Genomic DNA, 115,343 nt, shown 5'->3' on the forward strand with positions numbered 1-115,343 from the left:
CGGCGCGTTTCATTTGCCCGCGATGACCTTGCACCGTCGGGTTGTAGGAGCGCATCGCAACCTGTTCAGGATAGGCGTAAGGGAGTTTGACCTGCGGATTTACCACGTCTTTTGGCAAGTCGACCACCACCGGACCAGGACGGCCGGTAGACGCCAGATAAAACGCTTTTTTCAGTACAGTCGGAATATCTTCCGCGCGTTTTACCAGAAAACTGTGTTTCACCACCGGGCGGGAGATCCCCACCATGTCGCATTCCTGGAACGCGTCATACCCAATGAGTGAACTGTGAACCTGGCCTGATAGCACCACCAGCGGAATGGAATCCATATAAGCCGTGGCAATACCGGTGATAGCATTGGTTGCGCCGGGACCGGAAGTCACCAGCACCACGCCCACGTCACCCGTGGCGCGCGCATAACCGTCAGCCATATGAACAGCACCCTGTTCATGTCTCACCAGCACATGATCTATCCCACCGACCGTATGCAGGGCATCATAGATATCCAACACCGCTCCGCCGGGATAACCGAATACGTGCTTAACGCCCTGGTCGATTAACGACCGGACGACCATCTCGGCTCCTGACAACATCTCCATGGTTTTGCCTCCAGGCTTTTTGCTTCTTCTATAGGATGACTTTTTATTTCAGCTAGCTGTTCTATCAGGCAACGACTTACGGGTAAATCGCTGAATTTTAGGACTTTCTATCGGGATTAAAAAACCCTGCTGTTCTTATTGGCGTTCACGAATCTAACTCAGTACCTTAGCGTCAGAATCTGAGTCAGGCAAACGCCAAAAAGAGTCAGTAAATGTCGTTATATCGGCTCGCACTGCCTTCATTCTTCTGCCCGGCACAAAACACTGCCTGAGCGTAACAACCAGTCAGAAATATCAGGAAGGCCCGAAAAATTACAGTATTAAATTATGTCCGTGACGGGCGTAAAAATGAGGATGAACCGGCAGACACATGTTCGCCGGTGATTGTGCAGGGAAAACGGGAAACAGTTCGGGAAGGAATTACTCGCGATACAGTTGGTCGATTTCTTTCTGGTAACGGCTGAAGATTATTTTGCGTCGCAGCTTGAGCGTCGGCGTCAGCTCGCCGTCTTCCATCGTGAAAGGCTTGGTCAGCAGCACAAATTTTTTCACCTGCTCAAAACCGGCCAGCTCGTGCTGTATCTCGCGAAGCTGATGCGCAAAAAGTGAAATGATTTGCTCGTTTTTAACCAGACCGGTGCGGTTGAGATAATCGATATGGTGATTCTGCGCGTAAGCGTTCAGCACATCAAAATCAGGAACAATCAGCGCCGAAACAAAATGACGTTCATCGGCGATAACCGCCGCCTGCTCAATATAACGATCCTGTACCAGCGTGCCTTCGATGCGCTGCGGCGCGATGTATTTGCCGCCCGAGGTCTTCATCAGATCCTTCAGCCGTTCGGTGATAAACACATTGCCTTCGGCGTCCATTTTCCCGGCATCGCCGGTTTTAAACCAGCCATCAGCGGTAAAACTGGCCGCCGTTTCCCCGGGCTTATTGAAATAACCGCGCAACAGCGTCGGCCCGCGGACCTGGATCTCGTTCTCTTCGCCAATACGCACTTCAATCTCGGGTAACGCTGTACCGACCGAACCGAAGCGGAAATCGTTCTCTTCCCAACAGGTGACGGTCGCGCAGGTTTCGGTCAGGCCATAACCGTATTTGATTTTCAAACCAAGCGATTCGAAAAACAGAATCACGTTGTCGTCCAGACTGGCGCCCGCTGCCGGCAGAAAGCGTAAATTGCCGCCCAGCAGATTGCGCAGTTTTTTCAGCACCAGCTTATCCGCGATAAAGTGCGACACCAAAAGCCAGAAGGGATAACGCGCTTTACGGCGTTCAGTCAGAAACTTCTCTTTGCCCTGCGCGACGGCCCAGTGAAACAGCCGTTTTTTGATGCTTCCGGCACGGGCCACTTTGTCGTGAATGGCGCTGAAGACTTTTTCATAGAAACGCGGAACGGCGCACATCACCGTCGGTTTCACCGCCTGCAATGCATCGCGCACGAGATCGGTTTCACGCAGGAAAACATTCTGCGCGCCGCAGTGCATGACGAAGAAACTCCAGGCGCGCTCAAAAACATGAGCCAGGGGCAGGAAGCATAGCGAAACATCGCGGTCAGAAATGCTCAGGCGTTTTTCATGCTGCTTAAGCTGCGTCGCCATACTGATGTAATCCAGCATCACGCCTTTCGCTTCACCCGTGGTTCCCGAGGTGTAAATCAGCGTAAAGAGGTCGCTGAGCTGGCAGGCGTTAACCCGCGCCTCACGTTCAGCCGCCAGAGCGTGGTCCTGAGGAACAATGCCTGAAACATGCCGGGCAATGGGCACACCACGTAAATCCACGTCGTTATCGAGCACAAAAATATGCTTCAGCTGCGGGCACAATTCACGCAATGCCACCGCCGCATCGTATTGACTCTGTCCGACAACGAACAAAATACGGATATCAGCGTCATTAAGCACATAGGCTGACTGCGCGGGCGTATTGGTCGCATACACGGGTACAGTGACGGCACGTAACTGCAAAATCGCCAGATCGGTCATCGCCCAGGCGATGGAGTTATTTCCGCAAATAGCGATCCGTTCCTGAACACCCACGTTTTCCTGCAGTAAAACGTCGGACAGCGCATCGACTTTTTCCCCAAGCTCACGCCAGGTGAGCGCGCTTTCTGCCACAGGCGACCATTCACGGAATGCGATATTTTCAGCACGGCTGATAACTTGCTGGCGAAAACGGGTGATCAGATGGTAGTCATTTAAGGTTGGATTCATTGAGCGTCTATACCGGCGTCCAGTGCAATCAGATAAGGGAGGGAGCTGACTGCATTGCTCTGTTACAAAGATTTAACGCAGTCTACCGGCAAATATTGCACGGCGAAATCAAATTGTAGAAGCAAAACGGCTCTTTTGGAAAAACGGACGGAGGGATTCAGGAATGAAAAAAACCTGCCTAGCTTTAACGAGGAGCAAAAACCAGGCAGGATAAAAAACCACAAATAAAACCATAACTAGCCATTTTTACTGCGCAATCAGCCACAGTAAAAATGGGATGTACCAGAGTGACCCGCTATAAAGACAGAATGCATTGGCTTAATAACGACTTCATCCACATATTGCCTTTATCTTTACTGGAAGATTCATGCCATGACAGATAACAGGTCAGGCTGTTCTTCATCCAGGGTAAAGGGATAACGGACAGATTTAATATTCCGGCGCTCGATTGAGCAATCCAGCGCGGTACCAGTGCGACCATATCTGTTTTCGAAACAATTTCCATTACACTGGAAAGATCCGTTCCCTGATAAGCAATCAGCGAATGCATTTCAGGGTCATCATAATAAGGTGAACTGAATGAATAAAAACGATCCAACATCATTACGGCATGTTTTTCTTTCAGATATTTTTCATCTGACATATGCGGACTGATACGGGGATGTTTTTGTGCCGCTACCAGCACCAGCTCATCATTAAATAAAGCCTGATTACAAAAATCCGGGCGATCGAATTTACGATAGCTGATCATGAATTCAATATTCTGATAACGTAACTGATGCTCAATATTGTCGTTCACAATTGTTTGCAATTTAATACTGACATCAGTTGATAAAGCATCGACCGCATTCAGTACCTGCGAAGTTAATCGTTTATCCAGCGGACTGCAAATTGCCACATTGAACTCACGAATACTCACGTTAGGATCAAAACCAGCTCCCGGGAGTTCGTTCATCACCAGTTGCAGCGCCTGGCGGATCGGGCCAAATAACTGGCGCGCACGCATGGTTGGCTGGATGCCGCGGCCAAAGCGGACAAATAAATCATCATTGAACATGATTTTTAACCGGGCAACGGCGTTACTCACCGCAGGTTGGGACATTCCCAACATATTGGCCGCACGAGTAATGTTTTGTAATTGCATAACGGCATCAAATACCGTTAACAAATTCAAATCAACATTGCGAAGATGCGTATCCGCTTCAGTAGGTTTAGTTTGATTATCTGTCGTCAGATCAGACATTACATTTCCCATTCAAGATACCTCAACCTGCTTAAGACTGATTATCTTTAATTATTTGTTTTATTTAAAATGGCACCGGAATGAATTCTGACATACAGAAGACCGGCGGATAAACTCGGTACTTTAATGCGTTCCTAATTTCGGAAAGAAATCGACTCTCATTTCCAATAATCAGAAAGTTAAATGCTATCTTCATTTCGCTAGGGTGAAGCTGATGATATAGAACGATAAAATGTTTATAGAAACAACATGCGAAAAATGAATAATAAGTTAAGCCGCGCTAAATCATTTCCAACCTATTGTATTAAATAGTTTATTCCTTCCACACGAGAAAGGTAGTGTCCATTTTTGGACTGCTTTTTTCTCTCTACACCCACCCGGATGAACAAAAATCTTCATTCCAGATACATTTAGAAAAGTAGTGTTTAATGCTAAATGAGATGAACTATCATTTTTGCAATTTACTGGAATTTCCACACAGTGAAGTGTTGACATACCGCACACATTCCCGTATCACTTTAAGCACTGTTTGAACGATGTCCGTTCTGACCACCCCATTACGAGAAGCTGAAAACACATGTTCATGATGACCCGTCTCCTAGGCCTACTACTCAACGCAGAAAATTTGCGCGGTAAGCCAGTGGGCGAAAATCAAAACTGATTTTAACTTCCACAGACAATAAACCCGCGCCGATGCGCGGGTTTTTTTTTACCTCCGCAGGGCGCGAAAATAGAAGCAGACAAGGAACAACCCATGAGCGAGCAAGTCATTATTTTCGATACCACGCTGCGTGACGGTGAACAGGCGTTACAGGCCAGCCTGAGTGTTAAAGAGAAGATTCAGATTGCAATGGCGCTGGAAAGAATGGGCGTTGACGTGATGGAAGTTGGCTTCCCGGTCTCGTCTCCTGGCGATTTCGAGTCTGTACAAACTATTGCGCGCCAGATTAAAAACAGCCGTGTTTGCGGTCTGGCTCGCTGCGTGGACGGCGATATCGACGCCGCGGCCGAAGCCTTACGTGTCGCAGAAGCTTTCCGTATCCACGTATTCCTGGCCACTTCTACCCTGCACATTGAATCCAAACTGAAGCGTTCGTTTGATCAGGTGCTGGAGATGGCAACGCATTCCGTGAAGCGTGCCCGCAACTATACCGATGACGTCGAGTTCTCCTGCGAAGATGCCGGTCGTACGCCGCTGGATAACCTGTGCCGCGTCGTAGAAGCCGCAATCAAAGCTGGCGCGACCACCATTAACATTCCTGACACCGTCGGTTACACCACGCCGGTTCAGTTCGGCGGCATCATCACGAATCTGTATGAACGTGTGCCTAACATTGATAAAGCGATTATCTCCGTTCACTGCCACGACGATCTGGGCATGGCGGTCGGTAACTCCATCGCCGCCATTCAGGCCGGTGCGCGTCAGGTTGAAGGGACGCTGAACGGTATCGGCGAACGCGCCGGTAACACTGCGCTGGAAGAAGTGATCATGGCGATCCGCACCCGCAGCGACTACATGAACGTTCACACCAACATCAATCACAAAGAAATTTACCGCACCAGCCAGATTGTCAGCCAGATTACCAACATGCCGATCCCGGGCAACAAAGCGATTGTCGGCTCAAACGCCTTCGCACACTCCTCCGGTATCCATCAGGACGGCGTGCTGAAAAACCGTGAAAACTACGAAATCATGACCCCGGAATCTATCGGTCTGAATCAGGTGCAACTGAACCTGACTTCCCGCTCCGGTCGTGCTGCCGTTAAGCATCGTATGGAAGAAATGGGCTACAAAGAAGCCGATTACAATCTGGATCATCTGTATGCCGCGTTCCTGAAGCTGGCTGACAAAAAAGGGCAGGTTTTCGACTACGATTTAGAAGCACTGGTCTTCATCAGTAAGCAGCAGGAAGAGCCTGAATTCTACCGTCTGGATAATTTCAGCGTGCAGTCCGGCTCCAAAATTACCGCCACCGCGTCAGTCAACCTGTCCTGCGGCGAAGAAATTATCACCGAAGCCGCCACCGGCAACGGTCCGGTTGATGCCGTCTATCAGGCTATCAACCGCATCACCGGCTATCAGATTGAACTGGTGAAATACCAACTGAGCGCGAAAGGCCAGGGCCGCGATGCACTGGGTCAGGTAGACGTGGTTGTCTCCTTCAATGGCCGCCGTTTCCACGGTGTCGGTCTGGCGACGGACATAGTGGAATCTTCCGCTAAAGCGATGGTGCACGTACTGAATAACATCTGGCGCAGCAAACAAGTTGAGATCGAAAAACAACGTTTGCAGCAGGCAGGTCAGCAACACAACAACATTCAAAATAATCAGGAAACGGTGTGAACATGAGCAAGACCCATCATATTGCCGTCTTACCCGGAGACGGAATTGGCCCGGAAGTTATGGCCCAGGCATATAAAGTTCTGGAAGCAGTTCGTCAGCGTTTCGGCCTGAAGATCACCACCAGCGAATACGATGTGGGTGGCGCAGCCATCGACAAACACGGCAGCCCGTTGCCGGAAGCGACCGTCGCCGGTTGCGAACAAGCTGATGCGATTCTGTTCGGCTCCGTCGGTGGCCCGAAATGGGAACATTTACCGCCAAACGATCAGCCTGAGCGTGGCGCATTATTGCCACTGCGCAAACATTTTAAACTGTTCAGCAACCTGCGCCCTGCCCGTCTGTATCAGGGTCTGGAAGAGTTCTGCCCGCTGCGTGCCGATATCGCCGCAAAAGGTTTCGATATTCTGTGCGTGCGTGAACTGACCGGTGGCATTTACTTCGGTCAGCCTAAAGGCCGCGAAGGTCAGGGCGCGCATGAGAAAGCTTTTGATACCGAAGTGTATTACCGTTTTGAGATCGAACGTATCGCCCGAATCGCCTTTGAATCTGCACGCAAACGTCGCAGCAAAGTGACGTCTATCGATAAAGCGAACGTCTTGCAGACCTCGATTATGTGGCGCGAAGTGATTAACGAAATCGCCAAAGATTATCCGGATGTCAGCCTGAGCCATATGTACATCGATAACGCGACTATGCAGCTGATTAAAGATCCGTCCCAGTTTGACGTGCTGCTGTGTTCCAACCTGTTTGGCGACATCCTGTCCGACGAATGCGCGATGATCACAGGCTCTATGGGCATGCTGCCTTCTGCCAGCATGAACGAACAGGCATTTGGTTTGTTCGAACCTGCGGGTGGCTCTGCACCGGATATCGCCGGTAAAAACATCGCTAACCCGATTGCACAAATCCTGTCTGCCGCGCTGTTGCTGCGTTACAGCCTGGGAGCGGATGACGCCGCCAATGCGATTGAGCAGGCCGTCAATAAAGTACTGGAAGCTGGCCATCGTACCGGCGATTTGGCTAACGGCCAGCAGGCACTGGGCACCAGTGAAATGGGCGATATCATTGCCCGCTTTGTGAAAGAAGGGGCATAACATGTCCAGGACTCTGTATCAGAAATTGTTTGATGCGCACGTGGTTTACGAAGCGCAAAACGAAACACCATTGTTATACATCGACCGCCACCTGGTTCACGAAGTGACCTCTCCGCAGGCATTCGACGGTCTGCGCGCGATGGACCGTCAGGTGCGTCAGCCGGGTAAAACCTTTGCGACCATGGATCACAACGTCTCCACGCAAACTAAAGACATCAATGCGAGCGGCGAAATGGCGCGCATCCAGATGCAGGAATTAATCAAAAACTGTGCGGAATTCGGCGTGCAGTTGTATGACCTGAACCACCCGTATCAGGGCATTGTTCACGTCATTGGTCCTGAGCAGGGCATGACCTTGCCGGGCATGACCATTGTCTGCGGCGATTCCCATACCGCCACACACGGTGCGTTTGGTTCACTGGCCTTCGGTATCGGGACTTCGGAAGTGGAACACGTTCTGGCGACGCAAACCCTGAAACAGGGTCGTGCCAAAACGATGAAAATCGAAGTCACCGGCGATGCACCTGCGGGTATCACCGCAAAAGATATCGTTCTGGCGATTATCGGTAAAACTGGCAGCGCTGGTGGTACCGGTCACGTTGTAGAATTCTGCGGTAAAGCCATTGAGGCGCTGAGCATGGAAGGTCGTATGACTCTGTGCAACATGGCGATCGAAATGGGTGCCAAAGCCGGTCTGGTGGCTCCTGATGAGACCACGTTTGCGTATCTGAAAGGCCGTCAGTTTGCGCCTAAAGATCAAAACTGGGACGCGGCAGTCGAATACTGGAAAACCCTGAAAACCGAAGATGGCGCGAAGTTCGACAGTATTGTCACGCTGGACGCGTCTGAAATCGCACCACAGGTCACCTGGGGCACTAACCCGGGTCAGGTAATGGCGGTGAATCAGACCATCCCGAATCCGGCCTCATTTGCGGACCCGGTAGAACGTGCTTCCGCTGAAAAAGCGCTGGCGTACATGGACTTGCAACCGGGCATTAAACTGACTGACGTGGCGATTGATAAAGTCTTTATCGGTTCCTGCACCAACTCCCGCATCGAAGATTTACGCGCTGCGGCAGCGATTGCCAAAGGCCGTAAAGTCGCAACTGGCGTACAGGCGATTGTGGTTCCGGGTTCCGGTCCGGTAAAAGCGCAGGCGGAAGAAGAAGGTCTGGATAAGATTTTCATCGAAGCCGGTTTTGAATGGCGTCTGCCGGGCTGCTCTATGTGTCTGGCGATGAACAATGACCGTCTGGAGCCGGGCGAGCGTTGCGCGTCTACCAGTAACCGTAACTTCGAAGGCCGTCAGGGCCGTGGCGGCCGTACCCATCTGGTCAGCCCGGCGATGGCCGCTGCCGCTGCGGTGACTGGCCGTTTCGCTGATGTCCGTGAACTGAACTGAGGAAAACACCATGGCTAAATTTACCCAACACATCGGTCTGGTGGTTCCGCTGGATGCAGCAAACGTCGATACCGATGCCATTATCCCGAAACAGTTTTTGCAGAAAGTTACCCGCACCGGTTTCGGTCAGCATCTGTTTAACGACTGGCGTTTTCTGGACGACGCTGGTCAGGTGCCTAACCCTGATTTCGTGCTGAATAAGCCGCGCTACAAAGGCGCGAGCATTTTACTGGCACGCGAAAACTTCGGTTGCGGTTCATCCCGTGAGCATGCGCCGTGGGCGCTGACTGATTATGGCTTCCACGCCGTTATCGCGCCGAGCTTTGCCGATATTTTTTACGGCAACTCGTTCAACAACCAGTTATTGCCCATCACGTTGAGCGAAGCAGAAGTCGATGAATTATTCGAGCTGGTGAAAAACAACGAAGGCATCCAGTTTGAAGTGGATCTGGAAGCGCAGACCGTCAAAGCAGGCGAGAAAAGCTATCCGTTCGTCATCGACAACTTCCGCCGTCATTGCATGATCAACGGCCTGGACAGCATCGGCCTGACCCTGCAACACGAAGGGAATATTTCCAGCTACGAGAAAAATCAGCCTGCCTTTATGCAGTGATGTCTGAGCTGTGAGCATAAAAAAACCCGCGAAATTCGCGGGTTTTTCTTTATCAGCATCATAGTCGGGTCAGACGTCTTTCACTTTATACATCAAACCTAGCGCCACCACCGCCAGAACGGTTGCCGCCCAGTACACCGGATAATGCCCGAAGTTTTCCACGATAAAGCCCTGTAACAGGCCTGCGCAAATCACACCGGTGGAAATACTGTTGGTGAACAGCGTGGTCGCCGAACCCGCCCTTCCCGGCATCAGATCCTGAAAATACAGCATCCCTATCCCGGCCACGATCCCGATGAAAATCGCGTTAAACAGTTGCAGGATCATCAGCGCCGCCTTGAACTGAAATGCCACCAGCCCGGCATAGAAAACGACACCACTGGCCACGGCATACAGCATCAGTTTGCGTTTACCGGTACGTTTCACCAGATAGCCCGCCAGCAGCATCGCCGGAATTTCCAGCCCGGCGGCCGTCCCCATCAGCAGCCCTGCCAGCCCTTCCGGCAGGCCTAAGTCACTGGTGATGTAGAGCGGCATATCAATGACATACATGATATTGCAGGTCCACATCAGCAGGGAGGAAAAGAACAGCAGACGCACATCTTTGTTGCGCCAGGCGCTCACCGGCACCACTTTTTCGTCCACCGGCTGTTCGAGGCGCGGCACAGAGGGCAGGAAGAAAAAGATCATTAATATACTGCTGACAAACACCCCGGCGGCGCTCAGATACATCGGCGTAAAGCCGTAGTTCAGCGCCAGCATAAACGACAGCGGCGGGCCGAGCACCCAGGCCAGCGAGAGCATCGCACGCATCATCGAGCTGAACATCACCACTTCACTGGCGGAGCGATCCGCATGCTCACGCGCCAGCGCAAACAGCTGCGGCATCGACGCATTCCCGATCGCCGCCAGCAGCACACCGACGGTGATCAGCACCAGATAATCGCGGCTGAAGGCAAACACCAGGCTATTTCCCAGCGCCATCAGGCAGCAAAACATCAGCAATTTGCGCCGGTCGCCTTTGTTATCCGAGCGGTTTGCCAGCAGGAAGCTGATTGCAATCCCGGCGATGGCATTCACGGTATAAAAGAGCCCCACCCACAGCGGACGGACTTTCACTTCGTTGGTCAGAAACAGACTGAGCGTCGGCGCCTGTAATGCCCCCGCCACGCCGCACAGCAAGGAGACCACCAGAAAGGTGACATAAATACGATTAAAACGAGGTTTTGGCATAACGTCGTCCCTGAGAAATGAAAGCCCATAAAACAAGACAGACAGTGTAGCGAAGTTTCAGGAAGTTCTGGGGAATGAACAAAAAAAGCGTGTAAAAAAACCAGTGAGTTGCCTCACTGGCTGGTGACAATACACCATTACTCAGAAAATCGAATTCAGTCAGACCTGAAGTCACAGTTGACGGCGGTACTGCTCATCGTCCAGCGTTTCCATATCCCACTGCGTGAGGCGGGACAGAATATCCAGACGGTATTGCACCGGAACCCAAGACAGCCAGTCTGCATGATTTTTAGAGGCGTTCCTTTTAATAGCTTCGAAGTAACGCTGGTAGAAACGGGCGTTCAGACTACGTTTCATGCTGACCTCCGGTGATTCACAACAGGCTTTCGTTGAGAAACAGTATCAGCGTAATATGAGGAAAGATAAATTGATGAAAACTGCCCACGGAGTTCCTCTTTTATGTCCTCGTCCCGTTTGCAACAACAGTTCATCCGCCTGTGGCAAAGCTGTCACGGTGAAGAAACCGAAACCACGTTACAGGCACTGTCGGAAGTTCTGAACTGCTCACGAAGGCATATGCGATCCTTACTCAGTACCATGCAGGAGCAAGGCTGGCTGATGTGGGATGCACAAGCCGGACGGGGAAAGCGATCGACCCTGAAATTTCTTTACACCGGGCTGGCACTCCAGCAGCAGCGCGCCGAAGCGCTGCTGGAGCAGGATCATATCGACCAGCTGGTGCAGTTGGTCGGCGACAAAACCATGGTGCGGCAGATGCTGCTTTCACAGCTGGGACGCAGCTTCCGTCAGGGCAAGCATATCCTGCGCGTTTTGTATTATCGTCCGTTGTTTAACCTGCTTCCCGGCACCATGCTGCGCCGCTCAGAAACCCATATTGCCCGGCAAATTTTTAGCGGACTGACGCGCATAAATGAGGAAAACGGGGAAGCTGAAGGCGATTTAGCCCATCACTGGCAGGAAATCACACCGCAGCATTGGCGCTTTTATCTGCGTCCGGCGATTCATTTTCATCACGGGCGTGAGCTGGAGATGGCGGATATCATTGCGACCTTTAACCGGCTCAAAACGCATCCGCTTTTCGGTAATTTGTCATTGGTGGTATCACCGACACCGAATGTCATTGATGTTCATCTGAACTCTCCCGACCACTGGCTGCCCTGGCTGCTTGGGAACGTCCACGCCATGATCCTGCCGCAGGAGTGGCAATCGCTGCCTGATTTTGCCCGCCATCCGGTAGGCACCGGCCCTTATGCGGTGGTGCGTAATCTGAAAACCCAGTTGCGCATCCGCGCTTTTGATGATTACTTTGGTTTTCGCGCGCTGATCGACGAAGTGAATATCTGGGTTTTACCGGAACTGAGCGAGGAACTGGTGCATTCCGGCGTTCAGCTCCAGGCGGATGAATCCGGCAAAAGCGAACTGGAAAGCCGCCTCGAGGAAGGCTGTTATTTTCTGTTATTTGACCAGCGCTCGCCGGTCGGGCAAAACAATGAAATCCGCCAGTGGCTGTGTGATTTGCTCAATCCGATTGCCCTGCTAAACGTCGCCGAGCCCATTTATCAGCGCTACTGGTCCCCGGCCTATGGCCTGCTGCCCCGCTGGCATCATGTAGACCCGCAACCGCGCCCGCCAAAACCGGCAGGACTCAGCCAGGTGACACTGACATTCTACGGTGAGCATTCCGAGCATCAGGCCATCTGCAACGCACTGCGCCCGCTGCTGGTGGCAGAGGGCATCGAACTGATTATTCAGATTGTTGACTATGCCGTCTGGCATCGCGGCGACGCAAAAAGTGACCTGTGGCTGGGGAGCGCTAATTTCACGCTACCGCTGGAATTCTCCCTGTTTGCTCATTTTTATGAGCTGCCTCTGGCCAGACATTGCTTTAGCGACGATATCAGCGAGGACGCAGCGCTCTGGCACGCAGGGAAATTATCGATGGCAAAATGGGGACAGAAACAAATCAAAAATTATCAGATCCACCCGCTGTTCCATCACTGGTTAGTCTTGCAGGGGCAACGCAGTATGCGCGGCGTGCGCATGAACACTCTCGGCTGGTTCGACTTCAAATCCGCCTGGTTTGCGCCACCGGACAGTTAATCGGACTATCGCATCGCGCCGTTAATCTCTAGAATGACATCCGTTCTCAACGGGGTGCCAGAGTGCGTTCTTTAAATGAAGAATGAACTCTATCTTTAAACGCCGCGAGCGCGTGTCCAGCGGGTGAAGTCCAGCGCACAGAAAGCGGAGCGTACACAAAGTACGTGAGCATTTCGAGCGCTGCACGACGCCCGATCAACACACGCACAGCAAGTTTAAAAGGCTGAGAGTATACCCGTCGAACCTGATCCGGTTAATCCCGGCGGAGGGATTTGAGACTGCGCGATGCTTACTCAAAATCCTTTGCCCTTTCATTTTTTTGGAGCGCAAAGTTGAAAAAATTATTGTCCTGCCTGCTGATACTTTCTGCACCGGCATTTGCTGCAAAACCTGTTCTGACGGTTTACACCTACGATTCTTTCTCTGCGGACTGGGGTCCCGGTCCGGCAGTCAAAAAAGCCTTTGAAGCCCGGTGCGGCTGCGAGCTGAAATATGTCGCGCTGGAAGATGGCGTGTCTTTGCTTAATCGTCTGCGGATGGAAGGCAAAAACAGCAAAGCCGACGTCGTGCTGGGGCTGGATAACAACCTGTTGCAGGCTGCTGAGCAAACCGGATTATTTGCCAAAGCGCCGAAAACCGATGCCAAACTGACCGTACCTGGTGGCTGGGATAACACCACTTTCGTGCCCTACGATTACGGTTATTTCGCCTTCGTCTATGACAAAAACAAACTGAAGAATCCGCCAAAAAGCCTCGATGAGCTGATCAACAGCGATCAAAACTGGAAAGTCATTTATGAGGATCCGCGTACCAGCACGCCGGGTCTGGGTCTGATGCTGTGGATGCAAAAAGTCTATGGCGATAAAGCACCGCTTGCGTGGGAAAAACTGGCGAAGAAAACCGTCACCGTCACCAAAGGATGGAGTGAGGCTTACGGGTTATTCCTGAAAGGCGAAAGCGATCTGGTGCTGAGCTACACCACTTCTCCGGCGTACCACATCGTTGAAGAGAAGAAAGATAACTACGCGGCGGCTGATTTTACCGAAGGTCACTATATGCAGGTCGAAGTAGCGGGTCAGCTGGCTAACAGCAAACAACCCAAACTGGCCGAAGAATTCATGAAATTCGTCACCACCGAAGATTTCCAGAACGTGATCCCGACCGGTAACTGGATGTATCCGGTGGTGAACACGCCGCTGCCTGACGCCTTTAAACAGCTGACCGTACCGGCGAAATCGCTGCAATACAACGCGCAGGATGTCGCAACTCATCGCAGCCAGTGGATCCAGGCATGGCAGAACGCCGTCAGCCGTTGATCCCACGCTGGCTGTGGCCGGGCGCCATCGCCTCACTGCTGATGCTGCTGGTAGCGACGCTGGCGTTAGGTTCACTGTGGCGTCATGCGCCACAGATGAGCGGTGTCTCGCTGTGGCAGGATCCGTATCTCTGGCATGTGATCCGCTTTACCTTCTGGCAGGCGCTGCTTTCGGCGCTCTGCTCGGTGCTGCCCGCCATCTGGCTTGCCCGCGCCCTGTTTCGTCGCCGCTTTCCCGGCCGTCAGCTGTTATTACGCTTGTGCGCAATGACGCTGGTTCTGCCGGTTCTGGTGGCAGTATTCGGCATTCTCAGCGTCTACGGCAGGCAGGGCTGGCTGGCGCAGATTTGTGGCTGGCTGGGTGTAAATTATCGTTTCTCGCCTTATGGTTTACAGGGCATTTTACTGGCCCACGTGTTTTTCAATCTGCCGCTGGCGACACGTCTGTTGGTGCAGGCGCTGGAAAATATCACCGTCGAGCAGCGCCAGCTGGCCGCGCAATTGGGCATGAATACCTGGCAGCAGTTCCGCTTTGTTGAATGGCCTGCCCTCCGCCGTCAGATTTTCCCCGCTGCGGCTCTGATCTTCATGCTGTGTTTCGCCAGCTTTGCCACGGTGCTTTCACTGGGCGGCGGCCCGCAGGCGACCACTATAGAACTGGCGATTTATCAGGCGCTGAGTTACGACTACGATTTAAGCCGTGCGGCCACGCTGGCGCTCATCCAGCTGTTTTGTTGTATGGTGCTGGTATTGCTCAGTCAGAAACTCAGCCAGGCACTGCCGGTCGGCCAGACGCATTCTCAGCGCTGGCGAAATCTCGACGACTCCCTGCTGCGTCGTACTGGCGATGCGGTACTAATTGGTCTCGCATTGCTGCTGATCCTGCCGCCGTTACTCGCCGTGATGGCTGACGGTATCAACCGGGCTGCGATCGGTGTTTTGCAGCAACCCGAGCTCTGGCAGGCATTATGGACATCCGTGCGCATCGCATTGGGCAGCGGCGTATTGTGTGTGCTGCTGACGATGATGTTGCTGTGGAGCAGCCGTGAACTGCGTTTGCGTCAGCGAAATGGCTGGGCGCAGGCGATGGATCTCAGCGGTATGCTGATCCTCGCGATGCCCGGCATCGTTCTGGCGACCGGCTTTTTCCTGCTGCTAGGCGATACCACCGGATTGCCACAATCGCCGTGGCCGCTGGTCATCATGACCAATGCGCTGATGGCGGTACCTTACGCATTAAAAGTGCTGGATAACCCGATGCGCGACGTGGCGGAACGCTATAACCCGTTGTGTATTTCACTCGATATGCGCGGCTGGCAGCGGCTGCGTTGGGTGGAACTGAGCGCGCTGAAACGCCCGATTGCGCAAGCGCTGGCGTTTGCCTGCGTGCTGTCACTGGGGGATTTCGGTGTCATCGCGTTGTTCGGTAACGAGAACTTCCGCACCCTGCCGTTTTATTTGTATCAGCAGATCGGTTCCTATCGCAGCCAGGACGGTGCGGTAACGGCGCTGATATTACTGCTGTTATGTTTCCTGTTATTCACCCTGATTGAGAAATTGCCGGGCCGCCATGCTGACGCTGAATAAACTGACGTACCTGTACGAACATCTGCCGATGCGCTTCGATTTACAAATTGAAGCCGGTGAACGCGTGGCGATCCTTGGTCCGAGCGGCGCGGGGAAAAGTACCCTGCTCAGTCTGGTGGCGGGTTTTCTGGCGCCGGTCAGCGGGCAGATCTGGCTCAATGGTGCAGATCACAGCGCGACGACTCCGGCAAAGCGACCGGTGTCGATGCTGTTTCAGGAAAACAATCTGTTCTCGCATTTGACGGTGCGGCAGAACATGGGGCTGGGGCTGCATCCGGGGCTGAAACTCAGCGTGCAGCAAAAGCTGGAACTGGAAGAGATCGCGCAACAGGTCGGGCTGAGTGATTGCCTTGACCGCCTGCCGTCACAGCTTTCCGGCGGCCAGCGTCAGCGTGTCGCACTGGCGCGTTGTCTGTTACGCAGTCAGCCGGTTTTACTGCTCGATGAACCCTTTTCGGCGCTCGATCCGGCGCTGCGCAGTGAAATGCTGAGTTTGCTGGATAAGATATGCGTACAGCGTAATCTCACGCTGCTGATGGTGTCGCATAATCTGGACGATGCGGCACGGATTGCGCCGCGCACGTTGCTGATTGTCGATGGCCGGATTTTCTACGACGGGCCGACGCAGGCGCTGGCCGACGGCAGTGCGCAGGAGGCCAGAGTATTGGGGATAAACGTTTCAGGGACAGACGTTTAAGAAAGTCCGCCTGAAATCAGCGGGTGATGACTTTCCACAGTAAATGACCGTAAACCGGCAGCATCGGCTGCTGGCTCAGCATCACAAAACTGACGACCGTCGCCAGCAGACTCAGAATACACACCACACGCAAACGCGGTAAAGGCAGCCATTTGGTCAGGGCGTCTGATGCCCCTTTTCCGGCACGGAACCAGCGCCAGGCCAGCCACGCCGTCAGCCAGATAAGCGCCACACAGAGCAATAACAGCCATTTAAAGACCACGCTGTTGTGCCCCGCCGGAATATCAATCGCCACGCCAGCCAGAATACCGGGCAGGAAATACACCGGAGGCCAGCAAATACAGCCGATGATGTTCGGCGGCGCAAATTTGTAAGGCGGCAGATTCAGCATCCCCGCGACCATTGGCACCAGCGGGCGCGTCGGGCCGATAAAACGCCCGATGATCACGGTGGCAAAACTGTGTCTGTCCAGCGCGTAACCGGTTTTATCCAGCAGTGACTGATAACGCTTGAGGAAACGCCACCGGTGCAGCGGTTCCTTGAAACCGCGGCCAATGAAATACGAAGCCCAGTCCCCAAGAAAACAGCCTATACCCGCCGCCAGCCACGCTTCGTATAACCCCACCTGACCGCTGCCGATAAGCGTGCCGAGCGTTGCCATCATCACGGTGCCGGGAAGGATCAGTCCGACCAGCGCCAGCGACTCGAAGAAAGCCACCACTGCGACAATAATTAATGCGAAGCCCACCGACTGAGCGACCAGATGTTGTAGATAGGCTTCCATAAATTCCCAGAATTCAGTTACGCCTACGCCAATTGCGTAGAAAAATAAGACAAGTGTGAGTTTTCTGCATTCTCATTGTAGTAAATACATCAAGCGGCTGAATTGTCAGCGCATGAACTATCGCAGTCAACCGCGTAATTGTATGCGTATTTGGCAGAAACCTGAGACGTAGACAAAGACTGTATAAATAACCATACTCTGTCCTGGTATTTCATCTTTTATTTCACCTGTTCCGAGGCGCTTATTAACGCAAATTCCGTATCCTCATCTGCCCGAACCACTGACACGGCGCCGCGTCAGGGATTTGTGCTGACCCGCCACTGGCGCGACACGCCGCGGGGTACGGAGGTCGATTTATGGCTGGCAACCGACGACGGCCCGCAAAAAGTACGCCTGCCTTTGCAGGAGTCGGTGGCGTTTATTCCCGCCGAACAGCGGGCACAGGCGGAGCGTATTCTCGCAGACGAAAAAAATATCAGTCTGCGTCCGCTTCCGTTGCAGGACTTCCATTCCCGTGCCGTTCTTGGCCTGTACTGCCCGCAACACCGGCAGTTAATGCGGATAGAAAAACTGCTGAAAGAAAACGGCGTCAATGTTTACGAAGCGGATATCCGTCCGCCGGAGCGTTTTCTGATGGAACGCTACATCACCGCGCCGGTCTGGTTTAGCGGTAAACCCGCCTCAGACAGGTTGCTGCTCGACACCAAAATGAAGCCGGCGGAGGACTACCGTCCGCCGCTGAAACTGTGTTCGCTGGATATAGAGACCAGCGGTAACGGCGAGTTGTACTGCATCGGGCTGGAAGGCTGCGGGCAGCGCCACGTTTATATGCTTGGCCCGCCCAACGGTGCGCCTGATGCTCAGTTCGATTTCAATCTGGTTTACGTCGACAGCCGCCCGCAGTTGCTGGAAAAACTCAATGAGTGGCTGGAAGCTTACGATCCCGATGCCATTATTGGCTGGAGCGTGGTGCAGTTTGACCTGCGGGTTTTACAAAAACACGCTGACCGCTACAAAATCCCGCTGAAATTCGGACGCGGTGGCGGTGAACTTGAATGGCGTGAGCACGGGTTTAAACAGGGACACTTTTTCGCTGCCGCCGCCGGTCGTTTGATCATTGACGGCATTGAAGCACTGAAATCGGCATTCTGGAACTTCAATTCGTTCAGTCTGGAATTTGTCTCGCAAAGTTTACTGGGCGAGGGCAAAGCCAGCGACAATCCTTATCAGCGGCTGGCCGAAATCGAGCAGCGTTTTCGTGAAGATAAACCGATGCTGGCACGCTATAACCTGAAAGACTGCGAGCTGGTGACGCGGATTTTTGCCAAAACCGAGCTGATGCCCTTTCTGCTCGAACGCGCTTCGGTGACGGGTCTGGCGGTAGATCGCAGTGGCGGTTCCGTGGCGGCGTTTACCCACCTTTATTTACCGCGCATGCACCGCGCCGGTTACGTCGCGCCGAATCTGGGCGAGTTACAGGGCGAAATGAGTCCCGGTGGTTTTGTGATGGATTCACGCCCCGGATTGTATGATTCCGTACTGGTGCTCGATTACAAAAGTCTGTATCCGTCGATTATCCGCACCTTTCTGATCGACCCGGTCGGGCTGGTCGCCGGACTGCAACAACCGGACGACGAACATTCGGTGCCGGGTTACCGCAACGCCCGATTTTCGCGGCAAAAACATTGTCTGCCTGAAATTGTCCGCCAGATCTGGATGGGCCGCGAGGAAGCCAAAAAGCAAAAAAATAAACCGCTCTCGCAGGCGCTGAAAATCATCATGAACGCCTTTTATGGCGTGCTCGGTTCCAGCGGCTGCCGGTTTTTTGATCCGCGTCTCGCGTCTTCGATTACGCTGCGCGGGCACGACATCATGCGCCAGACCCGCGAGCTGATTGAAGCCGAAGGCTATCAGGTGATTTACGGTGACACCGATTCCACGTTTGTCTGGCTAAACAAAGCCCATTCTCAGGAAGACGCCAGCGCGATTGGCCGCCATCTGGTTGAAAAGGTGAACGCCTGGTGGAAAGAACATCTGCAACAGGAATACGGACTGGAAAGCGCGCTGGAACTGGAATTTGAAACGCACTACCAGCGCTTCCTGATGCCGACCATCCGGGGTTCTGAAACCGGCAGTAAAAAACGTTACGCCGGTCTGGTGAATGACGCTGACGGCGAGCACATCGTTTATAAAGGGCTGGAAACCGTACGCACCGACTGGACGCCACTGGCGCAGGAGTTCCAGCAGGAACTGTATCAGCGTATTTTCCATCGTCAGCCGTATCAGGATTACGTCCGCGATTACGTCGCGCGCACGCTCGGCGGCGAATTCGATGACAAGCTGGTGTACCGCAAACGCCTGCGCCGAAAACTGAGTGACTACGAAAAAAACGTCCCGCCACATGTCCGTGCGGCGAGGCTGGCGGATGACTATAATGTTCTGCACGGGCGCGCAAAGCAGTACCAGAACGGTGGCTGGATAAGTTACGTGATGACCACGTCCGGACCTGAGCCACTGGAGAACCGCCAGTCCCCCGTCGATTACGATCATTACATCGAACGTCAGTTGGAGCCGGTTGCCGACGGTATTTTGCCTTTCCTGCACGATGACTTTGCTACACTGATTACAGGTCAGATGGGATTATTCTGAGCAAAAAAAGAATTGCTCTTTGATTCGCAGGTGACGAAAGGCTTACCTTCCTTTACCATAGCGCCCTTTCCCATTTCTGAAACATCCTCACACAGCGAACTATTCCGCGCCATCTGGCGGGGAAAGAAAACTATTGCCCGAGAAAGTTCGCGGGCTGAACAAGCATTGCGCAGTCGCCGTATATAGTGCAAACAACACAGAGAGAGATTATGCCGTTTACATTGGGTCAACGCTGGATAAGCGATACGGAAAGCGAATTAGGATTAGGGACCGTAGTAGCACTGGACGTGCGCATGGTTACTCTGCTTTTCCCCGCCACCGGTGAAAACCGTTTGTATGCCCGAAATGATTCCCCGATCACCCGTGTGATGTTCAATCCCGGTGATACCATCAGTTGTCACGAAGGCTGGCAGTTACAGGTTGAAGAAGTCGTCGAAGATAAAGGCCTGCTGACTTACATCGGCATCCGTCTGGACACCGAAGAAACCGGCGTCGCGATGCGTGAAGTCCTGCTCGACAGCAAGCTGACGTTCAGCAAGCCGCAGGACCGTCTGTTTGCCGGTCAGATTGACCGTATGGACCGCTTCGCCCTGCGTTTCCGTGCCCGTAAATATCAGCGTGAACAGTTCCGTCTGGAATTCGGTGGCCTGCGCGGTATGCGCGCCAGCCTGATCCCGCATCAGTTGCACATCGCTTACGAAGTCGGTCAGCGTCACGCGCCGCGCGTTTTATTGGCCGATGAAGTGGGTCTGGGTAAAACCATCGAAGCGGGCATGATCATCCATCAGCAACTGCTGTCTGGCCGTGCCGAGCGCGTGCTGATCGTGGTGCCGGAAACCCTGCAACACCAGTGGCTGGTGGAAATGCTGCGCCGCTTCAATCTGCGCTTCTCTCTGTTTGATGATGACCGCTACGCCGAATCCGTGCATGAAGCGACCAACCCGTTTGAAACCGAACAGCTGGTGATCTGCTCCCTCGATTTCGTGCGCCGCAATAAATCCCGTCTTGAGCAACTTTCAGATGCGGCGTGGGACATGCTGGTGGTCGATGAAGCGCATCATCTGGTGTGGAGCGAAGACGCGCCGAGCCGTGAATATCAGGTTATCGAGCAGCTCTCCCAGCAGATCCCAAGCGTTCTGCTGCTGACGGCAACGCCGGAACAGCTGGGTCAGGAGAGCCACTTTGCGCGTCTGCGCCTGCTGGATCCGGATCGTTTCCACGATTACGAAGAATTTATCCAGGAACAACAGCAGTACCAGCCGGTGGCCGATGCCGTCACGCTGTTACTCAACAAAGAGCCGCTGACGCCAGAAGCCCTGGCGCTGCTCGGTGAAAGTGTCGGCAACGCCGATACCGATGCCCTGCTGACCGCCGCCAACAACGGTGACGAAGCGGCGGCGAAACAGCTGGTTTCGATGCTGATGGACCGCCACGGCACCAGCCGCGTGCTGTTCCGTAACACCCGTAACGGTGTGAAAGGTTTCCCTGAGCGTCACCTGCATGCGATGAAACTGCCGCTGCCGACGCAGTATCAGACCGCGATTAAAGTCTCGGGCATTATGGGCGCGAAGAAAACGGCTGAAGCCCGTGCGCACGACATGCTGTATCCGGAGCAGATTTATCAGGAATTCGAAGGCGAGAACGCCACCTGGTGGAACTTTGATCCGCGCGTCGAATGGTTGCTCGGTTATCTGACCGCCAACCGCGACGAGAAAGTGCTGGTGATCTGCGCCAAAGCTGCGACTGCGCTGCAGCTCGAACAGGTTCTGCGTGAGCGCGAAGCTATCCGTGCCGCCGTGTTCCACGAAGGTTTGTCGATCATTGAACGTGACCGCGCCGCCGCGTACTTTGCATCGCAGGAAGAAGGCGCGCAGGTTCTGCTGTGTTCTGAAATCGGCTCCGAAGGCCGTAACTTCCAGTTCGCCAGCAAAATGGTGATGTTCGATCTGCCGTTTAACCCGGACTTGCTGGAACAGCGTATCGGTCGTCTGGATCGTATCGGACAGCAAAATAATATCGACATCATGGTGCCTTACCTCGAACAGACCGCGCAGTCGGTGCTGGTTCGCTGGTTCCATGAAGGTCTGGATGCGTTCGAACATACCTGTCCGACCGGCCGTACCATTTATGACAGCGCCTACGAACAGCTGATTGCGTTCCTGGCCACGCCTGCCGAGCAGACGGGTCTGGACGAGTTCATCCTTGAATGCCGCACAGAACACGATGCACTGAAAGAAAAGCTGGAAAATGGCCGCGACCGCCTGCTGGAGATGCATTCCAACGGCGGCGAGCGCGCACAGCAACTGGCGAAAGAAATAGGCGAGCAGGATAACGACGTTAATCTGGTGAACTTTGCGCTGAACCTGTTCGATATCGTCGGGATTAATCAGGACGATCGCAGCGATAATTTGATCGTGCTGACACCGTCAGATCACATGCTGGTGCCGGATTTCCCGGGTCTGCCGGAAGACGGCTGTACCGTGACGTTTGATCGTGAGCAGGCGCTGTCGCGTGAAGATACACAGTTTATCAGTTGGGAACATCCGATCGTGCGTAACGGTCTGGACTTGATCCTTTCCGGCGATACCGGCAGTTGTGCGGTGTCGATCCTGAAAAACAAAGCGCTGCCGGTCGGTACGCTGCTGGCTGAACTGGTTTACGTGGTGGAATGTCAGGCGCCGAAACATCTGCAACTGACCCGCTTCCTGCCACCGACACCGGTGCGTATGTTGATGGATCGCAAAGGCACCAATCTGGCGGCTCAGGTAGAATTCGAAAGCTTCAACCGTCAGCTGAACGCCATCAACCGTCATAACTCCAGCAAACTGGTGAATGCGGTGCAGCAGGATGTCCACGCCATGCTGCAACAGGCCGAAGCAGAAATCGCTGAGCAGGCACGCGCGCTGATTGAAGCGGCGAAAGTCGAAGCCGACGAGCAACTGACTCAGGAGCTGGATCGCCTGAAAGCGCTGAAAGAAGTGAACCCGAACATTCGTGATGACGAACTGGAATCGGTAGACTCTAACCGTAAGCAGGTGCTGGCGAATCTCAACGATGCCAGCTGGCGTCTGGATGCTATCCGCCTTGTGGTGGTCAGCCATCAGTAAGCCCGACGGGATGCAGACAGTCTGCATCCCTTCTTCTCTTTAATACGGACACAGACTGAAACCGCTATGAGCGAACATCAACCCACCATCCCTGAGCCTTCCAAAACCCGGCCGCTGGAGAATTACAATCCGCCGACCGATCCCTGGTTACAGGTGATTTTTCAGGATGAACACATCATGGTGGTGAATAAGCCAAGCGGACTGCTTTCGGTGCCGGGGAAATTAGCCGAGCATCAGGACAGTCTGATGACGCGCATTCAGCAGGAATTTCCCGAAGCGGAATCTGTTCATCGTCTGGATATGTCCACCAGCGGCGTGATCGTGGTGGCACTGACCAAGGACGCCGAGCGCGAACTGAAACGTCAGTTCCGCGAGCGTGAAACTAAGAAAGTGTATATCGCACGGGTCTGGGGACGGGTTGAAGAAGAATACGGCATTATCGATTTGCCGCTGATTTGTGATTATCCCAACCGGCCAAAACAGAAGGTCTGTCACGAAACTGGTAAAAAGGCGCTGACCCAGTATGAGGTCATGTCCTGGGATGAAGACGGGACTACGCGGGTGAAACTGCGTCCTATCACCGGCCGCTCACATCAGTTGCGCGTGCATCTTCTGGCGCTCGGTTATCCGATTCTGGGCGATAAATTCTATGCCCATCCGCAGGCGCTGGCGGCAGCGGATCGCTTGCAACTGCACGCTCAGGAATTATCCTTCTATCATCCGATCACCGATGCCCCGCTGGTGTTTAACTGCGAACCGGATTTCTGACGTCCGTCAGGGTTAAAATGAGCAAGAAAAAAGGCGCTGAACTCAGCGCCTTTTGTTTATTCGAGGGTTTGTTAAGGCTGTGACGGCTTACTTGAAACCTTTCTCACGCTTAATCAAATCATACGCAGCCTGAATTGACTGCGCTTTTTCCTTCGCCATTTCCATCATTTCCGGCGGCAAACCCTTCGCTACCAGTTTATCCGGATGGTGCTCGCCCATCAGTTTGCGGTAAGCACGCTTAATGGTCGTTGCGTCATCAGTCGCGTTCACGCCCAGCACCTTGCAGGCATCCGCCAGCGTCGGGCCTTGCTGCGTCTGATGATAACCGCCGCGATAGGACTGACCGCCCTGCTGATGGCCGCCAAACTGCTGGCCGCCTTCCATCATGCGCAGGAACTGATCGAACTGCATCCGCGAAATTCCGAGCTCTTCGGCAATCACATACAGCACTTCACGTTCATTAGGATGCAATGAACCGTCGGCATATGCGGCCTGGATCTGAATTTCCAGAAAAGTCCGTATCAGGTCAAAACGACCAAAACACGCACTGCGCAATTCACGCATTTTTTCCCGCAAAGGATAGTTGGCTTCTTTGCCGTCGCGGAAGGCGCGCTGCGCGGCTTCACGTTGCTCGCCGTGTAATTGCATACGTTCCATGTAAAGACTGGCGATCTGAATATCTGCTTCGGTAACCCTGCCTTTTGATTTAGTCAGATTCCCCATCACTTCAAATGTGGTGCGGAAAAAGATGGTTTGACGTGTCTGCTGATCGGCAAAAAAACCCCGGCGTTTCGCGGAACGCGCGGTATCAAACATATGCCCTATCAGCAGCCCTGCAACAATTCCCCAGAAGCCTAAACCTGACCATAAGCCAAGGATAAGTCCGAGCAGTTTTCCCCAATACTGCATATACTCCTCAATTCGCCATGCCGTCGCTTAAAAATTGCTTTATCATAACCGGCATTTATCGTTGTGCCTAACGGCGGCAACGTAACAGGTGGGATTTAACACTAGCGCAACCATGATGAGTGAGATAGTCTCTGACCGTTTGCCGGCATGATGCCTCTGATGACGGAACACCATTTTACGTATGAAAAACAGACGTCTGAAAACACGCTTACCGACAATGCTGGCCGCAACAATCTGGTCAGTATTGTACAGTCACGGCGCAATGGCCGATCTCGCAGAACAATGTATGCTCGGCGTTCCGACCTATGACAAACCTTTGGTGCAGGGTGATCCTAACTCACTGCCTGTCACTATTAACGCCGATAAGGCAACAGGTAACTATCCCGACAGCGCGTTGTTTAGCGGCAACGTTAACATTGTTCAGGGTAACAGCACGCTGGATGCTGATCACGTTCAGCTCAATCAAATCGCCAATCCTAATCAGCCAACGCCGACCCGTACCGCCACAGCGACCGGGAACGTGCGTTATAACGATAATCAAATCAAGCTGAATGGCCCTAAAGGCTTTGCAAACCTGACCACGAAAGACACTGATGTTCAGGATGGTGATTATCAGATGGTGGGCCGTCAGGGTCGTGGCCAGGCTGATAAGATGAAGCAGCGTGACAACAACCGCTACACCATCATGGATAACGGCACGTTCACGACCTGTCTGCCAGGCGATAACAGCTGGAGCGTGGTCGGTTCGGAAGTGATTCAGGACCGCCAGGAAGAAGTGGCTGAGATCTGGAACGCACGTTTCCATATCGGCCCGGTTCCGGTGTTCTACAGCCCGTATATGCAGTTACCGATTGGGAATAAGCGCCGTTCCGGTTTCCTTATCCCTAATGCCAAATACAGCAGCAACAATGGCTTAGGCCTGACGGTTCCTTATTACTGGAACATTGCGCCAAACTACGATGCCACGATCACGCCAAACTACATGAGCGATCGTGGTCTGCAGCTGCAGAACGAATTCCGCTATCTGACCGTCGCCGGTGCAGGCCTGATGGAGTTCGATTATCTGGGCAATGATAAGAAGATCGACGATCAGTTCCTCAAGGATGAAGGCCGTACCAGTGACAACTCCACCAAACGCTGGATGTACTACTGGCGTCATTCGGGCGTTTATGATCAGGTGTGGCGTTTCAACGTCGATTACACCAAGGTCAGTGACCCTTACTACTTCACCGATTTCGATTCGAAATACGGCTCCAGTACCGATGGCTATTCCACGCAGAAATTCAGCGTAGGATACGCGAACGAAAACTGGGACGTCACGCTGGCGAGTAAACAGTTCCAGGTCTTCACTGACTACGGTAACCAGAATGCTTATCGTGCCCAGCCACAGCTGGACATTAACTATTATAAAAACGATCTGGGTCCGTTCGACCTGCACCTCTACGGTCAGGCGGTCAAATTCACCAGTGTGAATCCGGATAACCCGGAAGCGGTGCGTACGCACTTCGAACCGACGCTCAGCCTGCCGCTCAGTAACGGCTGGGGCAGTCTGGATAACGAAATCAAGCTGATGGCAACACACTATCAGCAGGATGTTCCGGATGCGTATTTTGATGCGAACCCGAACAGCAAACTGCGTTCATCCGTGAACCGCGTGATGCCTGAGTTTAAAACCGACGGCAAAATGGTGTTTGACCGCACGATGGACTGGAACAGTGATTACACCCAGACCCTCGAGCCGCGTGTGCAGTACCTGTACATCCCGTATCGTAATCAAAGCTCGATCAATACCTATGACTCCACGTTGTTGCAGTCCGACTATACCGGCCTGTTCCGCGATAAGAGTTACAGTGGTCTTGACCGCATAGCCTCTGCGAATCAGGTAGCAAGCGGTTTAACTACCCGTATTTATGACGAAAATCTGGAAGAGCGCTTTAATGCCTCTGCCGGACAGATCTATTACTTCCAGCCACCGCGTACTGGCGATCAGAACAGTGCGCTGGATAAAAGTGATGACACCGGTAGCCTGGTTTGGGCGGGTGACACTTATTACAAAATCAATAACTTCTGGGGCGTTCGCGGCGGTGTGCAGTATGACACCCGTCTTGATGCGCTGGCGCTGGGCGATGCCGTGCTTGAATATCGCGCTGACTCGGAAAAAATGATTCAGTTGAGCTACCGTTATGCCAGCCCGGAATATATTCAGGCTACGTTACCTAACGTGACTAACCCGGGATATCAGGACGGTATTTCTCAGGTGGGTGGGATTGCCAGCTGGCCGATTGCCGACCGCTGGTCCATCGTCGGTGCGTATTATTACGATACTAAAGCACAGCAGAGCGCTGACCAATTGATCGGCCTGCAATACAATACCTGCTGCTGGGCAGTCAATGTTGGCTACGAACGTAAGATAACCAACTACGACACCACCAAGTCCGAAAGTAAGTATGACAATAAGATTGGTTTCAATATTGAACTTAGGGGCCTGGGTAACAATCAAACCCTCGGAACAAAAGAAATGTTGGCCAGCGGCATACTGCCATATCAGCGAGCTTTCTAAGCCCGACGACACTCTTGAGTTCCCGTCCGCAGCCAGTTTCGTGCGGACGGGGCTGATTTAGTGAAGACACTACGAACTCAGTGAACTTGAAACCCGCGCTTGCGGATTAGACAAATGGAAAAAGTATGAAGAACTGGAGAACACTTCTCCTCGGCGTGACGCTTTGTGCCAGCACTGCGTTTGCTGCCCCTCAGGAAGTTGATAAAGTTGCTGCCGTCGTAAACAACGGCGTCGTATTGCAAAGTGACGTAGATAGTCTGTTTAACTCGGTCAAACAGCAGGCTCAGCAGGCTAAACAGCAGTTGCCGGATGACGCGACACTGCGTCACCAGATCCTCGATCGCCTGATCATGGATCAGATCCAGTTGCAGATGGCGACCCGTATGGGGATCACGCCAAACGATCAGGATGTGGATAAAGCTATCGCCAGCATCGCCCAGCAGAACAACATTTCCGTTGATCAGCTTCGCAGCCGTCTGGCTTATGACGGTATGAATTACAACGCTTACCGTGCTCAGATCCGCAAAGAAATGATCATCAGCGAAGTACGTAACAGCGAAGTACGTCGTCGCGTCACTATCCTGCCTCAGGAAGTGGATCAACTGTCCAAACAGGTAGCTGCGCAAAACGGCAGCGGTGCTGAATTCAACCTCAGCCATATCCTGTTGCCATTGCAAGAAAACCCGACTCAAGATCAGGTTGATGCTGCTGAACAGCTGGCGAAGAAAATCGTTGCTGATCTGAACAGTGGTGCGGATTTCGGCAAACTGGCGATCACTTATTCTGCTGACTCCCAGGCGCTGAAAGGGGGCAACATGGGCTGGGGCAAATTGCAGGAACTGCCTTCCCTGTTTGCACAGGCGTTAAGCACCGCGCAGAAAGGTCAGATTATCGGGCCGATCCGTTCAGGCGTAGGCTTCCATATCCTGAAAGTGAACGATATCCGTGGCGATAACAAAACTGTTTCCGTGACCGAAGTACACGCCCGTCACATCCTGCTGAAACCTTCAGTGGTGATGACCGATGCACAGGCACGTGCAAAACTGGAACAAGTGGCAGCCGATATTAAGAGTGGTAAAGCCACCTTCGCTGATGAAGCCAAACAGCTTTCTCAGGATCCGGGCTCTGCCAATCAGGGTGGCGATTTAGGTTGGGCTTCACCAGACATGTACGATCCGGCGTTCCGCGATGCACTGATGAACCTGAAAAAAGGCGAAATGAGCGCACCGGTCCACTCTTCGTTCGGCTGGCACCTGATCCAACTGATCGACACCCGTCAGGTTGACAAAACTGATGCAGCGCAAAAAGAACGTGCTTACCGCATGCTGTTCAACCGCAAATTTGCGGAAGAGGCTCAGACGTGGATGCAGGAACAACGTGCTGAAGCGTATGTGAAAATTATGGATGGTAATGGAAAATAATACTTCCGTGACAAAATCTGTGGTCATCACCCCCGGCGAGCCAGCCGGGGTTGGGCCGGATCTGGTACTCGCTCTGGCTCAGCAGGCATGGCCTGTTGAGTTAGTGGTATGTGCCGATCCGGCCCTGCTGCTTGAACGTGCTGAGAAACTGGGCCTGAACATTCAGTTGCGCGATTATCAGCAAGGTCGTCCGTCAGAGCCACAGGCCGCAGGCACACTGACCGTTTTGCCGGTTAAACTCGCTGTACCTGTGACTGCCGGCAAACTGGATGTTGCTAACGCGCCTTACGTGGTAGAAACGCTGGCACGAGCCTGTGACGGTGCTATGAGTGGTGAATTCTCCGCGCTCATTACCGGTCCGGTTCAAAAAAGTATTATCAACGATGCGGGTGTTCCCTTCATCGGCCACACCGAATTCTTTGCCGACCGCAGCCATTGCAACCGCGTTGTGATGATGCTGGCAACCGAAGAACTGCGTGTGGCGCTGGCAACGACGCATCTGCCTTTACTGGCGGTGCCGGGCGCAATTACTCGCGAATGCCTGCATGAAGTCATCACCATTTTGCATCATGATCTGAAAACCAAATTTGGTATTACCGAGCCGCAAATATATGTGTGTGGTCTGAATCCACATGCCGGCGAAGGTGGCCACATGGGGCACGAAGAGATCGACATTATCATTCCTGCACTGGACGAACTGCGCCAGCAAGGAATGGATCTCATCGGCCCGCTGCCCGCTGATACGTTATTCCAGCCTAAATATCTGCAACATGCCGATGCTGTTTTATCGATGTATCACGATCAGGGCCTTCCGGTGCTAAAATATCAGGGATTCGGTCGCGCTGTGAATATCACGCTCGGCCTGCCTTTTATCCGGACTTCCGTTGATCACGGTACCGCCCTTGAACTCGCCGCCACCGGCACCGCCGATGCGGGCAGTTTCAAGACAGCAATAAATCTCGCCATCCACATGGCAAATAACAGCAACGATAAATAACAACAATGAATAGTAGAGTCCACCAAGGTCACTTTGCCCGTAAACGTTTTGGGCAAAACTTCTTAACCGATCAGTTTGTTATCGACAGCATCGTATCGGCCATTCATCCTATGCCGGGCGAGGCTGTCGTTGAAATCGGTCCGGGTCTGGCGGCATTAACTGAGCCTGTCGCTTCCCGCCTGGACAGTATGACGGTTATCGAACTCGACCGTGATCTGGCAACGCGTCTGGAAAATAACCCTAAGTTTCAGGGTAAATTACGTGTCATCCAGTCTGACGCGATGAAAATCAATTTCGGCGAGCTGTCTGAAGAACTCGGTCAACCACTGCGCGTCTTTGGTAACCTGCCGTACAACATCTCTACGCCGCTGATGTTCCATTTGTTTACCTATACCAACGCCATCAAAGACATGCATTTCATGTTGCAGAAGGAAGTGGTAAACCGTCTGGTTGCAGGCCCGAACAGCAAGGCGTATGGTCGTTTAACAGTGATGGCGCAATATTATTGCAACGTGATCCCGGTTCTGGAAGTTCCACCAGAATCCTTCACACCGGCGCCTAAAGTGGATTCCGCAGTGGTACGTTTAGTGCCGCATGAAGTGATCCCCTATCCGGTACCGGATATTCGCATTCTGAGCCGCCTGACCACCGATGCGTTCAACCAGCGTCGCAAAACAGTGCGCAACAGTCTTGGCCATCTGTTCACACAAGAACAAATGACTGAACTGGGCTTAGATCTCAGCATGCGTGCTGAAAATATTTCTGTAGAGCAATTCTGTAAACTGGCTAACTGGTTGTCTACACGACCTAAAACCCCGGAACCTCAGGAGTAGCGTTATGCTTAATTCGCCCCGCGTTTGTGTTCAGGTGCAAAGTATCTACGTTGAATCACAGTCGATACCGGAAGAAGAACGTTTTGTCTTCGCTTACACCATCACCATCCGCAATCTGGGGCGTTTTAATGTACAACTGCTTCGCCGTTACTGGCTGATTACCAACAGTAACGGCCGCCAGACTGAAGTCCAGGGCGAAGGGGTTATCGGTGAGCAGCCTTTGATCCTGCCCGGCAATGAATTTCACTATACCAGCGGCGCGATTTTAGAAACGCCGCTGGGCACGATGGAAGGCCATTATGAAATGGTCGCACAAGACGGTGAAGCCTTCCGTGTGCCCGTTCCGGTCTTCCGCCTCGCCATCCCTACGCTGATAAATTAATCCTCATGTCGACATATCTTATTGGTGATGTTCACGGCTGCATCGATGAACTCAAGGCGCTATTGGCGCAGGTGGATTTTGATCCGCAAAATGATGTCCTGTGGTTAACAGGCGATCTGGTTGCACGCGGCCCGTCTTCCCTCGAAGTGCTGCGTTTTGTCAGCGGTTTGGGCGATTCGGTGCGTATGGTGCTCGGTAACCATGATTTGCATCTGCTGGCGGTTTACGCGGGGATCAGTTTTAACAAACCGAAAGACCGTATTACGCCATTACTGGAAGCAGAAGATGCGGATGAGCTGATCAACTGGCTGCGACGCCAGCCGGTGTTGCAGGTAGATGAAGAGCTTAAGCTGGTCATGGCGCACGCCGGGGTCACACCGCAGTGGGATCTCGAAACCGCGCAGATGTGTGCCCGTGAAGTGGAATCCGTGCTGAGCAGCGATACTTATCCGCTGTTTCTGGATGCAATGTATGGCGACATGCCCAACAACTGGCATCCGGAGCTTTCCGGTCTGGCTCGTCTGCGGTTCAGCACCAACGCCTTTACCCGTATGCGCTACTGTTTCCCCAACGGTCAGCTGGATATGATTTGCAAAGATGTGCCGGAAAGCGCGCCAAAACCGCTCAAACCCTGGTTTGATATTCCGGGTCCGGTACAGGAAGCGGGTTATAGCATTGCGTTTGGTCACTGGGCGTCGCTGGAAGGAAAAGGCGCACCGGAAGGCATTTATGCACTTGATACCGGCTGTTGCTGGGGCGGCGATCTGACGATGTTACGCTGGGAAGATAAAACCTACTTCACGCAGCCGTCAAACCGTCACAGTGAAAAAGAACATTCTGAGATCCCGAAAGTGATTTAATTCAATCTCAGGCAATCAGATAGCAAAAAGGCACCTGCGAAGGGTGCCTTTTTATTGTCACACATCCCACGCGCTCGTGGGATCAGGCGCGACGATCAAGAATTTCGAAGCAATAGCCGTGCGAGTTTTGCTCATCCGCATCATGGAATTCGCTGAACGTGCTTTCCCAGTCATCCGGCTCGTAGTCAGGGAAATGCGTGTCGCCTTCCACTTCTGCATCGATGTGAGTCAGATATAAACGGTTGGCTTTTGGCAGCATCTGTTCGTACACGCGGCCTCCGCCCATCACCATCACTTCTTCCACATCACCGGCAGCAGCCAGCGCAGCGTCAACAGACGTTACCCAGGTCACGCCTTCATGCTCGCCAGGTTTAGTGCTGATGACGATATTCAGCCGGCCAGGCAAAGGGCGTCCGATTGACTCAAACGTCTTGCGTCCCATGATGACAGGTTTGTTAAGCGTATTACGCTTGAACCAGGCCAGATCACCGGGTAAATGCCAAGGCATAGCGTTTTCCATGCCAATAACGCGATCGGTCGCCAGTGCGGCGATCAGGCTAATAATCATTGTGAAGCCCTGTGTAGAAAAGGAATTGGTGCGTGACCCGAAAAAAGAGCTGACACTATACGGAAAGCCCTATCAGCCGTCGATAGGAAGACCTGCGCTTTACAAAGATATAAGAGAGCTTTAACTGTGCCGGGATATTCCCCGTCAAAAGTACCAGTTCAGGCGGTAAAGGGCGGTCAAAAGCAGGAAGCTTTCGCCGTAATCCAGTCGAAAATGCTGAGCCCTTCCTTTGCAACTTGCATTGTTCATCCACGCTGTACAACAACCCTTACACACCGGGGCGTTTACGGTACAGATCATTATAGCTGCCTGCAAAAAAAGCAATAAGAGTGATTTAACTTGCCGGGGATTGGCGTATTATGCCGCCTTCTTTTGTTCTGAACATTGACGACGGTTATTTTCATGCTTGAAACCACCCTTTTTGTTGCCAGTATCGCCTTCCTCGGCATGCTTTCTCCCGGCCCTGATTTCTTTCTGGTCATCAAAAATGCAGCCCGCTATCCCCGCATGGCCGCACTCATGACGTCACTGGGTGTCATCTGCGGTGTGATCACGCATATGTCTTACTGCGTGGCCGGTCTGGCGGTAGTGATCACCACGACGCCGTGGTTGTTCGATTTGCTGAAATACGTCGGTGCCGCATACCTGATTTGGGTCGGTATTCAGGCGCTGTTCTCGCGCAGCAACAGCAAGATGAATCTCGATGGCCTGGAACCACAGCAGGTGAAAATGCGTACGGCTTTCGTGCAGGGCTATCTGTGTAATCTGCTCAATCCTAAGGCGACGCTGTTCTTCCTGGCGATGTTCACGCAGGTCTTGCAGATCAACTCCACCGTCGGTGAAAAACTGTGGTATGCCTCGATTATCGTCGGCCTGTCAGCAATCTGGTGGCCGTCACTGGCGTTACTGATCCAGAGCCCGCCGGTGCGTCGCGGTCTGGCAAAAGCGCAGAAGATAATCGATAAGCTGCTGGGTGGCGTGCTGATTGGTTTGGGTATTAAAGTCGCGCTTAGCTAAGTTCAGAAAGAAAAAAACCGGTGCATCAGGCACCGGCTTTCAGTTTTGAGTCTGTTTACCCCTTCGCTTCAATCACCTCTTTCTCCGGGGCTTTTCCGTCAATACTGCCGCGCCAGCCATGTTGCTGATCGGATGCCAGACGCTCCTGATCCTGCTCGATCGCTGCCGTCAGCATATCTTTCGCACGTTGCATGCTGGCAATGCGGAATTCGGTATCTTCATAATTCTCGAGAGTTGCTTCCAGCATTTTCAGGTTATAACGGCGGAACAAATCGGCTTTCTCGCGGGCTTCATAGGCATCCAGCCCCAGCGCTTCCAGCACATCGCGGCCGACACGCAGTGACCCTTCGAACAGTTCACGCTCCGGTGCTTCCACACCTAACTGACGCAGCTGATACCAGTGGTCAACATCACGGGCACGGGCGATCACTTTAAGATTAGGGAAGTGCTCTTTCGCCAGCGCAGTCAGCTGAAGGTTTGCTTCCACATCATCAATGGCGTTAATCAACACTTTGGCCTGCGCCGCACCGGCCGATTCCAGCAAATCAACGCGGGTGGCATCGCCGTAAAACACTTTGGTGCCAAATTTACGCAGCGTTTCGATATGGTCCGGATCGTGATCCAAAACCACGGTATGTACATTGTTTGCCAATAACAGACGACCGGCAATCTGACCAAAGCGGCCGAAACCGGCGATAATTACCTGCGCATTTTCTTCATCGATGGTGTCCTGCGGACGGTCATCTTTTGGCGCGTTGCGTTCAAGCCGCGCGGACAGCACCAGCAGCAGCGGTGTCACCGCCATGGAAAGCGCCACGGCCAGCGTCAAGGCTTTCGACCATTCCACCGGCAACACACCGGCCATTTGCGCGGTACTGAAAATCACGAAGGCAAATTCACTGCCCTGCCCGATTAAAATGGCAAACAGGCCACGCTGTTTTTTCGGCACACCCAGCCACGGCGCAATCAGCCACAGTAACGCAGCTTTCAGCGCCATAAATCCGACCAGCAATGTGGCGATCAAAAGCGGCTGATGGACCAGCGTACCGAAGTCGATAGACATACCGACACCGATAAAGAACAGGCCGAGGAGCAGCCCTTTGAACGGCTGAATATCGCTTTCCAGCGCGTGACGGTATTCCGAACTCGCCAGCAATACGCCCGCCAGAAACGCACCCATCGCCATCGACATCCCGGCCATTTCCAGCAAAATACCAAAACCGAATACCAGAAACAGCGCAACAGCACTGAACACTTCGCGCATACCGGAACGTGCGACGAAGTGCAGTAAAGGCCGGGTGACATAGCGTCCGAGCAGAATAACCAGCACCAGCGCGCCCGCTACTTTTACCGCCGAGAGCCCAAAGCTCATGAGTGTGGTCGCTTCACCGGTGCTCGCCAGTAACGGGATCATCGCCACCAGCGGGATCGCAGCGATATCCTGGAACAGCAACACGGCGAACGAACTGCGGCCGATCGGTGAAGCTGTCAGACTGCGTTCACTCATCGCCTGCATGGCAATCGCCGTTGAAGACAACGCGAGCGTCAGGCCAATCAGCAGCGCGATTTTCCAGTCGAGGCCGAGGAAATAACAGAAGGCGCTGAGCACCACGCCACAGCCGACCATCTGGATACTGCCGCCGCCAAATACTGAGGCACGCATCGTCCACAACCGTTTTGGATCCAGCTCCAGTCCGATGACAAACAGCATCAGCACCACGCCGATTTCCGCAAAGGTCAGTATCGACTCTGCATCAGAGACCAGTTTCAGTCCCCACGGGCCGATAATACAACCGGCAATCAGATAACCGAGCACTGATCCCAGCCCCAGTCTTACTGCAATCGGCACAAACAGCGCCGCGGAGCCGAGATAAATCAGCCCTTCTATCATCAGGTTATGGTTATCCAAAATCCACCTCCGGCGGGCAGCCTTCTTTCAGGCTCAGACAGGCAGTCAGGCGACGGCGATACTCTTCGCCTGCCGCTTTCAGCGCAATTTCGTCACAAACGAAGGTGTTATGGACAGCAAAATACGGCAGCCAGTGCATACCGCAGTAAATGGCTGTCGCCTGTAACGGCTGCGCCAGCACGTCGAAATCGGGATGATCACCCAGCTCGAAATGATGCTCATTGCCACCGGTCGTCACTGCCCACAGGCAATGTTTGCCGTTGAGCGCATTGCCTTCGTGACCGTAAGCCCAGCCGTGCTCGAGCACTTTGTCGATCCAAAGCTTCATCAGCGGCGGCAGGCTGTACCATTGGATTGGATGCTGGAATACCACCAGATCTGCCCGTTCGACCGCTTTCTGTTCAGCGGCAATATCGATATTAAAATCAGGGTAAAGGTCATACAGCGAGCGCACTTCGACGTTGGGCAAATCGCTCACGGCCGCCAGTAATCCCTGGTTGGCCCGCGAATGGCGCGGATAAGGATGGGCGTAAATGATTAAAATCATGCAGGTCTCTTGTCTTATTAGCTTTACTTCAGCATACGCAATTTTGGGCTTTCTGGTAAAAAGTCCACGCGTTATACCTAAATAATTCGCATCGCAGGAAGTCGGAAGTGAAGAAATCCCGATGAGCTTACTCAGGTAAGTGATTCGGGTGACTGAATGTAGCCAACGCATCGGCGATTTGAAGTATGACGGGTATAAAATGAAAAAGGCGCAGCTTTCGCTACGCCTTTTACCGACTGTAACCCGTCAATTATCCCATTAGCCTTTGATTTTCGCGTGCATTTCCTGCACTGAAATCACCTGTTCGGTCGGGTCAGAGGACAGCGCCATCGCGGTGGCGAACCCCCCGTTGAGCGTGGTGTCGTAATGCACTTTGTATTGCAGCGCACTGCGACGGATAAGCTTGGAGTCTTCAATCGCCTGACGGCCCGCCGTGGTGTTGACGATGTACACATATTCGCCGTTCTTGATACGGTCCTGAATATGCGGACGGCCTTCATGCACCTTGTTGACCAGACGCGGGTTAATCCCGGCTTCGCCCAGCACTACCGCAGTACCGTGGGTTGCATCCAGCTCGAAACCGCGTTTGAGCAGTTTCGCGGCTAAATCTACCACACGGCCTTTGTCGCCTTCGCGGACAGACAACAGAGCGCGGCCGGCTTTCTTCATGCCAGAGTTACTGCCCAGCTGCGCTTTGGCAAAGGCTTCAGCGAAGGTGCGGCCGACGCCCATGACTTCACCGGTCGAACGCATTTCCGGCCCCAGAATCGGGTCAACACCAGGGAATTTGTTAAACGGCAGCACCACTTCTTTCACAGAGTAGTAAGGCGGGATAACTTCTTCGGTCACGCCCTGCTCTGCCAGCGTCTGACCCGCCATCACACGCGCCGCCACTTTCGCCAGCGGTACACCGGTTGCTTTGGAAACAAACGGTACGGTACGTGCAGCACGCGGGTTAACTTCAATCAGGTAGACTTCGTTGTTCTTCACTGCAAACTGGACGTTCATCAGACCACGAACACTCAGTTCGAATGCCAGTTTCTCAACCTGCTGACGCATCACATCCTGAATTTCCTGGCTCAGCGTGTAGCACGGCAGTGAACATGCAGAGTCACCGGAGTGAACGCCCGCCTGTTCGATGTGCTCCATGATGCCGCCAATCAGCACGCGTTCGCCGTCGCAGATAGCATCAACGTCAACTTCAACCGCGTCATCCAGGAAGCGGTCCAGCAGAACAGGCGCGTCGTTGGAAACGCTGACCGCATTCTGGAAGTAACGGCGCAGGTCGATTTCGTCGTATACAATTTCCATCGCACGGCCGCCCAGTACATAAGACGGGCGCACCACCAGCGGATAACCGATACCGGCGGCTTTTTCGACGGCGTGTTCGATAGTCGCCACCGTGGCGTTCGCCGGTTGTTTCAGACCCAGACGGTGAACCGTCTGCTGGAAACGCTCACGGTCTTCGGCACGGTCAATGGCATCAGGGCTGGTGCCGATAATTGGCACGCCAGCGGCTTCAAGTTCGCGCGCCAGTTTCAGCGGAGTCTGGCCGCCGTACTGAACAATCACGCCTTTCGGCTGTTCGATACGCACGATTTCCAGCACGTCTTCCAGTGTGACGGATTCGAAGTACAGACGGTCGGAAGTGTCGTAGTCGGTAGACACGGTTTCCGGGTTACAGTTAACCATGATGGTTTCGTAACCGTCTTCGCGCAGCGCCAGCGAGGCGTGTACGCAGCAATAGTCGAACTCGATACCCTGACCGATGCGGTTTGGACCACCGCCCAGCACCATAATTTTTGGTTTGTCATTGGTCGGGTTGGATTCGCACTCTTCTTCATAGGTGGAGTACATGTACGCGGTATCTGTAGAGAATTCCGCCGCACAAGTATCGACACGTTTGTAGACCGGATGCAGGTTGTATTTGTGGCGCAGTTTGCGCACTTCGCTTTCCGATACACCAACCAGTTTCGCCAGGCGCAGATCCGCGAAACCTTTGCGCTTGAGCATGCGCAGATAGTCGTGGGTCAGGATGTTGAAGCCGCCTTCCTCCACTTCATTTTCCAGTTTCACCAGTTCTTCAATCTGCACCAGGAACCAGCGGTCCACGTTGGTCAGGTTGAAGATACCGTCAACGGACATCCCGGCACGGAAAGCATCGGCGATGTACCAGATACGCTCGGCACCGGCTTCTTTCAGCTCGCGACGGATTTTGGTCAGTGCTTCCGGGTCGTCCAGGCTCACTTTAGGGTCGAAACCACTCGCGCCCACTTCCAGACCGCGTAACGCTTTCTGCAGAGATTCCTGCTGCGTGCGGCCAATCGCCATCACTTCACCGACAGATTTCATCTGTGTAGTCAGGCGGTCGTTGGCACCGGCAAATTTCTCGAAGTTAAAGCGAGGAATTTTGGTCACGACGTAGTCGATAGAAGGTTCGAATGACGCCGGAGTTTTACCGCCGGTGATGTCGTTCATCAGTTCATCGAGGGTGTAACCCACCGCCAGTTTCGCCGCGACTTTAGCAATCGGGAAACCGGTCGCTTTAGAGGCCAGCGCGGAAGAGCGTGATACACGCGGGTTCATTTCGATAACAATCAGACGGCCATTCTTCGGGTTTACCGAGAACTGGACGTTTGAACCCCCGGTTTCTACGCCGATTTCACGCAGTACCGCCATCGAGGCGTTTCGCATGATTTGGTATTCTTTGTCGGTCAGAGTCTGAGCAGGCGCCACGGTGATGGAGTCACCGGTGTGGATACCCATCGCATCGAAGTTTTCGATAGAGCAGACGATGATGCAGTTGTCGTTTTTATCACGCACCACTTCCATCTCGTACTCTTTCCAGCCAATCAGCGACTCATCAATCAGCAGCTCTTTGGTTGGGGAAAGATCCAGACCGCGTTCGCAAATCTCTTCGAACTCTTCACGGTTATACGCGATACCGCCACCGGTGCCGCCCATGGTGAATGATGGACGAATGATGCACGGGAAGCCGACGTCAGCGGCAACCGCCAGCGCTTCTTCCATGGTGTGTGCGATACCGGAACGCGCAGTGTCGAGGCCGATTTTCTTCATCGCCACGTCGAAACGGCGACGGTCTTCCGCTTTATCAATCGCATCGGCAGTTGCGCCAATCATGGTCACGCCGAATTCTTCCAGCACGCCCTGGCGTTCCAGTTCCAGCGCACAGTTCAGTGCGGTCTGGCCGCCCATGGTTGGCAGCACGGCGTCCGGACGTTCTTTTTCGATAATCTTGCGCACCACTTCCCAGTGAATTGGCTCGATGTAAGTCGCATCGGCCATCTCAGGGTCAGTCATGATGGTCGCCGGGTTGGAGTTCACCAGAATGACGCGGTAACCCTCTTCACGCAGCGCCTTACAGGCCTGCGCACCCGAGTAGTCAAATTCACAAGCCTGGCCGATAACAATCGGGCCGGCGCCCAGGATCAGGATGCTTTTTATGTCTGTACGTTTTGGCATTTTTTCTTGCTCCTGATTTATTTGCCTATAAGAGTGGCGTCGTTTTTATTTGTAGCGCGAAAAGCTTCAATCAGTTCAATGAAGTGGTCGAACAGCGGAGCCGCATCGTGCGGGCCCGGGCTCGCTTCCGGGTGGCCCTGGAAACTAAACGCCGCTTTATCTGTGCGATGAATCCCCTGCACCGTGTGGTCGAACAGTGATTTGTGAGTCACACGCAGGTTAGCCGGCAGGCCGGTTTCATCAACCGCAAAACCGTGGTTCTGGGCGGTGATCATTACGATATCTTTATCGATATCTTTCACCGGGTGGTTACCGCCGTGGTGGCCGAGCTTCATTTTGACTGTCTTCGCGCCGCTGGCCAGAGCCAGTAACTGATGGCCAAGACAGATGCCGAATACCGGAATATCAGTTTCGAGGAAAGTTTTGATGGCCGCGATAGCATAATCGCAAGGCTCCGGGTCACCCGGGCCGTTGGACAGGAAGATGCCGTCCGGATTCATTTTCAGAACTTCTTCTGCCGGCGTTTGCGCCGGAACTACCGTCAGGCGGCAACCGCGATCCACCAGCATGCGCAGGATATTGCGTTTCGCGCCGTAGTCGTAGGCCACCACATGGAATGGCAGCTCTTCAGATTTCTTCACTTCCGGCAGCTCGCCTTCCAGCGTCCAGCTGCCTTGTTGCCAGCTGTAGGATTCTGTCGTGGTGACTTCTTTCGCCAGATCCATCCCTTTCAGCCCCGGGAATGCCTTTGCTTTTTGCAGCGCCAGTTCAGCATCCGGTGAATCGCCCGCAATGATGCAGCCGTTCTGCGCGCCTTTTTCACGTAACAGGCGGGTCAGTTTGCGGGTATCAATGTCGGCGATGGCAACGATGTTGTTGCGCTTGAGATAATCTGAGAGGTTTTCTTCACTACGGTAGTTGCTGGCAATCAGAGGTAAATCGCGAATGACCAGGCCTTGAGCATGTACTGCGGAGGATTCTGCATCAGCGGCGTTAGTGCCGACATTACCGATATGGGGATAAGTGAGAGTGACAATCTGGCGGGAATAGGAAGGATCAGTGAGGATTTCTTGATAACCGGTCATCGACGTATTGAAGACCACTTCCCCCACTGCCGACCCTTCTGCCCCGATGGCCCGACCGTGGAATTGGGTTCCGTCTTCCAGAACCAATAGCGCTGACTTTATCAAAGCATCCTCCAAGAATAATAAATCACAATATCTGCATATTAATTCAGATAACCCGATCTAAATCAATGCAAAAATCGCTCCCAAAGGCAATTTTTGGCAAATTGCGCGCATTCTAATGATGGCAGTTCCGTTTGTCTACCAAAAGCACCAATATTTCTATCCTTTTCGCACAACTCAGAGAAAAGGCTCTATGACTGCCATAAAAATAGCGTCTAAGTGAGCATAGTAACCGTTTGCGGGAGAGGATGTCTGAAAAATGACGAAGAAAGCGGGATTATTGCAGAACGGTAGCGTTGCCATGTGTAAAAAACGAACAACCCGTCATTAAAAACCGGAGATAACATCACAAAAAAACCATCAGACAAAAAAAATCAATCCAATGTGTTTTTTTAAATAAAAAGAGAAGGGCAATCAAGGAACTGCCCTTTTATCAAAAGATTATGACCAATACAACCACATCACATCTAAATCATTTATTACAAATCATCTAATCCGAGCACATCCCGCATGTCATAAAGACCCGTTTTATGCGAGAAAATCCACTTCGCGGCACGAACAGCGCCATTAGCGAACGTCATGCGGCTGGAAGCCTTATGGGTAATCTCTACACGCTCACCGATATCTGCAAACATCGCGGTATGTTCACCGACGATATCGCCGGCACGAATAGTGGCAAAACCAATACTTTTTGGATCACGTTCGCCGGTATGACCTTCACGGGCATACACTGCGCAATCTTTGAGATCGCGTCCTAATGCACCTGCAATCGCTTCACCCATCGCCAGTGCTGTACCTGATGGTGCATCTACTTTATGACGGTGGTGCGCTTCTACGATTTCAATATCCGTGTAATCGCCCATGACTTTGGCCGCTTTTTCCAGCAGCTTGAGGACAACATTCACGCCGATGCTGAAGTTGGCCGCAAAAACGACCGGAATAACCTCTGAAGCCTGCTGAATTGCAGCCTTACCGGCATCATCAAAGCCTGTAGTCCCGATAATCATGCCTTTAAGGTGTTTCTGGCAGAATTCGAGGTGGCCCAGGGTGCCTTCCGGACGGGTGAAGTCGATCAGGATATCGAAGTCATTTACCACAGCATCCAGGTTGTCATGCACTTTAATGCCCGCATTACCCACACCGGCCAGTTCGCCCGCATCGGCACCGACTAAGGAAGAGCCCGGACGCTCCAGCGCTGCGCCTAACACTACGCCATCGGCATCAGACACAGCCTGAATCAGCTGCCGGCCCATGCGGCCTCCAGCGCCAACAATGGCCATGCGAATATCTGCGTTACTCATAATTACTCTCTTCTTATAGGGGTTCTGCCGTAAAACAGAATCAGGTTATCGGCCCCGCCATGAGGGAGCCAGCGAAATTGCCTCATAATTAGAAAATTATGATACAGGCCGGTTAATATCAGTAAAAGCCATCCGGTTTCAGGTTACTAAACGTAGAATTTTGTGTTAAACCGCAGATGGAACTGGAACTTGCCTGACTGAATCCACGGCAAAGCCCGTAAACGCCCTATTCGCATAATCATGCAGTATCGTGCATAAACTTTACGATTCAAACACCTCAGTCACCTTTTCACCCGCCTTCCTGATTTTAACACCGTCCTTCAGGGCACCGTCTGACAATATGTTATTCAGGATAAAAGCGAATATGACGCCAATATCTGCAAGCGTTTAAGTCCTGCTCCTGCAATGACAAATAAAACAGCAAACGCCACTTTTCTTAGATCTGAAACATTAAATTTTTATTATATGTAGATAAATAATATTGATAAATACAATGATTGTGGTAATAAATAGCAACCTAATTTTAACTACCGAAATTTGATTTTAGCGCAGTTAAAATAAGTAGCCAGGCTTCATAAGGCGCGTCTTCACCCTTACCAGACAGTCATCGGTGAGGGGAAAAATAAAAATACAGGGCCAATATTGTTACCGATTTTTCGGATCATTATGTTGGCACAGGGACTTAATATGAAATTCAAACTAAACAAAGTCGCACAAGCGACGTCGGCTGGCCTGTTGTTCGGCTTAGCCTCTTTCGCTTCACACGCAGAAATCACCCTGATTAAACAAGATCCGCAGCCGAACGATCCGCTGAGCCGCCTGCAATTTCAGGTTGGCGGGAGCATTCGTCCGCAGTGGCAATTCCAGAACGGCGTGAAAAACTACAAAACCAACGGTTTTGATGGCGGCACGCGTTTTCGTTTCTCCACTGATTATTATTTGTTTGATGATATCAGCTGGATTAACTACTACGAGCTGGGTGTCAATCTGCCGGCAATTACAGGCTGGGATAACCATTATGCGAAAGGGGCTCATAACACCACCCGTCGTATGCTCTATACCGGTCTGAAAAGCAAAACCTACGGTCAGCTGACCTTCGGCCAGCAAAACAGCGTTTATTACGATGTGGTCGGTGCGAAAACCGATATCTGGGATTACGACATGCTCGCCCAGGCGCCAGGCAATGGTGTGAACGGCGACTACGATGGTTCTTACCGCTCACGTAAGATGCTGAAATACAAAAACACCTTTGGTGATGCGGACGTTTATGCATCCTACCTGTTTGAAGACAGCGAACTGCTGACCGGCAAAAATGGCCTGCGTTACAAACGTAACGGCGGCGGTTCCGTCGGTGTGGATTACCACATCACCAAAGAGCTGACGTGGGGTACTGCGTACAACTACACCGACGCAGAAATGAGAAATCCGGGCGATAACACGTCTAAAGACTACAACCAGAGCATTATCGGTACCGCACTGAGCTGGAAACCAGGCAACTGGACAGCCTCCTTCGGTGGCGGTTACTACCATGACTTCCTGACCACGGGCCTGAAAAATGAAGACCAGTTCTTCGCAGGTGATGCATACGGTCTGGAATACTTCCTGGGCTACGCCTTCCCAATCAATCAGCTGGCCGTCAAAACTATCCAGCCATACTTCATGGGTGACCGTCTGACCTATGTGACTGGCCGCGATTACCAGCGTATTGATAACGGTCTGGGTGTGTCTTTCCAGCTCGACTACGGTTTCCGTGTTGATTACGAACACGTGTTCACGTCTTCTACCGATAACCTCGGTGATATGAACCTGATCCGTTTGCGTTACGACTTCTAAGCCTTAACGGCTAAGCTTTAAGGGCCAGCTTTACGTCTTATTGACGGGCTGGCCCTTTCTTTTTACATCATTTCATCTATCCCGCGAACGCAAAGCCAGACTAGACTCATAGAGACAGCTGTCGCTATATCCACTTTGTAACCTGCAGGAGAGCTTTGCGATGTCAGCATTTTTCCGGTCCGACGTAACTGCCATTGGCGACTATCGAGCCGAATTGGGTGAAACTCCCGTCTGGTGCCAGCGCACACAATCTTTGCTTTGGGTCGATATTCTGGCTCAGCGCGTTCTGCGCTACTGGCCTGATACCGGGCAAACCGAAATTCATGAACTTCCCGCTCTCACCAGCGCCGTATTGCTGACTGAAAAGAGAAATCAGTTTTTGCTGGTTTCCGTCGATGGGATCCATCTCTACGATTACGAACAGAAATCCCGCCAGAAGCTTTGCGATTATCCTGGTGCAGAAGGTACGCGTCCTAATGAAGCCGCTGTCGCCCCCGACGGCTCGCTGTGGTTTGGCACGCTCGATATAAAAGAAGAGAAAGACAACGGCGAATGGTTCCGCTATGAAACGGGCGATGAAAAACCTGAGATGATGCTCGACGGAGTCGGGTGTACCAACACGCTGGTCTGGTATGAAGGCAAAGTCTGGTTCGCCGACAGCAAGAAAAAACGCTTCTTTTCCGCCAACGCCCGCCGGATCAATCCGCTGAAAATATCCTGTTTTTCTTCGGGCGATAAAATCCCCGACGGCTCAGCACTGACACAAAATGGCTGGCTGATCACTGCCTGCTGGGGTTCAAAATGTTTGCTGCGCCAGCAAATTAATCAGGGCGAATTACTGACGCTGGATACGCAACCGGTGCCGGTCACACAACCGAGTTGCTGCACGTTTGGTGGTCCGGATATGACAGAGCTGTTTATCACCTCAGCCCGCAAAAATCTCGACGCGCCGCATGCACTGGAAGGTGCGTTATTGCATGTGGAAACGACAACGGTCGGGATACCGCAAAACTTGTTTAAACTCTGATGTAGTGAGGCGCCGGACAACCGGCGTTTACCTACCCTCTCTGGAACTTCGCACTTGCGCAAGACTCACGGATCACCAGCGATGGGGGCAAAATGATCCGTTTCGGCGGTTCGTCATTCCCCTGGATCCGGCTATATAAAAGCTCCCCGGCTTTGCGCCCTATTTCACGTGCCGCAACGGAAACCGTGGTGAGGCCTGGCTGAACCAGTGAAGCTTCTGAAATATCATCAAACCCTACCAGCGAAAAATCGCGGCCGATGACTTTATCTTTTTGCCGCAGCGCCAGCATGACACCTAACGCCACAATATCCTGATAACACACCGCCGCCGTAATCTGCGGGAAAGCGGCCAGTAACGCGGTACAGGCCTGCGCGCCGGAACTCTGTGTCGCTTCGCAACTGACTATCCATTCGCTGCGCACGGGGATCTGATTTTCCAGTAATTTACTGCTGTAACCTCCCAGACGCTGAGCGCGGGTCGAGGATCCTTCCTGTCCGCCAATAAACGCAATATTCCGGTGTCCCTGATTGAGCAAATGTTGTGTCGCCAGTTGGATGCCGAGAAAGTTATCCGTTCCTACATAATCGAACCCGCTGTCCGGGGGAGAGCGAACCGCCATAATTACCGGGATTTGGCGCCGTCTGAGGCTTTCATAAAACAGCGCCGGAGTTTGTCTCGCCGCACACATCACCATACCGCTGGCGCTGTTTTGCAGCAGGGAATCGACAAACCGTTGCTGCCGCTGTGCCGATTCCGCCGTATTGGCCAGAAATAACATCATCTGATGACTTTCCATCTCGTCACTTAATCCCGCCGTCATTTCTGCATAGAAGGGATTGGTGATGTCATGCAGTAACAGCCCGACCTGATTGCTGCTCCGGTTGCGCAGATTCGCCGCCGTCTGGTTATAGACGTAGCCCAGTTTTTCCAGAGCAGCCAGCACCCGTTTGCGGGTCGCGTCCGAAATCCGCCCCTGGTTGCGCAGAACCAAGGATACCGTTGCCGTAGAAACCTGAGCATGCGCTGCGACGTCAGCCAGCGTAATGGTTGCCATCGCAACCTCCTGTGTGAATCTTCTGCGTGAATAATGACAAGATAAATCGATTAACCTAAAAATGTGCATTTTTATCATTATTTTCGTGAGCACTCTCACAACATGTCCACTATCGGCCTGTTTCATCCGGTTTCTTGAGGTTAATCCCATTTAGCAGCCTAGTGCAGCAGGCAGTTAATCGATTAATCTTAATTTCAGAAATGCTTAAAAATACAACACCAGAGGGAAAGCGGAATATGTCATCACCACTACGTACTGCCTCTTACGATAAATCCCCGGAAATTTACGTTCAGGGTTTTGAACTTGCCGCGTGTGAAGGATGGGAAACCATTGCCCGCACACTTTTGCAGAAAATCACCCAGCGTAGCGCGACCAAAACCGTACTGGTGATTGACTGTTATCCGGGCGTGGATCTCACTGAGTTGCAGGATCATATGATTCAGGCGTTGCCAGCCACCCTGACCGTCGATGCGGACCAGGCCAAACGCTCAGAGGCGGACATCCACGCGCTGATCAAACGCAATCTGACTGACGATCGTGTCTTTGGCGTCATCTCATGCCATCAGTTAGATGAGTTTTTTGACAGTGACAAAATCCGCGACCTTCAGGCGAAAATCAGCGCGGCGGAAGGTCTGGTGGTGGTGTACGGTCCCGGCGCGGCACTGATTACCCGTGGTGACATTCTGGTTTATGCCGATCTGGCCCGCTGGGAAATTCAGCAGCGGTATCGCCGTGGCGAACTGGGGAACTGGGGCGTCAACAATACCGATGAAGATATTTTGCGCCGCTATAAACGTGCCTTTTTCATTGAGTGGCGCGTGTTTGACCGCCACAAAACACCGCTGCTGAAATCGGCGGATTTCATTCTCGATACCAATCGCCCGCAACATCCGGTGATGGTTTCCGGCGAAGCTTTCCATGCCGGACTGCGCCAGACCACAGCGCAACCTTTTCGCGTCGTCCCCTTCTTTGACCCCGGCGTCTGGGGCGGTCAGTGGATGAAGCATCAGTTTGATCTCGACCCGGAAGCCCCGAACTACGCATGGTGTTTTGATTGCGTGCCCGAGGAAAACAGCCTGCTAATGCGTTTCGGCAACGTTCGGGTTGAGATCCCCTCTCAGGATCTGGTTTTACTCTACCCACAGGCTCTGCTGGGTGAAAAAGTCCATGCGCGTTTTGGCGCAGAATTCCCGATCCGCTTTGATTTTCTCGATACTATTGGAGGCCAGAATCTAAGCTGTCAGGTGCATCCGCTTACCGAATATATTCAGCAAAACTTTGGCATGCACTATACGCAGGATGAGAGCTACTACATTCTCGCCGCCGAGCCGGATGCTGAGGTGTATCTGGGTATCAAAACCGGCATTGAGCCACAGGCCATGCTTGAGGATTTGCGGGCCGCACAGCGGGGTGAAAAGGCTTTTGACGATGAGAAGTTCATCAACCGTTTCCCGGCAAAAGCACACGATCATTTTCTGATCCCTGCGGGTACGGTTCACTGCTCTGGCGCAGGCACCATGGTGCTGGAAATCAGCGCTACACCTTATATTTTCACCTTCAAACTCTGGGACTGGGGACGAGTGGGTCTCGACGGACTTCCGCGCCCTGTTCATATTGAGCATGGTGAACAGGTGATTGATTGGCAGCGCGATACCGCCTGGGTGCAGTCCCACCTGATCAACCATATCGAACCGCTGGGGCACGGCGAAGGCTGGCGCGAAGAACGCACCGGCTTGCATGAGCGCGAGTTTATTGAAACCCGTCGCCACTGGTTCAGCGAAGCTGTCGATCACCACACTGAAGGCCGCGTCAACGTTCTGAATCTGGTTCAGGGAGATGAAGCCATTGTTGAAAGCCCGGACCATCGTTTCGAACCTTTCACCGTCCATTACGCTGAAACTTTCATTATCCCTGCTGCCGTGGGCGCATACCGCATTCGCCCGGTTAACCCGGACGGGAAAACGCTGGCAACTCTCAAAGCCTGGGTAAGGGGATAAACATGATTCATGTCATTCTGGCCACGCACGGCAAACTCGCAGAGGGACTTCTGGACAGCGCAAGGATGGTTTATGGCGAACTGGCGCAGACCTCTTTCGTCAGCCTGCGGGAAGAAGGCGGCATTGAAGCTTTTAAAAAGGAATTTGCCCGCGAAATCGAACTCAGAAGTGAGCACGCAGACGGCATTCTGGTGCTTTGTGATATGCAATCCGGTACGCCCTGGAACGTGGCGTGCTGCCATGCCTTTTCGCCGGACGCGCCCACACCGGTGGCTGCCCTCTGCGGCGTGAATTTCCCTATGCTGCTCATGAGCATGGATTATCTCAAAGAGAACGATGTCTTTCATGTTGCCGAAATTCTGGTCCGGCAAACAGCAGAAACGATATTTTTCGCCACGCCCCCGCTCGCCCAATCAGACGAAGAATTCTAAGGAGTCATTATGGCTTTATCTTTTGTACGCATCGATGACCGGGTCATTCACGGGCAACTGGTGACGCGCTGGGCGAAAGAACTCCCCTGCGACGGCATTGTGGCTATTGATGACGAGGTGGCCGCAGATCCACTGCTTTCTTCCGTGATGAAAGGGGCGGTTTCCGATACTAAAGTCTGGCTGTTCGACATCGCCACAGCAATCGCTAAATTACCCAAAGTGATCGCCAGCGATAAGCGCTATTTCGTCATCGGAAAATCACCGGTGACGTTGCAGCGTCTGGCACAGGCTGGGATCGATCTCACTAATCTGAATAAAAAAATCAACGTCGGCCCGATGAGTTCGCGCAGCAACACTCGGGTCATCGGCCCCAATCAGTCAGTGAACTCGCAAGAAATCGAAGCTTTCAACTATCTCAGTGAACTCGGATACCGGATCGAATTTCGACTGGTGCCGGATAGCAGCTTTTATACGTGGCAGGATGCCCAAAAAAAACTCAATTAACAGGGGTGGCTTATGTGGTTTGAAGCAACACTTATCGGGATCCTGTGTTATCTCGGTGCACTCAGTACGCCGTGGCTGTTGGGCCTGACAGGAGGCTGGTATACCATCACCCGCCCCTTAGTCTCAGGCATGTTAGTCGGCCTGGTTCTGGGCGATGTAACGACCGGCATCATCATCGGCGTGGCCGTTCAGGCAGTGTATATCGCCCTGGTGACGCCGGGAGGATCGATGCCTTCTGATCTCAACTTTGTCGCTTTCCCGGCGATAGCATTAGGGATCTTATCCGGCAAAGGCACTGATGTCGCCGTGGCACTGGCGGCCACCATTGGTATTGCCGGTACCATTTTGTTCAACGCTATGATGGTTCTGAACTCCTACTGGAATCATCGTGCCGACGTGTCGCTGGAAAAAGGCGACGATCGCGGTGTGTATTTCAACAGTGCAATCGGCCCTCAGATCACCAACTTTTTACTTAGATTCATCCCTACCTTTATTGCCGTGTTTTTCGGCGCACAGTACATCAGCGCCTTTATGGACAGCCTGCCCGCGATGATCATTACCACCATGAGCGTGGTCGGAGGCATTCTGCCAGCGGTTGGGATCGCCATCCTCCTCAAACAGATTATAAAAAGCTACACGCTGTGGATTTACTTTCTGGTGGGTTTCATCTGCATCGTCTTTTTGCATCTGAACATGGTGGCGCTGGTGATCGTCGGTGCCCTGCTGTCTTTGATTCACTATAACTACAAACCGGAGCCGGTCAGCGCCAGCGCGTCACCGACACCCGCTAATGACGAGGATGAATTCTGATGAATACCACACCCGTTTTACTCGATAAAAAGGATCTGCGCCGCTGCTGGCGGGCATGGATGATGTACAACCTGTCGTCCATGAGTTTTGAGCGGCTGGAGTCGTTCGGTTTTTGCCTGAGCATGATGCCTGCTATCAAAAAACTCTACAGCGATCCCAAACAACGTATTGAAGCCATGCGTCGCCATGCGTCTTTTTATAATACTGAACCGCAAATCGGCGCCATTGTTAATGGTATGGCCGTAGGGTTAGAAGAGAAAAAGGCCAACGGTGAGCCGATTGATGGCGAAGCCATCAACACCCTGAAAGTCGGGCTGATGGGGCCAATAGCCGGGATCGGGGATTCGATGATCCCTGGGATGCTTATCCCAATCTTACTCAGTATTGGTATGGCGCTGGCCGCCGGTGGCAGCATCATCGGGCCGCTGTTTTACATCCTCTCCTTTAACGCGATCATGATCGGCGGTTCCTACTGGCTGTTCATGAAAGGTTACCGGATGGGATCAGGTTCAGTGGAAATGCTGGTCAGCAACAAGTCGAATAAGGCGCGTGAGGCGCTTTCCCTGTTAGGGGTATTCGTCATGGGCGGCGTGGCAGCCAGCTATGTCAAACTGGGAACCAACCTGCAGTTCGTCACCAAAGATGGCGTGAATATTCACGTCCAGCAGATGATTGACGGGATTTTCCCTCAGCTTATGCCATTGGTCGTCGTGGTCAGTGTCTGGTATTTCATGGCCAAACGGGGCTTGTCACCGGTAAAAGCGATGTTAAGTTTACTGGTTCTGGCAGCACTCGGCGTCGCAGTGGGCGTATTTGGATAAAAGTTAAATCGTCTTTCTGAGATAACACGGGCGACATATTCAGTCGCCCGTTTTTATTGAAATATCCGTCATATCAGGGCACAAAATTCACCCATTTATTCGCAACGCTTCCCGGATCAGAGATGAACTGAAAGCGCGCCGGATCCTGTTCAAACTGCCGGTAAAGCGGTTCATCTGTGATACCAAATTCTACATATTGTCTTGGATGCGTCGCATACAGGCGGGTCGGCGAATAGTGGGGATTTCGCTGCCAGGTAATGTGATCGCCCTGCAGCAGAGGATACCAGGCTAAACCTTTATGCTGACGAACGGCATCATATTCAAAGCCATACTCGCGATCGCACCAGGCCGCAAAAGTCAGCGGCACATGAGGGTCGGCGGAAATAGTGGCATGCGCCCAACCCGGCGGTACCAATACTTTATCTCCCGGCGCGGCATGGATAGCAAAACAGCGGCCCGGTTCCTGCTCCACATATTCCTGCATGTAAATCACCGCTTTTCCCTGCCAGATTTCATACAGCTCCGGCGGAGACCATCCGCTGTGCTGGCTGATACGGTGAACATGCCCCTGACTGCGCACCGGTTCATCCCCGAGACGTCCGCAAGCATAGGTCACCACACCAAACAGAAGCATCCGGTTTTGTAATTCCTGATAATGGATTTTGCGGGCAACATCCATGGCAATCGCGTAGACCTGTTCCGGTCCGTCACAGGTGGGATCGCGCAACGAAGGCCGGATCTGATCCAGCGTTCGGATCTCCGGCACCGGCCCTGTGACGTCTTCCTGATAAATAAATCCCATTGGCTGCTGCGTAATACTCAGCGGCAGTCCGAAATCCTGAAGGCTGGAATCAGACACCGGCAACCTCCAGCGACACTTTGCCATCGCGATCAAAAACCCGTATCCGAAAGCCATCAGGCTGCAAACTCTGGTAATCATGCCCCGCGATAACAGGCCAGACGGCTAAGGCTGAAAGCACATCGTGACCGGTATTCACCAGACGGTGAGCGGTAAAAGAAGGGATATGGTGAACGCTGCCGGCAAAAACCTGCTCGGTATAGGCCGGGGCATTTTCAGGCTGCAGCAATAAAATGCCTTCACCGCGCAGACCAAAATAAAATTCGGCCTGTTCACGGCGCTGATGGAAATGTCCCCGCGTCATGAAGAACTCGTCAGCCACTTTACCCGGCATCAGGTGAGTCGTGCCGGTGTGGAGTTCCCCTTCCTGCTGGGGAGATGCCAGCATTTCAACGTGATAGACCTCAAAATCCTCTGGCAATGCTTTACGCGCTGCATCATCGGAAAAAACCCCCTGAAGATCGCGCATACAGGTCGATTTGTGCTGAACATTTATGGCATCAAAGTGCCCAGTGAGCAGGTCAACCCGAACGGGTAAACCGGAACTCGCAGTCATCTCTATATTTCGCATCTGTAAACTCCGCCCAAGGAAAAACAGACGATTTCAGTATAAAAGGTTAATCGATTAATCTCTATGCAATGAAAAGAAAAATGGGATGCCGGTCAGGGCATCCCATTCTCTGAAACACATTGTCTGAAACAAAAGCTTGAACACTTTAATGTCAGTCGATCTGTTTCACATCCACACGCAGCTCTTTCGGCACTTCGAACACGATATTTTCTTCGCGTCCTTCGATGTTAATCACATCAAGACCACCGAAAGTTTTCAGCTTGCTGATCACGTCCTGCACCAGAATATCGGGGGCGGATGCGCCTGCCGTTACGCCAATGCTTTTCGCATCTTTCAGCCAGCTTTCCTGAATATCTGCCGCCGAGTCGATGAGATAAGAAGGCACGCCGACGCGCTGAGCGAGTTCCGCCAGTCGGTTAGAATTCGAGGAGTTCTTCGAACCGACCACCAGCACAACATCCGCGCCATCTGCCAGTGTACGCACGGCTTCCTGACGGTTCGTGGTGGCGTAACAAATGTCGTCTTTGCGCGGCCCGATGATTTTCGGGAAACGCTGGCGCAAAGCGTCAATCACTGCTGAAGTATCATCAACCGACAGCGTGGTTTGCGTCATAAAGCACAGGTTGTTTTCGTCTTTCACCTGCAATTTATACACATCCTCCGGTGCTTCAACCAGATACATTCCCCCGTTAGGGTTACTGTACTGGCCCATTGTGCCTTCCACTTCCGGATGTCCGGCATGACCAATCAAAATGGCTTCGGTGCCTTTACGACTGGCACGCGCCACTTCCATATGCACTTTGGTCACCAGCGGACAGGTCGCATCAAACAGCATCGTCAGGTCGCGTGCTTTCGCTTCTGCGCGTACTGCCTGCGAAACACCGTGGGCGGAGAAAATCAGGATTGAGCCATCCGGCACTTCGCTGATTTGCTCGATGAAAATAGCGCCGCGCTGACGCAGGCTGTCGACCACATAGCGGTTGTGGACCACTTCGTGACGCACATAAATCGGTGCGCCGTAAATTTCCAGCGCACGCTCAACGATACTGATTGCGCGGTCAACGCCTGCGCAAAACCCTCTCGGGTTAGCCAGCAATATCTGCATGTTTCCCCTCAAGCTCCGGGTCGATTTCCAGCACTTCAATATCGAAATCGATATGTTGCCCTGCCAGCGGATGGTTGAAATCTACAGTAATCGAATCGTCTGTCACTTCGCGCACCACGCCCGGCATCTCGCTACCATCACGGCCGCTGAACAACATGATGGTGCCGACATCCGGCACCCCTGTTTCCTGAAAATCACGGCGGGAGAAGAACTGAACCAGATCCGGATTTTTGGTACCAAATGCAGATTCTGGGGCTAACGTAAACGCACGTTTATCCCCGACATTCAGCCCTAACAGCTGATTTTCAAGCGCGTCAGACAAGCTGCTGTCGCCAAGGCGAAACAGCGCAGGTTTCCCATTGGCGCGGGTTGATTCTGCCGTCGAGCCGTCTTCCAGCTTCAACGTAAAATGCACCAGCACGGCGCTGTCGTGTTTCACCTGTTGAGACATAATTCTTATCCTTTGCTCTTCGTAGCTTCATTCGGTTTAGCCAGAAAACCTTCCAGCACCACCATTGCCGCACCGACGCAGATAAAGCTGTCGGCCAGATTGAAGGTCGCGAAGTGCCAGTTACCGACATAGAAATCGATAAAGTCGACCACGAAACCGTGATACAGGCGGTCAAACAAGTTGCCGAGTGCGCCACCGATAATCATGGCGAAGGCAATATTGTTCAGCTTTTGCTTCGCGTTGCCGCGGTACATCAGCACGACTAATGCCACGACGATAACCAGTGCGATTAACGCAAAGAACCAGCGCTGCCAGCCGCCTTTATCTGCCAGGAAACTGAATGCAGCCCCGTGATTCTGAGCATAGAACAGATTTAAATACGGGATCAAAGGCATGGATTCACCGAGCTGAAAATTTCCCATAATGAGAAACTTACTGCCCAGATCCACGATAATGACCACGACCGCCAGCCAGAGCCAGCGGAGTCCGGTGGAACAAATCGATTTACTCATTATGCAAACTTACGCTCTTCGCCGTCGCCAGCGATGTTAGTGACACAACGGCCGCAGATCTCGCTGTGTTCCGCGTTCTGGCCGACGTCAGTAGTGTAATGCCAGCAGCGCGGACATTTGTCGCCTTCCGCTTTCGCCAGACCGATTTTCAGGCCTTTGAGCAATTCGCTTGGCACAGCTGCATCATCAGCTTCAGACAGGGCGGCAACTTTCGCACCTGAAGTCAGCAGCACGAAGCGCAGTTCGTTGCCCAGAGAACGCAGGTCAGTCGCCAGTGCATCATCTGCATACAGCGTGACCGCCGCTTCCAGAGAACCGCCCAGACGTTTATCAGCACGTGCCTGTTCAATGACTTTGTTTACTTCGCCACGCACCTTCAGCAGTTCATCCCAGAACGCATCGTTCATGGATTCGTTGCCCGCCAGACCGAACAAACCGTCATACCATTCTTCGGTAAAGACGAATTTCTCACGGTTGCCCGGCAGCTCAGCCCAGATTTCATCTGCGGTAAACGACATGATTGGCGCCATCCAGCGAACCAGTGCTTCGCTGATATAGTACAGCGCAGTCTGGCAGCTGCGGCGAGCGACGCTGTCGCTTTTCGCGGTGTACTGACGATCTTTAATGATGTCCAGATAGAAGGAACCCATTTCGATCGAGCAGAACTGCATCAGGCGCTGAACCACACCGTGGAAATCATAGGCCTCATACGCGGCAATGATTTCTTCCTGTGCGGCTTTGGCACGGCCAACGGCCCAGCGATCCAGCACAACCATCTCTTCCGGAGCCACGCTGTGCAGCGCCGGATCGAAACCGTTAAGGTTCGCCAGCAGGAAGCGCGCGGTGTTACGGATACGGCGATAAGAATCGGCAGCACGTTTGAGAATTTCGTCAGATACCGCGATTTCGCCGGTGTAATCCGTAGACGCCACCCACAGACGCAGGATATCGCCACCCAGCTTATTCATCACGTCTTGCGGCGCGATGGTGTTGCCGATGGATTTAGACATTTTACGGCCCTGACCATCCACGGTGAAACCGTGCGTCAGAACTTGTTTGTAAGGCGCTTTGCCTTTCATTGCCGTCGAGATCATCAGGGAAGACATAAACCAGCCGCGATGCTGGTCAGAACCTTCCAGATACAAGTCCGGTGAATGGCCGTTGAACTCAGGGCGCACATCCACAACGGAAGAATGCGTTGAACCGGAGTCAAACCATACGTCCAGCGTATCCGGCACTTTGACGTAATCAGCAGCATCCGCACCCAGAATGTCTTCCGGATTCAGATCCCACCACGCCTGAATGCCATCCACTTCAACACGCTTAGCGACTTCTTCCATCAGTTCAAGGCTGCGCGGATGCAGTTGTTCAGTGTCTTTGTGAACGAACAGAGACATCGGCACGCCCCACGTACGCTGACGGGAGATACACCAGTCAGGACGGTTAGCGACCATGTTTTCGATACGCGCCTGGCCCCAGTCAGGGATCCACTGCACGCCTTTGATCTCTTCCAGAGACTGCTGACGCAGGCCTTTCTGATCCATGCTGATGAACCATTGTGGCGTAGCCCGGAAGATGATCGGCGTTTTGTGACGCCAGCAGCACGGGTAGCTGTGCGTGATTTTCTCAACGTGCAGCAATGCGCCTTTTTCGCGCAGCAGCTCAACAATCAGATCGTTGGCTTTAAAGACGAATTTACCGTCAAGCGTCGGGTAAGTGCCTGGCAGGTAGCAGCCGTTCGGCCCTACCGGGTTCGCCACTTCCAGACCGTATTTCTGGCCGATAACAAAGTCATCAGGACCGTGGCCTGGTGCGGTATGCACAGCACCGGTACCGGCATCGAGCGTCACGTGGTCGCCCATGATCGCCGGAACGTCGAAACCCAGGAACGGGTGTTTGAAGCGAAGCAGTTCGAGATCTGCACCTTTACACTCGCCCAGCACGGTCCATTCTGCGATACCGGCACGTTTCATGACGCTTTCAACCAGATCGGTTGCGAGGATCAGACACTGACCTTCAACCTGAACCAGCTGATAAGAAAACTCAGGATTGAGTGAAATAGCGCGGTTAGCAGGCATGGTCCACGGTGTGGTGGTCCAGATAACCAGAGAGATCGGGCCATTGAAGGCAGATACGCCAAACTTCGCAGCCACGGCGGCAGCATCAGTCGCGTTGAACGCCACATCAATAGAAGGAGACGCTTTGTCGTAGTACTCAACTTCTGCTTCTGCCAGTGATGAACCGCAATCTGTACACCAGTGAACCGGCTTAGCCCCTTTGTGCAGGTGACCGTTACCGATGATTTTACCCAGCGCACGAATGATGTTGGCTTCAGTTTTGAAGTCCATGGTCAGATACGGATGGTCCCAGTCGCCCAATACGCCCAGACGGATGAAGTCTTTCTTCTGACCTTCAACCTGCTCTGCTGCATATTTACGGCAAGCTTCACGGAATTCGGCCGCAGTGACTTTCTCACCCGGCTTGCCGATCAGTTGCTCGACTTTCAGCTCGATTGGCAGACCATGACAGTCCCAGCCCGGAACATACGGCGCATCAAAGCCCGCCAGCCCTTTGGATTTAACGATCATGTCTTTAAGAATTTTGTTTACTGAGTGACCAATATGAATGCTGCCGTTCGCATACGGAGGGCCGTCATGCAAAATAAAGGTTTTTTTGCCTTTCTTGGCAGCACGAATAATCCCGTACAGATCCTGGTCATACCAATTTTTCAGCATGTCAGGTTCACGCTTGGCCAGATCGCCACGCATCGGGAACCCTGTTTCCGGCAAATTCAGGGTGTTCTTGTAGTCACTCATAGATTCTCGGTTCCGTTTTCGGCTGGATTCCAGGCTTTGTTACACGCCTGTCAGTACATGTTTAGCGCAGTGTCTTTAACCCAAAAAACGCCCGGGCCGTCACTTCATCGTTCGCAATCTGTTGCTTTAAAGCATCAAGCGAGGAGAAACGCTGTTCGTTGCGCAATTTAGCGCGGAGCACCACATCAATGTGGCGCCCGTATAAATCTAATGTGGTGTCGAGAAGGTGCACTTCCAACTGCTTGCGCACGCCACCGACGGTCGGACGTATCCCGATATTCGCGACACCCGGTAAAGGTTCAGGCCCGAGCCCTAAGACTTCCACAGCGTAAACACCGCGTACCGGAGAAACGACCCGCTTGAGTGGGACGTTCGCCGTCGGGAAACCAATGGTGCGTCCCAGCTTATCGCCGTGCACCACTCGCCCTGAGATACTGAACGGGTGGCCCAGTAAATTTTCGGCCAGTGCTAAATCATCATCCCGCAATGCGTTACGGATAGCCGTGCTGCTGATGCGGTTCTCGCCTTCACGGAAAGTTTGCGTGCTGATCACTTCAAAGCCGTATTCTTCACCGGCTTTCTGCAATAGATCAAAATCTCCCAGACGACTGGCACCAAAGCGGAAGTCATCCCCGACAGTCAGGAATTTAACGCCCAGCTTCTCAACCAGCAGTTGCGAGATAAAGGCCTGCGCCATATGGGCGGCGAACCGGGGTTCGAAACGCACACATAAAAGATAATCAACGCCACACTCTGCCAGATACTTGGCTTTGTCACGCAAGCTGGTCAGTCGTGCAGGTGCTTTATCACCGGCAAACAGTTCCAGTGGCTGCGGCTCAAAAATCATTACCATCACCGGTAACCCCAGACGTTGACCTTCCAGCTTCAGCTGTTCAATCAGGGCCTGGTGGCCACGGTGTACACCATCAAAATTGCCAATAGTCAGCACACATCCATGATGACGTGCTCGAATATTGTGTATTCCGCGAATTAGCTCCATAGCTGGCTCAAATCCAATGCTGACTCATAACGATGGAAATCGGCGGATTATACCTTGTACAGCCTCCAAGGTTAACCAGCGATTAGCAGGATCTCACCATTCTCTCTTGCATACGGCAGATATTGCGGTTCAAATGGCGGCGTGGCGATGAAAATCTTTCGTTGCATACAGGGAATGCGTGACTTTTCGCATAAACAAAGCGTTAATGGCCGTAGTGGGCAGTTTGTACACTCTCCTGTCGATTTTTCTCGCGAAAGACTGTATTCCGATGCCGGAAGCTGTTAAAATCCTGCGCCATCACAACGTAACAAGTGACGATCGAAGTTTACTCTTCAAAACGCCGCTTATTTGCACAAATCCGTTGACAAAAGAAGACCGAAAAGGCATATTCCTCGGCCTTTGAATTGTTCATCAATAGAAAAATATTTGGGAGTTGGCCTTGGCTAATATCAAATCAGCTAAGAAACGCGCCGTACAGTCAGAAAAACGCCGTAAGCACAACGCGAGCCGTCGTTCTATGATGCGTACCTTTATCAAGAAGGTATACGCGGCTATTGCAGCAGGCGACAAAGCTGCTGCACAAAACGCATTTAACGAAATGCAACCAATCGTGGACCGTCAGTCTTGCAAAGGCCTGATCCACAAAAACAAAGCAGCGCGTCATAAGTCAAATCTGACTGCGCAAATCAACGCAATGCAATAATCGCATTACGCTGAAATGCTTGATAAAAAAACCGGCTCACGCCGGTTTTTTTATATCTGAAATTTGGTGTCAACGCTAAAAGCTACACAAAAAGCGCCGTGAAATCGGTGTGACAAATCCGCTGTACCGAAGGATGTTGGATCATACGCTCCGCAAAAATCACGTAGTACTCTTCCATGATCCCCTCCAGCCGCCCGACTTCTTCAATTTTTTCATCCTGAAATTCTGTCGAGGAATAGATAGCCGGTGCGACAAAAATCGCATTATTGTTCATGCCGAAAGCTTTCATCAGCGCCGCATCATCAAACTCACCGAGAATATTGACGTTCAGCCCCTGCGTGTTAAACCAGTTAAGCAGCTTACGCCCCAGCATGGAGCGACGACCGGGGATCAGCAACGGCTGCTGCTCGAGACAGGCTGGAAAACTCATACCTGACATCGGCTGGCAGCAAAAAAAGCTGATCGGGCTTTCACCCAGTTTGACGGAGAACAATCCCTCCTGCTGCGTGGAATCTACCGGGCAGTCCGACAAAATCATATCCAGCTTGTGCAGACTCAGTTGCTCAAGCAACATTTCGTGGGTCGATTCAAAACAGCGCAGGTGAATTTGCGCATTTTCCGGAACCGCCGCTTCCAGCACCCGGCTGACCAGTCGTTTCGATAACGCATCCGCCACGCCCACATCAAAAAGCAGACTCGACTCTTTGCGGTAATTCACGATATCCAGCATTTCCTGGCTAAGCGTAAACATTTTATCGGCATAACGATAAACCAGCTGGCCCAGCTCAGAGGGCACCAGACCGCGCCCCTGGCGTTTAAAAAGTTTGCCACCCAGCCTTTCTTCAAGCGATTTAATCTGGCCGGTGATGGTTTGCGGCGTCAGATATAACGCCTCTGCGGCTCCCACGACAGAACCTGATTTACACACGTGCCAGAAATAATACAAATGGTTGTAGTTAATATGAGGCATGGTGTCATCCTTTCCTGAAGTATGAAGTCAGCATCATGCTGCGCGGTTTCCCGCACAGCATGTGTATTAATGATGCGCTTTTTTCGGCAATGCACGGCTCAGCATCAGGAAACCTATAATAGCTGAAGCCACGGAGCCCATCAGAATGCCCATTTTGGCGTAAGTCAGCAGCGCCGGATCCAGTGAGGCAAATGCCAGTGAGCCGATAAAAATGGACATGGTGAAACCAATTCCGCACAGCACGGACACCGCTGCAATCTGGCTAAACGTAATGCCGGATGGCATACGGGTGAGGCCCAGTTTCAGTGCCAGACCGCCAAAAAGAATGATGCCTAACGGTTTACCCAGCAACAGCCCCGCCATGATCCCCATCGGTAACATTGAGAACGCACCGGCAGCCGCCACGCCATGCAGCGAGATACCGGCATTGGCGAAAGCAAAAACAGGCAGAATGAACCAGGCAACGTACGGATGAATTCCATGCTCCAGACGGCGCGCCGGTGATGTTTTATTCTCTTTGGTTCTCAGCGGAATAAGGAATCCGAGAATAACCCCTGCCAGCGTTGCGTGGATCCCTGATTTCAATACGCACACCCAGAACACCGCACCAATCAGCAGATAAGGCGTCAGTTTGGTTACACCGCGCCAGTTCAGCCAGGCCAGAACCGCAATACACGCCGCAGAAAGTCCCAGCGCGATCATCGAAACATCGTGGCTGTAGAACAACGCGATGATAATGATCGCACCCAAATCATCAATGATGGCCAGCGCCAGCAGGAACACCTTCAGGCCTGTCGGCACGCGCGAACCCAGCAGCGCCATCACGCCCAGCGCAAAAGCAATATCCGTGGCAGCCGGAATGGCCCATCCCTGACGGGCGATTTCGTCACCGCCGTTAAACAGCAAATAGATCAGAGCCGGAACAATCATGCCGCCGAGTGCGGCAATCGCCGGGAACAATGCCTGCTCGCGATTCGCCAGCGCGCCTTCGCAAAGCTCACGCTTCACTTCCAGGCCAATCATCAAGAAAAATACCGCCATCAGGCCATCGTTAATCCATAGCAAAAGCGATTTGTCGATTAATAACTCGGAAAAACGAAGGGTGACGGGAATATCCAAAAAAGCCTGATAGGCTCCCTGCAATGGAGTATTCGCCATGATAAGCGCCACGATAGCGGCAAGGATCAATACGATACCGCCTGCTGCCTCTAAGCGTAAAAACTGACGAATGATATTCGACATTCTGACTCTCCTGTAGAAAAACCGTGGCGAGAAAGGGATTGCCACAATGAATGCGCGAATTGTACGCACAGAATCACTTCGTAAAAAGTCGATTATTTCTGGAGTATAACTCGGTTTTTACGAATCATTCTATTTTACCGTTTTTCACAGAACTTCTTAAAAAAATCATAAAAAAATCCCCGGAGCGCGAACCGCTGCCGGGGATTTTTTCTGGCTTTCAGCCGCTGAAATCAGCGACAGATTAGCGGGTCAGATCATCAAAGAACTTTTTCACGCCATCCAGGAAGCTTTTGGAACGCGGGCTGTTTTTCTCACCCGAAACGCCACCAAAGCTTTCTTCCAGATCACGCAGCAACTGCTTCTGCTTTTCGCTCAGGCTGACCGGCGTTTCCACTACCACGCGGCACATCAGGTCGCCCTGAGCACCACCGCGGACAGATTTCACACCGCGTCCGCGCATACGGAACATCTTGCCCGTTTGCGTTTCAGCAGGGATCTTCAGACTCACACGGCCATCCAGCGTTGGCACTTCAATTTCGCCACCCAGTGCTGCCATGGCAAAGTTGATTGGCACTTCGCAGTACAGGTTGTTGCCTTCACGCTCAAATATTTTGTGCGCTTTAACCTGAACCTGGACGTACAGATCGCCTGACGGCGCACCGTGCTCACCCGCTTCGCCTTCACCTTCCAGACGAATACGGTCGCCGGTATCCACACCCGCAGGAATTTTCACTGACAGGGTTTTAGAACGTTCTACGCGACCATGACCGTGACATTTGTTGCACGGATCTTTGATGACTTTACCGCGCCCCTGACAAGTCGGACATGCCTGCTGGACGGTGAAGAAGCCCTGACGCATCTGAACCTGGCCTGCGCCATGACAGGTTGGACAAGTGGTCGGAGAGCTACCCGCTTTTGCGCCGCTGCCGTGGCAGACGTCACATTCATCCAATGTCGGGATGCGGATTTCTTTGGTGACACCACGAACGGCCTCTTCCAGAGTCAGATCCATGTTGTAACGCAGATCAGAACCCCGGCTGGCACGCTGACGGCGACCGCCGCCAAAGATGTCGCCAAAGACGTCACCAAAGATGTCGCTGAAATCTGCACCGCCGCCGCCGTAGCCACCACCACCGCCCATGCCACCTTGTTCAAAGGCTGCATGACCATACTGGTCGTAGGCCGCACGTTTTTGCGCATCGGTCAGGATTTCATAAGCTTCTTTAATTTCTTTAAATTTAGCTTCGGAATCTTTATCGCCCTGATTGCGGTCAGGGTGATGTTTCATTGCCAGGCGCTTATAAGCCTTTTTGATTTCACGCTCATCCGCTGTTTTGGATATGCCTAAAATCTCGTAAAAATCTTGCTTCGCCATGCTTTAACCTACCCTCAACATGCGTGCACGGGCGTAGAGTTTCCTCGACGCCCGTGCTGGTTATCAGTAAAACTTCTTACTGTGCCCGCTTAAGGGCGATTATTTTTTGTCTTTCACTTCTTCGAATTCAGCGTCAACAACGTCGTCATCTTTCTGCGCGCTGTTATCGCCGCCTTCGGCCTGGCCTTGCTGCTGAGCCATTTCCATCAGTTTGCCGGAAACCTGTACCAGCGCCTGGATTTTCGCTTCGATGTCAGCCTTGTCTTCACCTTTAGCAGAAACTTCAAGTGCTTTCAGGGCTTCTTCTACAGCGGTTTTGTCTTCAGCTGGCAGTTTGTCGCCGGCTTCTTCCAGTTGCTTACGGGTACCATGGATCAGGTGGTCCGCTTGGTTGCGGGTCTGAACCAGCTCTTCAAACTTACGGTCAGATTCAGCATTAGCTTCAGCATCGTTGACCATTTTCTGGATTTCTTCTTCGCTCAGACCAGAAGATGCCTTGATGGTGATCTTCTGCTCACGGTTGGTAATCTTGTCTTTCGCAGACACATGCAAGATACCATCGGCGTCAAGGTCGAAGGTGACTTCGATCTGTGCCTGACCGCGAGGCGCTGCCTGAATACCATCCAGGTTGAATTGACCCAGAGATTTGTTATCACTTGCACGCTTACGTTCACCCTGCAACACATGGATGGTTACTGCAGACTGGTTGTCTTCTGCAGTAGAGAACACCTGGCTGTGTTTAGTCGGGATGGTGGTGTTTTTAGTGATAAGCGGAGTCATCACGCTGCCCATGGTTTCGATACCCAGAGACAACGGAGTCACATCCAGCAGCAGAACGTCTTTAACGTCACCTGCCAATACACCACCCTGAACTGCTGCACCGATTGCCACAGCTTCGTCCGGGTTCACGTCTTTACGTGGTTCTTTACCAAAGAATTCAGCGACTTTCTTCTGAACCATTGGCATACGAGTCTGACCACCGACCAGGATAACGTCCTGAATATCAGATACTGACAGACCCGCGTCTTTCAGAGCCACTTTAAGCGGATCGATACAACGGTTAACCAGGTCTTCAACCAAAGATTCCAGTTTTGCACGGGTCACTTTGATGTTCATGTGCTTAGGACCGGTTGCATCCGCAGTAATGTATGGCAGATTGACGTCAGTTTGCTGAGCAGAAGACAGTTCAATCTTCGCTTTCTCAGCAGCTTCTTTCAGACGTTGCATCGCCAGTGGATCGTTACGCAGATCCATTCCTTGTTCTTTCTTGAACTCTTCAACCAGGTAGTTGATCAGACGGCTGTCGAAGTCTTCACCACCGAGGTGTGTATCACCGTTGGTTGCCAGAACTTCGAAGGTTTTTTCGCCATCAACTTCATCAATTTCGATAATTGAAATATCGAAAGTACCACCACCGAGGTCGTATACCGCGATAGTGCGGTTGCCGACTTCGCGATCCAAACCGTAAGCCAGTGCCGCTGCGGTGGGTTCGTTGATGATACGTTTGACTTCCAGACCTGCGATACGGCCGGCGTCTTTCGTTGCCTGACGCTGAGCATCGTTGAAGTATGCAGGTACGGTGATAACAGCTTCAGTTACCGGTTCGCCCAGGTAATCTTCAGCGGTTTTCTTCATTTTCTTCAACACTTCTGCAGAGATCTGCGGAGGTGCGATTTTCTGACCTTTAATATCGATCCAGGCGTCGCCATTGTCAGCGCCTACGATCTGATAAGGCATGATGCCTTTATCACGTTGTACTTCTTCATCCTGGAAGCGACGGCCAATCAGGCGCTTGATCGCAAACAAAGTGTTCTGCGGGTTAGTCACAGCCTGACGCTTAGCCGGAGAACCTACCAGAGTCTCGCCATCTGCCGCATAAGCGATGATGGAAGGAGTGGTGCGGTCGCCTTCAGCATTCTCCAGTACACGAGCAGTCGTGCCATCCATGATAGCTACACAAGAGTTGGTGGTGCCCAGGTCGATCCCAATAATTTTACCCATCTAAAACGTCTCCACTTAAATTCATATTCGTTCAGGTTGCTACTGTATATGTGGCCGATCTTTACGATTTCAACAGCCCCATTTAACGGATTTCCCGACGGTAACAACTGCGGTTGGGAATAAGATGGGGCCATGCGGCTCATCATCAAGGGGCAAAGTGAAAAAAAATCTTTAATTGCTGTTACGCCAGATCAATGTTTGCTGACGCAACCCTACTTATGATGCCGCGCGCTTCCAAAGATATGTGGCTTTTTTACCCATTTCCAAGCGTTTCTTCCCCCGATTATCAATTAATAATAATTCCGATACAGAGGATCTATGCAAAGCAAACCCTTGGCAAACCCAGGCCCCCTCGGGCTGATGGGATTTGGTATGACCACTATCTTATTGAATTTACACAATGCAGGCTTTTTCCCTCTCACCGCAGTGATTGTGAGTATGGGCATTTTTTATGGTGGACTGATTCAGATCCTCGCCGGAATGATGGAATTCAAAAAAGGGAACACATTCGGCACAACCGCGTTCACTTCTTACGGCGCCTTTTGGCTGAGCCTTGTCGGCATCCTGATGCTGCCACGCATGGGCGTGGCTGACGCCAGCAGCGAAAGTTTCCTGGGCGCCTACCTCGGTCTGTGGGGCGTTTTCACTTTATTCATGTTCGTTGGCACCCTGAAAGCAAACCGCGGTCTTCAGGTTGTTTTCGGCAGCCTGACGATTTTGTTCGCCCTGCTGTGCTACGGAAATATGACCGGAAATACAGCTGTTCTTCATTTTGCTGGCTTTGAAGGTATCTTCTGTGGCGCCAGCGCGATTTATCTGGCGATGGCTGAAGTGATAAACGAACAGTATGGCCGTACTGTTCTGCCTATCGGCGAGCCGAAAAATCATGCTCCGCAGGTTAATGCTGTCGTGGCATAACAATCAGAGCTGAGACGAAAAAGCCCTGCATTCCAATGGCAGGGCTTTTTATATCTGAAACAAACTTACTGGCCGGATGCCACACCTTCGGCAAACTTCGCTTCTTTCGCCGCTTCACTGTTCAGGTCACGGCTCAGGTAAATTCCGGTCAGCAATCCAATTGCCGAAAGCGCCAGCACATAATAAGCCGGAGCCATCGGCGTCAGGCGCATAATCAGCGTGACAAATACCGGTGTCAGGCCGCCAAAAATCGCGTAAGCCACATTGTATGAAAATGAAATGCCGGTAAAACGCACTTCCGCTGGGAAAGCCCGCACCATCACATACGGTACCGCACCGACTATGCCCACGCTTAGTCCAGCCAGCGCGTACATGCCCATCAGCACCGACGTATCAGCTGCCACCATGTGATAGAACGACCAGGTGCAAATACCGAGAAACAGACTGCCGAAGATAAAGGTTTTGCTGGCACCCAGACGATCCACAATGCTGCCCGAGATAATACAACCCAGCATCAGCGCCACCGTGGCCAGACAGTTTGCCTGTAATGCTACTGCCGCCGGAATGCCAAACTGTTTCTGCAACCAGGTTGGCGTCATCAGAATAACCACCACGATACCGGCTGACAGCAGCCAGGTCATCAACATCGATACCACGATTTCTTTTTTATGATTAGAAACAACGGCTTTCAGAGGCAACTCTTCTGCCAGCGCCTTTTTCGCTTTCATCTCGATAAAGACCGGCGTTTCCTGTAACCAGCGGCGCAGGTACATGGCGATAAGACCAAAAATCCCGCCAATAAAGAACGGAATACGCCAGCCATACTGGCTGATTGTTGCGGGTGTCATGCTGGTGTTCAATAAAGTTGCCACCAGAGAACCGAGCAGGATCCCCAGCGTTAAACCGGCCGTCAGGGTTCCGCAGGCAAAGCCAATCCGACTGCGCGGTACATGTTCGGCCACAAACACCCACGCACCCGGCACCTCACCGCCAATCGCTGCGCCCTGCAACACACGCATCAGCAATAACAGCAGCGGTGCTGCAATGCCAATTGAAGCGTAAGTGGGTAACAAGCCCATCGCCAGCGTCGGCAAAGCCATCAGCAGAATACTCAGGCTGAACATGCGCTTACGACCGACTACATCCCCGAAGTGCGCCATAATGATGCCGCCCAGCGGGCGTGCCAGATAACCGGCGGCGAAAATACCAAAGGTCTGAACCTGACGCAGCCAGTCGGGCATATTTGCCGGGAAGAAGAGATCGCCAATCACCGCAGCGAAAAAGACGAAAATGATGAAGTCGTAGAATTCCAGGGCGCCGCCCAATGCAGCCAGAGACAGCGTTTTGTAGTCCTGCCGGTTCAACCGGCGCGATTGTGCGTGTTGCATAGGGATACCGTCAGACACCAGAGTGAAAAATGGAAAAAGGTTTTGCCACCTCTTGTAAAGTAATCATTACTATAACGGCAAATAATTTTCACACCAGAGTGACTGACGCGTAACTTCTCTAAATTTTGAAATCGCGGGGGATTCAGCTTTTTGTATCGCGGCGGGCACTTTTTGGACGAAAAGCTGCTACCACGTGATCATGCGTTTCAACGTAAGGTCCGTCGAGTAGCTGGATACAGTAAGGCACGCTGGCGAAAATACCGGAAACAATCACCTTACCGTCGGCATCTTTCAGACCTTCCAGGGTTTCCTGAATGGATTTCGGCTGACCGGGTAAATTGAGGATCAGCGCCTGTTTACGTATCACTCCCACCTGACGCGATAAAATCGCCGTCGGCACAAAGTGCAGGCTAATCTGGCGCATCTGCTCACCGAAACCCGGCATTTCCCGATCGGCAACAGCCAGCGTGGCATCCGGCGTGACATCACGCCTCGCAGGACCGGTTCCGCCGGTAGTCAGAACCAGATGACAGCCACTTTCATCGACCAGTTCGCTGATCGCCTGTTCAATCAGCGGCTGCTCATCAGGGATCAGTTTTGTTTCCAGTTTGTACGGCGTAATAAGCGCTTTTTCCAGCCACTCTTCCAGCGCCGGAATGCCTTTATCCTGATAGACACCGTTTGACGCGCGGTCCGACACTGACACCAGACCAATTCGCAATGTATTCATGCTATTTCTCCACAGCATTTTTCTTCGAGATTTGTCTCAGTATATCGGGAACAGGACGAGGGTTTTATCGCAGTCACAAAAAAAGCGGCTGATTAGCCGCTTTTTGTCGAAAACTGAGCGCTGATTACAGCAGATCAGAAATCATTTTTTCCAGTTTTCCCTGGTCGATAGCAAACTTACGGATGCCGTCAGCCAGTTTGTCGATAGCCATTGGATCCTGGTTGTGATCCCAGTAGAACTGAGCTTCAGTCAGTGGCGCAGGACGTGGCTTGGTTTCACCGGAGAAGGACAGTTTGCGCTCCAGCGGGCCTTCGCTTTCTGCCAGCTCTTTGAGCAGCGCAGGGGCGATAGTCAGACGGTCACAGCCAGCCAGCTCGATGATTTCGCCAATATTACGGAAGCTTGCGCCCATCACGACAGTTTCGTAGCCGTGTTGTTTGTAATATTCGTAAATTTCGGTCACAGACACAACGCCCGGATCTTCATTCGGTGCGAACTCTTTCTTGTCGCCATTAGCTTTGTACCAGTCGAGGATACGGCCAACGAAGGGAGAAATCAGGAACACGCCCGCTTCAGCACAAGCACGCGCCTGAGCGAAGGAGAACAGAAGGGTCAGGTTACAATTGATGCCTTCTTTTTCCAGTTTTTCCGCAGCGCGGATACCCTGCCATGTGGAAGCCAGTTTGATCAGGATACGGTCGTTAGTGATGCCCGCATCGTTGTAAAGTTTGATCAAACGTTTAGCTTTCGCCACGCTCGCATCAGTGTCGTAAGACAGACGGGCATCAACTTCAGTTGAAATGCGGCCCGGGACCAGTTTCAGAATTTCCAGACCGATGTTGACTGCCAGTTTGTCAGCTGCATCAGTAATCTGCTGATCGTGATCGCTGCTCTGGTCACGTGCCCAGGCGATTGCTTCGTCGATCAGTTTACGGTATTCAGGAATTTGCGCAGCGCTGAGGATCAGTGACGGGTTGGTGGTCGCATCCTGCGGCTGGTACAACTTCATTGCCGCGATATCTCCGGTGTCAGCAACAACCTGAGTCATTTGGCGTAGGGAAGTCAGTTTATCGGTCATTTTGGCATATCTCATCGTTTGGACGTTTTCGTATAGGCATTTTCATGCCTTGCCTTTGGCTGATGATAACATGCAAAAAGCCACGCGCAAGGCGCTTCTCATGGCATGCTCGGCTACGAACATCTATGGATTTATCACCTTCCAAAACACACAAATTCAGCCAAAATGCATATGTCACCGGTTTGATAAAAAAGGTATGTTAGCCATCCAAAGTGGTCATTGCCCTTAAGCCAATTAATAAAAACGATGAAGGGTAAATCAACCAAGGACAATTTATGAATGACTTGCTGGATTTTTTTGACACAATTCTCTGGAGCACAGTCCTGATTTACCTGCTGTTAGGCAGTGGTATTTATCTCACTTTCCGTCTTGGTTTCATTCAGTTTCGCCGCTTCGGCCACCTCTTCTCTCCGTCACTTTTTAAGCGCAGTGCCGATCCCCGCGGAACGTCACCCTGGCGCGTACTTTGTCTGAGTTTGGCCTCTCGAATTGGTACCGGTAACCTGACCGGTGTGACGATTGCGATTGTGCTCGGCGGGCCGGGAGCCATTTTCTGGATTTGGATTATTACCGTCTTCAGCATGGCGACCGCGCTGATAGAAAACACGCTGGCCCAGATTTATAAAGGCACCAGTGCGCGTAACAAATTTCGCGGTGGTCCGGCAGATTACATGGAGAAAGGTCTGGGAATGCGCTGGATGGGGATCCTGTTCTCCTTCCTGATGGTAATTTCCTGCGGCTTTATTTTCAGCGCGCTGCAGGCCAATTCGATTGCGCAGGCCTCGTTTCATCTTCTGCATGTTCCGGCGCTGACAACCGCCTGTATTTTGTCGACTCTGGTCGCCTCGCTGATTTTCGGTGGAATTCGCGCCGTCACCTGGTTGTCCAAATGGATGATCCCCCTGATGGCTTTCTCCTATTTGCTGCTGGCCGTTTGGGTCATTGGCCACCATGTCGAAAAACTTCCGCAGGTGTTCGCACTGATTTTCAAAAGCGCTTTCGGGTTGCAGGAAGCTGCGTCCGGCGCACTGGCGTATGGCGTAACTCAGGGTATGCAGCGTGGCGCATTCGCCAGTGAAGCCGGTGTCGGTTCATCACCAAATGTGGCGGCGATGGCGGCAGTCAGCCATCCGGCGGCGTCGGGATTTAATCAGATGCTGGCGGTATTTATCGATACGGTGGTGATTTGCACGGCCACTGCGCTGATTATTTTAACCTCTGGCGTACTGGATATTCCCGGGGAATCCACGGGAATTCGCCTGCTCCGCCTGGCCATAGACCCGACAATACCCGGCTGGAGTTCGTTTATCCTGGCGATGCTGGTGTTCTCCTTTGCGTTCACCTCAATAGCCGGTAACTATGTCTATGCCGAAAACAATCTCAGCTTTGTTCACAGCGCCGCACCAGCTAAATTGCTGATTTTCCGGCTGCTGGTGATTGCGATGGTTTTCGGCGGCTGTCTGATGCAACTCCAGATGCTTTGGAAACTGGCTGATATCTTCATGGCGCTGATGGCCATTCTGAATCTCACCGCTTTGCTGCTGCTTTCCGGCATCGCGATAAAAGTGGTTAAGGATTACGAGCGTCAGCGGCGGATGGGGAAAATACCAGTCTTTAATCCTGATCATTACCCTGAATTACGCGGCCAGCTTGAACCGGGCGTGTGGGATAAAACGTCTTCTCCCCGCTGATTTCCACGCTTTTGCCTATTGCTGCCATGCCCCCATCGCCGTGACTTTTTTGCTACAGTATGGCAACGAAAATTTCTGAATTTGAACCGTCACTGACCAACGGACGAGATTATGCTGACCATTATTTCACCTGCCAAAACGCTCGATTACGAAAGCCCGCTTGCGACAACGCGCTATACCCAACCGGAGTTGCTGGATAAATCCAGTCAGCTGATCACCGTGGCGCGTAAAATGTCCCCTGCGCAGATATCTTCACTGATGGGGATCAGCGATAAACTGGCGCATCTCAACGCCGAACGTTTCAATGACTGGCATCCTGATTTCACCCCGAAAAATGCCCGTCAGGCGCTTCTGGCTTTTAAAGGTGATGTGTATACCGGCCTGCAGGCGGAAGATTTTAGCGAAAAAGATTTCGATTTTGCCCAAAAACATTTGCGCATGCTGTCCGGTTTATACGGCCTGCTGCGCCCGCTGGATCTGATGATGCCTTATCGTCTGGAAATGGGGATCCGTCTGGAAAACCCGCAGGGCGCAAACCTGTATGCATTCTGGGGCGAATTACTGACTGAAAAACTTAACCTGTTACTCCGCGAGCAAAAAAGCAAAGTGCTGGTGAATCTGGCGTCTGACGAATACTTCAAAGCAGTGAAACCGAAACTGCTGGATGGCGAAATCATCAAGCCGGTATTCCTCGACGAGAAGAACGGTAAATACAAAGTCATCAGCTTCTACGCCAAAAAAGCGCGTGGTCTGATGAGCCGCTTCATCATCAAAGAGCGTCTTGATAAGCCGAAACAGCTTCAGGATTTCAATCTGGAAGGTTACGAATTTGATGAATCACGTTCGCGGGGCAATGAGCTGGTATTTACCCGCCCGGAACGCTGATTTCCAACGTTGTACGTATAAAAAAGCCCTCGCGAAGAGGGCTTTTGCATTTCTGAATCGACGGTTTTATTGCGGCAGCGCCATCAGGAATGCACGCATTTCGCTGAAATCAGCCGGAAGGTTATGCGACAACAATGGCAGATCCGCGCGATCGGCCAGTTCTTTCGGCAAACCGATGTCCTGATCCAAAATCGCTTCCACGCTTTCCTTAAATTTCGCCGGATGCGCGGTGCCGATGAACAGGCCGAATTCGCCGGTTTGCAGCTGATCACGCAGCACACGGTAGGCAATCGCCGCATGAGGTTCAGAGATATAACCGATATTCGCCAGCTCACGCATCGCGTCTTCGGTGGTGTCATCGCTGACCGTGCCAAAGCCCAGGTCTTTCAGCTGCCAGGTTTTACGACGATACAGCTCTTCCACACGCGGCCAGTTATTAGGCTGGCTGACATCCATCGCGTTTGAAAGCGTCGCAACGGTTTTCTTCGGATCCCATTCCCCGTTACTCAGGAAACGCGGCACCGTGTCGTTGGCGTTGGTCGCAGCGATGAAGCGTTTCACCGGCAGGCCGAGAGATCTCGCCAGCAGACCGGCCGTCAGATCACCGAAGTTGCCGCTTGGCACAGAAATCACCAACTGATTGCGCGCTTCCTGTGGCAGCTGAGCGACGGCTTCAAAGTAGTAGCAAATCTGCGCCAGCAGACGGCTGATATTGATGGAGTTGGCCGAGTTCAGCTTCAGCGCGTGTTTCAGTTCTTCATCATCAAACGCCTGTTTGACCAGCGCCTGGCAGGCGTCGAAATCACCGTCGATGGCGACAGTATGAATATTGCCGCCCAGCGTACAGAACAGTTTTTCCTGCAACGGACTGATTTTGCCACGCGGATACAGGATAACGACGCGGACATTTTTCAGACCGTGGAAGGCGTGCGCCACTGCTGCGCCGGTATCGCCGGAAGTTGCCGTCAGAATGGTGACCGGCTGATCGCCTGAAACCTGCGTCAGGATCTGCGCCATGAAGCGGCCACCGAAATCTTTAAACGCCAGGGTCGGGCCATGGAACAGCTCCAGACAGGCAATATCTTCTTCCACTTTGGCAACAGGCGCCGGGAAAGCAAACGCGTTTTTCACGCGCTGATGTAATTCTTCTTCCGGGATTTCATCGCCGATGAAAGCAGAAAGAATGCGGCTGCTGCGGGTGACGAAATCCAGTTCCAGCAAGCGGTCGATTTCAGTCAGTTCAAATTCAGGCAGTTCCAGCGGGAAGAATAAACCCTGCTGTTTTCCAAGACCTTGTTTAACGGCCTGAGCAAAGCTGACCTGCTCGTTGTGATCCTTCAGGTTGTACAGTTTCATTAGTTATCCCAATAAATTAACGAGTTATCCCAATACCCGCGCGCCCGCGGTATCAAGACGACAAATATGAACAAAGCCTTCGTCATTTTGCAGATAATGCGTCTGCAACCAGTCAGCCATACGTTTCGCTGTTGCGCTGTCATTACAAACGGCAAACAGCGTCGGACCGGAACCGGAAATCCCGCAAGCCAGCGCACCAATTTCTTCTGCGGCGCTGCGCGCTTCGGCAAAGCCCGGCAGCAGACGGGTGCGGTAAGGTTCAGCAATCACATCTTTCATCAGTTTTGCAGCCAGCGCAGGTTGCTGCGTGTGGGAGGCATGAATAAAGCCCGCCAGATAGCGACCGTGACTGATGCAATCCTGACGGCGGTACTGCGCGGGTAAAATAGCGCGCGCCTCTGCAGTCGAAACTTTGATGCCCGGATACGCCATCACCCACAGCCAGTCGTCAAAGCTTGGCACGTTCTGGCTGATGATATCGAGCTCTTCGAGCATCAGCTGAATGCCGCCCAGATAGCATGGCGCGACATTATCGAAATGCACACTGCCGGAAATACGCCCTTCCAGCTCGCCCATCAGCATCAGCATCTGGTTTTCATTCAGCGGCTTACCGCAAAATTCGTTCATCGCCATCAGACCGGCGACCACCGAACAGGCGCTGGAACCTAATCCGGAACCGATCGGCATGTTTTTTTCCAGGGTCATCGCCACCGGCACTTCTTTGCCGATTTCCTGACAGAAACGCTGCCAGCACTGATAAACGATATTGTCTTCCATGCGGTCTGGCAGTTTGGACACAAACTTGCCTTCGTTTTTCAGACTGAATTCTGTGGCTGCTTCAACAGAAACGCAGTCGCCCAGCAGCGTGCCATCTACCGGAGACACGGCCGCGCCCAGAACATCGAAGCCTACGCTGACGTTCCCGATTGAAGCCGGGGCATACACCTTAACCATATTAAACTCCTAACTTCCATGACAGCGTTCTCAAAAGATCGGCAAACACACCTGCCGCCGTCACATCATTCCCGGCGCCGTAGCCACGCAGAACCAACGGCAACGGCTGATAATAGCGGCTGTAAAACGCCAGCGCATTCTCACCATTTTTTACTTTATATAGCGGGTCATTACCATCGACGGCGTCGATTTTTACCTTGCACTGACCGTCTTCGATAGCCCCGACATAACGCAATACTTTGCCTGCGGCAGTCGCTTTCGCGACGCGCTCTGCAAATTGTGCATCCAGTTCCGGCAGACGCGCGACAAATTCATTCACGTCGCCTTCGCTGTTGAAAGAAGCCGGTAAAACAGATTCCACATCGATATCTGACAACTCGAGTTTGTAACCCGCTTCACGCGCCAGGATCAGCAGCTTACGCGCCACATCCATACCGGAAAGATCATCACGTGGATCCGGTTCGGTATAGCCCATCTCCTTGGCCTGCAAGGTCGCGGCCGACAAGGACATGCCTTCATCCAGCCTACCAAAGATGAAGGACAGCGAACCGGAAAGGATACCGGTGAAACGCAGCAACTCATCACCGGCATTCAGCAGGTTTTGCAGGTTTTCGATAACCGGTAAACCTGCACCGACGTTGGTGTCATAAAGGAATTTGCGACGTGAACCATCGGCTGCTTTGCGCAACTGATGGTAGTAATTCATCGACGAGGTGTTGGCCTTTTTGTTTGGCGTAACCACGTGGAAGCCGTCTGCCAGGAAATCAGCGTACTGATCTGCAACTTCCTGACTCGAGGTACAGTCAACGATCACCGGATTCAGCAAATGATATTCTTTCACCAGACGGATCAGACGCCCCAGATTCAGCGGCTCTTTCGCAGCCCCCAGTTCTTCGCGCCAGGTATCGAGCGCAATGCCGTGAACATTGGTCAGCAATGCACGGGAGTTAGCGATACCGCATACGCGCAGATCGATATGTTTGGTTTTCAGCCATTGCTGCTGGCGGCGGATCTGTTCGATCAATGCCCCGCCCACGCCGCCGACGCCAATCAGGAATACCTCGATCACCTGATCGGTGTTGAACAGCATCTGATGGCTTACACGCACGCCGGTGGTGGCATCGTCATTATTAACCACAACGGAGATAGAACGTTCGGAAGAGCCCTGAGCAATCGCGACAATATTGATGTTGGCACGGGCCAGCGCCGAGAAGAATTTCGCCGAGATACCTCGCAGCGTGCGCATCCCGTCGCCGACGACGGAAATTACCGCCAGCTTTTCCATCACGTCGAGCGGCTCAAGCAGGCCATCTTTCAGCTCAAGATAGAACTCGTCTTCCAGCGCTTTACGGGCACGTTGCAGCTCGCTTTGCGGCACACAGAAACTGATGCTGTATTCAGAAGAAGACTGAGTGATCAACACGACGGAAATCCCTGAACGGGACATTACGGCAAATACGCGCGCAGCCATGCCGATCATCCCTTTCATTCCCGGACCGGAAACGTTGATCATCGCCATGTTATTCAGATTAGTGATGCCTTTTACCGGCGTGCTGTCATCAAGACTTTCACTGCCAATCAGGGTACCCGGTGCCTGCGGGTTAGTGGTGTTTTTAATCAGGCAAGGGATTTGGAACTGGGCAATCGGCAGGATGGTACGCGGGTGAAGGACTTTCGCGCCAAAATAGGAAAGCTCCATTGCTTCCTGATACGACATCGATTTCAGCAGGCGGGCATCCGGCACAGTGCGCGGATCACAGGTATAAACGCCGTCAACGTCAGTCCAGATTTCACAGCAGTCAGCGCGCAGACAGGCGGCCAGCACGGCGGCTGAATAGTCGGAACCATTACGGCCCAGCACCACCAGTTCGCCCTTTTCATTACCGGCTGTGAAACCGGCCATCAGCACAATGTGATCGGCGGGAATGGCGCTGGCAGCGATACGGCGGGTGGATTCGTTGATATCCACGGTGGATTCGAGGTAATGCCCCTGAGCAAGCAGTTTCTCAACCGGATTGATGACGGTAACGCCAAATCCTTTCGCCAGAAATACCGCTTCCATGATGGCGATAGAGAGCTTCTCGCCACGACAGATAATGGAGGCATTCACGCTGTCAGGGCATTGGCCCAGCAGCGTAATACCATGCATCAGCTGTTTAAGCTGGGCGAATTCCTGATCGACAAACGCTTTCACCTTCGGCAAATCGAAGCCCGGCTGCGCTGCTGCCAGGCCGTTAATCAACTGACCAAAAATGTTTTCGGCATCGCTCATGATGGTCTGAATGTCCTGTCCTGCGACAGTTCGCTCAATCATGGCGACCAGATAGTTGGTAATTTTGGCAGGCGCGGATAATACCGTTGCGACCTGTCCCTGACGCGCATTGCTTTCCATAATGTCCGCAACCCGCAAGAAGCGTTCTGCGTTTGCTACCGAGGTCCCGCCAAATTTCAACACTCGCATTTCTGGTTCTCTCCTCAAGCTCTCGTTTAAATGTAAAAAAAAAGCCCGCACTGGTTAGGTGCGGGCTTTTTTTCTTTTTCCTGTACGCGTCAGCCCGCCCCGTTACCTGTGGTATCGGTGGTGGTAATAATCGTTGTATTCAGGCTGATGATTCGCATTTTATTTTCTGTCTGTCTTATGGTTTGTACTCTGTCTGCCTCTATTAGCTAAAGCATAAGGCACCACAAGTCAATTTTTTTCTGTTTTTGACCGGTTAGTCACGGACAAAATCAACTGTATAATTCTCTGCCATTAAAACCCTTTACAGTACGATCACCAGATCTGTTCTTATCTTACCGGATATCGAACTGTTCAGGAGGAGAATCCCCTCACATCATGAGGTCAGCTTTTTTTCGATGTCATGCAGCAAAGTATGCAGCATTGCCGCGTCGCGCTGCTGCAAAAGACCGAGGCGCTGATGCAGCCAGTCGGACAATTTCTGGTCATCTTCTGCCCCTACATTTTCCAGCAAACGCCTGACTCTGGCACGTAATGCCAAAAGCTGACCCGCCTCGGCAGTCTCAGGTTTTGCCGACGTGACCTGGTTCAGGGAAGAGAGCTGATAACAGAAGACCATCACCGCCTGCCCCAGATTGAGCGATGGATAATCAGCCAACATCGGTACGCCGGTCAGCACATCCGCCAGTTCTAGCTCTTCATTGGTCAGGCCGGAATCTTCACGACCAAACACCAGCGCAGCATGATTCACCCACTGGCTCTTTTCTTCGAGCTGCACCTGCAATTCCTGTGGCGTACAGTAGTAGTGAAATTTAGCCCGGCTGCGGGCGGTCGTGGCAACCGTAAAATCAATGTCAGCCAGTGCTTCGGCCAGAGTATTGAAATGGAGCGCATTTTGCAGGATCTCCTGCGAACCATGCGCAACCCAGCCGGCTTCCGGCTTGAGATGCGCCTCGCTGTCGACAATACGCATCGATGCGAAACCCATGGTTTTCATTGCACGGGCTGCCGCACCGACATTTTCCGGGCGAGCCGGGGAAACCAAAATAATATGAAGTTGCATGTCGGGCCTTTGCAAAGGGAGAAAGAAATTGCCGTCGGTATTTAAGCGATGAAATTTTACCCTGTTCCAAATCTATTCATGGCTTATATTCTTCACAAGAACTTAACAGTCGGCTCAATATATTCTTTTATTTTATCGGAAAACGTTACCTTGCAGGTAAAAAAGGTGCTGGCCCGGTTAAGCAAACAAGATAGAAAAAATTATCATTATTTTTCATGTGGATATATAATAATGATTCATAACGATTTTGCATTTATCTTTCGATTCTTAATCATTTGCTGAATCGTGTACAATAAATGCCGAAATGTGACTCAAGCGTGCATTCTTGTAAGTGTTTTTCACTGTTCTGTTACCGTGCTACAATTGAACTTGATATATGTCAACAAACCGTAATTTTGTTGAGTGGTAATTTCGGCACTCGCTGTTATATTGCTGTTAATAGGGTTAGGATATGCGCCGCTTTAGGACCCCGTGGAACTGCAGAAAGTGGAATCCCTGACCGAGCTTGCGATGTTGTTGTCGTTGATGGAAATTGCATCGAGAACGCGTTTACGTACTTTAGTCATGTAACGAGTGAGATGCCCAAAAAGGCATCAAAATTCTTTGGGATAACAAGGACTTCTGTACTCCTATTTTCTATTTGTTGGCAATCTTAGGTAGCAATCATGCAGACCCCTCATATTCTGATCGTCGAAGACGAGTTAGTGACACGTAATACGTTAAAGAGCATTTTTGAAGCAGAAGGCTACATGGTACATGAAGCCAATGATGGCGCAGAAATGCACCACATTCTGTCCGAAAATGACATCAATCTGGTTATCATGGACATCAACCTGCCAGGCAAAAACGGCCTGTTGCTGGCACGCGAATTACGCGAACAAGCCAGCGTTGCTCTGATGTTCCTGACCGGCCGCGACAATGAAGTTGATAAAATTCTGGGTCTGGAAATTGGTGCTGATGATTACATCACTAAGCCATTCAACCCTCGCGAACTGACTATCCGCGCACGCAACCTGCTGTCCCGCACCATGAATCTGGGCACGACCGGCGAAGAACGTCGTCTGGTTGAAAGCTACAAATTCAATGGCTGGGAACTCGACATCAACAGCCGTTCGCTGGTGAGCCCGCAGGGTGAGCAGTACAAGTTACCGCGCAGCGAATTCCGCGCCATGCTGCACTTCTGTGAAAACCCGGGCAAGATCCAAACCCGTGGCGATTTGCTGAAGAAAATGACGGGCCGTGAGCTGAAACCTCATGACCGTACCGTTGACGTCACCATCCGTCGCATCCGTAAGCATTTCGAAGCGACGCCTGACACCCCTGAAATCATCGCCACCATTCACGGCGAAGGCTATCGTTTCTGCGGTGATCTGGAAGACTGATACAGAAGGTTGCCAACCGCACTGTATCCGGTAAAACAAACGTCAAAGGCCAGCGAAAGCTGGCCTTTTGTTTTGCGCGTATGACTAAAAACTCACGGAGCGGCGTGCGCCCAGGGAATAATCGGCACGGCGCTTAGTGCATTTTTCGGTGAACCATCCACCACTTTATCGGAATAACTCAGGTAGATAAGCGCATTACGTTTCTCATCATAAAAACGAACCACCTGCAGCTTTTTAAACACCAGCGATGTGCGCTTCTGAAAAACAACGATTCCCTTGTCTTTGCCTTGCTTAATCTTATCGCTCAACTCGATCGGCCCCACCTGCTGACACGAAATCGCCGCATCGGCGGTATCTTCTGCCAGCCCTAAACCGCCCTTAATGCCGCCGGTTTTCGCACGACTGATATAACAAGTTACATTTTTAATATCAGGATCATCAAAGGCCTCCACGACAATCTTATGGTCGGGACCAAAGAGTTTGAAGACCGTATCGACCGAACCGACCTGCTCTGCATGTGCTGCTGCAGAACAAAAAGCAAACATCGAAAAAACAAAAATCCAACATCTATTCATTACGTTACTCCACGTCATCAGCATGACGTTGTTTTATAAAGAAACCCTACAGGGAAAGCGTGTATTCACACTTTCGGAATGAAATACTCTGTAACACAGGCAAATAGCACTGATAGCCAAAAAATTCTTAGGAAGTCTTATCGGTAAAAAGTTGCTATTATGCCGCCCATCATTCTGTGCATTTATCTTAGTTCAACGAGGACGATCTATGGATCAAGCAGGAATCATTCGTGACCTTCTTAGCTGGTTAGAAACCCATTTAGACCAGCCCTTGTCACTCGACAATGTTGCAGCCAAGGCCGGCTATTCCAAATGGCACCTGCAGCGCATGTTTAAAGATGTCACTAATAATGCTATTGGCGCTTATATCCGTGCCCGCCGCCTTTCTAAAGCGGCCGTCGCATTGCGTCTCACCAGTCGCCCGATTTTAGATATCGCCCTTCAGTATCGTTTTGATTCGCAACAGACATTTACCCGGGCATTCAAAAAACAATTTGCACAAACACCGGCACTGTATCGTCGTGCTGAAGACTGGCATTCGTTCGGCATTTGTCCGCCAATCCGGCTGGGCGCGTTTATTCTGCCGCAGCCTGAATATATCTCACTGCCGGAACAGCACCTGGTCGGGATGACGCAAAGTTACGCCTGTACGCTGGAGCAAATCACCACGTACCGTAACGAGATGCGTCGTCATTTCTGGCGCCAGTATATTGGTGAAGCGAAAACGCTGCCGCCGATTCTTTATGGCCTGCACCATTCGCGTCCAAGCCAGGAAAAAGATGACGAGCAGGAAGTATTGTACACGACCGCGCTGGAAGCTCAGCACTTGCCGGAAAACGTTGAAGGTCAGCCGATTGTCTTGCAGCACGGTGAGTACGCCATGTTCCACTACAATGGCGCGCCGGAGCATTTGCAGGAATTCATTCTGACGTTGTACAGCACGTGTCTGCCAACATTGAAACTGACCCGCAGAAAGGGACAGGATATCGAACGCTTTTACACGAATGGCCGTGCTCCGGGCACCGCGCCAACCGAAATACAGTGTGATTACCTGATCCCAATCCGCCGCTAACGCCTTCTGGCGTTAGCGTTGCAACTCGTCTAATGCGGGCAGTTCCAGATGTGAGACATCGCCCGCCGTTTCCACAATCCAGCCGCTCGCCAGCCAGGCACTTTGCTGATGATCGACACGCGAAAGTGAACAGTTGCGCAGACGCAGACGACGTTCCGCATAAGCTGGCAACCCGAGGATCGTGCTGATCAGACAGCCCAGCGCAATGCCGTGGCTGACCAGCAAAGGCTTACTTCCTTCAGGCAAATCCAGGCAACTGTCGAGCGCCGCACGCATACGCGCAGCCAGCTCCGTCATCGTTTCACCTTCAGGAATACGCCCCTGCGGTGAACCATCGACCATCTGCTTACGCCATACTTCTTCCTGCTCTGTCAGCCCGTCCAGAATACGTTCTTCCAGCACGCCCATATGTAATTCGCGTAAACGCGGCTCATTGATCACTTCACACCCGCAGGCATCAGCGATAATCTGCGCCGTGTGGCGGGTACGTCCTAAGTCACTGGTGATGACGTGCGTGATCCCTTCATTACGTACACGCTCAGCAACCTGACGAGCCTGATAAAGACCTTTGGCCGTCAGCGGGCTGTCTGATTGTCCCTGAATACGGCGTGCGGCATTCCATTCTGTTTCGCCGTGACGGACGAGATATACCTGTAACATGAGTGTTTTCCGTTATACTGCGTGAAATTTGCTAAAGGATGCTAAAACTCTATGTACCATGTTGTCGCTGCAACCACTAACCCGGCAAAGATCAAAGCTATCACCCTGGCTTTTGAAGATATTTTCGGCGCTGAGGCATTCCGCATTGAAGGCGTTGACGTCGACAGTGGTGTCCCTAATCAACCTATCGGCAGTAATGAAACCCGTACCGGCGCGCGCCATCGCGTAATCGGCGCCCGCCAGGTTCGCCCCGAGGCAGACTTCTGGGTCGGCGTGGAAGCGGGTATCGAAGACAATATGACCTTCGCCTGGATGGTGATTGAGAATATGCACCAGCGTGGTGAATCCCGTTCAGCAAGCCTGATGTTACCTGAAATTATTTTACAAGGAATTAACCAGGGCAGCGAACTGGGAGATGAGATGGAAAAACTGACGGGTATCGCGGAAGTAAAACGTAAAGGCGGAGCTATCGGAGTCTTTACAGCTGGAAAATTGACCCGCACCAGCGTTTATCATCAGGCGCTGGTACTGGCGTTAGCGCCTTTTCATAATTCGGTGTATCAGGTCAGAACCCAAACGCACTAAAATATCAGACGGTAACGGACGCTTCAGTCGTCCGTTTTGTCTGTCAGCAGTTGCTCACTCAGCCATTCCTTGAGTTCCGCCGGTGCTGTTTTCAGCCCATTCGATCCACGGGTAATCGTGGCGATACCGGCACCCAGCTGGCTTTTAAGCTCACGCTGGCTCAATTCTCCACGCATCAGTTCCTGAATAATCCGCACCCGCGTACCCAGCGCCGCGCGTTCGTCGGGCGTAAGCAGCAGCTGGAGCAAATCCTGATGCAGATTTTCAGCAAAAGATTGCTGCAGCAATGCCAGAAAGCATTGCCAGTCCTCATTGCCTTGTTGGGAAAGAGCAGGGTCAGTGATTGGTCGTTGGGTCATGATGGCTGCCATACTATTAAACTAGTACAGCAGCTTACCATACCCATCAGAAAATCAGTAACGCCTCTGCCATTCGGCATCCGTCAAAATCTTGGCGGGTTGATGTAAAAAATAACGATAAAACGCATCATATGCCAACACATTTTTAACATACCGGCGAGTTTCAGAGAAAGGGATACTCTCGATGAACGCCACTGAATCCACCCTGCCCGCGCTGTTCCCCAGCCAGGTATTCACGCGTGAAGGCCCGGCGTTATAAGCAGCGCTGGACAAAATACGGTTGCGGCCGAACATCTGATAGACATATTCCAGATAGCTGGTGCCGATCGTAATGTTCATCTGCGGATCCAAAAGCTGTCCGGGATTGCTGTAACCCTGTAAGCCAAACATCTCCACCGTATGTTGCGCGGTGGCAGGCATCACCTGCATCAGACCGGCTGCACCCACCGGCGAGCGGGCTTTCGGATTCCACGCACTTTCCTGACGGGCAATTGCCATCGCGTAGCTTTGCGTGATGCCTTTGTCGTTAGTCGCACGACGGAATTCATCCGGCCACGCCAGCGGAAAACGTTCTTCGAGGTAATCCCACAGCTTGCCGGTAATGGTCGCCTGTACGCTGAGATCCGGCCATTTTTGCTCGAATGCATAACGCGCCAGCGCCGATTGTTGAGACTCCGTGCGGCTGCTGACCAGATAGCTCCACTCTGTGCGCGCCAGATTGTCCATCTGCCAGTACATCAGCTCCCGCACACGCGCCACTGCGGGCAATTGCGCAATGCTGGGATCCGGCTTCGTCGCGACAGATATCTGCATCGGATAAGCGACATTCAGCTTTTGCGCCGCCGCCATCGGATAGAATCCGCGGCCTTTCATTAACGTTCGCAGCATCGCTTCACCCTGCGAGCGCTGACCGTTGTCAATCATCACTGACGCACGCCAGTATTGCCATTCGTCCTGTTGCAGGGCATCTGACGGCAACCGTTGCAGCCACTGGTTCAGCCCCTGACGGTCGCCCGCGGCCAGTGCCATACGGATACGGCGTTCGACAAGCGTGGTGGAATGGCTGCGCAGAATAACGTTATCGCGCCATGCGGCCTGCTCCGGCGTGGCATCACTGCCCATGTAACGCCAGGCAACCGCCTCTTCCAGCTCCAGCCGGTCGCTGTCACTCATTTTTTGCAAACGAGCCAACACCGGGATCATCGAACGGGCATTTTCAGAATCATCGCGGGCAATGCGGGCGAAGGTAATACTGGTCGCATTACGGGTAAAATCTGTCGGCCCGACGTTGCGCGCAAAGCTCTCAATAGTGTTGGGATTGTTTTGCAGATCGATAAGCGCATCGCGCATGGTCTGATAATCCGGCGGCAATTGTTTGGCCAGATAGCTGACCAGATTGGTGTTACCCGCTTTCATTGCCAGACCAATGCGTTGCAGCGTCGTCAGCGCGGTCTGATTGCCTGCGCCCTGCCAGACCGAGAATAATTTGTCGCAGGTATTCGGCAGAGATGTGCCGGTCAACCAGATATCTTTCGCACCATCGAACGCCGTTTTCTGATCGCCGGTCGACCATTTTGCGTAATAGTAGTTACAGCGCGCCGCTACCGGTTTTGGCGGTTGCGGGCTGAATGACAGCAAACTGTTCCAGTCCTGACGGCGCGCCAGTTCATTCACAAAGCGGGCAGGCAGGGAACGCGCCGGCGGCAATGTCGGGTTCCCTTTCACAAACGCGTTGACCTGCGCCGGCGTCGCGTCACCCAGATCCTGCGTCAGCTGACGGTATTCCAGATAAGGATAAAGAGGATAGTCTTCCAGCGTCGGCATCAGCTGACTGACAACGTCCATCTGATTGTTATCCCACGCCTGTTTAATCTGCATATAGTGCTGGCGCTGTGCGTCCAGCGAGTCAGCGTTCGCCACGCCCGATGCCGTCACCAGCAATACGCTCAGTGCCAGAGAGTGCCATTTGTCCACCTTGACCATACTTACCTTTATCCTCACGGGTTGTGCCGAAACTGTTCTGCATTGTGTAGACAGCCACTACGCTAATCGATTCATTTTTAAAATTGAAGCGATGCAGGGACAGCATCAAAAACTTTACACAGTGTGGTGCAAGCGACCGGCAGTTACCAGACGGCGGCAGATCTATTTTCTGTCACAGAACGTAGAGTTATGAATAATTGTGGCGGACGTTATACCCGCAGATAATTAGCGGCTATTTACCGCTAATCAGCAAATAGATAGCACCCTTAGCATTTTAAATAAAATAACCACACTGACAAAACTCAGCTTTACTTACATCACTTTACTCAGATATCTAACTCCTAAACGAACCTTAAATAACCTCTGAAGAATACGCAAATCCATAATCCAACTAATACATTGTTTTTTAGCATATTTTTATTATTAACATCAGCATATAAAAGTATTTACTGGCTCAGTTAAAACGCATCCCTACCTGATTAACTATTATCACACCCTATTGTAAAATTAATTTATTGATATTCACCATTTCACCGTCAGGATTGAAATATTAATAACAGCCCAGTCCCTTGCTTATGGAAAAGTAGATGACTTATTCAACTTCATCTGTAAAAACCAATGCCCGCCCGTCCTCGTCTGCCGCAGCAGAAAACAAAAACGGCTATCAGATTAGTAGTAACGATGGGATGCAGCGTCTGGAAACCAGCGAAAATGGTCTGACGCGGCAGGAAGCCAGCGAGCGCCTGAAAAAATATGGCCCGAACGCATTACCGGAAAAACAATAATTCTGGGGTATCCCCCTGATGGCCGGCGCAATGATCTTCGTGATTGTCGAAATTGAAAAATGGCTGGTTAACCGCTTTATCCGCAAGAAAGACTGAAACTGAAACACCCCACCGGGCTGCCATTGGTAGCCCGTTTTTTGGCCTTAAAATAGTCATATTTCTGAAACTTTAGGGGCGCTGGCATCCAGTTCGTCTCAGAGATCGCGCAAAACATCCCAAAACCCTTTCTGCTGATTTACATCAATCTCGCACCGCTTTATTACTCTCGCCAGGGGTATCCCTTTTCACAGCAACTTGAGTTATGCCGCGCCCAGGCAGTTTTTACGGCTGCTCTTGAGGGAAGATCCTATCGCAATACGTGCAGTTTAATAAAAACGAGCCTCTCTGCATCGCAGTCATACAGAGGCCAACAAACAGGTAACTCACAATGTCATCGCTCATTGTAGATAAGTGCCATTACACACAGCTGGCATTACATTCGCTCTTGCAGCTTAACGGACGACACCAGAAAGACATTCTGTCGCTCAGGGACATCAGCGAACTGCAAGCCGCATGCAATTCCCTGACGCCTGAAATCATCTTTGTGAATGAAGATTGTTTTGCGTCTGATGCGCCCTCCGGCCACACCCTCAGGGCGGTGATCGACGCGCACCCCGGCACGCTTTTCTTTGTTTTTATCTCCAAAGATAATCTGAATTATCAGAACTACGTGCCGATCCGTAAAAACATCATCATTTTGTCGAAATCTATCCGCACGACCACGATTTATCAGCTGATCGCCCATAACCTGCATCTGTCGCGGGCGGGTGAAACAGAACAATCGCTGGATCTTACGCCGGTCAGCCTGAGCCGGACGGAATCGAGCATTCTGAAAATGTGGATGTCAGGACTGAACACGCAAATCATTTCCGAGCATCTGAACATCAAACAAAAAACCGTGGCTTCGCATAAAGGCAACATCAAACGCAAGGTCAAGACGCAGAATAAACAGGCGATATATCATGTGGTTAAGCTGACAGATATCCTGACCTCCGGCATGTTTGTCGGGCGTACTCAGCCATTACGTCCGGCCAGCGAACCGGATGAATTCACCGTTCCTTGCGGCTGAAAGCCTGCCCTCTTATCCGCAGCCAGCAACATTCTTGCCTTACTGTGAACCTGATGGTTGGGTACACGACTGAAACAAGCTAAACTTCGCAGTCGGAACCCTTATCAGTCATGCCGCAGTCAGGCGGGACTGGCTTTAATTTGCCGCAGCGCCTGCCCTTCGCAGAAAGCGCGCGGCCCGCAGAAAGAGGCTCAAAACAACGTGGCTCAATACGTATATTCCATGCATCGCCTCGGCAAAATTGTTCCGCCGAAGCGTCATATTCTTAAGAACATCTCCCTGAGTTTTTTCCCTGGCGCCAAAATCGGTGTTCTGGGTCTGAACGGTTCAGGTAAATCCACCCTGCTGCGCATCATGGCCGGTATCGATACCGACATCGAAGGTGAAGCACGTCCGCAACCTGATCTGAAAATCGGTTATCTGCCGCAGGAACCACAGCTGAACATGGAACACACCGTGCGTGAGTCCGTGGAAGAAGCCGTTTCTGAAGTCGTTGGCGCGTTAAAACGTCTTGATGAAGTCTATGCGCTGTACGCTGAGCCGGAAGCTGATTTCGACAAACTGGCCGCTGAACAGGGCCGTCTGGAAGAAGTCATTCAGGCGCACGATGGTCATAACCTGAACAGCCAGCTGGAACGTGCTGCGGATGCGCTGCGCCTGCCAGACTGGGATGCGAAAGTCGCTACCCTGTCCGGTGGTGAACGCCGCCGTGTGGCACTTTGCCGCCTGCTGCTGGAAAAACCAGACATGCTGCTGCTCGACGAACCGACCAACCACCTGGATGCAGAATCCGTGGCATGGCTGGAACGCTTCCTGCACGACTTCGAAGGTACCGTTGTGGCGATTACCCATGACCGTTACTTCCTCGATAACGTCGCCGGTTGGATCTTGGAGCTTGACCGCGGTGAAGGTATTCCGTGGGAAGGTAACTATTCCACGTGGCTGGAACAAAAAGATGAACGTCTGGCGCAGGAAGCTTCTTCTGAAGCGGCCCGTCGTAAATCTATTGAGAAAGAGCTGGAGTGGGTTCGTCAGGGCGCGAAAGGCCGTCAGTCTAAAGGCAAAGCCCGTCTGGCACGCTTTGAAGAGCTGAACAACACTGAATACCAGAAACGTAACGAAACCAACGAACTATTCATTCCACCAGGTCCACGTCTGGGTGACAAAGTCGTTGAAGTGAAAAACCTGAGCAAATCTTATGGTGATCGCGTTCTGATCGACGACCTGTCGTTCTCCGTACCGAAAGGCGCAATCGTCGGGATTATCGGTCCGAACGGTGCCGGTAAATCGACCCTGTTCCGTATGATGTCAGGTCAGGAAGAAGCCAACGGCGGTACCATCGAGCTGGGCGATACCGTGAAACTGGCATCTGTGGATCAGTTCCGTGATTCCATGGACAACAGCAAAACCGTGTGGGAAGAAGTGTCCGGTGGTCAGGACATTATGCGTGTCGGCACCACTGAAATGCCAAGCCGTGCTTACGTTGGCCGCTTCAACTTCAAAGGTGTTGATCAGGGCAAACGCGTGGGCGAATTGTCCGGTGGTGAGCGTGGCCGTCTGCATCTGGCAAAACTGCTGCAGGTTGGCGGCAACATGTTGCTGCTCGATGAACCGACCAACGACCTCGACATCGAAACCCTGCGCGCTCTGGAAAACGCCCTGCTGGAGTTCCCGGGCTGCGCGATGGTCATTTCCCATGACCGCTGGTTCCTCGACCGTATCGCGACTCACATCCTCGATTATCAGGATGAAGGTAAAGTCGAATTCTTCGAAGGTAACTTCACAGAATACGAAGAATACAAAAAACGGACTTTAGGTGCCGAAGCGTTAGAGCCGAAGCGCATCAAGTACAAAAAGATGATCAAGTAATCGTCTTGATAAAACAGCTAAGGCCCGGAAACGGGCCTTTTTTATGGCTGCAATTCACTGAAGTTTATCCCGCCAGCGCCTCGCTGTAACTTTTCGCAAAGCCATATTCTTCCAGCATAAAATCAATGAAACAGGCCAGTGCCGGTGAATTCAGTTTCCGCCCCGGATAGACCAGATACAAATCGTTCCCTTCTGCTTCCCACTGCGGCAATACCCGCACCAGCGTTCCCTGTGCCACTTCGTCATGACATAAAAAGGCCGGTAACAGCGTGATGCCCGCCCCCGCCAGCGCGCATTCCCGTGCATACAGCAGATTGTCGGTGGTGTGCGCAGAAGGCAACAGCCAGCGGTGATAGGTTTCGCCATGATGCAGCACCCATTCCGACCAGGCCCGGTGCGCAATGCAGTGATGCGATGCCAGCTGTTGCGGCGTTTCAATTGCCGGATGTTGCGCCAGATACGCCGGTGACGCCAGCAGATAGCGCGGGCAGTGTCCCAGTTCGCGGCCAATCAGCGAAGAATCCTGCGGCTTACCGGTACGCAGCGCGATATCAAACCCTTCCTGCACCAGATCCACCATCGCATCAGAAACTGAGACTTCCAGCGACACATCGGGATAGCGCTTTTGAAATTCGACATTCACCCGCGCCAGCAGCGTTGCCCCCAGCCCCGCCGGACTGGTGATGCGCAGACGCCCGCTCGGGTTATCGCGCAGACGGCGGATCGCCAGCTCTGCCCGCTCGCTGGCCTGCATCATTTCCTGACAGTGGATCAGATAGCGTTCACCGGCAAACGTCAGATTCAGCTGGCGGGTGGTGCGGTTGAGTAACCGTATACCGACGGATTTTTCCAGTTGACTGATGCGCTGACTGACGCTGGATTTGGGCAAACCCGCCCGGCTGGCGGCCTGAGTGAAGCTGCCGCATTCCGCCACCAGCGCAAACAGCGCCATATCCTGTAATTGTTTAAACATGATTGTTCACCTGAGACGAACACTTTGTTAGTTATTGTCCATCTTATCAGCTTCCCGCACGAGGGCTAGACTGTCTGTATACCCGAAGCAATAAATGGAGAAATTCTGATGTCTGTTAAAGCAATCGCAGTAAACCCGAAAGATCCGGCGCACTTTGTGGCTGTTGAATTACCACAGCCTGTCGCGAAAGATTACGATCTGCTGGTGGAAGTGAAAGCCGTGTCAATTAATCCGGTTGATACCAAAGTGCATAAAGGCGTGCAAAAAAGCGGTCTGGACGCGCCAAAAGTGCTGGGCTGGGATGCCAGCGGTATCGTTAAATCGGTCGGCAGCGCGGTGAATAATTTCAAAGCCGGTGATGAGGTCTGGTACGCCGGAGATATCACCCGTTCAGGCAGCAATGCAACTGAACAACTGATCGACTCACGTATTGTTTCCCTCAAACCCAAAAGCCTGGACTGGGCGCAGGCCGCCGCGATGCCGCTGACCACGCTGACGGCCTGGGAATCGCTGTTCGAGCATCTGAAAATTCAGGACGCTTCGGCGGATAAAACTCTGTTGATCATCGGCGGTGCCGGTGGCGTTGGATCGCTGGCGATCCCTTTTGCATCGCTGCGCAGTAAAGTGAAAGTGATCGCGACGGCTTCCCGTCCGGAATCCGCCCAATGGTGTCTGGATCGCGGAGCGGATCTGACCGTGAATTACAAAGATCTGAAAGGGGAACTGGCAAAGCACGATATTAAACAGGTGGATTTCATTCTTTGCCTGAACGATACCGACGGTCACTGGGCAGCCATTACCGATCTGATCGCGCCGATGGGCCACATCTGTACCATCGTTGAAAACGAACATCCGCTGGATATGAACAAGCTGAAACTGAAAAGCGCCGCGCTGCACTGGGAACTGATGTATACCCGCAGCATGTTCACCACGCCGGATATTGCCGAACAGGGCGAAATACTTAAACAAGTCGCCGCGCTGGTGGACGAAGGCAAAGTGCAAACCACGCTGAGCGAAACCCTTCACGGCCTGACCGTCGAAAGCATTGAAGCCGCACATGCCAAAGTGATCGATGGCCATATGCAGGGCAAAGTCGTCGTCGCGTTCTGATCCCGACGTATCTGTCTGGTCCTTTCACGGATAAATAAAAAAGCCCCGTCACTTTCATGGCGGGGCTTTATTGCTTATTCACTATGACAAGCAGGCATTATGGCTATTCGCCATCATCCACTTTCTGCCATTTGGCGTCCGGGTCAAATGTCGTGAGCGCACGCGCTGCAGCATCGGTTTGCAGCCCGAGATCCTGCTGATATATTTCGCCCCGCTGGTCGGTCATAAAACTGGTGACACCGGTATGACCATACACCGCCGGCCAGGCAATCAGCGCAAAGCCTTTGGTCATCTTGCCGTTTTCAATATAGCTGAAGGCACCGCCGCTGGCATTCGCGCCCTGCGACGTCAGAATGCGGTAATAATATCCGTGATAATCAGCCCCCGGCTGAGCATCGCCAAAGGCAGGCCCCAGCGGGCTTGGCGCTTCGCCTTCTTTAACCGGCCAGTACAGGCCATCGTGCTGCCCTTCGGTGCTGATAAACCGCTGAGCGTATTCCCCCGCAGTTTGCTGATACTGGTGCTGGGCATCGGCATAAGCGGCCACCGCCTGAATCGCGGAAAGCTCATTACGACCTATCGTGCGGGTTTCAATTTCCGCCGCCCCGGCCACCATATCAAATGACCAGCCCTGCGCTGTCTGCTTCATCGGGATCGGCAGCTGCCAGTTCTCCGTCCCGACGTTCAGATGCGCAACATCACCTTCAGTGGCAATCTTATGGCTGATTTTCCAGTCCCGCAGGAAACGCGCAACTTCATCCGGATCGACGTCTTTTTCAGGCAGATAAACCCGCCATTTATCACCCAAAATCTTCTGCAACGCGGCGTCGTCATGGGTATCAATCGCTTTCACCAGCGCCTGTGCGGCCAGATCGGGACTGCTAAACATCTGCTGCGCGAAGCCAGTCAGAGGCAATAATAACAAGCCTACTGAAATCAACGTATTACGCAATGTCTTCATTTCCTTTCCTCGTCAGTCTAGCGGCGATGCAAATGCACCGGCTCTGCGTTCGCAGGGCGTGCATGCTGGAAATTCTGCATATGCTGGCGGCTCTGATTGCCACGCGCCTGCTGCTGTTGCCACGATGGCGCACGGCTTGAGTTCCCGCTGAACGCCGTGCTGCGTGAGGCATTATTATTTCCCTGATGGAAATTCTGCCTTTGCTGCATAGCGTTATGCTGATTCAGCTGCCCCCCGTTCTGATGCTGTAAAGATTGCCGGTTCTGCGAAATCGACTCATGCTGCTGACTCAACTGACCTGCGGAAACATGATGGTTGCCGGGTGACGCAGCAGCACGACTGGCAGTGGCCGGATGTTGCTGCGGTCTGTGTTGCGGATTCACCTGATGATTGTTCATCACGGAGGCCGCCTGCTGACGACGTTGGTCCAGCGTCTGATTCTGTACGCCGCCGTTGTTACGCCCGACTGCATTACTGGCGTTAAAACTGTGAGAATTGCTGTCGTAACCACGAAAATTATTGCGCTGCGCCGCATTATTCAGCGCCTGCTTTTGCGTGGCCCCGCTGAGGTTTGCCGTGTGATTTGCCAAACCTGCGTTAAAGGCAGGATTATGCTGCCAGCCTGCGGTATTGCCGGAGCCCGGATGGTTCACCACATTGCTGTTGTTGTTTCCGGAAATGCGGTTGTAGTTGTTCACGTTCACATGGACGTAATTATTCTGCGATCCGCCGCCGTGATGCCCGTCATCATGGTGATCGTCATGATGATCGTAATCATCGTGATGGTCATAATCGTCGTGATGATGATGATCGTCATCCCAGTCGATGCTGCCGAAAATCGCGTAAGTCGCTGCGACACCCACGCCAAATCCAATGCCTGACGCCATACCATTCACAAACTGCTCACCCGGTGGTGGTGGCAGATAGACTGGCGGATAAGCCGGTGTCGGCCACGCGCCGTACACCACGTTCGGGTTGTAACTGGGCACATACACCACCTGCGGATCGGCAGATTCAATCACGATAGTCTGCTGCGCCGGAGCACCTTTCACCACCGTGGTCGAAGCCGGTTTCGGTTTAACAGTCACCGTCTGCTGCGGAGTGCTTTTCAGCGCTCCGCTCTTTTGCGCCACTTCACGGAATTTCTGCACGGTATTCATGACGTCATCAGGTTGCGCCAGAAACGCGTTACCTAGATTTTGTACCCATGCCGGATCTTCGCCCATCAGCGCCAGAAGCTGCGGGAATGCCACCAGCGATTTCACACTCGGATCCCAGGGTTCGTTCGCGACCTGTGTCACTGCGGCGTCACCCTGACTTTGCGGATGGTCACGCGACCATTGCACCGCCTGAATCACGTTAGTCGGATAAGTCGAGGCCATCAGCACCTGCGAAAGCAGACTGTCAGGATAGAGCGCCACGGGCGCCACCCACTGATCGAGCTGAGCCTGAGTAAAAGCTGGCGGCGTCACTGCCGCTGCCGGAACGGGTGTAAGTGCCGGTGCAGTTGCCGGTACCGCTGCGGGTGCAGGTGCTGGCGCAGTTTGGGTAGTGGTTTCTGCCTGACTGCTGACCGGTAGCCAGCCTTTCATAAACATGACACTGGCAAGAGCAAATGCGCCCGCACCGCACAGAACTGCGATACCCCAGGGCTTGAATGATAAATTCATTCGGACCACCTTAAAAAGCCTCAGCGAATTGAGAGGCACAATGAATGAGTATAATCGGACAAATAAAACTCAACGGGTGCCACTCTATTTTTATTTCATGAATGGGATTTACGCATAAAATGCGCAATAAAAATGACAAGAAATGGAAATCACTCAATCACTTGAATAGAGGGGATATTTTATTTCTCAGCGTTACAAACTGAATTACTAAATCTTAACGGGTTTTTAATTCGATGAATTCATTAATAATTATAGAAAATAAATGCCCGACCAATCATTCACTAAATGAATAATAAAAAAGCGCGCATTCAGCGGAACACACGCCTTTTAAATGCTGTCTTTGATCAGCTGAAAGGTGTCTCATTCAGCCGGCTGGTATCGGCGGCCAGCATGTTCTGCACCAGTTCCACACATTCGAGAAAACGCTGATCGTAATCTGAAGATTCAACGTGAACATAATCCACTTTGTTTTCTTTCAGCATCTCGATGAGTAAATTCTGGAAAGACATCCGGTCAGTGTTACTGCCCAGACTGCGCAGGCCGTCGGCCACCCACGGCGTGTTGTTTTCCAGTAAAATCACCAGATCAAACCGGTATTCGTCCATCAGCGCCTGCACGAACGGATGCTCACGCCCCTCATATTTTTTACAAAAAGCCTGAGTAGTCAGGAAATCCGTATCAATAAAGGCCACTTTATTGGCATATTTCACTGCAAAATCAATGTACTGCGCCTGACCGAGCGCGATTTTATCGTAATCCGAATATTGCAGCGCCATTTCGTCACCGCCCAGATGCGAGAACACATAATCGCGGCCATATTCCCAGGCGCTGGTGGTGTTGAAAATGTTAGCCAGTTTATTCACCAGCGTGGATTTTCCGCTGGATTCTCCACCGAGCACCGCCACGGTCCGCACGAAGAACGGCTTCACTTCGGTCGGAATATAATCCCAGTAACGGAATGGATCCTGACGGATCTGACGGCCGCTGATATTCATAAACGAACGTTTCGGGTCGATCAGCACGGTTTCAATACCAAGATGTTCACGGTATTGCGGCGCATCAGCTTCTTCGCTGGAATAAATGGTATTCGGTTCAATGCCTTTCTGGCCCATGAACTCTTTAATACCCCGCCCCCAGACGTCCCAGCCATGCGGATAGGGTTCCATCCCTTCTTCGTTAAAGGCATGAATACGAATGTTTTTCTGATATTTAAACGTCTGCAATAACCAGCGCAGGCGGTCGCTGACCGTTGGCTGCTGAGACATTGAACTGTTTTCAAACAGCTCGCGATCGCGCGGCTCGTCATAGCCCATAATGATATGCAGTTCATCCACCTGGCTACAGGCGCGCTGGATCAGATAGATATGGCCGGTGTGCAGCGGATAAAACTTGCCGAACACCACGCCGATATTCTTTTCACGACGGGGAAACTCAAGATCAAGGAAGCGGTGCAAAGCCTCCAGCTTCTGAGCGCTGGGACTTTTTATCTTGGCATTCAACAACTGACTGAGATAACCCTTAGTCATTCCGCTGGCCTCGGCCACCTGTTGCAGCGTGCGTCCCTGTTGTTTAATCGCGGTTTTTAGATAGTCGAACTGTGACATGCCTTGTCCTCAGGTTTTCTGTACTAAACAAAAAATAGCACAAAGGCACTTATCAGTAACAGCGGATAACCGTTACAAATCGTCGAGGATGGCCAGTGCATCGGCCAGTTTTTTGACGCCAAACACCTGCATACCTGCCGGAACTTTCTTCGGCACGTTGGCATGGGGCACAATCGCACGCTTAAAGCCGTGCTTCGCCGCTTCGGTAATACGTTCCTGACCGCTCGGTACAGGGCGAATTTCTCCCGCAAGACCGACTTCGCCGAAGACCACCAGATCCTGTGGCAACGGACGATCGCGCAGGCTGGAGACCAGCGAAAGCAACAGCGCTAAGTCAGCACTGGTTTCAGTGACTTTCACACCGCCGACCACGTTGACGAACACATCCTGGTCCGCCATCTGTAATCCGCCGTGACGATGCAAAACAGCCAGCAAAATGGCCAGACGGTTCTGTTCCAGACCCACTGCCACGCGACGCGGATTGCCCATCATCGACTGATCGACCAGCGCCTGAACCTCAACCAGCAACGGACGCGTTCCTTCCCACAGCACCATTACGGAGCTGCCGGAAGTAATTTCATCACCGCGGCTGAGGAAAATCGCTGAAGGGTTGCTGACTTCACGAAGCCCCTGCTCTGTCATGGCAAACACGCCCAGCTCATTGACCGCACCAAAACGGTTTTTGTGGCTGCGCAGCGTACGGAAACGCGAATCGGCGTCACCATCGAGCAATACCGAACAGTCGATACAGTGCTCAAGCACTTTCGGGCCAGCCAGCGAACCGTCTTTGGTCACATGGCCCACCATCACAATTGCCACGCCACGCGTTTTGGCGAAACGGGTCAGATACGCCGCCGTTTCACGCACCTGCGCAACCGTGCCCGGCGAAGACTGGATATCCGCCATATGCATCACCTGAATGGAGTCGATCACCATCAGTTTTGGCTGCTCAACATCAGCAATTTCACAAATCTGCTCGATGCTGGTTTCCGACAACATATTCATGTTAGCCGTCGGTAACCCCAGACGGTGGGCACGCATCGCCACCTGCTGCAAAGATTCTTCGCCGGTGACGTACAGAGTTTTCATGTTTTCGCTGAGGTGACACAAGATTTGCAGCAGCAATGTACTTTTACCGGCGCCGGGATTACCGCCGATCAGAATGGCGCTGCCGGGCACCACACCGCCGCCCAACACGCGGTCGAACTCTTTGAAACCGGTGCTGAAACGCGGAAGTTCATCGAGGCTGATATCCGAGAGTTTCTGCACGCGACTGACGCCTGCATCCCCGGCATATCCGGTCAGACGCTCGTTACGCGCCACAGTCGGGGAAGCCGCCAAACGGATTTCAGTAATGCTGTTCCAGGCCTGACAGGCACTACACTGCCCTTGCCAGCGCGGATAATCTGCGCCACATTCATTACACACAAATGCACGTTTTGCTGCTTTTGCCACAACTTACCTCTTTGTATTTATTAGGATTGACTGCCACTGAGAATACAGAGTACACCCAAAAGATCCGCATGCCGGATACAGACTGAAGCCTGCTCATACACTTTCGGCTTGGCGTGATACGCAATGCCCAGACCGGCCACTGCCATCATTTTCAGATCATTCGCGCCGTCACCAATCGCAATGGTTTGTTCCTGAGAAATCCCCAGTTTTTCCGCCAGCTTCAGTAAGGTGTCCGCTTTATATTGCGCGTCGACGATCGGGCCGATCACACGTCCGGTCAGTTTGCCATCGCGGATTTCCAGCTCGTTTGCAGCGACATCAGTCAGATTCAGCTTATCGCGCAGGTATTCTGCGTAATAGGTAAAGCCGCCGGAAGCAATTGCTACGTGCCACCCTGCTTCCTGTAACCGCTGCACCATCACGGTCAGCCCCGGCATCAGTGGCAGGGTCTCGCGCACCTGCTCAAGAATGCCCGCGTCGGCATCCTTCAGGGTCGCAACGCGCTGACGCAGACTGGCGGAGAAATCCAGTTCACCACGCATTGCACGCTCGGTAACCTCCGCCACCTGTTCACCGACGCCCGCCAGTTTGGCAATTTCGTCGATGCATTCAATCTCAATCGCGGTAGAATCCATGTCCATCACCAGCAGACCAGGCGTGCGCAGATAAGGTACTTTGCCGAGCTGAGTGACATCAAATTCAAAAGTTTCAGCCAGCTGTTGCGCGTCGGCGGTGAGCGAACCAGCAAGACGCACGACCTGATAACCTTCTACGGCCCAGGCGCTGACAATCACCAGAGCACGACCTAACCGGCGCTGAAACTGCGTAATGCTCGTTTTATCGAGTTTTCTACCGTAGAGCAGCCATCCGGTATGTCCGGCCCGGTAATCCAGCGGCATGACCTCGTCACCGCTCAATGAAAGGGGAAGTCCCGGCCATTGGTGGATCTCCGCAGGAAGATCGCAATAGGTCAGACTGTTTGGCATGATGGCTCCGGTAGATTGTTTGGTTAAAACGATTGTTAATAAAACGGCTGAAAAGCAGAGGCAACGTCGATAAAAACAGGCATCAAGCTACCTTATCGTCACAGCATCTGGCAACATAAAGTCTTCGAAAAACGCAAGGAATCAGAATGGCCAAGGCCAAACTAAAATTTCGCCTGCACCGCGCAGCTATCGTATTGATAAGTCTGGCGTTATTAGTCATTCTGATGCAAGGCGCATCCTATTTCAGTCTGGGACATCAACTGGCACGCTCGACGCAGGTGGAACAGCTTGCCCAGACGCTCGCCAAACAGGTGGCGTTTTCGCTCGCGCCGCTGATGGACAGCAATAATGATGGCGCCGATATCGCACAAATTTCCACTATTTTGAGTCAGCTTACCGACGAGAGCCGCATTCTGGATGCCAGTGTTTATGAGTCGGATGGCTCTCTGGTCGCCCATGCTGGCGAACAGGTGCCGGTGCGCGACAGATTGTCGCTCGATGGTAAGCGCGCAGGCAGCTACTTCAATCATCAGATTGTGGTGCCTATCGAAGATAAAAACGGTCCGAGCGGATTTTTACGGATCACACTGGACACACACGTACTGGCGACAGAATCCAAACAGGTGGATAACACCACCAACCTGTTGCGCCTGATGATGCTCGCCGCGTTAGGTGTGGGCATTATTCTGTCGCGGACATTGTTGCAGGGGCGCCGTTCGCGCTGGCAGCAATCGCCGTTCCTGCTGACCGCCAGCAAACCGCTGAAAGAAGATGATGAACAGGAAGAAGATCCGGACGAGTTCGGCCCGCCGCCGGTGCTGAATATTCCTGAGCCGGAATCCGAGGTCACCCCCGCCAAACCCGCGACCGAAGCTCAAACTAAAGAAGCCGCACAAGCGGCTTACCGCAGTCTGAAACGCAGCCGGCCTAAGTGATTCAGGCCAGCCGCTGAATCGGCGATGTTAATTCTTCCACCTGCGCCAGCATTCCGCTGGCCAGTTGGCGGAATTCAGCACTGATGGCAGCATCGCTTTCCACCTTCTCCCAGAACGCCAGCGCCCACGCCTGCGCATTCAACCACTTTTCTTTAGAGACTAAAGGATCAAGCTTTAAGGGCGAGATTTCGCGGCGCATGGCACCGGCATTGGTTGGTGCAAAAGCCATTGGCAGCATGTCATAGACAGGCGATATCGAAAGAGCCTGTTTTAAGGGGTCTATGGCGGGATCAATAAACGAAAGATTTCCCTGATGCATATCACTGTTGGCGATCAGCTTTCCGAAAGCATAAATCTGCTCAATTCTGTCCAGCGTCGTTGCGGTAATCAGCTTGTTCCGTCGCAACTGCTGTGCCGTTAAAAACCAGTTTCCGTTTCCCCCACCAAACTCAGCCGAGACGGCCTCCAGTGATACCAGCCTGCGACGACCGCGCGCACCCGTACGGTCGAATCGCTCGACCTCCAGGAAAACCTCTCCCTTTCCGCCAGTAAAAATTTCGGCGGCTGCTGCCGCAATGCCTGCCTCCTGCAAAACGCTGAGCGCATGGGCTTCAGAGCGCAGTAAATCTCCCCAGCGCCTGGTATTTTCATTGACCGCAGGCGAGGAGAATTTCACTAAAACCTGAGACGACTGACGATCTGCATGTTCTGCGTAGCAACTGAATTTCGGCTGCTCACCGCCTGCCGATGAACCGGTCTCTTCCCCGGCCAGACTTCTCTGCGCCAGCCGTTCATAGATCTGAATTTTATCTTCACGGGGAACGGGAATATCTTCAGGTTTATGGAACCAACGCTGATAGGCCATTTCTCCAATAACAAAATTCCCGACCGTCTCATCGCCCGCTCTTGCTAACGCGACCAGAGTCTGGGATTCAGTCCACTTTTTGATGTCATCAGGAAAATGCAGTGCGGCATTAATATCACGTCCCCACGTACGGCCTAAAAAACCCTGAGGCCGCATATCTGTAATAAACCACGGCAGGCCGTCATAAATTAACGACTGGCCGCTGGCAGTTTCTACGGCACAACTCTCACCCGGCCAGATGGAATACAGCGTTCCGGCTTTTACGGCGTTACCGGCCTCGTTAATCTGATACAGCGGAAAGCTCCACTGGTTATCCAGAGGACGCGGCAAAATATAACGGGTCGAGCGGCTTTGCCCGATTTTGATGATTTCAGGGATTTTAACCAGCCGCCTGGAGAGCGTTGACTGGGTGATGTGCAAACGTTCCGTGATCTCTTTCGCCGTCAGGCTGCCCTGACGCAGTAAATCTACAAGTTCAGACATGACAGGCTCATTGATGAATAGAAAAATGCATAGCTAATAGCATAGATAAAAAATTAAAATAAATCGATATATCCTGAAGATATAAATAATTCACTATAAAAATCACTGCCAAATGCATAGCAAAACGGGCACCATTCGGCGCCCGTTTCAGTGTCTGCAATATATGCAGAATTTATTCTTTGTCGCCCAGCAGAACGGATTCCAGCGCGATTTCGATCATGTCGTTGAAGGTCGTCTGACGTTCAGCAGCAGTGGTTTGTTCGTGCGTACGGATATGGTCGGAAACGGTACAAATAGTCAGCGCTTTTGCACCGAATTCTGCTGCCACGCCGTAGATACCGGCAGCTTCCATTTCCACACCCAGAATGCCGTATTTTTCCATCACGTCGAACATTTGCGGGTCTGGCGTGTAGAACAGGTCAGCAGAGAAGATGTTACCCACGCGGGCGTTGATGCCTTTGGCTTTCGCTGCATCAGCGGCGTTACGCACCATGTCGTAATCGGCAATAGCGGCGTAATCGTGGTCTTTGAAACGCATGCGGTTCACTTTGGAATCGGTGCAGGCACCCATGCCGATCACGATATCACGCAGTTTGATGTCTGCACGCACAGCGCCGCAAGAACCCACGCGGATGATTTTTTTCACGCCGAATTCAGTGATCAGCTCTTTAGCATAAATTGAGCAGGAAGGGATGCCCATGCCGTGACCCATGACGGAAATTTTGCGGCCTTTGTAAGTGCCGGTGAAACCCAACATGCCACGCACGTCGTTCACCTGCTTAACGTCCTGAAGGAAAGTTTCCGCGATGTGCTTGGCGCGCAGCGGATCGCCCGGCATCAGCACTACGTCAGCGAAGTCGCCCATTTCAGCATTAATGTGTGGAGTTGCCATCTTCTTATTCCTTATTCAGCGAGGTGTCATATTCATCATAAAAAACGCGGCCAGTATAAGTGACTGGCCGCGTATGCAGAGCGTTAAATCATTGATTTACCGTAGTCCATCGGCGACAGATCGAAGTATTTGGCGACGGTCTGTCCGATGTCCGCGAAAGTCTCACGGTGGCCTAATGAGCCAGGTTTCACTTTCGGGCCATAGATTAATACCGGGATATGCTCACGGGTATGATCGGTGCCGCGCCATGTCGGGTCACAACCATGGTCAGCGGTGAAGATAATGATGTCGTCTTCTTTCACCAGCTCCAGCAGTTCCGGCAGACGGCGGTCGAACAACTCCAGTGCCGCAGCGTAGCCCGGCACATCACGGCGGTGGCCGTAAGAGGAGTCGAAATCAACAAAGTTGGTGAAGACGATTGTCTTATCACCCGCTTCTTTCATTTCTTTGATGGTCGCATCAAACAACGCATCCAGACCGGTGGCTTTCACTTTCTTAGTGATGCCAACCTGCGCGTAAATATCGGCGATTTTGCCGACAGACACCACATGGCCATCTTTCTCATCAACCAGTTTTTTCAGGATGGTCGGTGCCGGTGGTTCAACCGCTAAGTCGTGACGGTTACCGGTACGCTCGAAGTTACCAGCTTTGTCGCCGATGAACGGACGGGCAATCACGCGGCCAATGTTGTAGCCGCCTTCGGTCAGTTCTTCACGGGCGATTTCGCACAGTTCGTACAGGCGATCGAGGCCGAAGGTTTCTTCGTGACAGGCAATCTGGAAAACGGAATCCGCAGAGGTGTAGAAAATCGGTTTGCCGGTTTTCATGTGCTCTTCGCCCAAATCGTCCAGCACCACGGTACCGGAAGAGTGGCAGTTGCCCAGATAGCCCGGTAGATTGGCGCGTTCAACCAGTTTGTCCAGCAACTCCTGCGGGAAGCTGTTAGTGGTATCGCTGAAATAACCCCACTCGAACAATACCGGTACACCGGCAATTTCCCAGTGACCAGACGGGGTGTCTTTACCGGAAGAAAGTTCGCTGGCGTAAGCATACGCACCGGTAATTTCAGAATGACCGTCCATGCCGTCGGGAATTTTACCGGTGGATTCTTCAGCGGCTTTCGCCAGCCCCAGACGGGTCAGGTTTGGCAGATTCAGCGGACCTTTACGGCCTTTGTCTGCATCACCACGCGCACAGGCAGCCGCGATATGGCCCAATGTGTCAGAACCGGCATCGCCAAAGCGCTCGGCATCTTCACTGGCACCGATACCGAATGAGTCTAACACCATGATAAATGTACGTTTCATTTTGCTCTCCTGCGAATGGTTACGCATTGGGTCACGCGGAACTGCCGCGCACCTGATCACTCTTAAATGGGGGCGATTTAGCCTGAAATCAAGCTTTGCCGCTGATCCGGCGATATACAACCGGCGTGCTTTCCGGCGCTTTGTCACTCAGGACAATGGCCGCCCGCACTTCCTGCGCTGCCTGTTGCCAGGCCGCTTCACTGTTCGCGTGGATCATCGCCAGTGGCTGACGGGTATCCACCTGCTGGCCGAGTTGCGCCATGTGAGTCAGACCGACGCTGTAATCGATAGCATCGCTGGCACGGCGACGACCGCCACCCAGTGAGACCACCGCCATGCCGAGCGCGCGGGTGTCCATCGCGCTGACAATGCCGTTCGTTTCGGCGTAAACCGGTTTGCTCAGCGTGGCCTGTTGCAGGTAATTATCGTAATTTTCGATGAAATCGGTCGGGCCTTTTTGCGCGGCAATCATGCGACCAAAGACTTCGGCGGCTTTGCCGTTATCCAGCACTGCCTGCAATTTGCTGCGGGCTTCGGCATCATCTTTTGCCAGTCCGCCGGACAGCAGCATTTCAACGCACAGCGCCATCGTGACTTCCAGCAGGCGCGGATTGCGGTATTCACCGGTCAGGAAGCGCACGGCTTCGCGGACTTCAACGGCATTACCGGCACTTGATGCCAGCACCTGATTCATGTCGGTCAGCAGCGCGGTAGTTTTACAACCCGCGCCATTCGCCACATCGACAATCGCCTGCGCCAGATCTTCTGACAGCTGGTAAGTTGGCATAAACGCGCCGGAACCGACTTTAACGTCCATCACCAGTGCATCCAGACCTTCGGCCAGTTTTTTGGCGAGGATCGAGGCGGTGATTAGCGGAATAGAATCGACGGTGGCGGTGATATCGCGGGTGGCATAGAAGCGTTTATCCGCCGGTGCCAGCGAACTGGTCTGGCCGATAATCGCCACGCCGACATCCTGGATGATGCTGCGAAAACGGCCGTCATCTGGGAAAATATCAAAGCCCGGGATTGCTTCGAGTTTATCGAGTGTACCGCCGGTATGACCGAGGCCACGGCCTGAAATCATCGGGACATAACCGCCGCACGCCGCCACCATCGGGCCAAGCATCAGGGAAGTCACGTCACCCACGCCGCCGGTCGAATGTTTATCAACAATCGGGCCGTTCAGGTTGAGGCTTTTCCAGTCGAGCACGGTCCCTGAATCACGCATCGCCATGGTCAGCGAAACACGTTCTTTCATGGTCATATCATTGAAATAGATAGTCATTGCCAGTGCGGCAATTTGTCCTTCCGAAACCTGGCTGTCACGAATACCGTTAATAAAGAAACGAATTTCTTCGTCGCTTAAAGGCTGACCGTCACGTTTTTTACGAATAATTTCTTGTGCGAGAAACAAGGTATCCCCCTGCCTGAGCTGAACGCTAAATGTGAACGCCAATACCGGACGCTGTAAAAGCGCCACGGCATCGGCATAACAACAGTGATTAGTAGCTGCTGGTGGCTTTCTGGCCAGCGTGACCCAATGTGGTCAGCAGGCTTGCCAGCAGGCTGGATGCGCCGAAACGGAAGTGACGTGCGTCAGCCCATTCGCGGCCCAGCAGGCGGTCAGCCAGTGCCAGATATTGCGCGGCATCTTCAGCGGTTTTCACGCCACCGGCCGGTTTGAAACCGACGGTTTTGCCCACGCCCATTTCAGCAATCACGCTCATCATCAGCTCGGCGCTATGCAATGTGGCGTTTTCAGGCACTTTACCGGTAGAGGTTTTGATGAAGTCGGCGCCCGCTTTGATGGCGATTTCGGAGGCTTTGCGGATCAGCGCATCTTGCTTGAGTTCACCGGTTTCGATGATCACTTTCAGCAGAACGTTGGCGGCCGCACAGGCTTCTTTGCACTGTTTAACCATCTCAAAACCGACTTGCTCGTTACCGGCCATCAGCGCGCGGTATGGGAATACCACGTCAACTTCATCGGCACCGTAAGCAATTGCTGCACGGGTCTCTGCCAGTGCAATCTCAAGATCGTCATTGCCGTGCGGGAAGTTAGTCACCGTTGCAATGCGGATATCAGGCGTGCCTTGCTCGCGCAGAGTTTTGCGGGCAACAGGAATAAAACGAGGATAAATACAGACAGCAGCGGTGTTACCTGCCGGGCTTTTCGCCTGGTGACAAAGCGCGATCACTTTTGCATCGGTGTCGTCTTCGTTCAGGGTAGTTAAATCCATCAGGTTCAGCGCACGTTGCGCTGCGGCGGTTAAATCGGTCATATAACTCTCCAACAATTTTCAATTCCAGCGACCGGCCAGAACTGAGCATACAGTCATGAATTCGTTCCGGCGGATATCGACGGGAAATGAATTCTGCACGGTTGGCGAGCGGACTTGGTTCCTTGAAGATAGCGTGCGTAAGCGGCGTGTCTTGGCTTACGCGGCAACTGAGATCCTTCTCACCGCGCTTTGATTGGCTGACGCCAATTCGTTGTGACTATTTGAACACGTCACATCAGGTTCCTGTGTGCAGTATTTCACACAAAATGAAAACCGTTTGCAACGTTGCTTAGTAAAATGAGATCTGAATCACATTTCACTGGCGTTATGCTCAGTATTTGGTCCAGATAAGAGTGTATACCCGATTCATGACAAACGGAGTGCGCACGGATATACAGCGATCACCGACCGGCGATCTTGCGGGTAATGTTATAATAATAACATTTTAAAGAGAACATAAATTACACTTACTGAAAAAACCCTTTACAGAAAGAGCATGAAGGTAAATTTGAATGTTACTTAAATCACAAATAAATAAGAAAGGGAGATCACAGAGCAGATAAGTTGAAGATACGGCGGGTATTTTCAAGCAATGCCACCGCAATCTGTCCGGGGGTTTCGCTGCGCAGACTGCACAATATGTCGAACACGTCAGCGGCGCGCTCCGGACGATTGGGCTGCCCCTGAAAACCCTGCAGCGGCATATCCGGCGCATCGGTTTCCAGCAGCAAAGAAGAAAGAGGTAATTGCGCCATCACCTGACGGGTTTTCTGCGCACGTTCATAGCTGATGGTGCCGCCCACGCCTATCGCAAAACCCAGTTTAATGAACGCCTGGGCCTGTGAAAGACTACCGGCAAAACCATGTACCACACCGGTTGCAGGTAATTTTGCCTGACGTAACATCGCCGCCAGCTGATCGTGACTGCGCCGGGAATGCAAAATGACCGGCAAAGTTTCACGCTTCGCCAGCGCGAACTGCGCTTTCAGCAGCCGCTGTTGCTGCTCAAATTGCGGCACTTCCATGTATAAATCCAGCCCGATTTCTCCGACCGCCACCAGATGTGGATCCCGGTGGCTGAGCAATGAATCGAGCAATTCCAGGCAGCTGTCTTTGTGCTCGCGAATATAAAGGGGATGTAATCCCAGCGCGGCGTGCAGCTGCGGGAATTTTTTTGCCAGCGAAAGAACCCCGGAAAAACGGTCTGACGTGACCGACGGAACGATAATCTGCCGGACACCCGCTTCCTGGGCGAGACGCAGGCTTTCAGCTTCCACACCGGTAAACGGCGGGAAATCGAAATGACAGTGCGTATCGACGAAGGTATGACTCACAACTTGTCGCCCTCGCTGGCGGGATAGTTTTCTGACGCACCGCTTTCTACCGGTGGCATATCAGACGCCGCGCGTTTCGGCTGCGTGTCATGCACCACGCTGCCTTTAAACGCCGCCGGACGCACTATGCCACCGTCTGCAACCATGTCCGTCAGCACGGCGGGATCGAGAATGATTTGCTCAACCGTACTGGCTGAGGCGGCCAGCGGGGTCACATTTTCCGGCTCGTCCTGCGGTACGACAATCCGCTGAGGACGGCGGGTCACACGCGGTTCAATCTGCGGATAAGGTCGTTCATTTTCACGCGGCAGCAACCAGTGCGCCGCAGCGGACAGGAAATAGCGTCCGCAGCGGCGGCCAAGATGGTAATCCTGATTTAAAGCCGGCAGACGGCTGCCCAGCGCGTGGCTGGCTAAAGGTTTCGGCGGGAAAATCTCAAAAATACGCACATCGTCCGGCGGATTCTCAATGAACTGCTGGATGCGGTGATAGCTTTCTTCATGATGCTGCATCATGCGCACCAGCTGTTGCAGGCTGCTTTCGCTCAGCCATTGCTCCATGCGTTTCATCCACTGCGGCGTATAGAACATTGCCGAGGGAACGGTGCGGATCACCACAATCGTATCTGCGCCACGGCGATAGGCTTCCTCAACCGGGATCGCATCGCTGATGCCGCCGTCCTGATAACTTACGCCATCAAGGTCGACGCCCATGCGGTAAAAGCCGGGAATGGCGCTGGAGGCCTTGATCAGCGGCAGCCAGTTTTCACGCGTCGGGGCGAAGTAACTGGCCGTGTAATCATCGCTGCGACAGGCACACATCAAAAATTCGCGACCGTCGATCAAAAGCTTTTCAGCAGTTTCCATCGACAGCGGCATATTTTTTGCGGTTTCATTGACCAGCCAGTCGAGATCGATAAGATGTCCGCCGCGCACAAAACGCAGAGGATTGAAAAAGTCAGGACTGGTGGTGTAGCGGGTGATGACTCTTCTGGCGTAACCGGGTTGTCCACAGACAAAAGCAGAGAGATTTTGTGCGCCGGCAGACGTGCCCAGGTATAAATCGAAGGGATTGAAGCGTGCGCGCTGAAACTCATCCAGCACACCGGCTGTAAAAATGCCCCGCTGTCCGCCGCCTTCGCACACCAGTGCTATTTTGCCGGGTGTATACGGTTTATACGCCAGTGGCTCTATGTTCCCCAGCGTGACAGGTATTCTGTATCCCAACGGGCTATCCTCACAAAATCGGCATCACACATTTGGCCTCACTCAGCGGCCTTCATTTCTGAGCATACCTCGTCTGACTGATTTACGTGAAATTCTTGCCAAATTTCGGCGATAAAATCGTTACGTCCTGTAAACGGCCAGATTGTGCCCATAAAAGAATCGCCCCCTTCAATGAAGGGGGCGATGTCATTAATTAACGCTTTTTGGCATCAAATCATTGATGCGGTCAGAGTCGTTTACGACCGGTAAACAGGCTGACCAGGAACAGAATGATACCGACTACGAAGACGATTTTTGCAGCCCAGGCAGCTGTACCCGCCAAACCACCGAAACCGAGAGCCGCCGCGATTAACGCGATGATTAGAAAAATAATGCCCCAACGAAACATAAGCTTCTCCTTTACCCTATTTTCACTTTGCCAGTTTAAAAGGTGGTGCCCCGCTTCGGGCCAAACTCACTGTGTAAAATTTGCCTTTCTGACGCTTTATCTGCCGGCCAAATGCCGGGAACAAAAAACAACTTACTTAATAAAGGTAGTCGAAAAATTAAAGTGTTAGAGCTTCAGCCACGATATTTTTCCGAAATCAGGCAAATCTTATCCATCCCGAATTTTGAGCGGGCAACACAAATATAGTTATGCGTTATTCAAAAAATGTGGCGCCCGCCCGCGGGAGGGCACCCTTTACTACAGGTCGGACAGATAATCGTTACGGTGCGACTTTCAGGTCGTTTTTGACGCTTTTCACGCCATCAACGGTTTTCGCAACGCTTTCAGCACGGTCAGACTGTGCCTGATCTTTCACTGCACCGGAGAGCTGTACCACACCGTCGGTAGTTTCCACTTTCACGTTACGTGAAGGGACGATGTCATCGGCCAGCAGTTTGGCTTTTACAGAGGCAGTGGTCGCACTGTCACCTGCATAACCTGTCACGCTCTGATCTTTGCTGTCTTTGGTGTGCAGTTTGTCACTGACAGATTTCACACCTTCAACTTTGGTCGCTGCGGCAACCGCCTGCTCAGCTTCTGCCTGTGAGGCTACGAAGCCGCTCAGCGTCACCACGCCTGCATTGGTGGTCACGGAAATGTCGCTGCTTTTGATGGCTTTATCATCCACCAGTGCACTTTTAACTTTCGCTGTGATGGCGCTATCGCCCATGTAGTTATCAACTTTCTTCATGGAGCTATCGATTTTGGCACCTGCGCTATCTGTAGTCGTTGTTGCAGCCAGAGCGCTGCCGCTCATCAGTGCGGTACCCAGTACGACGGCCATCATGGAATAGGCAAATTTAGAATTTTTCATCGATTTCTTCCTTTCGGTTTATAAGCCTTGATTGCGGCTCTGCACGTCACATTCTTGGTGACGCCTTCTAACAAATTGTATTGCTGCTGTTTTTACTTTCCTTGTAGCAGAGTACATCGTTTTATTCTGGCATTTAACTACCTGACGATATAACTCACTATTGAGTGACTTTAAAGTAGTGCTTTAAGCCACCGTTTCCTGAACACACATTTAATATAGTCAAGAATGATCAGATGTGTAGGAAGATCGTCGATTAAGGCCTCTAATGCAGACAAGTCTTAGGATTCAGGAGATTTTGTGCCCATTTTTCAGGCAAAAAGACGATTAAACGAGCAGAGGGAAATGAGAGGTAAATCACTTTTCGCGGAGAAATGGCGAAAAAAAAGACGGCAAACTTGCCGTCTTTCTGTTTCAAAACCGGTTGATACGAAAATTAATGTTCGCGGGTTTTGCGGAATTTCACTTCAGGATAACGCTCTGAAGCCAGATTCAGGTTCACCATGGTCGGGGCGATGTAGGCCAGATTATCGCCGCCATCGAGCGCCAGGTTGGTTTCGTTCTTACGCTTAAATTCTTCGAATTTCTTCATGTCGCTGCATTCCACCCAACGGGCGGTGGAGACATTCACAGATTCGTAAATCGCTTCGACGTTGTATTCGCTTTTAAGACGCGCCACGACCACTTCAAACTGCAGCACACCCACAGCACCGACGATCAAATCGTTGTTAGAGATTGGACGGAAGACCTGTACCGCGCCCTCTTCTGAAAGCTGGACCAGACCTTTCAGCAGCTGTTTCTGTTTCAGCGGGTCACGCAGACGGATACGACGGAACAGTTCAGGGGCAAAGTTAGGTATACCGGTGAACTTCATGTTCTCACCCTGAGTAAAGGTGTCGCCAATCTGAATCGTACCGTGGTTATGCAGGCCGATGATGTCGCCCGGATAGGCTTCTTCAACGTGGGAACGGTCACCCGCCATAAAGGTCAGCGCGTCAGAAATCACCACATCTTTACCGGTACGCACCTGGCGCAGTTTCATGCCTTTTTCATACTTACCGGACACCACGCGCATGAACGCCACGCGGTCACGGTGTTTCGGGTCCATGTTGGCCTGAATTTTAAACACGAAACCGGTGAACTTCTCGTCATCGGCTTTCACTTCACGCAGGTCGGTTTTACGTGGCATCGGTGCAGGTGCCCATTCCATCAAACCGTCCAGCATGTGGTCGACACCAAAGTTACCCAGTGCGGTACCGAAGAAGACCGGCGTCAGCTCGCCCTGCAGGAAAGCTTCGTGATCGAATTCGTGTGATGCGCCCTGTACCAGTTCCAGCTCTTCACGCAATTGCGCGGCCAGATCTTCGCCGACAGCAGCATCGAGCTCCGGATTATCCAGACCTTTCACCACGCGAACTTCCTGAATGGTGTGACCTTTACCGGTCTGGTACAGATACACTTCGTCCTTATAGAGGTGGTAAACCCCTTTGAACAATTTACCGCAGCCGATCGGCCAGGTAATCGGAGAACAGGCGATTTTCAGCTCGCGCTCCACTTCGTCCATGACTTCCATCGGATCGCGGATGTCACGGTCGAGTTTGTTCATGAAAGTCAGGATCGGCGTATCCCGCAGACGGGTCACTTCCATCAGCTTACGGGTACGATCCTCGACACCTTTTGCGGCGTCGATCACCATCAGACAGCAGTCAACTGCGGTCAGGGTACGATAAGTATCTTCGGAGAAGTCTTCGTGCCCCGGGGTGTCGAGCAGGTTAACCAGACACTGTTTGTACGGGAACTGCATCACGGACGTGGTGATGGAGATACCACGTTGTTTTTCCATTTCCATCCAGTCGGATTTGGCGTGATGGCTGGAGCCACGGCCTTTTACTGTACCGGCGGTCTGAATGGCCTGTCCGAATAACAGAACTTTTTCAGTAATAGTCGTTTTACCGGCATCGGGGTGAGAGATGATGGCAAATGTGCGGCGCTTGGCCACTTCAAGGGCGTATTCACTTGGAGACATGTTTTTCACGTTTCTGCGGTTGGTCCGCCCTGCATAGGATTTAACATCACGTCAGAAGATGACGTCAGGCAAAGCGGTAATAAAAGTTATAGCCGGCTATTTTCACTGATTTAGACGGGATGGGCAATCAATGGTTTTTTTGCGGCATACGCCAGCAGCGGAAACTCCGAATCGCGATGGATTTTCAGCGCCTGTGTCATCCATGCCCGCAAAGCCCCTTCAGGCAACAGATTAGAGAGAACAGGAGGTAAACGTAAAGTGGAGACCAAAGGACGGTGCAAATAATCAGGGGGCGATTTTTGGGACAACGTAAAGACCGGACGCTCATGCTCCGGCAATGCGGTATAAGTAGGATCGAAAGTCAGAATATTTCGGCTTCCGGAATAATGCGCCAGAACACCAATTCTCTGCTCGTGCAGATATAACGCTAAAGCTTCAACAGATTCGGTTTGCTGAGTCATCGCTAATCTTCCAGATCACGCAAGAGGTCACGCCAGCTGTCTGGCAGGCTTTCATTCAGGGTCAGTCTGAGTGCCGTCCAGTAACGCTTGTACCTCCTGCACCCGCTGACGTGGCACCAGCATCATTTCAAGATCCATGCCTTCCAGAAGCCTCAGTAATGTTGAAAGGCGGGGATCGGCACCCGCTTCAATTTTTTGATATTGCTGTTGAGTCATGCCGGTTTTCATACGCATATCTTGCTGGATCAGCGTTAACTGCTGGCGTCGTTTTTTAATAATGCTGGCAATTCTTTGAGAGTTCTCATCCGCTATCTCCTGAAAATACGCTTACAGCATATTGGTTGTTTTTTAGACTTAAAACAATCAATTGATTGTAAATGGCACTTTATTACAACTCATTAGATGTAATAAAAATAAAATACAGCCAATAAGATGTAAGAAGAGAGAGGCATTACTGTGGGTGAGGAGTTTATGACAACTCTTAGCCGAGCGGCAGCGCCATCATGATGGCATCTTCGCGACCTTGTGCGGCGGGATAATAATTGCGGCGGACAGAGAGTTCGTTGAAACCGAGGCTTTCATAGAGCGCAATGGCTTTGGCGTTTGAGGCGCGGACTTCCAGCCATAGCGTGAAAACATCTTTTTGCTCAAGCTGTTGGATCACTTCTTCGAGCAGCGTACGGCCTAAACCCTGACGCTGGAAAGCCGGATCGATGGCGATATTAAACAGCGTGGCTTCGTCGAGCACGATTTGAGTGATCGCAAAACCGGCCATCACTTCGCCCTGCATAATTTTGAGGTTCAGATAACGCTCACCCTGATTGCTGGCTAACGTCTTTTCAGTCCACGGAAAGGCGTGACTGGCCTGCTCAATCTCAAAAGCGCGGGGAAGATCAGCGGTGGTCAGGATAGAAATGTTGTTCATTTTCACAGATCTGCTGCCAGAGTGCGCGTTTTGCGCTGGCGTCTTGATAGAGTTCGGCCAGAGCCGGACTGGATAACTGCGGACCGGCGAGAGTCAGCGGTTCGCTTAACCCCAGTCGCCAGACATTGCAGCGGGTATCTTCAGGCAGCATGGCAACCTGCTCCGGCGTCAGGCGGTAAACCTGCTGTGAGCTCAGTGCCAGACTGCGTAAAACATCGGTGACCAGCGGATCATCTTCCGCAGGGGGGACATCTGCCACAATCAGCAGTTTAGTGTCAGCAGGCAGGCTGACTGCCACTTCGCCCTGTAAAACTGCGGGCCGGCGCAGCGTCCACTGGGTGATCCCCAGTTGCTGTAACAGTGTGTCTCGTCTGGATGCCATGCCTGATTCCTGCCCGTTAAATACCGAAAAAGCCCGGCTATGCTAGCAAACACATCGAACATGCGCCAATAAACCTCTATAATCCCGCGTTCATTCCTGAGGAGCCTCACCCTGATGTCTGCATTAACTCCGGCCAGCGAAGTCATACTGCGCCATAGCGAAGAATTCGAAGGCCGCCGCGTATTGTTCGCCGGCGACTTACAAGACAATCTGCCTGCTGAAATTGACGCCGAAGAAGTCCGCGTCCACACCAATATGTACCATCACTGGCAGATGCTCAGCAAAAGTCTGGGCGAAAACGTTCAGTTTGGTTTGCTGGCTGACGCTGAGCTTATCGCCCCTTGCGATGTTCTGGTGTATTACTGGCCGAAAAGTAAACTGGAAGCCAAATTCCAGCTGTTCAACTTACTTTCACAATTGCCGGTTGGCATTGATGTGTTTGTCATCGGTGAAAACCGCAGCGGCGTCCGCAGTGCGGAAACCACGCTCGAAGGCCTGTGTGAGCTGAGCAAAATCGACAGCGCGCGTCGCTGTGGTTTGTATCATGCCCGTCTGGAAAAGCAGCCTGAATTTGATGCGGATGGCTGGTGGGATCAGTACATGGTGGAAGAAGTCACCATCAAAACTCTGCCGGGCGTATTCAGCCGTGAAGGTCTGGACAGCGGAAGCCTGCTGCTGATCAATACATTCGAAGAGCCGGTGAAAGGCAAAGTGCTGGACGTAGCTTGTGGCTCGGGCGTGCTGGCTTCTGTGCTGGCCATGTACTCGCCGAAGATGAAAGTCACGCTCAGCGATGTGAGCGCAGCCGCTATCGAAGCCAGCCGCGCCACACTGGCGGCGAACGACCTGCCGGGCGAAGTGATCGCCAGCAACGTTTATTCCGACATTGCCGGTCGTTTTGACATCATAATCTCCAACCCGCCGTTCCACGAAGGTCTGCAAACCAGCCTGACTGCGGCTGAGCAGTTGATCCGTGGCGCTGTAGGCCATCTGAACATTGGCGGCGAACTGCGCATTGTGGCTAACGCCTTCCTGCCGTATGCCGCCCTGCTCGATGACGCTTTCGGCAGCCATGAAGTACTGGCACAAAACGGTCGCTTCAAGGTCTATAAAGCCGTCCGTGGCCGTCCACCGCGCGATTTGAAAAAGAAAAAACGTTAATCAGTCAGACACTGAGGAAACGCATCAGTTCTGCGTTATAGCGGTCACCCGCTGCCACGCGGAAAGGAAACACTGCCTCGATCGCCGCGATTTCGGCTTCACTCAGGGAGACATCAAGCGCGGCGATGTTTTCCTCAAGATAATGACGACGTTTGGTGCCAGGGATCGGCACCATGTTGTCGCCTTGGGATAACACCCAGGCCAGCGCCAGCTGCGACGGTTTCACGCCTTTCTCCTGCGCCACTTCCCCGATTTTCTCCGCCAGTTGCAGATTCTTAGCAAAATTTTCGCCCTGAAAACGCGGGCTGTCACGACGGTAATCATCTGCATCCAGGTCATCCACTGATCGGATTTGCCCGGTCAGGAAGCCGCGCCCCAGCGGGCTGTAAGGCACAAAACCGATCCCCAGACGTTCACACGCCGGCAAAATCTCCGCTTCCACATCCCGCGACCAGAGCGAATATTCCGTCTGCAAGGCCGTGACCGGATGGATTTTATGCGCCCGCTCCAAAATGCTCACCGGCACTTCGCTCAGCCCGACGTAACGGATCTTCCCCTCACGCACCAGATCAGACAATGCGCCCATGGTGTCTTCAACCGGCACAGTGGGATCCGGGCGATGCTGATAATAGAGATCGATAACATCGGTACCCAGACGCTTCAGGCTGCCTTCTACAGATTTACGTACATAATCGGGATGTCCGTTAGTGCCACGCGCCTGCGGATTAGCCGGATCGCGCACAATGCCGAATTTCGTTGCCAGAAAGACCTGATTGCGACGCCCTTTCAGAAAGCGCCCCAGCAACTCTTCATTGGTATGCGGCCCGTAGACATCAGCGGTATCAAACATCGTGACGCCCAGTTCCAGCGCACGATCCAGCGTCGCCAGGGACTCTTTCTCATCAAGGCCGGTGGTGTAGAAATCGCTCATACCCATGCAGCCCAGTCCCAGCGCAGACACCATCGGACCGTTTTTACCCAGCTGACGTTGTTTCATCGGATTTTCCTTTTTTGACTCAGAGAGGGAAGTAACGAAGTGAAGTGTGGTTGTTATGTCAGGAAAGATAAATCAGTGAAAACGTGCAACACTGTTCATAAATCGCAAACAATCAGGGGGTGAGTTATGGATCAAATTCAGGCGATGAAAATTTTCATCCGGATTGCCGAACTGGAAAGTTTTAGCCGGGCAGCGGAAGACCTGAATCTGCCACGGGCGACAGTCAGCACGACACTCAAACGGCTGGAGCAAAAGCTCGGGGTTCGCCTGTTTCTGCGCACCACACGGCAGGTGAAAATCACCGATGAAGGCAAAATTTACTATCAGCGCTGTCTGCAACTGATCTCGGCGCTGGAAGAATCCGACACCTTGTTTGCCCATCACAAAAATCAGCCCGCAGGCGTGGTCCGCATCGATATGCCGCATTCTTTGGCACGCGTGATGGTGATCCCTGCCTTGCAGGCTTTTTATCAGCGTTATCCGCAAATCACCCTGAGCGTCAGCGCCAATGACAACGCCATCAATCTGCTCGATCAGGGTGTGGATTGTGTGGTGCGTGCCTGGCCTTCAGAAGATGACAATTTGCAGTCGCGCCATCTGGCAGATTTGAAACAAATCACCTGCGCCTCGCCTGAGTATTTAGCGAAATTCGGTACGCCAGAAACGCCGGAAGATCTCGCCGGACATCAGGCCGTAGGCTATTTTTTTGCTCATCAGCGGGCAGATTCACATCTGGAATTCGTGACAGACGGAAAAGTCGAAAAGCGACAACTGGCGAGCAAACTAACCGTTAGTGGTGCTGATGCCTATGTCGCCGCTGCAAAAGCCGGTTTCGGGCTGATTCAGGCCTCGGAGCTGGCGATGGCACAGGAACTGGCCCAGGGAGAACTGGTAGAGGTGTTGCATCAGCACCTTCCACCGCCGATGCCGCTATACATTATGTATCCGCCCGGTCGTTTTCTTGCGCCGAGGATCCGTGTGCTGCTGGACTGGTTAATCACACTGTTTTCCAGCCCTGATCATCCGGCGAAACAGGAAGCCATTATGGGAAAAATAGTCGATTAAACCATCGATTAACCTGAGGGCTTTCTGGCACACTGAACCATTCACGGCGAATATGCTGTTTTTTACATCAAACGTCCGAAATGGGGGAAATAACTATTGACGCCTGTGGGAAAATCTCTAGAATTCGCCCCCGTGGTTGTGTTACTTGCTGATGACATTCCGATGAATGCGTCAACACAGTAATCAATTGGAAGCGATGGTGGCGGAATTGGTAGACGCGCTAGCTTCAGGTGTTAGTGTCCTTTGGATGTGAGGGTTCGAGTCCCTCCCTTCGCACCACTCCGGTGATATAAATCGAATCAGCAGTAAGCAGAAATCATCTGTGCGAAGGTGGCGGAATTGGTAGACGCGCTAGCTTCAGGTGTTAGTGTTCTTACGGACGTGAGGGTTCAAGTCCCTCTCTTCGCACCACATGATTTTGCTCCTCAGCTTTACCCTCCTGTACGACCTCTTTTGATTTCAAAAAGTAAAAAAGCCCGACAGCTTTGCTGTGTTTTTTATTTTTCATCCTGATTTCCTTTTATTGATGACGACTTATTAAAGCAAACTAAAGTTCAACGTTACCGCAGCCAGTCCGCCTGCCAGCGCCATAAACGACGGCAGCAGCATGTAATGACGTAAAGTCCTGTGAAACAGCATGACCAGCGTCGCCAGCATTGCGACCACCACCAGCATCCGCAACTGGTCGAGCGTCATATGCGTCAGCGCCAGCAAAGGCATCAGTGCACAGGGCAGCAACACACCCCAGCCACTGGTGAGACGCTTACCCAATATCCAGACAACCGCCCAGATCCCACATGCTATGACAATCGCCGGTATCATAACCCTGCTCCAAACGTTGATAATGAGAACTAATATCATATAGGATTTTTTCTCATTTACCACCTATTTGCAGTCATGCCCTCCGTTAGGGTGACACCTGACGACAAAAGTGCTAGTTTTGGAGGAGTTAAACAAATTAGCTCAAGCGCCTTTATTAAAATAGTAACGCTAATAACGATATTTATTGAATTCTAATAATTACCCATTAGAACTATTAGCCTACCTGCACGAAATCTGTCTTAACGGAATAAGCACGCAGTATAAGGCGATAAGACACTTTATCTATTCAGACCAACACACGCTAAATAGAGTAAATTTGATGATATCTCATTCCTATGATGAGCTGCTGAAAAGCAAACATCGTCTGGCGATGTTGCTATTCTTTTTTTTAAATAGTGCCACAGCGCTATTTTCTATGGTTTATCCGCCAGAAGGCTCATCCTCAATGCCTTTTCCGCTGGTCCTGATTTTTGGGCTTTGCTGCGCGGGATTAATATTTTCATTTTTCAGCAAGAAAAATTATTCTGCCCATCTGAATATGTGCTCCGTCATCGTCGGGCTGTTATGGGGATGGCAAATAGCCTTTCGGTTTGCTGAAATTGGTCAGACAGATAAAAATTATCTTCTGGTCAGTTTACTCAGTATATTCTTTATCAGTGCAATCGCTTTATCAGATAATTTTCTGGCTTTTTGCCTCCATGCAGTACCTTCGACTATTTGCGTCATCTTTCTGGACGATTTTCAACACGTCGGGCGTATCTTATTTACCGTTTCCCTGCCGCTGATAGGCCTGTGGTTACACCATCTGATGCTCAAACGCAGCGATGAATTTACGCGCAGAATGGTATCCAACCTGTACAGCGAACGGGAGAAATTCAGCGACCTGAGTATGCTGGATCCGCTCACCGGCCTGTATAACCGTCGCGGGCTGCAAAACAAGCTGGAAACCCTGTTTAATCAGGCTTCCGGGCACTACGTCATGCTGCTGGATATCGACCATTTCAAAGCCTACAACGACAACTACGGCCATCATATGGGCGACCAGGCGCTGGTGCGCGTTTCAGCCGCCATCCGCGATGCCGTCCGTTCCCGCGATGTGGTTGTCCGCTATGGCGGCGAGGAGTTTCTGGTACTGATGTCTAACGTTAAGCAGGAACACGCGGTTCGTATGGCAGAACGCATCCAGAATAAAGTTCTCGGGCTGAATATCCCGCATTTGTTTAATGCTGAAGTGTCGACGCATGTCACGGTCAGTGCCGGACTTGCCGCGCTTGAAGACGGTGATTTTATTCGCGCGCTGGGCAAAGCCGATTCCTCACTGTATAACGCCAAAAACAGCGGACGTAATAAGATATTCTATGCCTGGGATGAAGACAGAGACAGGGAAGACACA

99 protein-coding genes, 2 tRNA genes, 1 pseudogene and 1 other annotated feature (2 of these 103 cut by a window edge) are annotated in these 115,343 nt (G+C 52.3%); of the genes and pseudogenes, 42 read left to right on the plus strand and 60 right to left on the minus strand.

The features are described 5' to 3' along the window. From ilvI to leuO, 3 genes are all read right to left on the minus strand, one after another. Window positions 1-598: the beginning of an acetolactate synthase 3 large subunit gene (ilvI, locus tag D6C13_RS09160; RefSeq protein ID WP_120132477.1), read on the minus strand. The gene continues 1,121 nt to the left of window position 1, outside the view; only the first 598 of its 1,719 coding nucleotides appear in the window; it begins with the start codon at window positions 596-598; its stop codon lies beyond the left edge, outside the window. A gap of 420 nt (window positions 599-1,018) precedes the next feature. Continuing rightward, window positions 1,019-2,815, minus strand: a complete 1,797-nt coding sequence (locus D6C13_RS09165; RefSeq protein ID WP_120132478.1) for an AMP-dependent synthetase/ligase — start codon at window positions 2,813-2,815, stop codon at window positions 1,019-1,021. Window positions 2,816-3,110: 295 nt separating this feature from the next. Next, a complete protein-coding gene (leuO, locus tag D6C13_RS09170) occupies window positions 3,111-4,058 on the minus strand; it encodes a transcriptional regulator LeuO (protein ID WP_120132479.1) in 948 nt (315 codons plus the stop codon). Between the two features lie 754 nt (window positions 4,059-4,812). On the opposite strand from leuO, the gene leuA reads away from it, so the two are divergent. Genes leuA through leuD form a run of 4 tightly spaced genes read left to right on the plus strand, consistent with a single transcriptional unit; the run spans window position 4,813 to window position 9,511 of the window. Next, complete coding sequence (gene leuA / locus D6C13_RS09180; protein ID WP_120132480.1) at window positions 4,813-6,402, plus strand: 2-isopropylmalate synthase; 1,590 nt, start codon at window positions 4,813-4,815, stop codon at window positions 6,400-6,402. Between the two features lie 2 nt (window positions 6,403-6,404). Further along, window positions 6,405-7,496: a 3-isopropylmalate dehydrogenase gene (gene leuB, locus D6C13_RS09185; RefSeq protein ID WP_120132481.1), complete on the plus strand. Its 1,092-nt coding sequence runs from the start codon at window positions 6,405-6,407 to the stop codon at window positions 7,494-7,496. Window position 7,497: 1 nt separating this feature from the next. Beyond that, window positions 7,498-8,898, plus strand: a complete 1,401-nt coding sequence (gene leuC, locus D6C13_RS09190) for a 3-isopropylmalate dehydratase large subunit (RefSeq protein ID WP_120132482.1) — start codon at window positions 7,498-7,500, stop codon at window positions 8,896-8,898. Window positions 8,899-8,908: 10 nt separating this feature from the next. Then, on the plus strand, window positions 8,909-9,511 hold the full coding sequence (leuD, locus tag D6C13_RS09195; RefSeq protein ID WP_120132483.1) for a 3-isopropylmalate dehydratase small subunit: 603 nt from the start codon (window positions 8,909-8,911) through the stop codon (window positions 9,509-9,511). A 69-nt stretch (window positions 9,512-9,580) separates the two neighbouring features. Here the strand turns inward: leuD and D6C13_RS09200 are convergent, their stop codons facing one another. After that, window positions 9,581-10,744, minus strand: coding sequence for an MFS transporter (locus D6C13_RS09200; RefSeq protein ID WP_120132484.1), 1,164 nt, complete (start codon window positions 10,742-10,744; stop codon window positions 9,581-9,583). Window positions 10,745-10,915: 171 nt separating this feature from the next. Beyond that, window positions 10,916-11,101 (minus strand): glucose uptake inhibitor SgrT, encoded by a 186-nt coding sequence (sgrT, locus tag D6C13_RS09205; protein WP_120132485.1) that lies wholly within the window; start codon window positions 11,099-11,101, stop codon window positions 10,916-10,918. A 102-nt stretch (window positions 11,102-11,203) separates the two neighbouring features. On the opposite strand from sgrT, the gene sgrR reads away from it, so the two are divergent. From sgrR to thiQ, 4 genes are all read left to right on the plus strand, one after another. Then, window positions 11,204-12,865, plus strand: coding sequence for an HTH-type transcriptional regulator SgrR (gene sgrR, locus D6C13_RS09210; RefSeq protein WP_120132486.1), 1,662 nt, complete (start codon window positions 11,204-11,206; stop codon window positions 12,863-12,865). A gap of 332 nt (window positions 12,866-13,197) precedes the next feature. Then, window positions 13,198-14,181 carry a thiamine ABC transporter substrate binding subunit gene (thiB, locus tag D6C13_RS09215; RefSeq protein WP_120132593.1) on the plus strand — a complete coding sequence of 328 codons (984 nt, stop codon included), beginning with the start codon at window positions 13,198-13,200 and terminating at the stop codon, window positions 14,179-14,181. Further along, complete coding sequence (thiP, locus tag D6C13_RS09220; protein WP_120132487.1) at window positions 14,157-15,767, plus strand: thiamine/thiamine pyrophosphate ABC transporter permease ThiP; 1,611 nt, start codon at window positions 14,157-14,159, stop codon at window positions 15,765-15,767. The genes thiB and thiP overlap by 25 nt, the downstream gene beginning before the upstream one ends. Next, window positions 15,751-16,464: a thiamine ABC transporter ATP-binding protein ThiQ gene (gene thiQ, locus D6C13_RS09225; protein ID WP_120132488.1), complete on the plus strand. Its 714-nt coding sequence runs from the start codon at window positions 15,751-15,753 to the stop codon at window positions 16,462-16,464. The genes thiP and thiQ overlap by 17 nt, the downstream gene beginning before the upstream one ends. Before the next feature lie 16 nt (window positions 16,465-16,480). On the opposite strand, the gene D6C13_RS09230 is transcribed toward thiQ, so the two are convergent. Next, the gene (locus tag D6C13_RS09230; protein ID WP_120132489.1) at window positions 16,481-17,248 is read right to left on the minus strand and encodes a DedA family protein; all 768 of its coding nucleotides are present in this window, start codon (window positions 17,246-17,248) and stop codon (window positions 16,481-16,483) included. A 243-nt stretch (window positions 17,249-17,491) separates the two neighbouring features. Here D6C13_RS09230 and D6C13_RS09235 point away from each other — a divergent pair, with 243 nt between their 5' ends. The 3 genes from D6C13_RS09235 to rluA all read left to right on the plus strand — a co-directional run bounded on the left by D6C13_RS09235 (window position 17,492) and on the right by rluA (window position 23,772). Next, window positions 17,492-19,897 carry a DNA polymerase II gene (locus tag D6C13_RS09235; RefSeq protein WP_120132490.1) on the plus strand — a complete coding sequence of 802 codons (2,406 nt, stop codon included), beginning with the start codon at window positions 17,492-17,494 and terminating at the stop codon, window positions 19,895-19,897. A gap of 209 nt (window positions 19,898-20,106) precedes the next feature. Beyond that, window positions 20,107-23,004 (plus strand): RNA polymerase-associated protein RapA, encoded by a 2,898-nt coding sequence (gene rapA / locus D6C13_RS09240; protein WP_120132491.1) that lies wholly within the window; start codon window positions 20,107-20,109, stop codon window positions 23,002-23,004. A gap of 66 nt (window positions 23,005-23,070) precedes the next feature. Beyond that, entirely contained in the window at window positions 23,071-23,772 is a 702-nt protein-coding gene (gene rluA, locus D6C13_RS09245) for a bifunctional tRNA pseudouridine(32) synthase/23S rRNA pseudouridine(746) synthase RluA (protein WP_120132492.1), read from the plus strand. 87 nt (window positions 23,773-23,859) lie between these two features. Here rluA and djlA read toward each other — a convergent pair whose 3' ends face one another. Next, the gene (gene djlA / locus D6C13_RS09250) at window positions 23,860-24,681 is read right to left on the minus strand and encodes a co-chaperone DjlA (RefSeq protein WP_120132493.1); all 822 of its coding nucleotides are present in this window, start codon (window positions 24,679-24,681) and stop codon (window positions 23,860-23,862) included. A 181-nt stretch (window positions 24,682-24,862) separates the two neighbouring features. Here djlA and lptD point away from each other — a divergent pair, with 181 nt between their 5' ends. The 6 genes from lptD to apaH all read left to right on the plus strand — a co-directional run bounded on the left by lptD (window position 24,863) and on the right by apaH (window position 31,734). Continuing rightward, on the plus strand, window positions 24,863-27,241 hold the full coding sequence (gene lptD / locus D6C13_RS09255; RefSeq protein WP_120132494.1) for an LPS assembly protein LptD: 2,379 nt from the start codon (window positions 24,863-24,865) through the stop codon (window positions 27,239-27,241). A gap of 125 nt (window positions 27,242-27,366) precedes the next feature. Continuing rightward, the gene (gene surA / locus D6C13_RS09260; protein WP_120132495.1) at window positions 27,367-28,662 is read left to right on the plus strand and encodes a peptidylprolyl isomerase SurA; all 1,296 of its coding nucleotides are present in this window, start codon (window positions 27,367-27,369) and stop codon (window positions 28,660-28,662) included. Then, the gene (gene pdxA / locus D6C13_RS09265; protein ID WP_120132594.1) at window positions 28,652-29,659 is read left to right on the plus strand and encodes a 4-hydroxythreonine-4-phosphate dehydrogenase PdxA; all 1,008 of its coding nucleotides are present in this window, start codon (window positions 28,652-28,654) and stop codon (window positions 29,657-29,659) included. Before surA ends, pdxA begins: the two co-directional genes overlap by 11 nt. 5 nt (window positions 29,660-29,664) lie before the next feature. Continuing rightward, window positions 29,665-30,492 (plus strand): 16S rRNA (adenine(1518)-N(6)/adenine(1519)-N(6))-dimethyltransferase RsmA, encoded by an 828-nt coding sequence (gene rsmA / locus D6C13_RS09270; RefSeq protein WP_120132496.1) that lies wholly within the window; start codon window positions 29,665-29,667, stop codon window positions 30,490-30,492. A gap of 4 nt (window positions 30,493-30,496) precedes the next feature. Beyond that, the gene (gene apaG / locus D6C13_RS09275) at window positions 30,497-30,874 is read left to right on the plus strand and encodes a Co2+/Mg2+ efflux protein ApaG (RefSeq protein WP_112286979.1); all 378 of its coding nucleotides are present in this window, start codon (window positions 30,497-30,499) and stop codon (window positions 30,872-30,874) included. 5 nt (window positions 30,875-30,879) lie between these two features. After that, entirely contained in the window at window positions 30,880-31,734 is an 855-nt protein-coding gene (gene apaH / locus D6C13_RS09280) for a bis(5'-nucleosyl)-tetraphosphatase (symmetrical) ApaH (RefSeq protein WP_120132497.1), read from the plus strand. An 82-nt stretch (window positions 31,735-31,816) separates the two neighbouring features. Here apaH and folA read toward each other — a convergent pair whose 3' ends face one another. Continuing rightward, on the minus strand, window positions 31,817-32,302 hold the full coding sequence (folA, locus tag D6C13_RS09285) for a type 3 dihydrofolate reductase (RefSeq protein WP_120132498.1): 486 nt from the start codon (window positions 32,300-32,302) through the stop codon (window positions 31,817-31,819). 402 nt (window positions 32,303-32,704) lie between these two features. Between folA and D6C13_RS09290 the strand changes: the two genes are divergently transcribed. Further along, on the plus strand, window positions 32,705-33,319 hold the full coding sequence (locus D6C13_RS09290; protein WP_120132499.1) for a LysE family translocator: 615 nt from the start codon (window positions 32,705-32,707) through the stop codon (window positions 33,317-33,319). A gap of 55 nt (window positions 33,320-33,374) precedes the next feature. On the opposite strand, the gene kefC is transcribed toward D6C13_RS09290, so the two are convergent. The 5 genes from kefC to dapB form a co-directional block, all read right to left on the minus strand. Continuing rightward, window positions 33,375-35,228: a glutathione-regulated potassium-efflux system protein KefC gene (gene kefC, locus D6C13_RS09295; RefSeq protein WP_120132500.1), complete on the minus strand. Its 1,854-nt coding sequence runs from the start codon at window positions 35,226-35,228 to the stop codon at window positions 33,375-33,377. After that, complete coding sequence (kefF, locus tag D6C13_RS09300) at window positions 35,221-35,775, minus strand: glutathione-regulated potassium-efflux system oxidoreductase KefF (protein ID WP_120132501.1); 555 nt, start codon at window positions 35,773-35,775, stop codon at window positions 35,221-35,223. The genes kefC and kefF overlap by 8 nt, the downstream gene beginning before the upstream one ends. Before the next feature lie 258 nt (window positions 35,776-36,033). Further along, the gene (gene carB / locus D6C13_RS09305) at window positions 36,034-39,258 is read right to left on the minus strand and encodes a carbamoyl-phosphate synthase large subunit (protein WP_120132502.1); all 3,225 of its coding nucleotides are present in this window, start codon (window positions 39,256-39,258) and stop codon (window positions 36,034-36,036) included. 17 nt (window positions 39,259-39,275) lie between these two features. After that, the gene (carA, locus tag D6C13_RS09310; RefSeq protein WP_120132503.1) at window positions 39,276-40,448 is read right to left on the minus strand and encodes a glutamine-hydrolyzing carbamoyl-phosphate synthase small subunit; all 1,173 of its coding nucleotides are present in this window, start codon (window positions 40,446-40,448) and stop codon (window positions 39,276-39,278) included. 476 nt (window positions 40,449-40,924) lie between these two features. Next, window positions 40,925-41,746 (minus strand): 4-hydroxy-tetrahydrodipicolinate reductase, encoded by an 822-nt coding sequence (dapB, locus tag D6C13_RS09315; protein WP_120132504.1) that lies wholly within the window; start codon window positions 41,744-41,746, stop codon window positions 40,925-40,927. A gap of 687 nt (window positions 41,747-42,433) precedes the next feature. Here dapB and D6C13_RS09320 point away from each other — a divergent pair. Together D6C13_RS09320 and D6C13_RS09325 are read left to right on the plus strand one after the other, a co-directional pair. After that, a complete protein-coding gene (locus tag D6C13_RS09320; RefSeq protein ID WP_120132505.1) occupies window positions 42,434-43,579 on the plus strand; it encodes a porin in 1,146 nt (381 codons plus the stop codon). Between the two features lie 160 nt (window positions 43,580-43,739). Beyond that, window positions 43,740-44,606 carry an SMP-30/gluconolactonase/LRE family protein gene (locus tag D6C13_RS09325; protein WP_120132506.1) on the plus strand — a complete coding sequence of 289 codons (867 nt, stop codon included), beginning with the start codon at window positions 43,740-43,742 and terminating at the stop codon, window positions 44,604-44,606. A gap of 31 nt (window positions 44,607-44,637) precedes the next feature. On the opposite strand, the gene D6C13_RS09330 is transcribed toward D6C13_RS09325, so the two are convergent. Beyond that, complete coding sequence (locus D6C13_RS09330) at window positions 44,638-45,660, minus strand: LacI family DNA-binding transcriptional regulator (RefSeq protein WP_120132507.1); 1,023 nt, start codon at window positions 45,658-45,660, stop codon at window positions 44,638-44,640. Window positions 45,661-45,896: 236 nt separating this feature from the next. On the opposite strand from D6C13_RS09330, the gene D6C13_RS09335 reads away from it, so the two are divergent. From D6C13_RS09335 to D6C13_RS09355, 5 genes are read left to right on the plus strand one after another with little or no spacing between them, the layout of a single operon-like run. Further along, complete coding sequence (locus tag D6C13_RS09335) at window positions 45,897-47,657, plus strand: class I mannose-6-phosphate isomerase (protein WP_120132508.1); 1,761 nt, start codon at window positions 45,897-45,899, stop codon at window positions 47,655-47,657. Window positions 47,658-47,659: 2 nt separating this feature from the next. Continuing rightward, window positions 47,660-48,088: a PTS sugar transporter subunit IIA gene (locus D6C13_RS09340; protein WP_120132509.1), complete on the plus strand. Its 429-nt coding sequence runs from the start codon at window positions 47,660-47,662 to the stop codon at window positions 48,086-48,088. 9 nt (window positions 48,089-48,097) lie between these two features. Continuing rightward, on the plus strand, window positions 48,098-48,592 hold the full coding sequence (locus D6C13_RS09345; protein ID WP_120132510.1) for a PTS sugar transporter subunit IIB: 495 nt from the start codon (window positions 48,098-48,100) through the stop codon (window positions 48,590-48,592). A gap of 12 nt (window positions 48,593-48,604) precedes the next feature. Beyond that, window positions 48,605-49,402 carry a PTS mannose/fructose/sorbose/N-acetylgalactosamine transporter subunit IIC gene (locus D6C13_RS09350; protein ID WP_120132511.1) on the plus strand — a complete coding sequence of 266 codons (798 nt, stop codon included), beginning with the start codon at window positions 48,605-48,607 and terminating at the stop codon, window positions 49,400-49,402. Continuing rightward, window positions 49,402-50,223 carry a PTS system mannose/fructose/sorbose family transporter subunit IID gene (locus tag D6C13_RS09355; RefSeq protein ID WP_120132512.1) on the plus strand — a complete coding sequence of 274 codons (822 nt, stop codon included), beginning with the start codon at window positions 49,402-49,404 and terminating at the stop codon, window positions 50,221-50,223. The genes D6C13_RS09350 and D6C13_RS09355 overlap by 1 nt, the downstream gene beginning before the upstream one ends. A gap of 73 nt (window positions 50,224-50,296) precedes the next feature. Here D6C13_RS09355 and D6C13_RS09360 read toward each other — a convergent pair whose 3' ends face one another. From D6C13_RS09360 to ribF, 7 genes are all read right to left on the minus strand, one after another. Continuing rightward, a complete protein-coding gene (locus D6C13_RS09360; protein WP_244212668.1) occupies window positions 50,297-51,025 on the minus strand; it encodes a glucose-6-phosphate isomerase family protein in 729 nt (242 codons plus the stop codon). Window positions 51,026-51,074: 49 nt separating this feature from the next. Next, window positions 51,075-51,638, minus strand: coding sequence for a glucose-6-phosphate isomerase family protein (locus D6C13_RS09365; RefSeq protein ID WP_120132514.1), 564 nt, complete (start codon window positions 51,636-51,638; stop codon window positions 51,075-51,077). Between the two features lie 166 nt (window positions 51,639-51,804). Next, window positions 51,805-52,758: a 4-hydroxy-3-methylbut-2-enyl diphosphate reductase gene (ispH, locus tag D6C13_RS09370; protein ID WP_120132515.1), complete on the minus strand. Its 954-nt coding sequence runs from the start codon at window positions 52,756-52,758 to the stop codon at window positions 51,805-51,807. Next, window positions 52,739-53,209: an FKBP-type peptidyl-prolyl cis-trans isomerase gene (gene fkpB / locus D6C13_RS09375; protein ID WP_120132516.1), complete on the minus strand. Its 471-nt coding sequence runs from the start codon at window positions 53,207-53,209 to the stop codon at window positions 52,739-52,741. The genes ispH and fkpB overlap by 20 nt, the downstream gene beginning before the upstream one ends. Window positions 53,210-53,214: 5 nt before the next feature. Then, window positions 53,215-53,721 carry a signal peptidase II gene (gene lspA / locus D6C13_RS09380; protein WP_120132517.1) on the minus strand — a complete coding sequence of 169 codons (507 nt, stop codon included), beginning with the start codon at window positions 53,719-53,721 and terminating at the stop codon, window positions 53,215-53,217. Next, window positions 53,721-56,537: an isoleucine--tRNA ligase gene (gene ileS / locus D6C13_RS09385; RefSeq protein WP_120132518.1), complete on the minus strand. Its 2,817-nt coding sequence runs from the start codon at window positions 56,535-56,537 to the stop codon at window positions 53,721-53,723. Before ileS ends, lspA begins: the two co-directional genes overlap by 1 nt. A gap of 61 nt (window positions 56,538-56,598) precedes the next feature. Further along, window positions 56,599-57,537: a bifunctional riboflavin kinase/FAD synthetase gene (ribF, locus tag D6C13_RS09390; protein WP_120132519.1), complete on the minus strand. Its 939-nt coding sequence runs from the start codon at window positions 57,535-57,537 to the stop codon at window positions 56,599-56,601. 439 nt (window positions 57,538-57,976) lie between these two features. On the opposite strand from ribF, the gene rpsT reads away from it, so the two are divergent. Next, window positions 57,977-58,240 carry a 30S ribosomal protein S20 gene (gene rpsT / locus D6C13_RS09400; protein ID WP_013577064.1) on the plus strand — a complete coding sequence of 88 codons (264 nt, stop codon included), beginning with the start codon at window positions 57,977-57,979 and terminating at the stop codon, window positions 58,238-58,240. Between the two features lie 82 nt (window positions 58,241-58,322). On the opposite strand, the gene nhaR is transcribed toward rpsT, so the two are convergent. The 4 genes from nhaR to dnaK all read right to left on the minus strand — a co-directional run bounded on the left by nhaR (window position 58,323) and on the right by dnaK (window position 63,828). After that, window positions 58,323-59,210 (minus strand): transcriptional activator NhaR, encoded by an 888-nt coding sequence (gene nhaR, locus D6C13_RS09405; RefSeq protein ID WP_120132520.1) that lies wholly within the window; start codon window positions 59,208-59,210, stop codon window positions 58,323-58,325. A gap of 66 nt (window positions 59,211-59,276) precedes the next feature. Next, complete coding sequence (gene nhaA / locus D6C13_RS09410) at window positions 59,277-60,452, minus strand: Na+/H+ antiporter NhaA (protein WP_120132521.1); 1,176 nt, start codon at window positions 60,450-60,452, stop codon at window positions 59,277-59,279. Window positions 60,453-60,693: 241 nt separating this feature from the next. Beyond that, window positions 60,694-61,827: a molecular chaperone DnaJ gene (dnaJ, locus tag D6C13_RS09420; protein ID WP_120132523.1), complete on the minus strand. Its 1,134-nt coding sequence runs from the start codon at window positions 61,825-61,827 to the stop codon at window positions 60,694-60,696. Window positions 61,828-61,926: 99 nt separating this feature from the next. Beyond that, window positions 61,927-63,828 (minus strand): molecular chaperone DnaK, encoded by a 1,902-nt coding sequence (gene dnaK, locus D6C13_RS09425; RefSeq protein WP_120132524.1) that lies wholly within the window; start codon window positions 63,826-63,828, stop codon window positions 61,927-61,929. A gap of 318 nt (window positions 63,829-64,146) precedes the next feature. Here dnaK and satP point away from each other — a divergent pair, with 318 nt between their 5' ends. Then, window positions 64,147-64,746: an acetate uptake transporter gene (satP, locus tag D6C13_RS09430; protein WP_120132525.1), complete on the plus strand. Its 600-nt coding sequence runs from the start codon at window positions 64,147-64,149 to the stop codon at window positions 64,744-64,746. Between the two features lie 65 nt (window positions 64,747-64,811). Here the strand turns inward: satP and D6C13_RS09435 are convergent, their stop codons facing one another. The 3 genes from D6C13_RS09435 to tal all read right to left on the minus strand — a co-directional run bounded on the left by D6C13_RS09435 (window position 64,812) and on the right by tal (window position 67,942). Continuing rightward, on the minus strand, window positions 64,812-66,134 hold the full coding sequence (locus D6C13_RS09435) for an MFS transporter (protein ID WP_120132526.1): 1,323 nt from the start codon (window positions 66,132-66,134) through the stop codon (window positions 64,812-64,814). 142 nt (window positions 66,135-66,276) lie between these two features. After that, window positions 66,277-66,864 carry a molybdopterin adenylyltransferase gene (gene mog / locus D6C13_RS09440; RefSeq protein ID WP_120132527.1) on the minus strand — a complete coding sequence of 196 codons (588 nt, stop codon included), beginning with the start codon at window positions 66,862-66,864 and terminating at the stop codon, window positions 66,277-66,279. 124 nt (window positions 66,865-66,988) lie between these two features. After that, window positions 66,989-67,942: a transaldolase gene (gene tal / locus D6C13_RS09445; RefSeq protein ID WP_056777212.1), complete on the minus strand. Its 954-nt coding sequence runs from the start codon at window positions 67,940-67,942 to the stop codon at window positions 66,989-66,991. A 275-nt stretch (window positions 67,943-68,217) separates the two neighbouring features. Between tal and D6C13_RS09450 the strand changes: the two genes are divergently transcribed. Both D6C13_RS09450 and yaaA read left to right on the plus strand, forming a co-directional pair. Next, complete coding sequence (locus D6C13_RS09450) at window positions 68,218-69,633, plus strand: alanine/glycine:cation symporter family protein (protein WP_120132528.1); 1,416 nt, start codon at window positions 68,218-68,220, stop codon at window positions 69,631-69,633. A gap of 111 nt (window positions 69,634-69,744) precedes the next feature. Then, complete coding sequence (yaaA, locus tag D6C13_RS09455) at window positions 69,745-70,518, plus strand: peroxide stress protein YaaA (RefSeq protein WP_120132529.1); 774 nt, start codon at window positions 69,745-69,747, stop codon at window positions 70,516-70,518. 66 nt (window positions 70,519-70,584) lie between these two features. On the opposite strand, the gene thrC is transcribed toward yaaA, so the two are convergent. The 5 genes from thrC to D6C13_RS09480 form a co-directional block, all read right to left on the minus strand. Then, on the minus strand, window positions 70,585-71,874 hold the full coding sequence (gene thrC / locus D6C13_RS09460) for a threonine synthase (protein WP_120132530.1): 1,290 nt from the start codon (window positions 71,872-71,874) through the stop codon (window positions 70,585-70,587). A 24-nt stretch (window positions 71,875-71,898) separates the two neighbouring features. After that, the gene (gene thrB / locus D6C13_RS09465; RefSeq protein ID WP_120132531.1) at window positions 71,899-72,828 is read right to left on the minus strand and encodes a homoserine kinase; all 930 of its coding nucleotides are present in this window, start codon (window positions 72,826-72,828) and stop codon (window positions 71,899-71,901) included. A 1-nt stretch (window position 72,829) separates the two neighbouring features. Continuing rightward, window positions 72,830-75,289, minus strand: coding sequence for a bifunctional aspartate kinase/homoserine dehydrogenase I (thrA, locus tag D6C13_RS09470; RefSeq protein WP_120132532.1), 2,460 nt, complete (start codon window positions 75,287-75,289; stop codon window positions 72,830-72,832). 34 nt (window positions 75,290-75,323) lie between these two features. After that, window positions 75,324-75,440: a sequence feature (Thr leader region), on the minus strand. After that, a complete protein-coding gene (thrL, locus tag D6C13_RS09475; RefSeq protein WP_071823645.1) occupies window positions 75,379-75,447 on the minus strand; it encodes a thr operon leader peptide in 69 nt (22 codons plus the stop codon). Its footprint overlaps the feature before it by 62 nt. 215 nt (window positions 75,448-75,662) lie before the next feature. Further along, a complete protein-coding gene (locus D6C13_RS09480; RefSeq protein ID WP_120132533.1) occupies window positions 75,663-76,349 on the minus strand; it encodes a tRNA/rRNA methyltransferase in 687 nt (228 codons plus the stop codon). 665 nt (window positions 76,350-77,014) lie between these two features. Between D6C13_RS09480 and arcA the strand changes: the two genes are divergently transcribed. Continuing rightward, entirely contained in the window at window positions 77,015-77,731 is a 717-nt protein-coding gene (arcA, locus tag D6C13_RS09485; protein WP_112168192.1) for a two-component system response regulator ArcA, read from the plus strand. A 92-nt stretch (window positions 77,732-77,823) separates the two neighbouring features. On the opposite strand, the gene creA is transcribed toward arcA, so the two are convergent. Next, entirely contained in the window at window positions 77,824-78,306 is a 483-nt protein-coding gene (gene creA, locus D6C13_RS09490) for a protein CreA (RefSeq protein WP_120132534.1), read from the minus strand. A 208-nt stretch (window positions 78,307-78,514) separates the two neighbouring features. On the opposite strand from creA, the gene robA reads away from it, so the two are divergent. After that, the gene (robA, locus tag D6C13_RS09495; protein ID WP_120132535.1) at window positions 78,515-79,378 is read left to right on the plus strand and encodes an MDR efflux pump AcrAB transcriptional activator RobA; all 864 of its coding nucleotides are present in this window, start codon (window positions 78,515-78,517) and stop codon (window positions 79,376-79,378) included. Window positions 79,379-79,390: 12 nt separating this feature from the next. On the opposite strand, the gene gpmB is transcribed toward robA, so the two are convergent. Continuing rightward, window positions 79,391-80,038, minus strand: a complete 648-nt coding sequence (gene gpmB / locus D6C13_RS09500; protein ID WP_120132536.1) for a 2,3-diphosphoglycerate-dependent phosphoglycerate mutase GpmB — start codon at window positions 80,036-80,038, stop codon at window positions 79,391-79,393. Window positions 80,039-80,089: 51 nt separating this feature from the next. Here gpmB and yjjX point away from each other — a divergent pair, with 51 nt between their 5' ends. Beyond that, the gene (gene yjjX / locus D6C13_RS09505; RefSeq protein WP_120132537.1) at window positions 80,090-80,623 is read left to right on the plus strand and encodes an inosine/xanthosine triphosphatase; all 534 of its coding nucleotides are present in this window, start codon (window positions 80,090-80,092) and stop codon (window positions 80,621-80,623) included. 23 nt (window positions 80,624-80,646) lie between these two features. Here the strand turns inward: yjjX and trpR are convergent, their stop codons facing one another. Further along, complete coding sequence (gene trpR, locus D6C13_RS09510; RefSeq protein WP_120132538.1) at window positions 80,647-80,982, minus strand: trp operon repressor; 336 nt, start codon at window positions 80,980-80,982, stop codon at window positions 80,647-80,649. A gap of 54 nt (window positions 80,983-81,036) precedes the next feature. Further along, window positions 81,037-82,956: a murein transglycosylase gene (gene sltY / locus D6C13_RS09515; RefSeq protein WP_208642874.1), complete on the minus strand. Its 1,920-nt coding sequence runs from the start codon at window positions 82,954-82,956 to the stop codon at window positions 81,037-81,039. A 596-nt stretch (window positions 82,957-83,552) separates the two neighbouring features. Here sltY and D6C13_RS09520 point away from each other — a divergent pair. The 3 genes from D6C13_RS09520 to ettA all read left to right on the plus strand — a co-directional run bounded on the left by D6C13_RS09520 (window position 83,553) and on the right by ettA (window position 86,727). Then, window positions 83,553-83,750, plus strand: coding sequence for a cation-transporting P-type ATPase (locus tag D6C13_RS09520; protein ID WP_244212663.1), 198 nt, complete (start codon window positions 83,553-83,555; stop codon window positions 83,748-83,750). A 427-nt stretch (window positions 83,751-84,177) separates the two neighbouring features. Continuing rightward, the gene (gene rcsA / locus D6C13_RS09525; RefSeq protein ID WP_120132540.1) at window positions 84,178-84,858 is read left to right on the plus strand and encodes a transcriptional regulator RcsA; all 681 of its coding nucleotides are present in this window, start codon (window positions 84,178-84,180) and stop codon (window positions 84,856-84,858) included. A 201-nt stretch (window positions 84,859-85,059) separates the two neighbouring features. After that, window positions 85,060-86,727: an energy-dependent translational throttle protein EttA gene (ettA, locus tag D6C13_RS09530; protein WP_120132595.1), complete on the plus strand. Its 1,668-nt coding sequence runs from the start codon at window positions 85,060-85,062 to the stop codon at window positions 86,725-86,727. Between the two features lie 64 nt (window positions 86,728-86,791). On the opposite strand, the gene D6C13_RS09535 is transcribed toward ettA, so the two are convergent. Beyond that, window positions 86,792-87,700, minus strand: a complete 909-nt coding sequence (locus tag D6C13_RS09535; protein WP_120132541.1) for a LysR family transcriptional regulator — start codon at window positions 87,698-87,700, stop codon at window positions 86,792-86,794. Between the two features lie 108 nt (window positions 87,701-87,808). Between D6C13_RS09535 and D6C13_RS09540 the strand changes: the two genes are divergently transcribed. Beyond that, window positions 87,809-88,810 (plus strand): zinc-binding alcohol dehydrogenase family protein, encoded by a 1,002-nt coding sequence (locus tag D6C13_RS09540; RefSeq protein WP_120132542.1) that lies wholly within the window; start codon window positions 87,809-87,811, stop codon window positions 88,808-88,810. 103 nt (window positions 88,811-88,913) lie between these two features. Here D6C13_RS09540 and D6C13_RS09545 read toward each other — a convergent pair whose 3' ends face one another. The 5 genes from D6C13_RS09545 to serB form a co-directional block, all read right to left on the minus strand. Then, window positions 88,914-89,771 carry a DUF2950 domain-containing protein gene (locus D6C13_RS09545; RefSeq protein ID WP_120132543.1) on the minus strand — a complete coding sequence of 286 codons (858 nt, stop codon included), beginning with the start codon at window positions 89,769-89,771 and terminating at the stop codon, window positions 88,914-88,916. Between the two features lie 17 nt (window positions 89,772-89,788). Beyond that, the gene (locus D6C13_RS09550; protein ID WP_120132544.1) at window positions 89,789-91,441 is read right to left on the minus strand and encodes a DUF3300 domain-containing protein; all 1,653 of its coding nucleotides are present in this window, start codon (window positions 91,439-91,441) and stop codon (window positions 89,789-89,791) included. A gap of 344 nt (window positions 91,442-91,785) precedes the next feature. After that, complete coding sequence (gene nadR / locus D6C13_RS09555; RefSeq protein WP_120132545.1) at window positions 91,786-93,045, minus strand: multifunctional transcriptional regulator/nicotinamide-nucleotide adenylyltransferase/ribosylnicotinamide kinase NadR; 1,260 nt, start codon at window positions 93,043-93,045, stop codon at window positions 91,786-91,788. A gap of 72 nt (window positions 93,046-93,117) precedes the next feature. Further along, a complete protein-coding gene (gene radA / locus D6C13_RS09560) occupies window positions 93,118-94,500 on the minus strand; it encodes a DNA repair protein RadA (RefSeq protein ID WP_120132546.1) in 1,383 nt (460 codons plus the stop codon). A 20-nt stretch (window positions 94,501-94,520) separates the two neighbouring features. After that, the gene (serB, locus tag D6C13_RS09565; protein ID WP_120132547.1) at window positions 94,521-95,486 is read right to left on the minus strand and encodes a phosphoserine phosphatase; all 966 of its coding nucleotides are present in this window, start codon (window positions 95,484-95,486) and stop codon (window positions 94,521-94,523) included. A gap of 146 nt (window positions 95,487-95,632) precedes the next feature. Here serB and D6C13_RS09570 point away from each other — a divergent pair, with 146 nt between their 5' ends. Next, a complete protein-coding gene (locus tag D6C13_RS09570) occupies window positions 95,633-96,421 on the plus strand; it encodes a YtjB family periplasmic protein (RefSeq protein WP_120132548.1) in 789 nt (262 codons plus the stop codon). 1 nt (window position 96,422) lies between these two features. On the opposite strand, the gene yjjJ is transcribed toward D6C13_RS09570, so the two are convergent. The 14 genes and pseudogenes from yjjJ to D6C13_RS09640 form a co-directional block, all read right to left on the minus strand. Further along, complete coding sequence (gene yjjJ / locus D6C13_RS09575) at window positions 96,423-97,769, minus strand: type II toxin-antitoxin system HipA family toxin YjjJ (RefSeq protein ID WP_120132549.1); 1,347 nt, start codon at window positions 97,767-97,769, stop codon at window positions 96,423-96,425. 172 nt (window positions 97,770-97,941) lie between these two features. After that, a complete protein-coding gene (gene deoD / locus D6C13_RS09580) occupies window positions 97,942-98,661 on the minus strand; it encodes a purine-nucleoside phosphorylase (protein ID WP_013577098.1) in 720 nt (239 codons plus the stop codon). Between the two features lie 83 nt (window positions 98,662-98,744). Next, a complete protein-coding gene (gene deoB / locus D6C13_RS09585; RefSeq protein WP_120132550.1) occupies window positions 98,745-99,968 on the minus strand; it encodes a phosphopentomutase in 1,224 nt (407 codons plus the stop codon). Between the two features lie 88 nt (window positions 99,969-100,056). Beyond that, window positions 100,057-101,385 carry a thymidine phosphorylase gene (deoA, locus tag D6C13_RS09590; protein ID WP_120132551.1) on the minus strand — a complete coding sequence of 443 codons (1,329 nt, stop codon included), beginning with the start codon at window positions 101,383-101,385 and terminating at the stop codon, window positions 100,057-100,059. An 88-nt stretch (window positions 101,386-101,473) separates the two neighbouring features. After that, window positions 101,474-102,253, minus strand: coding sequence for a deoxyribose-phosphate aldolase (gene deoC, locus D6C13_RS09595; RefSeq protein ID WP_120132552.1), 780 nt, complete (start codon window positions 102,251-102,253; stop codon window positions 101,474-101,476). Window positions 102,254-102,801: 548 nt separating this feature from the next. Beyond that, window positions 102,802-103,587 carry a TatD family hydrolase gene (locus D6C13_RS09600; RefSeq protein WP_120132553.1) on the minus strand — a complete coding sequence of 262 codons (786 nt, stop codon included), beginning with the start codon at window positions 103,585-103,587 and terminating at the stop codon, window positions 102,802-102,804. Further along, window positions 103,584-104,813 (minus strand): patatin-like phospholipase family protein, encoded by a 1,230-nt coding sequence (locus D6C13_RS09605; RefSeq protein ID WP_120132554.1) that lies wholly within the window; start codon window positions 104,811-104,813, stop codon window positions 103,584-103,586. The genes D6C13_RS09600 and D6C13_RS09605 overlap by 4 nt, the downstream gene beginning before the upstream one ends. A 226-nt stretch (window positions 104,814-105,039) precedes the next feature. After that, entirely contained in the window at window positions 105,040-105,201 is a 162-nt protein-coding gene (locus tag D6C13_RS09610; RefSeq protein WP_013577105.1) for a DUF1328 domain-containing protein, read from the minus strand. 319 nt (window positions 105,202-105,520) lie between these two features. Then, window positions 105,521-106,114: a molecular chaperone OsmY gene (osmY, locus tag D6C13_RS09615; protein WP_120132555.1), complete on the minus strand. Its 594-nt coding sequence runs from the start codon at window positions 106,112-106,114 to the stop codon at window positions 105,521-105,523. A 433-nt stretch (window positions 106,115-106,547) separates the two neighbouring features. Then, entirely contained in the window at window positions 106,548-108,137 is a 1,590-nt protein-coding gene (prfC, locus tag D6C13_RS09620; protein ID WP_120132556.1) for a peptide chain release factor 3, read from the minus strand. A gap of 137 nt (window positions 108,138-108,274) precedes the next feature. Then, window positions 108,275-108,598, minus strand: a pseudogene (locus D6C13_RS09625) (HipA N-terminal domain-containing protein); the annotation flags it as partial. A 51-nt stretch (window positions 108,599-108,649) separates the two neighbouring features. Further along, entirely contained in the window at window positions 108,650-108,826 is a 177-nt protein-coding gene (locus D6C13_RS09630; protein ID WP_244212664.1) for a helix-turn-helix domain-containing protein, read from the minus strand. A gap of 253 nt (window positions 108,827-109,079) precedes the next feature. Then, window positions 109,080-109,523, minus strand: a complete 444-nt coding sequence (gene rimI / locus D6C13_RS09635; protein WP_120132558.1) for a ribosomal protein S18-alanine N-acetyltransferase — start codon at window positions 109,521-109,523, stop codon at window positions 109,080-109,082. Further along, the gene (locus D6C13_RS09640) at window positions 109,492-109,905 is read right to left on the minus strand and encodes a DNA polymerase III subunit psi (RefSeq protein ID WP_120132559.1); all 414 of its coding nucleotides are present in this window, start codon (window positions 109,903-109,905) and stop codon (window positions 109,492-109,494) included. The genes rimI and D6C13_RS09640 overlap by 32 nt, the downstream gene beginning before the upstream one ends. 114 nt (window positions 109,906-110,019) lie before the next feature. Between D6C13_RS09640 and rsmC the strand changes: the two genes are divergently transcribed. Next, window positions 110,020-111,066 (plus strand): 16S rRNA (guanine(1207)-N(2))-methyltransferase RsmC, encoded by a 1,047-nt coding sequence (gene rsmC / locus D6C13_RS09645; RefSeq protein ID WP_120132560.1) that lies wholly within the window; start codon window positions 110,020-110,022, stop codon window positions 111,064-111,066. Between the two features lie 4 nt (window positions 111,067-111,070). Here rsmC and D6C13_RS09650 read toward each other — a convergent pair whose 3' ends face one another. Beyond that, a complete protein-coding gene (locus D6C13_RS09650; RefSeq protein ID WP_120132561.1) occupies window positions 111,071-112,063 on the minus strand; it encodes an aldo/keto reductase in 993 nt (330 codons plus the stop codon). Between the two features lie 126 nt (window positions 112,064-112,189). Between D6C13_RS09650 and D6C13_RS09655 the strand changes: the two genes are divergently transcribed. The 3 genes from D6C13_RS09655 (at window position 112,190) to D6C13_RS09665 (ending at window position 113,539) form a co-directional block, all read left to right on the plus strand. Further along, on the plus strand, window positions 112,190-113,128 hold the full coding sequence (locus tag D6C13_RS09655; protein ID WP_120132562.1) for a LysR family transcriptional regulator: 939 nt from the start codon (window positions 112,190-112,192) through the stop codon (window positions 113,126-113,128). A 193-nt stretch (window positions 113,129-113,321) separates the two neighbouring features. After that, window positions 113,322-113,407: transfer RNA gene (locus D6C13_RS09660), tRNA-Leu, on the plus strand. A 45-nt stretch (window positions 113,408-113,452) separates the two neighbouring features. Further along, window positions 113,453-113,539, plus strand: a tRNA-Leu gene (locus D6C13_RS09665). Here D6C13_RS09665 and D6C13_RS26080 read toward each other — a convergent pair. Continuing rightward, a complete protein-coding gene (locus D6C13_RS26080) occupies window positions 113,502-113,636 on the minus strand; it encodes a hypothetical protein (RefSeq protein ID WP_279630060.1) in 135 nt (44 codons plus the stop codon). The two genes, D6C13_RS09665 and D6C13_RS26080, sit on opposite strands and share 38 nt — an antisense overlap. 29 nt (window positions 113,637-113,665) lie before the next feature. Continuing rightward, window positions 113,666-113,950, minus strand: a complete 285-nt coding sequence (locus D6C13_RS09670) for a DUF1435 domain-containing protein (RefSeq protein WP_120132563.1) — start codon at window positions 113,948-113,950, stop codon at window positions 113,666-113,668. A gap of 319 nt (window positions 113,951-114,269) precedes the next feature. Here D6C13_RS09670 and D6C13_RS09675 point away from each other — a divergent pair, with 319 nt between their 5' ends. Next, window positions 114,270-115,343 carry the 5' portion of a GGDEF domain-containing protein gene (locus D6C13_RS09675; RefSeq protein ID WP_120132564.1) on the plus strand. Its footprint extends 33 nt past the window's final position, so only the first 1,074 of its 1,107 coding nucleotides appear in the window; it begins with the start codon at window positions 114,270-114,272; its stop codon lies beyond the right edge, outside the window.

It is taken from the genome of Rahnella woolbedingensis, from assembly GCF_003602095.1.
GTDB classification, from domain to species: domain Bacteria; phylum Pseudomonadota; class Gammaproteobacteria; order Enterobacterales; family Enterobacteriaceae; genus Rahnella; species Rahnella woolbedingensis.

What these genes read in the sequence shown, in the direction of transcription:
- dapB (WP_120132504.1), bottom strand. Translation starts at nt 41,746, where the DNA reads ATGAGTAACGCAGATATTCGCATGGCCATTGTTGGCGCTGGAGGCCGC.
- thrC (WP_120132530.1), bottom strand. Translation starts at nt 71,874, where the DNA reads ATGAAACTGTACAACCTGAAGGATCACAACGAGCAGGTCAGCTTTGCT.
- kefF (WP_120132501.1), bottom strand. Translation starts at nt 35,775, where the DNA reads ATGATTTTAATCATTTACGCCCATCCTTATCCGCGCCATTCGCGGGCC.
- nadR (WP_120132545.1), bottom strand. Translation starts at nt 93,045, where the DNA reads ATGTCACAGTTCGACTATCTAAAAACCGCGATTAAACAACAGGGACGC.
- leuC (WP_120132482.1), top strand. Translation starts at nt 7,498, where the DNA reads ATGTCCAGGACTCTGTATCAGAAATTGTTTGATGCGCACGTGGTTTAC.
- D6C13_RS09535 (WP_120132541.1), bottom strand. Translation starts at nt 87,700, where the DNA reads ATGTTTAAACAATTACAGGATATGGCGCTGTTTGCGCTGGTGGCGGAA.
- D6C13_RS09450 (WP_120132528.1), top strand. Translation starts at nt 68,218, where the DNA reads ATGAATGACTTGCTGGATTTTTTTGACACAATTCTCTGGAGCACAGTC.
- D6C13_RS09355 (WP_120132512.1), top strand. Translation starts at nt 49,402, where the DNA reads ATGAATACCACACCCGTTTTACTCGATAAAAAGGATCTGCGCCGCTGC.
- D6C13_RS09340 (WP_120132509.1), top strand. Translation starts at nt 47,660, where the DNA reads ATGATTCATGTCATTCTGGCCACGCACGGCAAACTCGCAGAGGGACTT.
- lptD (WP_120132494.1), top strand. Translation starts at nt 24,863, where the DNA reads ATGAAAAACAGACGTCTGAAAACACGCTTACCGACAATGCTGGCCGCA.
- D6C13_RS09610 (WP_013577105.1), bottom strand. Translation starts at nt 105,201, where the DNA reads ATGTTTCGTTGGGGCATTATTTTTCTAATCATCGCGTTAATCGCGGCG.
- rcsA (WP_120132540.1), top strand. Translation starts at nt 84,178, where the DNA reads ATGTCATCGCTCATTGTAGATAAGTGCCATTACACACAGCTGGCATTA.
- D6C13_RS09325 (WP_120132506.1), top strand. Translation starts at nt 43,740, where the DNA reads ATGTCAGCATTTTTCCGGTCCGACGTAACTGCCATTGGCGACTATCGA.
- D6C13_RS09435 (WP_120132526.1), bottom strand. Translation starts at nt 66,134, where the DNA reads ATGCAACACGCACAATCGCGCCGGTTGAACCGGCAGGACTACAAAACG.
- ispH (WP_120132515.1), bottom strand. Translation starts at nt 52,758, where the DNA reads ATGCAGATATTGCTGGCTAACCCGAGAGGGTTTTGCGCAGGCGTTGAC.
- arcA (WP_112168192.1), top strand. Translation starts at nt 77,015, where the DNA reads ATGCAGACCCCTCATATTCTGATCGTCGAAGACGAGTTAGTGACACGT.
- D6C13_RS09335 (WP_120132508.1), top strand. Translation starts at nt 45,897, where the DNA reads ATGTCATCACCACTACGTACTGCCTCTTACGATAAATCCCCGGAAATT.
- D6C13_RS26080 (WP_279630060.1), bottom strand. Translation starts at nt 113,636, where the DNA reads ATGAAAAATAAAAAACACAGCAAAGCTGTCGGGCTTTTTTACTTTTTG.
- apaG (WP_112286979.1), top strand. Translation starts at nt 30,497, where the DNA reads ATGCTTAATTCGCCCCGCGTTTGTGTTCAGGTGCAAAGTATCTACGTT.
- surA (WP_120132495.1), top strand. Translation starts at nt 27,367, where the DNA reads ATGAAGAACTGGAGAACACTTCTCCTCGGCGTGACGCTTTGTGCCAGC.
- deoC (WP_120132552.1), bottom strand. Translation starts at nt 102,253, where the DNA reads ATGACCGATTTAACCGCCGCAGCGCAACGTGCGCTGAACCTGATGGAT.
- rsmA (WP_120132496.1), top strand. Translation starts at nt 29,665, where the DNA reads ATGAATAGTAGAGTCCACCAAGGTCACTTTGCCCGTAAACGTTTTGGG.
- satP (WP_120132525.1), top strand. Translation starts at nt 64,147, where the DNA reads ATGCAAAGCAAACCCTTGGCAAACCCAGGCCCCCTCGGGCTGATGGGA.
- D6C13_RS09365 (WP_120132514.1), bottom strand. Translation starts at nt 51,638, where the DNA reads ATGACTGCGAGTTCCGGTTTACCCGTTCGGGTTGACCTGCTCACTGGG.
- D6C13_RS09520 (WP_244212663.1), top strand. Translation starts at nt 83,553, where the DNA reads ATGACTTATTCAACTTCATCTGTAAAAACCAATGCCCGCCCGTCCTCG.
- D6C13_RS09545 (WP_120132543.1), bottom strand. Translation starts at nt 89,771, where the DNA reads ATGAAGACATTGCGTAATACGTTGATTTCAGTAGGCTTGTTATTATTG.
- creA (WP_120132534.1), bottom strand. Translation starts at nt 78,306, where the DNA reads ATGAATAGATGTTGGATTTTTGTTTTTTCGATGTTTGCTTTTTGTTCT.
- prfC (WP_120132556.1), bottom strand. Translation starts at nt 108,137, where the DNA reads ATGTCTCCAAGTGAATACGCCCTTGAAGTGGCCAAGCGCCGCACATTT.
- D6C13_RS09655 (WP_120132562.1), top strand. Translation starts at nt 112,190, where the DNA reads ATGGATCAAATTCAGGCGATGAAAATTTTCATCCGGATTGCCGAACTG.
- deoB (WP_120132550.1), bottom strand. Translation starts at nt 99,968, where the DNA reads ATGAAACGTACATTTATCATGGTGTTAGACTCATTCGGTATCGGTGCC.
- djlA (WP_120132493.1), bottom strand. Translation starts at nt 24,681, where the DNA reads ATGCAGTATTGGGGAAAACTGCTCGGACTTATCCTTGGCTTATGGTCA.
- leuO (WP_120132479.1), bottom strand. Translation starts at nt 4,058, where the DNA reads ATGTCTGATCTGACGACAGATAATCAAACTAAACCTACTGAAGCGGAT.
- D6C13_RS09670 (WP_120132563.1), bottom strand. Translation starts at nt 113,950, where the DNA reads ATGATACCGGCGATTGTCATAGCATGTGGGATCTGGGCGGTTGTCTGG.
- osmY (WP_120132555.1), bottom strand. Translation starts at nt 106,114, where the DNA reads ATGAAAAATTCTAAATTTGCCTATTCCATGATGGCCGTCGTACTGGGT.
- trpR (WP_120132538.1), bottom strand. Translation starts at nt 80,982, where the DNA reads ATGACCCAACGACCAATCACTGACCCTGCTCTTTCCCAACAAGGCAAT.
- carB (WP_120132502.1), bottom strand. Translation starts at nt 39,258, where the DNA reads ATGCCAAAACGTACAGACATAAAAAGCATCCTGATCCTGGGCGCCGGC.
- thrA (WP_120132532.1), bottom strand. Translation starts at nt 75,289, where the DNA reads ATGCGAGTGTTGAAATTTGGCGGGACCTCGGTAGCAAACGCAGAACGC.
- leuB (WP_120132481.1), top strand. Translation starts at nt 6,405, where the DNA reads ATGAGCAAGACCCATCATATTGCCGTCTTACCCGGAGACGGAATTGGC.
- yjjX (WP_120132537.1), top strand. Translation starts at nt 80,090, where the DNA reads ATGTACCATGTTGTCGCTGCAACCACTAACCCGGCAAAGATCAAAGCT.
- rluA (WP_120132492.1), top strand. Translation starts at nt 23,071, where the DNA reads ATGAGCGAACATCAACCCACCATCCCTGAGCCTTCCAAAACCCGGCCG.
- D6C13_RS09345 (WP_120132510.1), top strand. Translation starts at nt 48,098, where the DNA reads ATGGCTTTATCTTTTGTACGCATCGATGACCGGGTCATTCACGGGCAA.
- thrB (WP_120132531.1), bottom strand. Translation starts at nt 72,828, where the DNA reads ATGGTTAAGGTGTATGCCCCGGCTTCAATCGGGAACGTCAGCGTAGGC.
- ribF (WP_120132519.1), bottom strand. Translation starts at nt 57,537, where the DNA reads ATGGAGCTAATTCGCGGAATACACAATATTCGAGCACGTCATCATGGA.
- tal (WP_056777212.1), bottom strand. Translation starts at nt 67,942, where the DNA reads ATGACCGATAAACTGACTTCCCTACGCCAAATGACTCAGGTTGTTGCT.
- sgrT (WP_120132485.1), bottom strand. Translation starts at nt 11,101, where the DNA reads ATGAAACGTAGTCTGAACGCCCGTTTCTACCAGCGTTACTTCGAAGCT.
- D6C13_RS09290 (WP_120132499.1), top strand. Translation starts at nt 32,705, where the DNA reads ATGCTTGAAACCACCCTTTTTGTTGCCAGTATCGCCTTCCTCGGCATG.
- D6C13_RS09570 (WP_120132548.1), top strand. Translation starts at nt 95,633, where the DNA reads ATGGCCAAGGCCAAACTAAAATTTCGCCTGCACCGCGCAGCTATCGTA.
- folA (WP_120132498.1), bottom strand. Translation starts at nt 32,302, where the DNA reads ATGATTATTAGCCTGATCGCCGCACTGGCGACCGATCGCGTTATTGGC.
- dnaK (WP_120132524.1), bottom strand. Translation starts at nt 63,828, where the DNA reads ATGGGTAAAATTATTGGGATCGACCTGGGCACCACCAACTCTTGTGTA.
- D6C13_RS09550 (WP_120132544.1), bottom strand. Translation starts at nt 91,441, where the DNA reads ATGAATTTATCATTCAAGCCCTGGGGTATCGCAGTTCTGTGCGGTGCG.
- fkpB (WP_120132516.1), bottom strand. Translation starts at nt 53,209, where the DNA reads ATGTCTCAACAGGTGAAACACGACAGCGCCGTGCTGGTGCATTTTACG.
- D6C13_RS09320 (WP_120132505.1), top strand. Translation starts at nt 42,434, where the DNA reads ATGAAATTCAAACTAAACAAAGTCGCACAAGCGACGTCGGCTGGCCTG.
- rapA (WP_120132491.1), top strand. Translation starts at nt 20,107, where the DNA reads ATGCCGTTTACATTGGGTCAACGCTGGATAAGCGATACGGAAAGCGAA.
- D6C13_RS09230 (WP_120132489.1), bottom strand. Translation starts at nt 17,248, where the DNA reads ATGGAAGCCTATCTACAACATCTGGTCGCTCAGTCGGTGGGCTTCGCA.
- yjjJ (WP_120132549.1), bottom strand. Translation starts at nt 97,769, where the DNA reads ATGTCTGAACTTGTAGATTTACTGCGTCAGGGCAGCCTGACGGCGAAA.
- D6C13_RS09330 (WP_120132507.1), bottom strand. Translation starts at nt 45,660, where the DNA reads ATGGCAACCATTACGCTGGCTGACGTCGCAGCGCATGCTCAGGTTTCT.
- mog (WP_120132527.1), bottom strand. Translation starts at nt 66,864, where the DNA reads ATGAATACATTGCGAATTGGTCTGGTGTCAGTGTCGGACCGCGCGTCA.
- D6C13_RS09480 (WP_120132533.1), bottom strand. Translation starts at nt 76,349, where the DNA reads ATGCAACTTCATATTATTTTGGTTTCCCCGGCTCGCCCGGAAAATGTC.
- leuD (WP_120132483.1), top strand. Translation starts at nt 8,909, where the DNA reads ATGGCTAAATTTACCCAACACATCGGTCTGGTGGTTCCGCTGGATGCA.
- robA (WP_120132535.1), top strand. Translation starts at nt 78,515, where the DNA reads ATGGATCAAGCAGGAATCATTCGTGACCTTCTTAGCTGGTTAGAAACC.
- leuA (WP_120132480.1), top strand. Translation starts at nt 4,813, where the DNA reads ATGAGCGAGCAAGTCATTATTTTCGATACCACGCTGCGTGACGGTGAA.
- D6C13_RS09640 (WP_120132559.1), bottom strand. Translation starts at nt 109,905, where the DNA reads ATGGCATCCAGACGAGACACACTGTTACAGCAACTGGGGATCACCCAG.
- D6C13_RS09650 (WP_120132561.1), bottom strand. Translation starts at nt 112,063, where the DNA reads ATGAAACAACGTCAGCTGGGTAAAAACGGTCCGATGGTGTCTGCGCTG.
- yaaA (WP_120132529.1), top strand. Translation starts at nt 69,745, where the DNA reads ATGCTGACCATTATTTCACCTGCCAAAACGCTCGATTACGAAAGCCCG.
- rsmC (WP_120132560.1), top strand. Translation starts at nt 110,020, where the DNA reads ATGTCTGCATTAACTCCGGCCAGCGAAGTCATACTGCGCCATAGCGAA.
- thiQ (WP_120132488.1), top strand. Translation starts at nt 15,751, where the DNA reads ATGCTGACGCTGAATAAACTGACGTACCTGTACGAACATCTGCCGATG.
- nhaA (WP_120132521.1), bottom strand. Translation starts at nt 60,452, where the DNA reads ATGTCGAATATCATTCGTCAGTTTTTACGCTTAGAGGCAGCAGGCGGT.
- D6C13_RS09350 (WP_120132511.1), top strand. Translation starts at nt 48,605, where the DNA reads ATGTGGTTTGAAGCAACACTTATCGGGATCCTGTGTTATCTCGGTGCA.
- dnaJ (WP_120132523.1), bottom strand. Translation starts at nt 61,827, where the DNA reads ATGGCGAAGCAAGATTTTTACGAGATTTTAGGCATATCCAAAACAGCG.
- gpmB (WP_120132536.1), bottom strand. Translation starts at nt 80,038, where the DNA reads ATGTTACAGGTATATCTCGTCCGTCACGGCGAAACAGAATGGAATGCC.
- D6C13_RS09360 (WP_244212668.1), bottom strand. Translation starts at nt 51,025, where the DNA reads ATGGGATTTATTTATCAGGAAGACGTCACAGGGCCGGTGCCGGAGATC.
- serB (WP_120132547.1), bottom strand. Translation starts at nt 95,486, where the DNA reads ATGCCAAACAGTCTGACCTATTGCGATCTTCCTGCGGAGATCCACCAA.
- D6C13_RS09165 (WP_120132478.1), bottom strand. Translation starts at nt 2,815, where the DNA reads ATGAATCCAACCTTAAATGACTACCATCTGATCACCCGTTTTCGCCAG.
- rimI (WP_120132558.1), bottom strand. Translation starts at nt 109,523, where the DNA reads ATGAACAACATTTCTATCCTGACCACCGCTGATCTTCCCCGCGCTTTT.
- sgrR (WP_120132486.1), top strand. Translation starts at nt 11,204, where the DNA reads ATGTCCTCGTCCCGTTTGCAACAACAGTTCATCCGCCTGTGGCAAAGC.
- pdxA (WP_120132594.1), top strand. Translation starts at nt 28,652, where the DNA reads ATGGAAAATAATACTTCCGTGACAAAATCTGTGGTCATCACCCCCGGC.
- nhaR (WP_120132520.1), bottom strand. Translation starts at nt 59,210, where the DNA reads ATGCCTCATATTAACTACAACCATTTGTATTATTTCTGGCACGTGTGT.
- D6C13_RS09540 (WP_120132542.1), top strand. Translation starts at nt 87,809, where the DNA reads ATGTCTGTTAAAGCAATCGCAGTAAACCCGAAAGATCCGGCGCACTTT.
- deoD (WP_013577098.1), bottom strand. Translation starts at nt 98,661, where the DNA reads ATGGCAACTCCACACATTAATGCTGAAATGGGCGACTTCGCTGACGTA.
- D6C13_RS09200 (WP_120132484.1), bottom strand. Translation starts at nt 10,744, where the DNA reads ATGCCAAAACCTCGTTTTAATCGTATTTATGTCACCTTTCTGGTGGTC.
- lspA (WP_120132517.1), bottom strand. Translation starts at nt 53,721, where the DNA reads ATGAGTAAATCGATTTGTTCCACCGGACTCCGCTGGCTCTGGCTGGCG.
- apaH (WP_120132497.1), top strand. Translation starts at nt 30,880, where the DNA reads ATGTCGACATATCTTATTGGTGATGTTCACGGCTGCATCGATGAACTC.
- ileS (WP_120132518.1), bottom strand. Translation starts at nt 56,537, where the DNA reads ATGAGTGACTACAAGAACACCCTGAATTTGCCGGAAACAGGGTTCCCG.
- D6C13_RS09630 (WP_244212664.1), bottom strand. Translation starts at nt 108,826, where the DNA reads ATGAAAACCGGCATGACTCAACAGCAATATCAAAAAATTGAAGCGGGT.
- thiP (WP_120132487.1), top strand. Translation starts at nt 14,157, where the DNA reads ATGGCAGAACGCCGTCAGCCGTTGATCCCACGCTGGCTGTGGCCGGGC.